This is a genomic window from Sulfitobacter sp. UBA1132 (assembly GCF_002311545.1).
Taxonomy (GTDB): domain Bacteria; phylum Pseudomonadota; class Alphaproteobacteria; order Rhodobacterales; family Rhodobacteraceae; genus Sulfitobacter; species Sulfitobacter pontiacus.
Genome location: NZ_DCAN01000004.1, coordinates 3,099 through 117,066, shown reverse-complemented (window position 1 = coordinate 117,066; position 113,968 = coordinate 3,099). Strand labels below are relative to the sequence as shown.

Below are 113,968 nucleotides of genomic sequence, written 5' to 3'. Positions count from 1 at the left end.
GCGTAGTTCGACGATGAACATCAATTCGATCCACGGTGGGCAAAAGGAAAACGACCCGGATTTCGACGGGCTACCGGCCCATTGCGTGCCAGACAGCTGCCGCATCACCATTGACCGGCGCTTTTTGCTGGAAGAACCGCTGGATCAGGTGCGCGGCGAAGTGCGCGCCCTGCTGGAAGGTCTGCGCGAAACGCGGGTCGATTTTGACTACGAGCTGACAGAGCTGAATTCGGTCCTGCCGTCGATGACCGACCGCGATGCGCCGGTCGTGCAAACCGTCGCCCATGCGATCGAGGATATCATGGGCAAAGCGCCTGAATACGTCGCCTCCCCCGGGTCATACGACCAGAAACACATCGACCGGATCGGCAAGCTCAAGAATTGCATCGCCTATGGCCCCGGCCTGCTAGAGCTGGCGCATAAGCCGGATGAATATATCGGCATCGACGATATGGTCGATAGCGCCTGCGTGATGGGGGCCGCGCTGGAGACGCTGCTGCTTCCGAAAGACTAAGGCCCTCAGCCTTCAGCAAAGGCGTGTGGCGCGGCGATTGCCAGACCGTCGACGATCGCGGTCATCGCGGCCCCGCGGTGCAGTTCGGCCTGCGGAAATGCATCGCGCATGGCACGGTCGATCACGTCCATCAGGCTGGACCCGCCGACAAAGATCAGCTTGGTCACGGCGTCGGGATTTACCTCTGCCTGCGCCGTCAGATCAGTCGCAACCTGCGCGATCTCGGTCGCCATCTGCGCCAAACTCGCCGCCATCATCGCCGGTGGCAGTGGGACCGTCAGCCCGCGCTCCACGATCTTCAGGTCGATCTGCGGCGGGGCGCTGGCATCGGGGTCATTCGCCGCGATCTTGCCGGCCTCTACCGCGAAGGCCATATCGTGGCCCAGCTCATCCTCCAACACACGCTGCAGTCGGTTCAGCAGCGTCGGCTCTACCGCGTATTTCGCCAGATCCTCGACCGCGCGACGCTGTTCGCGGGTGTAAAGGAACGGGATTTTCTGCCACGTCGCCAAATCGGCAAAGACCGCATGAGGGGCGGCGTGGGTTTCATCGCCGAACACATGTTTGATCTGGCTGCCCATCCCCAGATGCGGCATCACATGCTGAAGGCTCAGCTCGCGGTCAAAGTCGGTCCCGCCAATGCGCACCCCTTTGCTGGCGAGGATATGAATGCCCGCGTCACCTTCCTGCCGGAAAAGCGTAAAATCAGACGTACCGCCCCCGATATCGACGATCAGCCCCAGATCGCCGGGCTCAAGCACGGCACGATTGGCCAGGGCCGCAGCCTCGGGTTCGGGCATGAAGCGGACCTGTTTGAACCCGGCTTGCATATAGCATTCGGTCAAATCCACCAACGCCTGCGCGTCCCGCGCCGGATCGGCACTGTGGAACATCACAGGCCGCCCTGACAGCGCCCGATCAAACTGCTGGCCGGTGGTGCGCTCTGCCTTCGTCTTCAGCTCGGCCAGAAAGCGCGCCACGATGGCGATGAAATCCATGCGTTTGCCCAACAGAACCCGACTTTCGCGCATCAAGGGCGTGCCCAGCAGACTTTTGAGCGCACGCATATAGCGCCCGTCGTCGCCGCCGATCAGCGCCTCTTGGGCACCGCGACCATAGATGATCCGCTTTTCCTCATTATCGAAAAACAGCGCGGTCGGCAGCGTGTTCTGCTCCGCCTCGACGTTAATCAAATGCGGCACACCGTCTACTGCATACCCCACGGCAGAGTTGGACGTTCCGAAATCGATACCCAAAGTGGGTGACATCGTAGCCATGGCGCGCCCCTTCAAAACCTCAAAAAACGGCGCATAAACCGCGCACAGGCTGGGTACAACCGATAATTGCGACAGCATCCCGACGCTGGTCAAACCTGACAGAACTGGTTAACATTTTCCTTATTGCCAACAGGAGACACCCATGGCCCATCTTCGCAAACGTATTCTAGGCACCTGCGCTGCCGCGCTGATGGCCACCGGCGTCGCCGCGAAAAACGACATCACCGTCGCGATGCAACTTGAGCCACCGCATCTGGACCCGACCAGCGCTGCGGCAGGGGCCATTGATCAGGTGCTCTATTCCAACGTTTTCGAAGGGCTGACCCGCTTTATGGGCGACGGATCGGTCGTGCCCGGGCTGGCGCAATCGTGGGAAATCTCTGACGATGGCCTGACCTATACGTTCAAACTTCAAAGCGGCGTGACCTTTCACGACGGAACGACGATGGATGCCGCCGACGTCAAATTCTCGCTTGACCGGATCAATGCCGAAGACAGTGCAAATGCCCAAAAGGCGCTGTTTGGCGCGATCTCGGAGGTGACAGTCGTCGACCCGTCGACCGTCGAAATCAAACTGTCAGAGCCGGACGGCAACCTGTTGTTCAACCTCGCATGGGGCGACGCGGTGATCGTGGCACCCGAAAGCATCGACAATATCAAGCAACTGCCCATCGGCACCGGCGCGTTCAAATTCACCAGCTGGACCCAGGGCGACAATATCCGCATCGAGAAGAACCCGAACTACTGGGGGACCCCGGCCGCGCTGGATATCGCCACGTTCAAATTCATCTCTGACCCGACCGCCGCGTTCGCGTCGATGATGGCCGAAGATGTTGATGTCTTCGCCGGCTTCCCCGCGCCCGAGAACCTGCCGCAATTCGAAGCGGACCCGCGGTTTCAAGTGCTTGTCGGTTCTACCGAGGGCGAAACCATTCTGGCGATGAACAACAAACAGCCGCCGTTTGATGACCCCAAGGTCCGCGCTGCCGTCGCCCATGCCATTGATCGTCAAGCCATTATTGACGGTGCGATGTTCGGATACGGCACGCCCATCGGTACGCATTTCGCGCCCCATAACCCGGCCTATGTCGATCAAACCGCGCTGAGCCTGCATGACATCGAAAAATCCAAGGCGTTGCTGGCCGAAGCCGGCTTTGCCAACGGGTTCGAGACCACGCTGGACCTGCCGCCCCCCTCCTACGCCCGCCGCGGCGGAGAGATCATCGCCGCGCAGCTGGCCGAGGTTGGTATCACCGCCAAGATCAACAATGTCGAATGGGCCCAATGGCTTGAGACGGTGTTCAAGGGAAAGAACTTCGGCATGACAATCGTAAGTCACACCGAACCGATGGATATTGGCATCTACGCCAACCCTGATTACTATTTCCAATATGACAACCCCGATTTTCAGACTTTGATGACCAAGCTGAACACGACCACCGACCCGGAAGCACGCAACGCGTTGCTGGGCGAGGCGCAGACCATGATCGCCCAAGATCACGTCAACGGTTTCCTGTTCCAACTGGCGTCACTGTCCGTTGCAAAGGCACGTCTGACCGGCCTTTGGCGCAATGCCCCGACGCAGGCTGTCGACCTTACCGGTGTTTCTTGGTCCGAATAGGGCGACATTTGAAGAAAGCGATAGAAGGGGGCTTGGGTCGTGCGCAATGCCCCTTTTTTATACCATATGATTACCCCCCGCTCGCCCGTGGTGTGCCATTGCCCAAGATCGGCAGTGTCTGAACCTTCGCCGCCACCCGCGTAGGGAAAGCGCGCCCGAAGATATCACTGGTCAAGCCGAACTGCCTTATCCGCCCCTCGGACAATACTAGCACTTTGTTCAACGCCGAAATTGCACAGGGCTGGCGCGCCGTGATCACCACCGTGCTACCCCGATCACGCATATGGCGTGCGACCTCTGCCACGATCTGTTCAGCATCGGGACAGCTGAAAAGCGACCGCAGCGGATCATCCATCACAACCAGCGCCGGATTGCAGACCAAAGCCCGCGCCAGCCCGATCTGCTGTATCTGCCCTTGGGTTAACGAGGATCCCCCACCGCCGCTCACAACACTCATATACCCATCCGGAAGAGCCATAATGGCGTGGTGTACACGGGCCAGCTTCGCAGCGGCGATCACCTGCGCACCCGTGGTATCGGGGCGAAATCTGGAAATATTATCGAAAATCGTCGCGGGCAGAAGATCAATGGTATCGGGCAAATAGCCGATCGCAGGGCCGATCTGCGCGGAAGGCCATCGGACCAGGTTAACGGCATCAAACCGAACCTCACCGGTTGTAGGAGCCGCAACGCCAACGGCCAGTTTTGCCAATATGCTTTTGCCCGCATTTGGCCCGCCAAGCACGCACAGCCCATCCCCCGGTGACAGGTCAAAAGAGACATCCTTCAGCCCGTTTTCCGCCCGCCCCTCGATCCCGTGGGAAACGGCGGTGAAAGAAATCCGGCCCTTTGGTTCAGGCAATGCAACCCCCTCGCGCGCCGGGATATTCTGTGAAAAATGTCGGTGCAGGTGGCGGTGCGCGGACCAACCGCAGGCAACCCCCCGCCAGCCGCTGATCATCTGGTCGATAGGGGCCAGAACGCGCCCCGCCAAGATCGAAGCGGCCATAATCATCCCCGCCGAGATTTGGCCCTGAATGACCAATATGGCCCCGACTGTCAGGATCGAGGATTGCAACATCAGACGGAACGATTTGCTGAACGATGCCAGCGCATCCGGCGGGGCATGCAGGCGCTGGTGCCACGCCAGACTGCTGCGCTGAAGCCCACGCCAATATGTGGCAAGATCATCTTGCATACGCATGGCGCGCAGCGGCTCCGCCAGACGGCGACTGTGATAGGACATATCAGCGAGGGTAAGATCCTGATTTGCAGAGATGCTGATCGTGTTGCGCGTCAAATAGCGGCCCGTTGCCATCACGGCACAAGCCAACGCCACGCCGCCCAGAACCATCGCCCCCAACCAAGGGTGAATGATGTAAAGGGCCAGCAAAAAGATCGGCACGAACGGCATATCACAGACACTTACGAATGCGGCACTAGACAGCAGCCGTCTAATGTCCCCCAGTTGTTGCAGGGGCTCTTGTGCGCTTGCCGGTACGTTGTTCTTTTCATCATTGCTGATCCAAGCCGCGAAACACTCAGCCCCAATCGCTAGGTCCAAACGCACCGAAAGACGGGCCAAAAGCCGTTGCCGGATCAGGTCAAAAAGCCCGAAGAAACAATAGAGAAGCAGCACAATTCCGAAGAGCCCCATCAGCGTGACCACTGACCCACTAGGCAAAACGCGGTCATATATCTGGATCATGTAAATCGATCCTGTGAGCAGCAGGATGTTGATCAACCCACTGACCACAAAAAGCAGCACAATCCCCCCAAGCTGTGATCGCAACGCGGCGGCATAGATGTTGTGCGTCTGCACGTTGCACTTCCCCCAAACCAATCAGTCGTCATGGCCGGCATCCCCCTGCGGCCTGACTTCTGTGGTAGGGTGATTTCCTTTACAAAGTGGAAAAATTGGCAAATCCGAAAAGGATCAATATTTCAAATTGTACGTTCATTCTGCGGGGATCGCGGCTTCGCATCCAACATCCACAGTCCTGCCCCAAATATGAAGAATACGAAACCATAGATGCTGCCCCAAATGTGCACCGTCGACAGCGTGAGCGTGAGCCCGGCAAAGCAGAGTATCCAGCCTAGCCGTAGCGCCGCTAGGGTCCGATCCATGGTGAAATCTTTGCGCCCGACACGCCAGAGCGCATAGCCATAGCCGACTGTCAAAAAAGTGAACGCCGGCAATCCGAAACGCATCGCGATAAATAGCCAAAAATTATCGATACTCGAGGTGTGCATCCAAACCGGCCTGAGCCAATCGTTTAGCCCAAGTCCAAATACAGGCGCGCTCCAGACATTGGTCATGCCCCATTCGAAAATAGCGGACCGCCAATAGGCGCTTTCGGCAGAAAATGTCGCATAGCTCATGAAAACTTGGATCGGGGTTCGATTGGAAAGCAGATCAATCACGACGTAAAAAATAACAAAACAGGTTGAGAGGATTAGCCATCGTCGCCCGATCCTGCGACATAGGAAGCTCCAGAATATCAGCCCTATCTGCACGATTGCCGCCAGCAGCGCGCCGCTGGACAGCGATAGGAAACAGCTGGCGCAAATCACCGTCATAACCACAGACCGCAGACCCAAGCTGTGCCGTCCCGCCAGTCCGATAAAGTACAGGGACGTCGCGATTGTACAAAACAAGCCCCAGTGAATTGGATGCTCGAACGAAAGTTGCACCCGCTCCAGTCCCATGCGGCGATCAATCGCCAGATCCACCGGGGTCGTAAGCCCGGTCATCTTCCACAGCTCAATGGGAACAGATGTCCCGCTTTGCGACTCTATCAAGGCCAGAGGGAAGCATAGCACGATCAGTCCTGTGAGGATCTTAATCACTGCGGCAAAGCTGTGTCTGTCTCGGATAAAGGCGCGCCCGATCAAATACCCGCCTAGAAACTCGACCCCGATTGAGCCTGCATTCTGGGTCGCTTCCACCGGGTTGTTGACCGCCAAGGCCAGCGAAACCCAGAGAAAATGCATAAAGAACAGAACATCTGTCAACAAAACACGCCCGAAGTGGCCGCAAAACAGGCGGAGACTTAGCGGAATAATCAGCACTGCTAACAACGCCTTGGTCCCGGTCATATAGACCGACCCTAAATTGAAGCCGACGGGCACCAGCAGGAGCCCGAAATACACGAGCACAACCCGTGATACCGGCTGTTGATGATATAGCCGTATGCGCTTGAGAGAGCGGTGCTGGTCCGTCGCGTATATATGGTTCACGTCCAAATCATATCTGTCCTTTCGTAAGAAGAATCGGCGGTGCCACCACCATTGGGCTGAACATTTAATATTGCGTGAAGATTAACCCGCCCTCCGCCTCTTTCCCTGCGAATGCAACGGTTCAGCGAGGTTGATATGTATCGATGCCTACGAATTCTGATCGCAAGGTATGGACTATGCAGATGACACTCGGACTGGGCATGAAACTGGGGCAAACGATGGCGGGGTCGCTGCCGCTAAAGATTTCGCCCGTCACGGAAATTCTTGCAGATGGTTGGCGGGCCGAGCACCGAGATATGCCGTCGTTTTCCACCACTTCCGAGGCGCGGAATGTGACCGTGAACCGGCGCGGTTTTGATACGGCGGCGACGGCTGTCAGCAAGGCTTCGGTTGTGCAGCTCACCAGCCGTGTCAGGCAGCCCTACCCAGATCATTCAAATTTTACTGACAAGACAGTCGCGTGTTCAGACTTTGTTTACGCGGGCGATACTATCAACGGTGCAATCAATCACAGCACAAGGCCAGCGCCCCGGCCTATTGCCATGTGGTTAAACCACGACCGTGAGAGGGTAGAAGATGATGCACATATACTAAGGCTGGCAGTTGCCCACGCATATGCCCAACAGGGGCAACCCGTCGCGGCGGTGCGGTTCATCGTCCGCGATACGCTTGGCAACGAAGCATCGCAGCTTGTGTCGTCGCAAAGCAGTCTTGGATTTGAGGCGTCGGGGCTCCATGTTCCGCATTATGCAGCGACGGTTGATCTATTAGGCTTGGCCCAGGAGGATTTATTGACTGTAGATGCCACCATCTACCCATGGGTGGGGGACGCCTTTTCCATCAGTGCCGACGCCGATGAATATCCGTCCCCCAACCTGACGACGCTTCGGATGCTGAACGACACGAGCGGCGGGTATGGGGCATGTTATGCCCAAGTCGATGGAACCACGGGCGACGATGCGACGGGTCAGGCTGCGTCTTCGCGCGCAGATGCCATTGCCGCCCCATTTGCGTCAATCGCGGCCGCGGCTAACGCGATCAAGGAATTCAATGCCGCGCATTTTGGGCGGGTGGATGATGCAGGGGGTGGAACGATTTTACTGGCAGAGGGGGCGCATATCCTAACGCCTTTCAAGGCTGCCGGTCGCTCGGCACAGCTGCCCTTGTGTATCAGGGCTGAAGACCCGTCCAAACGGGATACCACGATCTTAACGGACGGTGGAGTCAATCGGTTCAACGGCATACCAACGCACCTCAAGATTTGTGATGTCACTTTGCAGAAAGGCGGGGCGAACACGGTGTTTCTGGACAGTGGTGCGGACTCGGCAGGCAATCTTTTGATAACAAAGAACTGTCTTTGGGACGCCAACGGATTCGGCAGCTACGGCGCTTGGGTTTACCGGGTGGGGCGCTTTGTACAAATCAACTGCTCCGTCGTGCCCAACGAAGATCCACACCAGGGTAATTCATTTTCGACCGAAGCAATCATGGTCACCGCGATCGGCTGCAAAAGCTGTGCCGGAACAATCACCTATCAGGCGCTCGGCTGTTCGGGGCTTGACGAATTTACCCTCCGGGCGCCGATTGGCAACCGGCCTGCCATGACCGGCACGTTTTTAGGGTGGAACACATTCAGCAATGGCAGCGCGACCAATGCAATCGTTTCCGTAAGCGCCGAAATCAAAGAACGGGGCTTTGCTTTTGTAGGGAACATCGTGGAAAGCTGGGGGAGCTCCACAAATGCGGCGCTGCGATTGAACGCTGACAGCGACACAAATGCAGCCCAAAACATCGTTGTGCACAACAATACCATCGCGGGGGAACGCGCGAATTTGCTGTATCTGGACGGCAGCGAGAACGTGGCGAAGTCGGGCTCTTTCCGGAACAATCTGTTTCACCGCATCAATATCAAAAGCGATGTATTTTCCGGCGAAACCTCCCTTACCGGCAACTGGCCAGCGCGGTACAAGGTTGGATGGTCGCATAATGTCGCAATCGCAGGGTCAAGTAATGAACCCGGCTATGGCCCGTCCTCGTGGCTGGGGGAACTGCCGTCGATCGGTGAGGTTTCACATATCGCCTCGCCTTGGGTCGACGACCGCTCTCACACCGGCAGCAACACGGGCAGCGGTGACTACCGCCCCGACGCACTGTCCGATCTGCCCAAAGTATCACCCGCGCAGGCCCCCTATGGGAGCGACCTTGTGGGAAATACATTGGGCGATAGCGGCTTTATCGGCGCGGTGCTATCCTCCGCGTGATCAAAGACCCGCGCTGCCCCTCCCGCGCGAAGGTCAGCGCGGGCCGTTCAATCCAGTGCCAGGACGATACCGCGCAAAGCAACGTCAACGGCAAGGCCAGCGCAATGTTCAGCGCCGGCGTCATGTCACCCCACACCCAAACCACAAACCCCTGCAGCGGCATCGCGTAAATATATATACCGTATGAATAATCTCCGACCCTATTGAACATCAGCAGGGGGCCCAGCTTGCAATACCCGGCCCAGAGACTGGTGTAGGTCACAGCCAGTGCAAGCATTGGAAAAGCAAAAACCGTAGCGTGCACGGCCCATGTCAGGACGATCAACCCAACGACGAAGGGCCACCGCAAGGGGATATAATCGCGCCAGATCCAGCAGGAGGCCCCGAAAACAAAGGGCAAGGACAGCAGCCGCGTTTGCTGTAGGCGCGGATGAATGAGGTCGCCGAGATACGGCGCGACTGCCCACGCAATCAGGTATAGCGCCAAGAGCACCGCCATCACCCGCCGGCGGGACAGGGCCCCGACAAGGCCGACGAACAGGATAAGTGCATAGCAGGCGACCTCATGCGCGAGCGTCCAAATCGACCCCTCTACGGTGGGATAGGGGTTCGTCGTGAACACGCCCGGCAAGGTATATTGTGGTTTAAACAAGAGTATATTTTGCACGATAAACCGCGCCGTATCGGGATGCGACAGATACGTACCCGCGTCTAACCCGCTGACCAGCGGCCCCATGATCAGCGCCACGATCAAGATGGACACGGCCAACCCCGGCAGCAGACGCGCGGCCCGCGCCGTGACAAAGGACAAGGCAGACCCCTGCCGGTCGTAGCTGCCCGCGATGAAAAAGCCGGACAGGCCAAAGAACACAAAAACCGCCAGCTCCCCCAGCGAATAGCCAAGCGCTGTTTTCAAAGGCTCAACCGTGCCGCGCCCAAGCGCGAGCGGCCACGCGTGAGAGACCAACACCGCCACCGCCGCGAGAAAGCGAATGAGGTTAAAGTGGTTGTCCCGCCCGATGGCAAGCTCGGACAGACGGGGCGGCTTGGCGCGTCTCTTCATGGTGAACGGCTGCAGTTGCTTTGGCCGCGGCATGTCACTTGTGCGGTCAAAGTCTTCTTAACGGTGCTGTATCGCCTTGGACTCCATCCCATCGGATGCTCCTTTCTTAATCATCAGTCTGCGGACGTCAGGCAGCACCATCGCCAGACCGGCCAGCAACAGAACAAAGCCTGCGGCCCGAAACCCCGTCGGCTGGTCCTGCGTGAAAACCGCCCAAGCCAATAGCGCGACCATACAGATCAGCGGCAGGGCCAATGGCCGGAGCGGCACCCGTTGCACGCGGTGCATCCAGAGCAGCGCAATCATCAGCCCCGCGGCTTCGCCCAGTCCTGCGATATGCACCACATGGGGCAGGCTTGCGCCTTGCAGCACACCCCATGCCGCGAGGGGTAGGAACGTGATACGCAACAGGTCCGTCAAAAGCTCGGTCTTGCGATACCCTTCGCCCAGCGCGACAATCGCACACCCGCCTTTGGCCACCCGCAACGCCTGAACCGCCGTCAAGAGCGTCAGCAGGGGCAGCACAGCGCGGTATTTATCGCCCAACACATGGTGCACGAAGGAACCGCCAAGCAGGTTGACTGCCATGACCATTCCCGCAGCCAGCACGATATGGCTTTGGATCGTGGTGATCGCCTGGGCCCGAAATTCCTGGCGCGCGGTGCTGGCTGACAGGCGGGGTAGAAACAGGCTCATCGTGCTGCGCATCAGGACCAGCGACGGGGTCAGTGTTAGCGATACGGCCATGGAAAACAGGGCCAGCGCCTCTAGCCCCAGAAGACGCCCGACGATGGCGCGTTCGCCATTGAACACCAGAAACATCACCGCCCCGCTTGCCATGAGGGGCCAGCCGAACTGCATGCTTTGGACCATAATGGTCCGATCAAACCGCAGCCGATAAGGGCGTTTCGCAACTGCGTGAGACATGAGCGTGCCCAGCGCCATATGCACCAACACGGCAAAAAGCATGATGCGGAAGTCATCGAACATCCGCGATAGGGGCAGCAGCGCGGCCAACGACCCCAGCGGCGGCAGCAGCGCGATCCCTATTGCGGCGCGATGTTTGTGGTGACGGGTCTGGCGATAGACGTCCAGATGCATCCCCCCCTGTAACAGCGGCACCACAGAGATCAGCTGAAACGCCCATGATAGCTGCAACACCCCAAAGGCATGCGCCAGAAGCGGCGCGAGAAGGAACAGTGCCACCGCCCCGATCATGCCACGTATCAGCGCCACACCATGCAGCGCGCTATGGAAATCCGCGTCATCCCCCTTGGGCGCATTGACGATCTGTTGTTGAAAGCCAAGCGCGGTCAGCATCTCTATCATAGCAAGCGCGAGCACGAGGCTTGTGCCGATCCCGAAATCTTCGAGGCTGATCAGGCGCGACACCACCACCGTGCGCAGCAGCAAGATCGCCGCGGCGCAGGCGTTGCCGGACAGCAGAAAGCCAAAGGACCGGATCACGGTCCACCCCCTGTTGCGCATCTGATGTCAGGGCAGGTCAATGCGGTTCCACCGGTGCAAAAGCCGTTCGGGGTCATGGCCCCGCAGCAGCGACAGCATCCGTCGCGCGCGGTAAAGCCGGATAGACGTCAGCCCGATCAACGCCATCACACGGTTGCGCGCACCCTTGATGCGGGGGCTGCTCACAACCTCTGCCACAGCGCATAGCGGTGACGGAATAAGCAGCAGCGCCTTTATCGCCCACCGGATCCGGCCGCCAAGGCCGGTACATCGCGCCCAGTCATGGGCAAGCTGCCTGTCCCATTTCAGCCGCAGGCCCGTCGCCGTATGCGGCGGGTGATAGACAACCAGATCGGCGGCGAAGCCTATGCGATATCCGGCAAAGGTGGCGCGCTGGCCCCAGTCGCGGTCCTCGGCATGGTGGAGGCCCTTGAACGGGCCGACCGCGTCGAACACCTTGCGATGCACGATCAGATTGCCCGTCCCCGTGAACCCCTGCTGCGCGATGTAGCGGTCCATCCGATAAGCAAAAATCGCTTGATATGCGGTCGCGGGGTCCAGCCTGCGCCCTTTACGTTCGATACGGACATCACCGCCAAGGATCCTATGGGGATCGCGCGCCATATGCGCGGCAATATGCGCCAGCCAATGCGCGTCGGGCAGGCAATCGGCGTCGAGAAAGGCAAGCACATCGCCCCGTGCCTGCGCCGCGCCAAGGTTACGTGCGGGGCCGGGGCCGGGGATCGGCTGGTGGATCAGGGATACCCATGGGTAATCGTTAACAACTCCTTGCGGTGACCGGGCGGAGCCATTGTCGACGACGATCACCTCGGCTGGCTTGCATGTGCCCGCGTCCAGCGCGGCAAGGCAACGCGCAAGGGCGTTGTGTTGGTTGAGATGGGGGATCACGACAGTGATGCCGGGCGGGGCGGACGGTGTGTTCATCCCCTCTTAAGACGCGAAGATGGTAAAGATTTCGCTAACGTCGAGGTCTCAGGAGCCGCGGAACCCCCGGCGCAGCTGGCTGCTGATAGGCTCTGCCAGATAACTCAACACGGTTCTGTCTTTGGTCTTCAAAAACGCCTCGATCGGCATACCGGGGACCAAACGGACGGAGGCTGGCAGACGGTCCAGCTCGGTACGGGGGATATCCAGAATGACCCGATAAAAGCTGTCGCCATTGCGCGGGTCCACCACCACTTGCGGAGAGATGCTGTAAACGCTGCCGGTCAGTTGCGGGGTCGTATGCGGGTCAAAGGCGGTGAGCACGAGGGTGGCAGGCTGATCATAGCGTACCAGATTGATCGAGCGCGGATCGACCTGCACCTCGAATTCGAACTTTGACTGCTGCGGCACGATATCCATCAAGGTCGCACCCGCCCCAACAACCGCGCCAACGGTCGTGGCGCGCAGTTCGTGCACCATCCCGTCGACGGGGGCCCGAAGGGCGATACGGTCAAGCTGCGCCTGGCGGGTGAGGATCGACAGGGTCAGTTCCTGAACTTCGGCAGTGACCTCGCGCAGTTGCAGCGCGACCTGTTCCTGAAACCGGCGATCGGCTTGCAGGCTTTCCAGCTTGAGCGTCCAGCGTTGGTGGATCAACCGCGCCAGATCCGCCCGCCGCGCGGCAAGGTCACCGCGCAAACCGGCCCGCGTGGACTGTAGTTGCGACAAACGGACCTGCGGGGCCAGCCCCTTTTCAACCAAGCGCGTGAGGCTGCGCAGCTCTGTCGTGAGGATGGCAAGTTGTTGTTCCAGCGCAGAGATTTGGCCGTTAAGGCCCGTGGCCTGGGTTTCGACATCGGCAAGATCACTGGCCATACGGGCGCGCATTCCCGCGCGCATCTGGGCCCGCGCCTCGAATATCGCGGCCTGCCCTGCCTGCGCTTGCGACATATCCAGCGCGCCGATTTTTGGCGGCAGATCAATGGCATCGAAACGGGGGGCGGGGCTTTCGTCACGCTCTGCCTCCAGACGGGCACGCAGACCCGCTGCCTCGGCCAGACGGGCGCGCGCCATGCGCAGGTCAATCTGCAAGATCGTGGCATCAAACCGCGCCAAGACCTGCCCCGCCTTGACGATATCCCCGTTCTTGACCGGCAACTCTGCCAATACGCCGCCATCCACCGTCTGGATCACCTTGGGCTTGCCCGCCACATCGATCTGCCCCGTCGCGATCACCGCCCCCGAAATCTGTGTTGTCGCGGCCCATCCCCCAAGCAGCGCAAACAAGCAGAACATCGCGGCCATCGCGGCACCGGTAATGTGCCAAAGGCCGGTCTTGGGCTCAGGGGGGGCATGATGTGGCACGGAAAGCTCCTTTGGTTGATGAACCCGGCGGGGATGCTGGGGGTGCATTCACCTTCGACAGAGGCTTGAGGCGCTGCGGCGGCATTCATGCGGCGGAATTGAGGCGCGGAGTCTGCATGGCGGCGCGGTACGGGGTCAGGGGTGCCCTGTTGCCCGATGGGTTTAAACCGAGCAAGAGATCAGCCCCGAGGGGGGAAAGACAGATAAACTCCTTTATTTTCAGTCGACTAGGGCAAAACCTCTGCGGTCAACCTTCAGCAAGCCCGCCCTATGGCCGCTGCAAGTTCACGCCGCTTTTACCGTGCACTTCGGTCACATCTCTAAATACCCGGCATTTTAGACCATTTGATCACATCGCGGCGCATAGGCCCTGCCCCCCGCGTTTCCCCGCTGTGCGCTTGGCGTTGATCCTTACCAGACTGTGTATTGTTTCGATCAAAAGCATAGAAACATGGCCACATTGTTTTTGTTTCCGGTCAAAGTGACGCCACATTGTCCCCGTACCCACAACAATACACAGGACGCGGGCCACGGGCCTGCCACCGGTTCAAAGATGTTGAGGGCTGTAACAATGGCAACCAGATTTAACGTTTTCTACCTTGGGAATGTCGGTCGTATCGATACGACCGAGGGAAACCAGATCAGCGAAAACGCACGCTCGCTGGAGGGGGAAACCTTTGGGGGTGCCAACAGCCCGCTTTACAACAACATCAAATCCTTCTCGCCGGGGGCGCGGGGGTATGGAAATACTGCACGCGGCACATACTCTACTGATAACAGTGGGGAAAACGGGTCTGATACCTTCCGCATCGACGATGGCAACAGCCAGAACTTTGACGCCATCGCTTCCTATGCCGCGACGCTGACCTACGCCGACGGTTCCCAGGCGACCGTGACGGCGATTGTCTTCCAATCTACCAACGGCGACCTGTTTCTTGCGCCGGCTGCCAGCTCCTCCGATTACCAATCCGCGCTTGAGGCGGGGCCCATCGACTCCATCACGTTCAACACTGTCTCTTCAAACGAGTCGATGATGTACGCCAGCCGCGTCGATGCCGACTATGTTGCGCCGGATGGCACCGTTGATGGGACGTCGGGTGATGATTCCATGCGTGTGGGATCGACGGACGCGCAAGCGGACGAGGTGGACAACAGCGGCAACGCGGTAAAGCTGGGCGCGGGCAACGACAAAATCTCGGCCGGGTCGGGCGATGACACGATTCTGGGCGGCGCGGGAAATGACTATATCGCAGGCAATGACGGCGACGACCGCCTCCACGGCGACGCCGACACCACCGAAGAAACGACGTTTTCTTGGGCCAACCAGAATATCGAGGACGGCGTTAGCGTCACGGGTGGTATCACCGGGGTCACCTCGTCCGGCAATATCCAGGTCACGATGTCCGTGGATCAGGGGGAGAACTTCCGCTCTGCCACGATGGAGCGGAACGACCCGCTGTATGACTACAACGAACTAAGCGACAGTTCGTCGATCCGTATCCTTGGCGGTGCGGAGGGGTCGGACCCGAATACCGCGAAGATGAGCATCGACTTCTCGTCGCTGGACAGCGGCGTGTCGGACGAGGTGAGCAATGTCACCTTCGGTATTTTCGACATCGATCAGGCCTATGGCTTCGTGGATGAAGTCATCGTGCGCGCCTATGACGCCGACGGCAATCTTATCCCTGTCGATCTGACGGCGGGCAATAGCGATACGCTGGACGTGAACGACGAAACCGGCCGTGCCATCAGCACGGATGCGGGGCGGGGCACGACCAATGCCAAGACGGGTTTCCTGCAGGTCGATATCGCGGGCCCCGTTTCGCGGATCGAGATCGAGTATAACAACCACGACCCCGATGATACCGGCCACGCGATCCGTGTTGGCGACCTCAAGATGTCGACCATCAGCGCGACCGATGCGGGCAATGATACGCTGGACGGTGGGGCTGGCAACGATACGATCTATGGCGACGGTGGGGATGATAGCCTTTCCGGTGGGGCGGACAATGACAGCCTGTCCGGCGGCAGCGGTGACGACCGGATCGAGGGTGGCACGGGCCACGATACAATCGCGGGCGGCACTGGCAATGATGCCATGTCGGGCGGGGATGACGCCGATCTGTTTGTCATGGAAGATGATTTCGGCACCGACAAAATCGCCGGTGGCGAAGGCGGCAAGGACTATGATGTCGTCACCTTCGACGCGCTGAGCAACGGTGTCTCTGTCACCTATACCGGCGCAGAGGCGGGCACCGCGACCGAAGGCCCCAACAGCGTTTCCTTCACCGAGATTGAAAAGCTGGTTCTGACCAGTTCATCGGATTATGTGGATGCCAGCATTGGCGGTGTCGCGGTTGATACCGGTGCAGGCGATGACACGATCAAGGTTGGTGATGGCGCCTATAACATCGACGCCGGCACGGGCGACGACCGGATCATCCGCGAGGCGGGCACCACAGCGGACGACGCGAACTCCGTCATCGACGCGGGCGATGGCATCGATACCTATGTCGCAGGCAGCGGGCTGGGGGCGGACCACACCGTCGATCTTGCCGCCAGCCGGCTGGACCACGCAGGGAGCGACCGTGGCGATCTGCTGAACTTTGAAAACGTCGCGCTCGAGAACTCTGCCGCGTCGGTCAAGGGCGACAGCAAAGACAACACCATCACCGCGCGCGGGACACAGGACAACAGCTTGTCCGGCGGCGACGGCAATGATTCAATCGACGGCGGCGGTGGCGACGACAATCTACATGGCGACGCGGGCCGCGATACCCTGATCGGGGGCGACGGCAATGATACGCTGGACGGCGGTCAGGACGACGACCAGCTGACAGGCGGCGACGGCGATGACGTATTTGTCTACTCCGGCGGTCACGACACGATCACCGATTTCAACGCGGGCAATACCGGCCCGCTGGATGACGACGACACCACCAATAATGATTTCATTGATCTAAGCGGCTACTACGACAAGATCTTCGATCTGCGCGCTGACTATGAAGACAATGGCATTCTGGATCAGTCCAACTTCGAGACCACGGATTACACCTATAATTCCAAGTTCGAGGATGGGTCGCTCAAGTTCATCGGCGTGCAGGCGCAGCACTTTACCTATGACAACACCGGCGTTGTCTGCTTTGGCAAAGGCACCGCCATCCGCACGCCGCGCGGGGATGTCTTGGTCGAAGACCTGCGTGTCGGCGATCTTGTCACCACAATGGACAACGGCCCGCAGAAAATCCGCTGGATCAACACGCGGTCTTACGATGCCGAACAAATGCAAAAGGGATCACATCTGCACCCCGTGCTGATCAAACGTGGCACTTTCGGTGCCGAACGGGATCTCTTGGTCTCGCAGCAACATGGTGTTTTGGTCGGCCAGAGCGGCGACAGCTTTGCCCGCGCCAAACATCTTGCCGACGCGGCCAAAGGCGTGCGCATCGCCAAGGGCAAAAAATCGGTCACCTACGTTCACCTGATGTTTGACGACCATCAGGTGATCTTTGCCGAGAACGTCCCGTCGGAAAGCTTCTACCCCGGCCCGATGGCGCTGACGCAGATGAGCAAACCGCATCGCGCGGCATTCTCCAAGGTACTGCCCGCCTTGGGCACGGGGCGCGTCAGCCGCGAAGAAGTCGCCAAGGTCTATGGCCCCACAGCACGCGTGTTCCTGAAAAAGAAACAGGTGTTGAACCAACACGGCGCGCCTGCGCGCGGCAAGGGCAAGACCCCCTCGCGCCTGATCCTGCAAGCAAGCGCTGATCTGGCCCGGCAGCAGGCGACCAAGGCCATTCGGACCCGTAACACAGTGACAACGGCAGAGGCCCGCACCTGACCCTAAAACGCGGTATAGTCACTGTATTCTACACTGTATCGCACAAAAAAGGCGGGCGCATTTCTGCACCCGCCCGCAAAACCCTAAAGGGTTAAGTCTTATTTGTCGCCTGGCAGACCAGCAGCGGCCTCACCTACGGTGGCGTCAAGGTTCTGGTTACATACAACCATGAACTCTTCCATCGCGGCTTCGTCCATAGGCTCTGCCGTCATGTTGGATTCAGCAGTGTTACCACCGGTGTCGTCCACAGCTTTCAGGTCACCTTCCAGCGAACCTTCTTCAGGCTCATCGTCGGTCGCTTCGGCTGCTGTTACAGTAGTGGTGGTGGTTGTATCACCTGTGTCACGGCCTGAGTTGCCCATGGAACCGCCGTTGTCACCATCATCGATCTCTGCGATCGCAGCGGAAGCCACCATCATCTGATCGTCTTTCGACAGTTCGTTGAACTCGGCGCATGTCATCGAGGTGTCAGCATGTGCGGCAGCAAATGCTGGTGCGGATACGGTACCCATAAGGGCGGCAATAGCGAGTGTCTTAAATGTGTTGGTCATCGTTAAGCTCCTAAATTCTCGTTTCTGCATACCCAACCCCGGGCAGCGCGAATTGGTTCCCCTGCCCCAAAACTAATCGCTTCACCAAAAAGAGAGCGACGGGTAAGCCGTTCGCCTTAAAAAGGTTTTTCTGCGCTGGACGCTGTTGGATTGCGCGCCTACTTTCGGCCCCATGATCCGGTACACGCTCAAACGTTTGCTTTCGCTCTGTATCAGCCTGGCTGTTGCGTCGCTGGTGATCTTTACCGTTATCGAAATTGCCCCCGGAGACCCGGCCTCATTTATGCTGGGGATGAATGCGCAGCCTGAAACGCTTGCTGCTTTGCGCAGTGAACTTGGGCTCGATGCATCGAAACCGGCGCGTTATCTGGCCTGGGTCGGCGGGCTGCTGCAGGGGGATTTCGGCACCTCCTATACCTACCGCACCCCCGTGTCCGAGATGATCGCCGCGCGGCTTTGGGTGTCCCTGCCGCTGGCGCTGTACGCGCTTGGACTGTCCACGCTGATCGCCTTTCCCGCGGGGATCTATGCGGCGGCACGGCGTGGCAAAGCCGGTGATATGGGGGTCATGGGGGCCACACAACTGGGGGTCGCGGTGCCCAACTTCTGGTTCGCGATGATCCTTGTGCTGATATTCGCCATCAACCTGCGCTGGTTCGCCGCCGGCGGTTTTGTCGGCTGGGATCAAGGCGTGCTGACGGGCCTGCACGCCCTGACCCTGCCCGCCATCGCACTGGCCCTGCCCCAGGCGGCCATTCTGGCGCGGGTCATGCGGTCTGCGCTGCTGGATGTCTTGGGCGAAGACTATATGCGCAGCGCCCGCGCCAAAGGGCTGACCGAAAGACAAGCGCTGTGGCGGCACGGGTTACGCAATGCGCTGATCCCTGTGCTGACGATCATCGGGCTGCAATTTTCCTTCCTGCTGGCGGGGTCGATCATCATCGAACAGGTGTTCTATCTACCAGGGCTTGGACGGCTGGTGTTTCAATCCATTTCGGCGCGGGATCTGATCGTGGTGGAATCCGTGGTCATGCTGCTGGTCTTCTCGGTCATTGTGGTGAACTTCCTTGTGGATCTGGCCTATGCGGCGGTTGACCCGCGTCTGAGGGCGCGCGCATGAACCGGAACCTGATCCTTGGCGCGCTGCTGACCTCGGTCTTTCTGCTGTCCGCGCTTGTGTCCTTTGTCTGGACGCCGTTTTCCCATACGGCAATGGATATCCCGAACAAGCTGCAAGGGGTCGGCGGTGCGCATCTGCTGGGCACCGATCACTTTGGCCGCGATATCCTGAGCATGATCATGGTCGGCGCACGCACCTCTATTGCCGTGGCGCTGGTGGCGGTGGGCATCGGCATGGGCCTTGGCGTGCCGCTTGGTCTGTGGGCGGCAGCCAAACGCGGGTCGCTGGTGGACGAGATCATCATGCGCGGCAACGATCTGGTCTTTGCCTTCCCCTCGCTGGTGATCGCGATCCTGATCACGGCGATCTTCGGGGCCAGCGCGGTGAACGCGATCATCGCCATCGGCATCTTCAACATTCCCGTCTTTGCGCGCATCACCCGCGGTGCCGCGCTTAGCCTGTGGGAGCGTGAGTTCATCCTCGCCGCGCGGGTCGCTGGTAAATCGGCGGCGCGGATCTCGGTCGAACATATCCTGCCCAATGTGACCAATCTGTTGATCGTGCAGGGGACGATCCAGTTCAGCCTCGGCATTCTGGCCGAGGCAGGGCTGTCCTATGTCGGGCTGGGCGCGCAGCCGCCGACGCCATCCTGGGGCCGGATGCTGGCAGATGCGCAGACCATGGTCAGCATCGCACCGCATATGGCGCTGGTGCCGGGGTTCGCGATCATTCTGACGGTGCTGGGGCTGAACCTGATGGGCGACGGGCTGCGCGATGCGCTGGACCCACGGTTGCGGGTGCGCCGGATATGAGCTTGCTTAGCATCACCAACCTGTCGGTGGCGATCCACCGGTTCAATATCCTTCAGGGCGTGACCCTCTGTGTCGACGCCGGAGAGATCGTGGCCGTCACCGGCGAAAGCGGGTCGGGCAAATCCATGACCGCGCTGGCGGCGATGCAGCTGCTGCCCAAGGGGACGCAGGCGCGCGGTCATATCATGCTGGGGGATCAAGACCTGCTGGCCCTGCCCGAATCCGAGCTTTGCGCGATCCGCGGCAATGACATCGGCATGGTGTTTCAGGAACCGATGACGGCGCTGAACCCGGTGCAGACCATCGGCCATCAAGTGGCGGAAACCATCCGTATCCACGACAAAACCGTGTCACGCCAAGCCGCGGCCCGCCAAGCCGCCGAGACGCTGGAACGGGTCGGCCTGCCAAATGACCGCTTTCCCCTGTCCCGCTACCCGCACGAGCTGTCGGGCGGGCAACGCCAACGGGTGGTGATCGCGATGGCGATCGCGCTGCGGCCGCGCTTGCTGATCGCCGATGAACCGACCACCGCGCTGGATGTCACGACCCAGGCGCAGATCCTTGATCTGCTGAAATCGCTGGCTCGGGATGACGAGATGGGGCTGCTGATGATCACCCATGATCTGGCGGTGGTCGCCGATATGGCCGACCGCATCATCGTCATGCGCAAGGGCGAGATCGTCGAACAGGGGCACACACAGGCCCTGCTGCAAACCATGCGCCACCCCTATACGCGGATGCTGTTTGCCGCCTCGACCCATGCGGTCGCCCTGCCTGCCGCCCCGCCTCCGCAACCACTGCTGAAGGTGGAAAACGTGAGCCGCGACTACGTGCTGCCACGCAAGACGCTGTTCGGCAAACCGGGGCGTTTCCGCGCCGTCGATAACGTGTCCTTCACCCTGCAACGGGGGGAACGCCTTGGCCTCGTGGGTGAAAGCGGCTGCGGGAAATCGACCCTGACACGGGCGCTTTTGGGTCTGGAACCGGTGCAATCCGGCAGCATTACGCTGGACGGTGCAGCGGTCTATAGCGGCAGCAAACCCGATCTTGCCGTGCGGCGCAAAATGCAGGTGGTGTTCCAGGACCCCTTCGGCAGCTTCAACCCGCGCCACCGCGTGGACCGGCTGATCACCGAACCGTTCCACCTGCTGCCCGACCCGCCCAAGGGCCGCGCCCGCAGCGATGCCATCGCCGATGCGCTGACCGCCGTGGGGCTGTCGCCGGACGATGCGACCAAATACATCCACGAATTCTCGGGCGGGCAGCGCCAGCGCATTGCCATCGCCCGCGCCCTGATCATCCGCCCCGACCTCATCCTCTTTGACGAGGCGGTGAGCGCGCTCGACGTCTCGGTTCGGGCGCAGATCCTTGATCTGCTGGCAGAGCTTTGCAGCGCCTATGACCTGACCTACCTCTTTATCTCCCATGATCTGTCGGTGGTGCGCACAGTCACGGACCGGGTGCTGGTCATGAAATCGGGGCAGATTGTCGAACAAGGCGCCACCGCCGACGTCTTTGATCGCCCGCAACACCCTTACACGCAAAAGCTCCTCGCCGCCGCGCCCCGTTTGCCGGATCTGTGATGCCCTGCTTCATTTTGCCAAATAAACTCCCCGCGGAGCGTCCCGCACCAACCAAAGGCCCTGCCCTATGAAACCCGGACCCAGAAACCTGATCACCGATGTGCCCGGCCTTCGGGTGGGAAACGCGCAGGACGATGCGCTGAAATCCGGCACGACGGTGTTGCTGGCGGATGACCCCTTTACCGCCTCTGTCCATGTGATGGGCGGTGCCCCCGGCACGCGCGAGACGGATCTGCTCGCCCCCGATAAATCGGTCGCCGCGGTGGATGCGCTGGTGCTGTCGGGCGGGTCGGCCTATGGGCTGGATGCCTGTTCGGGCGTGGTGGACGGGCTGCGCGCGGCGGGGCGCGGGTTCCGGCTGGGCGACGCAACGATCCCGCTGGTGCCGGGGGCGATCCTGTTCGACCTGCTGAACGGCGGGGACAAGGCTTGGGCAGAGAACCCCTACCGCGCCTTGGGCCGTGCCGCCTATGACGCCGCGGCTGAAGATTTCACGCTCGGCACCATCGGCGCGGGCACCGGCGCGCTGAGCGCGATGGTGAAAGGCGGGCTGGGGTCCGCGTCACTGCAACTGCCCGATGGGACAATGGTCGGCGCATTGGTCGCGGCCAATCCGGTGGGGGCCGTCACCACACCGGGTGACCGTCACTTCTACGCCGCCCCCTTCGAGGTGGATGCAGAGTTCGGCGGCATGGGCCCGGACCCGGCGACGGGGCTGGGGATGACGATGGAAAGCCGCAAGATGGCGTCGATGTCCCCGCGCGAGAATACGACGATCGCGATTGTCGCCACGGATGCGACCCTGACAAAGGCGCAATGCCAGCGGATGTCAGTTGCGGCCCATGACGGGATCGGGCGGGCCACGGTGCCTGCGCACACCCCTTATGACGGTGATCTGGTCTTTGGCCTGAGCACCGGCGCGCATGAGGTTGCCGAGAGCATTCTGCCGCTGATCGGTCATGCCGCGTCACTGTGTCTGGCGCGGGCGATTGCGCGGGCAGCCTATCACGCGACACCGGCGGCGGGCGATCTGCTGCCTTGCTGGTCTGATCTGAACAGCTAAGGTCATAAAAAGGCCCGCGTCCCCCTCTGGAAACGCGGGCCAATCAGGCTGGTTAGAGCCGCTTATTCGGTTTTCTCGGCCTCTGCATCGTCGGCCATGGGCGCGTCTGCTGCGGCCTCGGCTTCGGGAGAGAACGTCGCGAGATAGGCCGCTACATCTTCGCCGCCTTTACGCATTCTGAACGACATTTTCGAACGGGCTTTCTTGTCATCCAGTGTGGTGCGCAGGAAATCGGTGGGGTTCAGCAGGTATTCGGCCATATTGGCTTCGTCCCAGACCAGACCGGCTTCACCGGCGGCGACCAGATCATCGCCATAGCGATAGTCTTCGACGGTGCCGGCCTGCTTACCGATGATACCGTAAAGGTTCGGACCGACCTTGCCGCCGCGCTGGATCGTCTCGCCTGCGTCGTCCACGATCATGTGGCAGGCTTTGCATTTGCCGAACTGCTTTTCGCCGGCGTCTGCGTCACCCATGCTATGGCTGTCTGCCAGGGCCGGAACCGCGATCACGGTGGCCAGTAGAGCGCTATAGAGATGTTTCATTGCGATTTCCCATATGTATGAATCATGTTGTAACCTAGGCGGCACCCCCGCGAATTCAACGGGCGCTTTGTCGCGGGGCGATGCCGGGGTTTAGGCGCGGGGGCCTATTGTCACCTCAAGCGTCGCGATCCCGTCAACGCCGCCGGTCACGACATCCCCTTCCACAAGGGCTGCGACACCGGCTGGTGTGCCCGTCATGATGATATCCCCCGGGGCCAGCGCCATAGATTGCGACAAGATCGCCACATGTTCACGTACCGACCAGATCAGATCGGCCAGATCGGCGTCCTGCCGCACCTTACCGTTCACGGCAAGCCAGATGCGCCCCTGTTCCACAGACGGGACATCGGCGATGGGTTTCAGCGCGGCAATCGGGGCGGAGTTGTCAAAGGCCTTGCCCCAATCCCATGGCCGACCGGCTTTCTTCGCCTCTGCCTGCAGGTCACGGCGGGTCAGGTCGATCCCGACCGAAGCCCCCCAGACGTGATCCATCACGTCAGCTTCCGCGATGTTGCGCCCGCCTTTGCCGATGGCGATCACCAGCTCGATCTCGTGGTGCAGATCTTCTGTCTGGGGCGGATAGGGGATGGTGCAAGGCGTATCCAGCGCCGCATCGGCGGGTTTGGTGAAAAAGAACGGAGCCTCACGCGTCGGATCTTTGCCCATCTCGCGGGCGTGCGCCTCGTAGTTGCGACCCACGCAGAAGATGCGGCGCATGGGAAAACGGGCATCGGTGCCCTGCACAGCCAGACTGGCCTGTGGCGCGGGGGGGAATACAAAATCATCAGCGGGCATGGGGCATATCCTTTGCAATAGTCGTGTCACAGACATACGCCCCTGCGGGAGCCCCGTCATCCGATAAGACACCAAAAGGCAGATTAGACATAGGCTGCAACGCAAAAGGCCGACACAATACGTGCCGGCCTTTGTTTTCGTTTACCTTTGGGCCCCGCGCTATTTCTCGGGCTGGGTCGCTGGTTTTTCAACCGGATCGGCGGCGCCTGCGGGGGTGTCGTCGATCAACTCTGCATCCTCGATATCGGCGCGGGTGGCGACAGGCGGCTTGGCATCCGCGCCCGAGTTATCCTCTAGTGCGCCGACGATCAGCGGCAGCATCTGCACACCGCCGGGCATGGCGACTTCGGACATGGGCGGGGTTTTCCACGCCAGCGTATCGAAGCTGTGGCAGTTTTCGCAGATCGGCTTCCAGCTCGCGTGGATATGTTGGCAGTTGTCACAAATCCACTGAGGGCCGCGCGATACGGTCAGCGCCCGTGCCAGCCAGCCTTTGACGATAGTATCCGAGGCCCCCTCGCCGCGTTCGATGGCCGCCATCAAGGTGACCGAACGCGCGGTCGGGTCGGTTTCGACCAGATCCCCCAAGGACCGGCGCGCTTGCGGGAAATCTTCGGCGGCGATGTTCAGCTCCGCCAGCAGCATCTTGGTCTCGGGGTGGTCGGGCTGCACGCGGGTCAGCGTGGTAAACCGCTTGAGCCGCTCTTTCGGGGTCTCGTCCGGCTGGATCGCGGCGAAGGCACCGGCCAGATCGGGGTGCGGCTGCACGTCCCACGCTTTTTTCAGCACGCGGGCCGCATATTTCGGTTTGCCCTGATCGATATAGCCATGCGCCGCCATCACGGCTGCGGGGATCAGATCGGGGGACAGGCGGTTCGCCTCGATCGCGGCCTCGCGGGCTTCGATGCTGTTGCCTTCGGCAATGACGTCTTTCGCCTCGGACAGGGCGAGCACGGCATCACGACGTTTATGCACATCACGCGGCATCTGGCCGTTCTTGAGCTTGGTGTTCAGCGTTTGGCGCGCACCGGCCCAATCTTCTTTCTCGGCCTGCAGTTTCAGCAGCACATCACCGGTTTCGGCATGTTTCGGTTTGATGGCAAAAGCTTTCTCGGCCAGCTTCAGCGCGGTTTCCGTGTCGCCTTCGGCCAGCTTCTGTTTCATGATCCCGCGCACACCGACAAAACGGGTGCGTTCGTTGGTCACCAGCTTGCGATAGGTCTCTTCTGCCTTGCGACGGTCGCCCGCCATTTCCGCGGCCTGCGCGATCAGCAGATTGGTAAGGTCGGGACGTTCAAGGTATTTATCCGCCTTTGCGGCTTTGGCCATCGCCAGACGCCCTTCGCCGCTGGCCAGCGCCATAAGCCCTTCAGAGAGCGCCTCGTAGCCTTTGCGTTCGCGGTTGCGGTCGAAATAGCGCGACAGCGCGGTTTCGTCGCCGTTCAGGAAATGCCAGACCGCAACCAGCAGCGCAAAGATCTTGAGCATGATCCAGACCGCGACAACCAGCAGGACCACGGCGATGACGGATTGCAGCGGGCCAAAGCTGTATTCGGTGCCCATCACGGTGACCTGCAACCCGCCCGAGCTTTCCAGCAAGAACGATGCGCCCCAGGTGATGGCGGCAATCACCGCAACGAACACAACGATCTTAATCAGTGACCAAAGCATAAATCAGGTTCCTCAGTTCGCCGTCAGGCGTTGTGTCAATGTCTGTACGGCGTCTTGGGCGTCGTGGCGCGCTTGCGCATCAGAGAGCCATTCGGACAGGGGCTCTTGGGCTTCGGGCGGCAGGGCTTTCACCTCTGCCAGCGCATCGGCCAGACGCCCGTCGCGCATTGCGGCTTCGGCGCGAGACAGGATCGCGTCGGGGTCATCCCCGTCACGCGGTGCAACCGACCGCGCCCCCAACTGCTGCTTGAAGAAGCCGCCGATGCCGCCCCCGTCCACATCAGGCGAGGCCGCACGTGCCGCGGCAAGCGATGCCCGTGCCGCATCGGGGAAACGGTCCTGAAGATTGGCCGCGGTGACAACGCCCGTGGCCGCCGTATCGGCAAGGGCCGGCGGGACATCCTGAATACCATTGGCTTGCAGATCGGCGATCTCTGCCTCGAAGGGCTGGCCGGTTGTGACGGCAGAGACGATCCGACCCAAGGCGGATTGCAACGTCGCGGCCTGTGCGGCTTGCGCCGTAGCTTCTTCGACGCTGAGCGCATTGTCGAGCAGACGTTGGATTTCATCGCGCTGCGTCTCGACCGAGGATTGCAGCGCTGCCAGTTCCTGTTCAAAGGCTGACGTATCGACGGGGGCCGGTGCCTCTGTCGCGGGGCGGCTGCCCAGATCATCCACACGGGTGGCCAGTTCGGCCACCAGCGCCTGAACCTCTTGCAGGGCGGCGTCATCGGTGGGCGCGGGGGCCGGATCTGTTTCTTCCAGCGCCTTGATCCGTGCTTCTTGCGCGGCGATCGTGTCGGTCAGGCTAGATTGCGAGCTGTCCGCAGGGCGCAGGCCCGCCTGTTCCAGCAAATCATATTCCGCCACGGCAAAGCCGATCCCGCCCGCGATGATCCCGCCGAACAGCATCGGCCAAAAGACACTACCGCGCTTTTCAGGCTCTGCCACGGGCGTGACGGGGGGCGGCGTTTTCGTCGGCGTGGCCGGTTTCGCTGATGTGGTCGATGCGGTTGACGTTGCGGGCTTGGGCGCGGGTGTCGCCGGTTTATCAGAGGCCGTGTCCGGCTTTACATCTTTCGCGTCGGGCTTTGCATCGGATTTCGCGTCGCTCGGCTTCGTCTCGGGTTTGGCAGACGTCGAGGCGGTCGCGGGCGAAGCAGCCTTGGCCGCTGTATCACTGCCCCCCGTTTTCACGGTGGCCGTCGTTGCCTCTTTGGCGTCGCTTGCTTTCGAGACGGTCGATGCTGTGTCGGTGGTTTTCACGCTTTCCGGTTTGGCACTCGCTTTGTCATCGCTGGCTTTACCTGTCGCGGTTTTATCAGCGCTCGCCGCGCTTGCAGCAGATGTCTTGGCCGCAGGCTTGGGCTTGGCCGGTGATGGCTTCGCCGTTGTCCCAGCCGGTTTTGTCGTGGTGGACGATCCGGTTTTTTTGGCTGTGGTCTTCGGCTTGGCGGCGGCAGCAGACGCCTTTGATGTCGAAGATGTCTTCGGGGTGTCGTCACCTGAACTGGGTGTTTTCGCTTTCGCCACGCTTAAAAACCTTTCCGATTCTGACCTGATATCAGACGTATTGCACAACCTTAGACGGCATCTAGGTCGACCTTCAAGCTAACCTGTTCCAATCCACCGCAGTTTCAAGCGTAAAACGCAGTGACGTGGCGGTTGGTTCAGGGGCGATGAGTATCTGCTGAACCACTGTGCGGTCCAGAGCCTCGGCCACGGCGGGGCTGAGGGCGATGATGGTGGCCCGCCGCGTGTCATGAGCCTGATCGGCGAATTGCGCGGCGGTGCGCGGGGAAAACAGCGGCACGATCGACGGGCCATCTGACAGCGCGGCTTGGGCGTCACGCGTCAGGGGCAGCGCCTGCTGGTCATAAAGCACCACAGGGCGCGTCGGCAGACCGGCCTGCGTTAACCGTTCGGCAATATCCCCGCGCTGATGCGTGCCGCGCAGATGCAGCAGGGGCGTTGCGGGGCGATGTGCCTTGATCATCGGGAGCAAATGCGCGGCATCGGGCGCGTGACACGCGACCTGCCAGCCCTTGGCCGCAGCCGCCTGCGCCGTCGCCTCGCCCACACAATAGGCCGGCAGGGTGCCGCCCTCCGGGCCATGCGCCACCCCATTGGCCGAGGTAAAGATCACCCCGCCGATGCCGCCCAGATCAACAGGTGCTGCGGTCGGTAGAATTTGCAGTAACGGGCTGGTCACCACCCGCACCCGCGACAGAAGCGCAGCCGGCAGGCTGGCCGCAAACGCCGCGCAGGCGGGCGCGGGGCGGGTCAGGATCAACGCTGGTTTTGTCATCTGACGCTTGGGCCCCAAGGATTGTTCCACCTGCCCCAAGGTGTTACTTGGCCCCTGTCACCCTTGCAACGGAAACAGCCATGTTACTTCTTGGATTGGAAAGCAGCTGCGATGATACCGCCGCCGCACTGGTGCGTCAGCTGCCGGGGCATCGCGCCCTCGTGCTGTCCTCCGTCGTTGTGGGGCAGACCGAGCTTCATGCCTCTTTCGGCGGTGTCGTCCCCGAAATCGCCGCCCGCGCCCACGCGGAAAAGCTGGACCTTTGTGTCGAAAAGGCGCTGGCCGAGGCCGCACTGACCTTGGCGGATGTTGACGGTTTCGCCGTGACCGCGGGACCGGGGCTGATCGGCGGGGTGCTTTCGGGGGTGATGTGCGCCAAGGGGCTGTCGGCCGCGACGGGCAAGCCGATGTATGGTGTGAACCATCTTGCGGGCCATGCGCTGACGCCACGGCTGACCGATGATGTGCCCTATCCCTACCTGATGTTGCTGGTGTCCGGCGGGCATTGCCAGTTCCTGCTGGTGCACGGGCCGGACCGGTTTGAACGCTTGGGCGGCACCATCGACGACGCCCCGGGCGAGGCTTTTGACAAGGTGGCGCGCCTGATTTCACTGCCGCAACCGGGGGGGCCCGCGATTGAACACGCGGCCAAGGCGGGCGACCCCAAACGCTTTGCCCTGCCGCGCCCGCTGCTGGACCGGCCCGATTGCGACATGTCTTTTTCGGGGTTGAAAACGGCGGTGCTGCGCACGCGGGACAAGGTGATCGACGAAAAAGGCGGGTTGAGCGTTCAGGATCAGGCCGATCTGGCTGCCGGGTTCCAGGCTGCCGTTACCGATGTACTGGCCGAAAAGACCCGCCGCGCCTTGCGGAAATATCTGGATCACGCGCCTGATGTGCGCACCCTTTGTGTTGCGGGTGGCGTGGCCGCGAACAAGGCAATAGGCCGCGGGTTAGAGACTGTTTCCGCCGAAGTAGACTGCGCCTTTATCGCGCCGCCGCTGTCGCTGTGCACCGACAATGCCGCGATGATCGCCTTTGCCGCGATCGAGCAAAGCCAGCTGCGCGCGCCCGATGATCTGACCCTGTCGGCCCGCCCGCGTTGGCCGCTGGACACACGCCAGCCCGCCATGTTGGGCAGCGGCAAAAAAGGAGCGAAAGCATGAGCATTGCCGTTCTGGGGGCCGGTGCCTTTGGCACCGCGTTGGCGATCTCTTTGGCGGGTAAGGGCGCGGTGACGCTGTGGGCACGGGATGCGCAGGGCATGGGGCAAAGCCGTGAAAACACCGCCCGCCTGCCCGGTTGCCCGCTGCCCGAGGGCCTGTTCGTGACCGAGGATCTGGCAGAGGCCGCCAAGGCGCAGACCTTGCTCGCCGCCGTCCCGATGCAAAAGCTGCGCGGATTTCTGCGCGATAACGCTGTCGCATTGGACGGCAAGACCATCGTCGCCTGCTGCAAAGGGATCGAGCTGAACACCGGCCTTGGCCCTGTCGCCGTGATCCGCGAGGTGCTGCCCAATGCGACCGCAGCGATCCTGACCGGGCCAAGCTTTGCCGCGGATATTGCGCGGGGGCTTCCCACGGCGCTGACCCTTGCTTGCGCCGATAAAACCACCTGCGCGACCCTACAACAGAGCCTAACAACGGCAAACCTGCGTCTTTACCGCACCGCTGATACCGTGGGTGCGGAGCTGGGCGGGGCGCTGAAAAACGTTGTGGCCATCGCTTGCGGTGCCGCGATCGGGGCCGGTCTGGGCGAAAGTGCGCGGGCTGCCGTGATGACCCGTGGCTTTGCCGAAATGCAGCGGCTTGCCGCGCATCACCAAGCGGATCCGGTGACCTTGGCGGGCCTGTCCGGTTTTGGCGATCTGACGCTGACCTGCACCTCGACCCAATCGCGGAACTACCGGCTGGGGCTGGCCCTCGGCCGGGGGGAGCCCTTTGACAGCGCCACCACCGTCGAAGGTGCCGCCACCGCGCGGGCGGTCGATGCGCTGGCCCATGACAACGGGCTGGATCTGCCGATCACCGCCGCCGTTGCAGGTCTGGTCGAGAACCGCTTAGATGTAGCAAGCGCGATGAAAGCGCTTTTGACCCGCCCTTTAAAGGAAGAATAACATGCTGGTTGCCCTTATTGCCAAAGACAAAGCTGGCGCGCTTTCCGTGCGTCAAGAAAACCGCCCCGCCCATGTGGAATATCTGAAATCCACGGGCGTCGTTGCCCAGGCCGGTCCGCTGCTGGATGATGCCGGCGATATGATCGGGTCTTTGGTCATTCTGGATGTCGCCGACAAAGCCGCGGCTCAGGATTGGGCCGACAATGACCCCTATGCCAAGGCCGGGTTGTTCGCCGATGTGCAGCTGATCCCGTGGAACCGGGTGATCGGGTAATGGCCTACTGGCTGTTCAAATCCGAACCCTCGACCTGGGGCTGGCCGGATCAGGTCGCCAAGGGGGACGCGGGCGAGGAATGGGACGGCGTGCGCAACTATCAGGCGCGCAACTTCATGCGCGAGATGGCAGTTGGCGATCTGGGGTTCTTCTACCATTCGCAAGGCGAGCGCGCGATTGTCGGCATTGTCGAGGTCTGCGCCGCCGCGCATCCCGATAGCTCGACCGAGGACGCACGCTGGGAATGTGTCGATATCAAAGCCGTGCGCCCGTTTGAAAAACCGGTGACGCTGGACGATATCAAGGCCGATGGCCGGTTCGATGATATGCCGCTGGTCAAAAGCCCGCGTCTGTCTGTCCAGCCTGTCACATCAGAGCAATGGAGCGCGATCTGCGCCCTTGGAAACACCAAACCCTAGAGCCTACTACACGCTTTAGGCACACGCTTTAGACATAAAAACGCCCGCTGAACCAAGCGGGCGTTTTCAGTTCGACAGGGTCAGATTTACGCGTAAACGGATTCTTTGCCGAAATGTTTGGTCAGCATATAGTAGACCACCGCGCGGTATTTGTTCCGCTCGGATTTGCCGTATGTCTCTACGGCTTTGTTGATACCGTCCATCAGCTCGGGGCTATCCGAGAGACCAAGCTTTTTGATGAGGAAGTTGTTCTTGACCAGCTCAAGCTCGCTTTCCTGCGACGCGGCGATGGTCTGCGCGTCAGCGTTATAGATCGACGGACCGCACCCGATGGTCACTTTCGTCAGCAGGTCCATATCTGGCGTCATGCCGCATTTCGTTTGCAGATCGTCGGCATATTTCGCGATCCATTCATCTCTTTTGCCCATTCGTGGTCTCCAACCGTTGATTTGACCGATGTTTCCGGCCTTGTTTCAGACCCTAAAGCGGTTTTGACGCGCGCAAAAGAATTTTTTCCCGCCTGCGTTTGTCTGTGGGGTTTTCGGCATGTCTTGAGTGCGGCTCGCCCCGCGTCAAACGCTTGTACTGAAGCGGTTTTTCCGCAAAACTGCGATGATGAAGACCGCCCTCGCCACCGCTTTCGCCCTTTGTCTTGCGCCGTTTCCCAGCGTCGCTGGGCCGCTGCCCGACCCCGTTGATCCGGCCAGCTTTGCGCCCATTGATCTGGACGAGGCGATCCTCGGGCAGTTGCTGTTTTACGATCCGATCCTGTCGGGCAACCGCAATATCGCCTGCGCCACCTGTCACCACCCTGATTTTGCCACCAGCGATGGCGTGTCACTGGGTCTGGGCGAAGGTGGGGTCGGGCTGGGGCTGGAACGGCGCGGGGATCCCGACAACATGCCGCCCCACCGCATCCCGCGCAATTCGCCCGCCTTGTTCAATCTGGGCGCACAGGAATTCACCGTGCTGTTCCACGATGGCCGGATCGAGGTTGACGCCGAGATGCCCTCGGGTTTCCGCACGCCGCTGGACGACGATATGCTTGACGGTTTTGCATCTTTGCTCTCGGCCCAAACCATGTTTCCGGTGCTCAGCCCCGACGAGATGGCCGGCCAGAATATGGAGAATGACGTTGCCAAAGCCGTGCGTCAGGGTCTGATCACGGCGCAGGGCGGGGCGTGGGATATTCTGGCGCGACGGGTGGCGGGCTTGCCCGACTATGCGCGGCGGTTCCAATCGGTCTATGATCATATCACCACGCCCGACGACATCGGATTTACCGATATTTCAAACGCGATTGCCGTCTTTGTGGCCTATGAATGGCGGTCCGACAGCTCTGCCTTTGATGCCTATCTGCGCGATCCGTCAGCCCCGTTGGACGCCGATGCGCAAAAGGGCATGGCGCTGTTTTATGGCGCTGCGGGCTGTAGCACCTGCCACGCGGGGGCGTTCCAGACTGACCATAGTTTTCATGCGATGGGGGCACCGCAGCTTGGCCCCGGCAAGGCGGCCGTGTTTGAAACCCATACCCGCGATACGGGGCGCATGGGGGTGACCGGCAATGGGGCCGATGCCTATGCCTTCCGCACGCCGTCCCTGCGCAATGTGATGCAGACCGGCCCTTGGGGGCATGCGGGCGGGCACAGCCAGATAGAGAAGTTCTTGCGCGATCATATGGATCCGGCCCACGCGGCGAAACGCTTTGCCCCCGGCGCGGCTGACAGAAACGGGGTGCGCCTGCCGCCGCTGGACGGGGATGACTGGCGCGAGATGGACGACCCCGCCGCCCGCGATGCCATCACCCAAGCCGCGATGATCCGCGCGCCCAAAGGGCTGAATCCGGGTGATATCGCCGCGTTAGTATCTTTCTTGCGCAGTCTGGATGACCCGCAGGCGCTATCGGGGCGCTTGGGTATCCCTGACACGGTGCCAAGCGGGCTGGCCGTGGGCGGTGCGCCCTGATCAATCGGGCTGCGTCACCGTGATCTGATCGCCTGCCGTCACGCGCATGGGGTCGCTTTGCGTGCCATCGGGCCAGCGGACCTGCACCGTTGCTTCTGCCGCGTCGCCGATGCCGAAATGCAGCGGTGCCAGCACCGCCCCCGCATGACCGCCGCCGATGGTGACTTGCTGGCTTTGCACGGCGTCGCCCACCGTCACGATCACCCGCGCGCCCACGGCAAAGCGATTGCCGCCCGCGCCCCGCACCGCGATGCGCACAAAGCGGCCTGCGTCGGGCGTCGCATTGCGGTACATACGCATCGGCGCGCGCCGGTTCACCACGGCAAGATCCAACAGCCCGTCGCCATCAAAATCCGCCAGCGCCGCCCCCCGTGACCGCGCGATATCGGCCACACCTGAGGTGTCGCCAACCTCGGTAAAGCGGCCATCGGCCCCTTGGATCAACAGATTATTCGGATCGCGCATCGCCATGCCGGGCATCTGGTCGACATTGCCCTTGGCGATAAACAGATCGGCGCGGCCATCGTTGTTCACATCGGCGAAACTGGCGTGCCATCCGGTAGACGGGCGGCCATCGCCGGGCACATAGGGGCGCTGCGCATAGGTGCCGATGTCATAGGCCGCGCCGCGATAACTCCCGTCCGCTTGCGCCACCTGCATCAGCTGGTCCCCCATAGAGGTGAGCATCAGCTCGTCCCGTTGGTCGCCCGTCAGGTCACGGCTGGCGATCCCCATCCCCCAAAGCGAAACTTTGGCCCAGCCATCCGCTTCGGTCAGGAACCGCTGTTCGGCGATGTCCCACATCTGCTCGGCCCCGCCGGAGACATAATAGTGTCTATCATTGGAGATTCGCAGCGATTTGAGCCCACGCGCATCCTCTGCGGCAAGCATCGACAGGGCGCAATACCCCGGCGACAGCTCTTGCGCGGTGTAGCGGGGCGAGGCGCCGCCCTTGGGCGTGAGCAGCGTGTTGGTATCACAGGCGCCAAACGGCCCGTCGGGATTGGCGCGGTCGACGTAATGGCCGATGGCAAGCGTGGGGAAGGATGCGCCATCCTGCCACCAGGCGGTGAAGGCGGTGGTCCATTGATCGGTTTGCGGGATGTTCCATGCCTCTGTCACATCGGTGAACTGGCAATCTGCGCCGCCCTTAAGCACACGGTCCGGCCCGACGCGCATGACATATAGATCAAGCAGCCCGTCGCCGTTCATATCGACAGGATAGGCCCCCGTGGCGCCCGTAATCTCGGGGTCGATCACAGCCCGTTCAAAGGCGATTTCCTCCGTGTCAGAGACGTTTTTGAGCAGCAATAGCGGTGCAGTGCCACCAGCGGCCACCAGATCGGGCAGCCCGTCGCCCGAACAGTCAAACGCCGAGACACCGCCGCCGACAAAATGTTCCCACCCGCCGGCATAATGGTGGTCGGGCAGGCCAGCGCTGATGTCCTGAAACAACGGATCGGCATGGGCAGCAGTGGCAAAGACACAGGCTGCCGCCAGCAAACGATGGATCACGCAGCAGCCTCGCCCAGCAGGGCGTCGGTCACATCGGACAGGGCCAGTGCAGCGGCCCCTTTCGCCCAGACGGACCCGCCCCAAGCGTGGATATCGACAGGGGTCGGCGCGCGGCCCGCGGGTAGGATCATAGAGTTCATCTCGCTTAACACATCGTCAACGTTCAGATAGTCATAGCGCATCCGTTCGCCGCTGAGAATGATCCGTTCGGGGTCAAACAACTGCACGATATTGGCAAGCCCGACGCTCAGGAACCGTCCGGCGCGGTTAAAGATCGCCAGCGCGGCCTCGTTGCCTGCGTTCGCTTCGTCATACAGGGTTTCGATCATCGACACGGCAGAGCTTTCGGCGCGCGGGTCGCGTTCAAATGCGGTGCCTGCCTCGCGGATAATGGCGTAATCGGCGACATAGGCCTCAAGACAGCCGCGCTGCCCGCAACGGCACAGGGCCCCGTCCAACTGCACCTTGGTGTGCCCCAGCTCCATCCCCGGGCCAAGGGCGCCGCGGAACAGCCGGTTGTTCAGCACCAGCCCCATGCCGACGCCGCGTTCAATGGTCACCACGGCAAAGTTGGAAATCCCCCGACCGGCCCCGAACCACAGTTCGGCCAGCGTCAGCAGGTTGGTGTCATTGTCCAAGGACACAGGCAGCCCCAGCGTTTTCGACAGCAGATCGCGCAGCGGCATATCCGTATCCAGCATCACCGGCGACCATTTCACGATCCCGAGGCTCGCATCCACCAGCCCGGGCAAGCCGATTCCCACCGCGCTGATGTCGGACATCACACGCCCGGATTTCAGCAACAGCCTGTCCATGAGGGAACTGACTTCGGACAACATATCTTCGGTAGACTGCCGCAGCGACGCACTAGCGACATGGGCCTTGGCGATGATCGTGCCTGCAAGATCCAGCAATACCGCGGTATGGCGTTCGTCCGACAGCTTCATGCCCACAACGAAACGGCTTTGCGGGGCGACCCGCAGGGCAATGGGCGGGCGGCCACGGCTGGGGCCGCGCTGGCTGTCCTCTACCTCTTGCAGCAGACCGCGCGCGATCAGATCAGAGGTGATGGTGGTCACCGACCCGGGGCTGATGTTGAGCTTGCGCGCCACATCCATGCGCGGCATCTGCCCGTTCGCGCGGACCTGTTCAAACACCTGTTGGCGCAGCGGGCGTGTATCATCCTGCGGCAAGGCCAGCAGCGGGCCACAGCCTGAAGACACAAGTTTTGACCCCTCCGACCCAAGGTCGCGAATTAGTTCGCTCGCCAAACTTTATCCTCCCGATGTATTTTGAAATTCCCCTGCAACAGGTTAATCCCTCTGTCTCCCACAGGAAATAAGCCGTGTTTTGCCGATCTGTGTCAAATTCTTTGTGTCATAATGTAAAATTTATTTTGACAACTGAATTAAAGTGCGCAACCTCATACTACGACGTCACCGATGCCACCAAGGACATCGGATCATTTCATCTGGGAGGAAAGAAATGCGTAAACTCTTTATGGCAGCGGCCGTCGCCACTGCTGGCTTCACTCAGACCGCAGCAGCCGAGGATATCACCGTCGGCGTGAGCTGGTCGAACTTCCAAGAAGAGCGCTGGAAAACAGACGAGGCCGCGATCAAGGCCGCGCTGGACGCTGCCGGTGCGAAATATGTCAGCGCCGATGCGCAATCGTCGTCGGCCAAGCAGTTGTCGGATGTGGAAAGCCTGATTGCCCAAGGCGTTGATGCGCTGATCATCCTTGCCCAAGACAGCCAGGCCATCGGCCCCGCAATCACCGCAGCCGCGGACGAAGGTATTCCGGTTGTGGGCTATGACCGCCTGATCGAAGACCCCCGCGCCTTTTACCTGACCTTCGACAACGTCGAGGTGGGCCGTATGCAAGCGCGTGCCGTGCTGGAAGCGATGCCAAAGGGCAACTATGTGATGATCAAGGGCTCGCCCACCGATCCGAACGCCGACTTCCTGCGCGGCGGCCAGCAAGAAGTGCTGCAATCCGCGATTGATGCGGGCGATATCACCATCGTTGCCGAAGCCTATACCGACGGCTGGCTGCCCGCCAACGCACAGCGCAACATGGAGCAGATCCTGACCGCGCAAGACAATAACGTTGATGCGGTTGTTGCCTCCAATGACGGGACAGCAGGCGGTGCCGTTGCCGCGCTGACCGCGCAAGGCATGGAAGGCACGCCCGTGTCCGGCCAGGACGGCGACCACGCGGCGCTGAACCGTGTTGCCAAGGGCACGCAGACCGTCAGCGTCTGGAAAGACGCCCGCGATCTGGGCAAGAACGCCGCCGAAATCGCTGTTGCCCTTGCCGGCGGCACCGAGATGGCAGACGTGGACGGCGCGCAGGAATGGACATCCCCTGCGGGCACAGCCCTGTCGGCCAAGTTTCTAGCCCCCGTGCCGGTCACCATCGACAACCTGAACGCGGTTCTGGATGCAGGCTGGATTTCGAAAGAAGCCCTGTGCCAAGGCGTGACAGACGTCGCGGCCTGTAACTAAGACCAAAACGCACACCCCGCCCCTGATGCGGGGTGTGCCACCCGTTTGCTTCAGCCCGGCTGCCGCGCTTTGCGGCCCCGCTGATTGACATTGCGACCCAATCCGGAAGCCAATCACATGACAGATACGACCACCGAAACCGGGGCAGATGTACATCCGTCGCCGACAGCGCCCAAGCGCTCTTTTCTTAGCCAGCTCGAAATCGATACCCGTCTGTTAGGGATGATCGGTGCGTTCATTCTGGTCTGCCTCGTGTTCAACGTGCTGACCGACGGGCGCTTTCTGACGCCGCGCAATATTTTCAACCTCACGATCCAGACGGTCAGCGTTGCCATTATGGCGACCGGTATGGTCTTTGTGATCGTGACCCGTCACATCGACCTGTCGGTCGGCGCGATGCTGGCCACCTGCTCTGCCGCGATGGCGATGACCCAGACCGATATCCTGCCGCGTATGCTGGGCATGGGGTTGGGGCATCCGATGATCCCCTGGATCGCCATCGTCGTCGGCCTGCTGTTTGGCACCATCATCGGCGCGTTTCAGGGCTGGCTGATCGGGTTCCTCACGATCCCTGCCTTTATCGTGACCCTTGGCGGCCTGCTGATCTGGCGCAACGTGGCGTGGTATATGACCGACGGTCAAACCATCGGGCCACTGGATGAAACCTTCCGCAAGTTCGGCGGAATCAACGGAACCCTGGGCGAGACATGGTCTTGGGTCGTCGGGTTAATTGCCGTGGTTCTGGCGCTTTGGGCGCTGTGGTCGTCACGCCGCAACAAGGTCACCCACGGGTTTCACGTGAAACCGGTTTGGGCCGAGGTGCTGGTCGGTCTGATCATCGCCGTGGGCATTCTGGGCTTTGTCGCGATCCTGAACGCCTACGAGGTTCCGACCGCGCGTCTGATGCGCGAGTTCAAGGCCCGTGGCGATGTGATGCCCGAAGGCTATACCGCGTCTTACGGCATCCCCTATTCGGTGTTGCTGCTGATCGCGCTGGCGATTGGCATGACCGTGATGGCCAAACGCACGCGGCTGGGGCGCTATATCTTTGCCACGGGCGGCAACCCCGACGCGGCAGAGCTGTCGGGCATCAACACCCGTCTGCTGACGGTCAAGGTTTTTGCCCTGATGGGGGCCCTGGTGGCGCTGTCCGCGGTTGTTGCCTCTGCCCGTTTGACCAACCACTCGAACGACATCGGCACGTTGGACGAACTGCGTGTTATTGCGGCGGCTGTCATTGGCGGCACGGCTCTGGCGGGCGGTATAGGGACGATCCACGGGGCCATTCTGGGTGCCTTGATCATGCAATCGCTGCAATCGGGCATGGCTATGGTGGGCGTTGACGCACCGCTGCAAAACATCGTCGTCGGTGCGGTTCTTGTCTTCGCCGTCTGGATCGACATCGTCTATCGCCGCCGTATGGGAGGGAAATCATGACACCGCTTGTAGAGCTCAAGAATATCTCGCTGTCCTTCGGGGGGGTGCGTGCCGTCGATAACGTGTCGCTGGACCTGTATCCGGGCGAGGTCGTCGGCCTGTTGGGGCACAATGGCGCGGGGAAATCCACGCTGATCAAGATCCTTGCCGGTGCCTATCAGATGGACGAGGGCGAAATCTGGATCGAAGGCAAGAAAGCCAACATCCATTCGCCCCGTGACGCCCGCCGCCACAACATCGAGACCATCTACCAGACGCTGGCGCTGGCCGATAACCTTGATGCGCCCAGCAACCTGTTTCTGGGGCGCGAACTGACCAATAAATTCGGCCTCGTGGATGATGCGCGGATGGAGGCAGAGACCCGCAAGATCATGGCGCGGCTCAACCCCAACTTTAAGAAGATAAGCGAGCCTGTCTCGGCGCTTTCGGGCGGTCAGCGGCAATCGGTTGCGATTGCCCGCGCGGTCTATTTCAACGCCAAGATCCTGATCATGGACGAACCGACCGCCGCCCTTGGGGTGCATGAAAGCAAGATGGTTGCCGATCTGATCAAGGAACTGAAGGCCCAGGGGCTTGGCATCTTCCTGATCAGCCACGACACCCGCGAGATGCTGGAGCTGTGCGACCGTGTGTCGGTGATGAAAAACGGTGCGCTGATCGGCACCGAAAAGGTCGGCGACGTGACCGAGGATGACATCCTGAGCATGATCATCATGGGCAAGGCGCGCGACGCCGCATAGGCGCTGACAAAGGGGAAAACCATGTTTCTGGGGCTTGATCTGGGCACCTCTGGGCTGAAGGCCCTGCTGGTGGACGACGCCGAAAACATCATCGCGGAAAGCGTGGCGCCCTTGCAGGTGTCGCGCCCCCACGATGGCTGGGTCGAACAGGACCCGCGCGATTGGTTCACCGCCTGCGCCGATGCGATTGCGGGGCTGGGGGTTGATCTGGCCGCCGTGCAGGGCATCGGGCTTAGCGGGCATATGCATGGTGCCACCCTGCTGGATGGTGCGGGCACGCCGCTGCGCCCCTGTATGCTGTGGAACGACACCCGCGCCGCAGCGCAAGCCGCCGCGATGGATGCTGATCCCCTCTGGCGCGCGGTCACGGGCAACATCGTGTTCCCCGGTTTCACCGCGCCCAAACTCGCATGGGTGCACGACCATGAACCCGATATTTTCGCGCGCATCGACAAGGTGCTGCTGCCCAAGGACGCGCTGCGCTTCTGGCTGACCGGCGACGCGGTTTCAGAGATGTCCGATGCCGCAGGCACAAGCTGGCTGGATACCGGCGCGCGCGACTGGTCCGACGCCTTGCTGGAACGGTCCGGCCTGACGCGGGCGCAAATGCCATCGTTGGTCGAAGGGTCGCAGGTGTCAGGGCACCTAAGCGGCTCTATCGCGGGACAACTGGGCCTGCCGGCGGGGATCCCCGTTGCGGGGGGCGGCGGCGATAATGCTGCCTCGGCCATCGGGATGGGTGTGGTGAAACCGGGTCAGGCGTTCGTCTCGCTTGGCACCTCGGGCGTGCTGTTTGCCGCGACGCCGGGCTATGCCGCGGCACCTGAAAGCGCGCTGCACAGCTTTTGCCACGCGCTGCCGGACCTGTGGCACCAGATGGGGGTGATCCTGTCGGCCACGGATTCGCTGAATTGGCTGGCCGGTGTGTTGAACGAGGACGCGCGGACGCTCACCTCTGATCTGGGCGCGCTACAGGCCCCCGGTCGCACGATCTTTATGCCCTATCTGGGGGGCGAGCGGACGCCCCATAACGACGCCAATATCCGGGGCGGTTTCCTGCATCTGGCCCATAACACCGACCGCGCCGCCATGACCCGCGCGGTGCTGGAAGGGGTCACCCACGCCCTGCGCGACAGTTTCGACGCGATGCGGCACACCGGCACCCACATCGACAGCCTGATCGCCGTCGGTGGCGGGTCAAAATCCGATTACTGGCTGTCGGCTATCGCCACATCCCTGAACATGCCGATCCAGCTGCCCGCCGCGGGTGACTTTGGCGGTGCCCTTGGGGCTGCGCGCTTGGGTCGTATGGCCGCCACCGTTGCCGGGGCCGAGATCGCCGTGCCACCCCCCATTTCCCGCGTGATAGAGCCTGTTCCGGCCCTGGTAGATGCCTTTTCAGAGGCCCACGCCCGATATTCAGACACGTATAGCGCCGTAAAACATTTGCGCTAAGACAAGAAGGACCATCCCCATGACCAGCTTTTTCGACGGCATCCCGACGATCTCTTACGACCCGCAAGCGGACCATGATTTCGCCTATCGCAGCTATAATCCCGACGAGATGCTGATGGGCAAGAACATGGCAGAGCATCTGCGCTTTGCCGTCGCCTATTGGCACAGTTTCGCATGGGAAGGCGGCGACCCTTTTGGCGGCCAGACCTTCCTGCGCCCGTGGTTCGACACCACGATGGACGCCGCCCGCGCCAAGGCTGACACCGCGTTTGATATGTTCAAGATCCTCGGTCAGCCGTATTTCTGCTTCCACGACGCCGATGTCCGCCCCGAGGGCGATACCTTTGCCGAAAGCACCGCGCGGCTGCACGAGATCACCGATTACTTTGGCGAGAAGATGGAGCAGACAGGCACCAAGCTGCTTTGGGGCACGGCCAACCTGTTTTCGAACCGCCGCTATATGTCGGGTGCCGCCACAAACCCCGACCCCGATATCTTTGCCTATGCCGCCGCGACGGTGAAGGAATGTATCGACGTCACCCACAAGCTGGGCGGCGAGAACTATGTGCTGTGGGGCGGGCGCGAAGGCTATGAAACGCTGCTGAACACCGACCTGAAACGCGAACGCGAACAGGCGGGGCGTTTCTTGCAGATGTCGGTCGAATACGCCCGCAAGATCGGCTTCAAAGGTGCCATCCTGATCGAGCCTAAACCGCAGGAACCGACCAAACACCAGTATGATTACGACGTGGCCACCGTCTATGGTTTCCTCAAGGATTACGGGCTTGAGAACGAGGTGAAGGTGAACATCGAACAGGGTCACGCCATTCTTGCCGGGCATTCGTTTGAACACGAACTGGCGATGGCCTCGGCGCTTGGGATTTTCGGGTCGATCGACATGAATCGCAACGACTACCAGTCAGGCTGGGACACCGACCAATTCCCCAATTCCGTCCCCGAAGTCGCGCTTGCCTATTACGAAGTGCTGAAAGCGGGCGGTTTCACCACCGGCGGCACCAACTTTGACGCCAAACTGCGCCGCCAGTCGCTGGACGCCGAAGATCTGATTTTGGCCCATGTCGGTGCGATGGATGTCTGTGCCAAGGGCCTGAAAGCCGCCGCCGCGATGCTGGAGGATGGCAAGCTCGAAGCGGCGCGTGACGCGCGCTATGCCGGTTGGGGCTCTGAACGCGGCCAAGGCCTGCTGAGCAGCGATCTGGAGACGATCAACGCGCAGGTCAAAGCCGATGCGCTGAACCCGCAGCCCGCCTCGGGCCGTCAGGAAGCGCTGGAAAATCTGGTAAACCGCTATCTTTAAGCTGTTACATGGCGCTGTTAGGGGTCTAGGCTGACCGATAAGGGGGCCCAAGATGTTCAAACGCTACGCCATTTACTATACGCCGCCGCCGGGGGATTTCGCCCGGCGGGGCGCGGCCTGGTTGGGCTGGGATGTGCAGGCGGGCGAAGCTGTGGCACATCCCGATATCGCGGGGCTTGATATTGCCAAGCTGACCCAGCGACCACGCAAATACGGGCTACACGGGACGGTCAAGGCGCCGTTCTTTCTGGCCGATGCGACCAGCGCGGCCCAGTTGACCGATGGCCTCGCCGCCTTTTGCGAAGGGCAGGCTCCGGTGCAGCTGGACGGGCTGGCGCTGGCGCAGATCGGGCGGTTCCTGGCGCTGGTGCCGCAGGGAGACACGACCGCGCTTGGCAGTCTTGCGGCCTCTGCCAATGTGGTGCTGGACGCCTTCCGCGCGCCGCTGTCAGAGGCGGAGTTCACGCGCAAGAACGCCCCTTACCTGACCGATCAGCAGCGGATTTACCTCAAAACCTACGGATACCCCCATATTATGGAGTATTTCCGCTTTCACATCACCCTCACCGGGCCGCTTGCGCCCGATCAGATCGACCCCGTCAAAACGGCTCTGCACCACTATTTAGGGTCAGATACCCCTGCCCCTTTCACCATCGATAGTCTGACGCTTTGTGGCGAGGATGCGCAGGGACGTTTTCACGAGGTCGAACGTTTCGCGCTTGGCAGCTGACCCACGAAAAACGCCGCCCTGCATTCCTGCAAGGCGGCGTTTTGTCAGACGGTATGCACCGGCTTAGTAGCGGTAGTGTTCCGGCTTGAACGGGCCTTCGGGTGTGACGCCGATATAAGCGGCTTGTTCGCTGCTCAGCTGGGTCAGTTTCACGCCGATACGATCAAGGTGCAAACGGGCGACTTTCTCGTCCAGATGCTTGGGCAGGATATAGACCTTGTTCTCGTATTTGCCGGTGTTTTCCCACAGTTCGATCTGCGCCAACACCTGGTTGGTGAAAGACGCGGACATGACAAAGGACGGGTGACCGGTGGCGTTGCCAAGGTTCAGCAGACGGCCTTCGGACAGCAGGATCAGACGGTTGCCCGAAGGCATCTCGATCATGTCGACCTGTTCCTTGATGTTGGTCCACTTGTGGTTCTTCAGCGCGGCAACCTGGATTTCATTGTCAAAGTGGCCGATGTTGCCAACAATCGCCATATCCTTCATCTCGCGCATATGCTCGATGCGGATCACGTCCTTGTTGCCGGTGGTGGTGATGAAGATGTCGGCACTGTCCAGCACGTCTTCCAGCAGGACAACCTCGAACCCGTCCATCGCGGCTTGCAGCGCGCAGATCGGGTCGGCTTCGGTCACTTTCACGCGGGCACCGGCACCGGCCAGCGATGCGGCAGAGCCTTTGCCAACGTCGCCATAGCCACAGACAACAGCGACCTTACCGGCCATCATCACGTCTGTCGCGCGGCGGATACCGTCGACCAGCGATTCACGGCAGCCGTATTTATTGTCGAACTTGGACTTGGTGACGCTGTCGTTGACGTTGATCGCGGGGAAAGGCAGCTGGCCCTGCTTCACCAGATCATAGAGACGGTGGACGCCTGTGGTGGTTTCCTCGGACACGCCCTTGATCTGGTCGCGCATCTTGGTGAACCAGCCGGGGGATTGCTCCATCCGCTTTTGGATCTGCGCCTTGATCGCGACTTCTTCTTCCGACGACGGCACGGGGATCACGTCTTCACCAGCTTCGGCACGGGCGCCCAGCAGGATGTACAGCGTCGCATCGCCGCCATCATCAAGGATCAGGTTCGGGCCGTCGGGGAACTGGAAGGATTTATCTAGGTAATCCCAATGCTCTTCCAGCGATTGCCCCTTGATCGCGAAAACAGGCGTGCCGCCTTCGGCAATCGCCGCTGCCGCGTGATCTTGGGTAGAAAAGATGTTGCACGACGCCCAACGGACATCGGCCCCCAATGCGACAAGCGTTTCGATCAGAACAGCGGTCTGGATCGTCATGTGCAGCGAGCCCACGATGCGCGAACCGGACAGCGGTTTGCTGTCGCCGTATTCCGCGCGCAGGGCCATCAGGCCGGGCATTTCGGTTTCTGCGATATCAAGTTCCTTGCGGCCATAGGCGGCAAGGCTAATGTCTTTAACGATGTAATCGTTGGCCATCGGGGCATCCCTTTTCAAAAGATCGGCTATGTATCGTATATTTGAAAAGGGCCGTAGCACTTTGATGCGGTGATCTCAACGGTGGCGGTCAAGCGTCACACGAAACGGTTACTCTGCCGAGGCGACGATCATCTCGTCCGTGGTCATCCCCGCCATCCAGTTTGCCCCCTGCGCGGTGACGCAGGCCATCCCGTTCGACAGGGTTTTTACAGCAGACCATGTGCCTGTGTCATCCGAGGCCCAGATTTGGACCGCGCCGTCGTCCTGGCCTTCAACCGGCGTTTCGCCGTACCAATCCACCAGCGACGCCTTAAGCTCTTGCGCGGGCATGCAGACATCGCTTGCCATTGCGGGTGCGGCCACGGTCCCGAGGCCAAGTGCGAGTGTGAGAGCAGAAATAACAGGTTTCATGATCGTCTCCTTCGTGGGAAGAACACCGCGAAACCCGCAAATGTTCCACGTGTCAAAGGCAGAGCAATAGAATGGCGCAGCAATCCCGTGCATGGCAACGTATGTTATCCGGCCGCAGGCTTGACCTGCTGGACCCGACGCCGGTCGATATAGAGATCGAGGATATCGCCCATGGGCTGGCCTTTGTCGCGCGGTGGAACGGGCAAACGCGGGGGGATTTTGCCTATTCCGTGGCCGAACATTCGCTGCTGGTCGAGACGATTTACGGCCGGATGAACCCCAAGGCCCCGCCAAAGTGGCGGTTGGCCGCGCTGCTGCACGATGCACCGGAATACGTGATCGGCGATATGATCTCTCCGGTGAAGGCGGCGGTCGGGCCGGAATATGGTGCGCTGGATGACCGGTTGATGTCCGCGATCCATATCCGCTTTGGCCTGCCTGCGGCGCTGCCTAAATCGGTCAAGCAGCAGATCAAGCGCGCCGATAAGGTCAGCGCCTGGATGGAGGCGACGCAGATCGCCGGTTTCTCGGAGGCCGAGGCATCCAAGTTCTTTGGCCGGCCCAACCCCGCTCTGATGGAGGGGCTGTCGATCGTGCTGCGCCCGCCGGTGGACACGCGCAATGACTTCACCGCGCGGCATCTGGATTTGCTGGGCGCGCTGTGATGGTCAAGGTTCGCCCGCCAATCGCGCTGGATGCCGGAAATATGGCGCAACTGCTGAACGAGATCATCACCATCGGGGGTACCACCGCGATGACCCGCCCTGTCACCGGCAAGGATCTGACCGAATGGATGGCCAGCAACGCCGATCAAAGCGCGTGGCATGTGGCGCTGGACGATCAGGAGAACGTCGTGGGGTTCCAGTGGATCAGCCCGCACCCCGATCTGCCGCCCGAGGCCTGCGACATCGCGAGCTTTGTGCAGGTTGGTCGTACCGGTCTGGGCATCGGGTCGGCGCTGTTTGATGCCACCGCGCAGGCAGCGGCACGGCTGGGCTATGTCTGGATCAACGCCACGATCCGCGCCGACAACCACGGCGGGCTGACCTATTACCAAAGTCGCGGGTTTCGCGACTGGCACTATGACGAAGGGGTCTCGCTTGCCTCGGGTCAGGTCGTGGACAAGATCAGCAAACGCTACGACGTGTAGCGCATTACTGCGGGGACCGTTTGGCCAGGATGCGCTGCAAGGTCCGGCGGTGCATGTTCAGCCGCCGCGCCGTTTCGGACACGTTTCTATCGCAAAGCTCGTAGACACGCTGGATATGTTCCCACCGCACACGATCCGCGCTCATGGGGTTTTCCGGAGGCGGCGGCATGTCATCTCCCGTGGCCAGCAGCGCGTTCACGATGTCATTGGCATCAGCGGGTTTTGACAGGTAATCTGTCGCACCGATCTTGACCGCGGCGACGGCGGTGGCGATGGCACCGTAGCCGGTCAGCACCACAACCCGCGCATCGGGGCTTTTGTCGCGCAGCACCTCGACCACATCCAGCCCGTTGCCGTCCTGCAACCGCAGATCGACGACCGCATAGGCCGCGGGGCGCGCGGTCGCGATCGCCACACCGGCGGCGACGGAACCGGCGGTTTCTACGTCAAAGCCGCGCTTCTCCATCGCCTTGGCAAGGCGGCGCAGAAACGGTTCGTCATCATCCACCAGAAGGAGGGACCGATCCTCGCCGAGATCAAGCGCATTTTCCTGAACCATATCATGCTCCGCTGGTTGAATGTTGTACCGGGACTTTATCCAGATATGTGGCGGTGGCCTAGCTTGGTCAAACTTTTACTGATGTTCCACAAAGCAGGCGACCTTGTCGGCCAGCTGCTCTGGCGGGACATCGCGGCGGAAGAAATCGACGAAACCTTCGCCCGGCATCACCAGATAACTAAAGGTCGAATGGTCCACGAGGTAGTCATCGCCTTCATCCTCATGCGCCTTGTAGTAGGTGCGGTAGGCATCGCTTGCCGCTTTGACCTGTGCGGGCGATCCGGTCAGCCCGATCATCTTGGGGTGCATGTTGGCGGCAAAATCTCCAACAACTTCAGGGGTATCGCGGGCAGGATCGACGGAAATGAACACCGGCGTCACGGACATGCCGCGCGCCTCCAGCTCATCCACGGCGCGGGCGTTCCGGTCCACGTCCAGCGGGCAGACGTCCGGGCAGAAGGTATAGCCAAAGTAAACGAGGCTGGGTTCGGTGATCACATCCGCGTCCGTCACGGTCTGGCCTTGGGCATTCACCAGTTCGAACGGCCCGCCCAATTCGGCACCACCGGCCACGGCAGAGTTCTTGCACTGCGCGTATTTGTCGCTGTCGCCATCGGTCCGGTATACAAGCATCAGGGATACCGCCAGAAACGCCAGCACGACCAACACCGCGCCAATTGCCAACACTCTTCTCATATTCATTCTCCTGCGCGGTTAGGCGCTCTTGATCCCGGTCGGACACAGACCTACGCTTTCCCTTTATCAACGTAACCGACATTTTGAAAAGGTGCGCCGATGACGCAGGCCGCTAACATTCCCGTGGGTAGAGGCCTGGGCAAGGGCGCGCGTGCCAACTGGATCCGCCTGCGCACGATGATCGTGCTGCGGTGGGTGGCGATTGCGGGGCAACTGACGGCGATCACCGTCGCGCAACGCATCTTTGGCCTGCAGTTGGAACTGGGGCTGTGCTATTTCGCGATTGGCGTGTCAGTGATCGGCAATCTGATCGCCATTCTGGTGTTTCCCGAAAACAAGCGTCTGTCTGAGTATGAAAACCTGCTGATGGTGCTGTTCGATCTGGTGCAGCTGGCCTTTCTGCTGTTCCTGACGGGCGGGCTGCATAATCCGTTTTCGCTGCTGTTGCTGGGGCCGGTGACCATCTCTGCCACAGCGCTGAGCCTGCGGTCGACCATCGTGCTTTGTGGTACAGCCATTGGGCTGGCGACGGGGCTGGCGCTGTTTCACCTGCCGCTGATCACTCAAGATGGGGGCGTGCTTGAGCTTCCGGGCATCTTTATCTTCGGCATCTGGATCGCGCTGGTGATCGCGATTGTGTTCTCTACCGCCTATTCCCGCCGCGTCACGACCGAGATCCATTCGATGGCAGACGCCTTGGCCGCCACTCAGATGGCGCTGGCGCGCGAACAGAAGCTGACCGATCTTGGCGGCGTAGTTGCCGCTGCCGCGCATGAACTGGGCACGCCCCTTGCCACGATCAAACTGGCCAGCAGCGAGCTGTGGAATGAACTGCAAGACCAGCCCGATCTGGCCGAGGATGCCGCGTTGATCCGCGATCAGGCCGACCGGTGCCGCGATATTCTGCGCGACATGGGGCGGGCGGGCAAAGACGATCTGCATCTGCGCCAAGCCCCCTTGATGACGGTGCTTGAAGAAGCCGCCGAACCGCACCGGATGCGCGGCAAGAGTTTTACCTTTACCCTCGGGCCAGATGCAGGAGACGCCGCCGATCAGCCCGCGATCCTGCGCCGGCCAGAGGTTATCCACGGCCTGCGCAACCTGATGCAGAACGCGGTGGATTTCGCCGCCACAACAGTCTGGGTAGAGGCGAACTGGTCTGACACGGTGATCTCGGTCCGGATATTTGACGATGGTACGGGCTTTCCGCCGCATATCCTTGGCCGCATCGGTGACCCCTTCATGCGGCGGCGCCCTTCGGACCGCAGCAACGCGCGGCGCCCCGAATACGAAGGCATGGGGCTGGGGCTGTTCATCGCCAAGACCCTGCTGGAGCGGTCCGGTGCGGAGCTTCGTTTTGCCAATGGGCCGGACAGCGCCCCCAAGACGGACACCCCCGTCGGTGCGGTGGTCAAGGTCACATGGCCCCGCGAGAAACTTGACGCCCATCACGGGGAAACGCCCCTGCCCACCGGAGAGAACACCCGCTTCACGTGATCCCTGCGGCAGCGGCGTGGGGGCACCAAAGACGATCTCGGCGATTTTCCGCGGTAGGTCTCACGGCCATTCACACGGCGGTTAATAAACTGTTAACTATTTGGGCGCTTAACTGAGTGGAACCCTAAAGAATTGAGTCCCGCTGTGGCTTCCACCTTCGACATTGCGCTCGTGATCTTTGCCATTCTTTCGAGTGGCTATATCGCGTATCTCTGGCTTGATAACGCAGAGACCGCCGACAAGGCCGATCCGCGGGGGGAGCCCGAGCTGTCCTATCTTTTTGACCACGGGGTGCTGCAGCACGCCTCTGGTACGACAGCGCAGTTTTGCCCGCTAGAGGCGGGGTTTCACGAATGGTCCGACTTGCATCACAACGTGTCAGGTCGCTTTGCGATGTTCCCCGACAAACCCCCTTCGACGCCTGAAGGCCAGTTGATCGTCGCGGCCACCGACCCCAAGATTCACACGCTGATCCGCATCACCTGGGAAAAGCATCTGTGCCGCGTGGTGGTGCTGGACCCCAATGATATGGGCGTCGATCTGCGGTCAGAGGCAGAGGTCACGCTGACGCGGCTACGCTCTACCGTGTCGGTGCCGCTTTGGCATACGGACCATGCAAACCGGCTGCTTTGGTACAACGATGCCTATCACGAGTTGTTTAACGCCTGTCACCCCGGTCAGGCGATTGAAACCCAGCGGCTGTTTCCCTGTGATTTCAGCAACGCGACCCATCGTCTGTCCTTGCGCGACCAGATCACGGGGGTGAAAGACTGGTACGCGGTCACCCACAGCCAATCGCGTAGCATCAACTGCTATCAGGCGACCTGCATCACCACATTGGTCCGCGCCGAAGAGGCGCAGCGCAATTTCGTGCAAACGCTGACCAAGACCTTTGCCCAGCTGTCCATTGGTCTCGCGATTTTTGACCGCAAAAGCCAGCTGGTGCTATTTAACCCAGCGTTAATCGACCTGACCGGATTAGGGGCGCAGTTCCTGAGCGCGCGCCCTGCGATCCAGACCTTCTTCGACAAGCTGCGCGAGGCGCGCAAAATCCCCGAGCCCAAGGATTATGCCACCTGGCGCACCACCGTGTCCGAGCTGATCAGCGCCGCCCATGATGGCCGCTATGAAGAGATATGGTCGCTTGAGTCAGGGCAGACCTTTCGGGTCAAGGGCCGACCGCACCCCGACGGGGCCACGGCCTTTCTGATAGAGGATATCAGCGCCCAGGTCAGCCTGACCCGCACCTTCAGGGCAGAGCTGGAACAGGGGCAGGCGATGCTTGATACGCTGGACGATGCCATCGTCGTCTTTTCGTCGTCGGGTATCCTGACCTTCTCTAACACCGCATATAATGACCTTTGGGGTGTCGATCCCGACATGACTTTTGCCGATATCTCTATCCACGATGCCATTCAGGGCTGGCAACGCCGGTCCGCCCCCAATCTGCTGTGGCAAGAGATAGAGGATTTCGTGACCAACCGCGAAGATCGCATGAAGTGGAGCATGCCGCTGTATCTTGCCAACGGGACAGAGCTTACCTGCCTGTTTTCCCCCATCGTGGACGGGGCCACGCTGATCCGGTTTCACCAGCCGAAAAAGCCGGTGGCAGAGATTGAAAACCCCGAAGCCGAGAAACCGCCACAAGACGCCTGACGCCCCGCTTTCGCCTTGCGGCGCACCACCGCGCCCAAGTAACCTTGGCGCATGGCATCACACGCACTTGATCTTACGCTGCAGGACGCAGACCAAACCGCCCGACTGGCCGTGACCCTCGGGCGCGCGCTCACTGCGGGCGACGTTGTTTTACTGACCGGCGACGTTGGCGCGGGCAAGACGCATTTCGCGCGGGCGCTGATCCAGTCGTTGCTGGCGGTGCCCGAAGACGTGCCCTCGCCCACGTTCACGCTGGTGCAGACCTATGACGCCCCCGCCGCCGCGATCTGGCATGCGGATCTGTATCGTCTGACCTCTGTCTACGAGATCGAAGAGCTGGGACTGACCGATGCGTTCAGCGATGCCATCTGCCTTGTGGAATGGCCCGACAGGCTGGGTGATCTGCGCCCCGAAGACGCGCTTGATCTGACGTTGACGGTCACTGGCGACGACGCACGGCGGCTCTCTGCCACGTGGAACGACGATAAATGGCCCGAAAAGCTGGGGGCATGGCGCAAATGAACGACCGTATGACCGCTATGGACCGCTTCCTTGCCGATGCGGGGTGGGCACAGGCGCGGCGCGATCTGCTGGCCGGGGACGCATCGAACCGCCGCTATGACCGTCTGACCCTTGATGATGGCCGCACCGCCGTGCTGATGGACGCCCCCGCCGACAAGGGCGAAGACGTGCGCCCCTTTGTCCGCATCGCCGAGTGGCTGCGCGCCCAAGGGGCCAGCGCGCCCGAGATTTACGCGCAAGACGCAGGCAACGGCTTTCTGCTGATCGAGGATCTGGGCGATGACCTGTTTGCGCGGCTGATGGTCCAGTCGCCCGCGATGACGCGGCAGCTTTATACCGCCGCGACGGACTGTCTGCTGGACCTGCACAAGGCCCCGCCCCCCGATCTGCCGCTCTGCGATGCCGATTGGCTGACAGAAGCGGCACAGATGGTGTTTGACTGGTACGCCCCCGACAGCGGCGCCGCGGCGGAGTTTAACGCCCTCTTCACCCCGCTGGCCCGTGCGCTGGACAATAGCCCCCGTGTGATCATCCTGCGCGATTACCACGCTGAAAACCTGTTGTGGCGGCCCGAGCGGACGGGCTCTGCCCGCGTGGGGCTGCTGGATTTCCAAGACGCGCTACAGGGCCACCCCGCCTATGATCTAGTGTCGATCCTGCAAGATGCGCGGCGCGATGTGACCCCGCGGATCGAGGCGGCGATGATCGCCCATTACATCCGGCTGAGCAGGCAGGATGATGCCGCCTTCCGCAGCGCCTATGCCTTGCTTGGCCTTCAACGCAACCTGCGGATCTTGGGGATCTTTGCACGGCTTTGTCTGCGCGACGGCAAGGCGCATTACGTCGATTTCATCCCCCGCGTTTGGGGCTATGTGCAGCGTAACCTTGATGATCCGGCGCTTGCACCCTTGGCCGATGTGCTGCGTCCCTCCCTCCCCGCGCCGACCCCCGAGTTTCTGAAGGATTTGAAAGCCAGATGCGCCACGCCCCAGATGCCGTGATGATGTTTGCCGCCGGCTTCGGCACGCGGATGCAACATCTGACCAAAGACCAGCCCAAGCCGATGATCCCTGTCGCGGGCAAGCCGTTGATCGACCACGCGCTTGATCTGGCGCGCGGTGTCGCGCCGCGACGGATCGTCGTGAACCTGCACTATAAGCCCGACCCGCTGCTGGACCATCTGGCAGGGCGCGACGTGCAGACGATTGTGGAACAGCCCGATATTCTGGAAACCGGCGGCGGGCTGCGCAATGCGTTGCCGCTTTTGGGCGACGGGCCCGTGTTTACCATGAACACCGATGCAATCTGGGCGGGCCCCAACCCGCTGTCCTTGCTGGCGGACGCATGGGACCCCGACAGGATGGATGCGCTGCTGATGGGCGTGCCGGTGGCGCAGGCCGTGGGGCATGGGGGCGACGGAGACTTTACGATGGGCACCGACGGCGCGTTGAAACGCGGGCCGGGGGTTGTCTATGGCGGGGTGCAAATCATCAAAACCGGTTTGTTAGAGACGATTTCAGAGCGTGCATTCTCTCTCAACCTCTTGTGGGACGTGATGCTGGACCGCGGGCGGATGTACGGGCTGTCCTATCCCGGGCGCTGGTGCGATGTTGGCCACCCTGGCGGGATCACCCTTGCCGAAGACATGCTGGACGCCGCCGATGTTTGAACCGCAGGACGCACCGCGCGTTTTCGGGCTGGCCCCGGGCGTCGACTTCCCCAAGGAACTGGTGCGGGGTTTGCTTTCGCGGCTGGAAGGGCACCCGGCCCATGCCATCGGGCGGATCGATCTGGTGGTGAACACCCGCCGGATGCAGCGGCGTTTGCGCGATATCTTTGACGCGGGCCCGCCCAGCCTACTGCCGCGCATCCATCTGATCGACAACCTTGATACCCTTGGCAGCGGCGTTGATCTGCCGCGCCCCGGTCCGGCTCTACGCCGCCGGTTAGAGTTGATTACGCTGGTGTCAAAGCTGCTGGATCAAGCGCCTGAACTGGCCCCGCGCGCGTCGCTTTATGACCTGTCGGACAGTCTGGCGCAGTTGATCGACGAAATGCAGGGCGAAGGCGTGCCGGTCGAGGCCGTGACCGAGCTGGATGTCAGTGACCAATCGGGCCATTGGGAACGCGCGAAACAGTTTCTCGCCATCGCGCATCAGTATCTGGGGGAAAGCATCACCCGCCCCGATCCGCGTGCGCGTCAACGTCAGGTCGCTCAGCGCCTGATCGCAGAGTGGGAGCAGAACCCGCCTCAGCATCCGGTGATTGTCGCGGGCTCTACCGGATCGCGGGGCACCTCTGCCCTGCTGATGGAGGCGGTGGCAAAGCTGCCGCAAGGCGCGCTTGTGCTTCCCGGTTTCTGTTTTGATATGCCACAAGCGGTCTGGACCGATCTGGGCGAGGATCAGGAAAAGATCTCGCAGGATCATCCGCAATACCGTTTCCGCGACCTGCTGCGCCAGCTTGAGATGTCGCGCAGCAAGATCGAGGCCTGGACCGACACGCCGCCGCCCTCTGCCGCGCGCAATGCGTTGGTGTCGCTGTCCCTGCGCCCTGCTCCTGTGACCCACGTCTGGCTGACCGAAGGGCCGAAACTGCCCGATCTGCATCAGGCCACCGAAGGGTTAACCCTGATACAGGCCCCCACCCCGCGTGCCGAAGCGCTCGCGATTGCGCTGCGCCTGCGCCAAGCAGTCGAGGATGGCAAAACCGCCGCGCTGATCACCCCGGACCGGATGCTGTCGCGTCAGGTGACCTCGGCGCTGGACCGGTGGAACATCCTGCCCGACGACAGCGCGGGCCTGCCGCTGCATCTGTCGCCTCCGGGTCGGTTCTTGCGTCACGTGGGCGATCTGTTCCTGCGCAAGCTGGATTCCGAAGCCTTGCTGACCCTGCTGAAACACCCGCTGACCCACAGCGGCGGCGATCGCAATTTTCATCAGCTCAACACCCAACGGCTGGAACTGCAACTGCGCCGCGACGGGCTGCCCTATCCGGATGCGGAAGGTGTGTTGAAACTGGCGCGCAAGACTGTATCGCGGTCGAAAGACCCCGCGCAAATGGATGTTTGGGCCGATTGGGTCGGCACCCATCTGACTGATTGCGAACTCACCGGCGACCGGCCGCTAGAGGAATGGGTCGCCCTGCATATGGCGCTGGCCGATGCCATCGCCGACGGTGCCACGCCAAGCCAGCCCAACGGGTTGTGGCAGCATCACGCGGGCGAAGAGGCGGCGAAGGTGATGAACGACCTTGCCGAAAACGCGCCCTATGGGGGCGAGATGTCGGCGGCGGATTACACCGATCTGGTGGGAGCCCTGCTGCAACAGGGCGAAATCCGCGACCGCGACGCGCCGCATCCCAACGTCATGATCTGGGGCACGCTCGAGGCCCGCGTGCAGGGCGCCGATCTGGTGATCCTTGGCGGGCTGAATGACAGCACATGGCCCGAAGCCCCGCCGCCCGACCCCTGGCTGAACCGCCAGATGCGCCTGAAAGCCGGTTTGCTGCTGCCCGAACGGCGGATCGGCCTGTCGGCCCATGACTATCAGCAATCCATTGCCGCGCCCGAGGTCTGCCTGACCCGCGCGATCCGGTCGGACGAGGCTGAAACCGTGCCTTCGCGTTGGCTCAACCGCTTGGGAAACCTGCTGAATGGCTTGCCCGCGCAGGGCGGTGATGCGGCGTGGAAGGCGATGATCAAACGCGGCGACCACTGGCTGGATCAGGCCCGCGCGCTGGAAACCGTGACCCGTTTGCCCCCCGCGCCGCGCCCGTCGCCGCGCCCGCCCCGTGCCGCACGCCCCCATGCGCTGTCGGTGACAGAGATCAAGCGCCTGATCCGCGACCCCTATGCGATCTACGCCAAACACAGCCTGAAACTGCGTGCGCTGAACCCGCTGGTGCAATCGCCAGACGCGCCTGTGCGTGGCATCATCGTGCACGAGATCATGGAACGGTTCATCAAGTCGGTGACAGCGGAGCCTGCGCTTTTGACGAAAAGCCACTTGTTAGAGACTGCCCGCACCGTGTTAGAGGCCGAAGCCCCCTGGCCCGCCGCGCGCGTCATGTGGCTGACCAAGATCGAACGGATTGCCGATTGGTTCATCGAAAACGAGCTGCATCGACAAAGCTATTCCACCCCCGCCGCCTTTGAAAAAGCCGCCAAGGGCAGTCACGATTTCCCCGATCTGGGCTTTACCCTTATGGGCTTTGCCGACCGGATCGACCGGACGGAAGATGGCGACATTCTGATCTATGATTACAAGACCGGCACGCCGCCCAGTGTGGCCGAGCAGAAAGCCTTTGATAAGCAGTTGCTGCTCGAAGCCGCGATGGTCGAGGAAGGCGGGTTTAAAGAAATCGGCCCCGCCCCCGTTGCCCAGGCCGCCTATATCGGGCTTGGCAGCAAACCGGTGGAACGCCCAGCGCCGCTTGAGGATGAACCCCCGCACGAGGTGCTGGCCAAGCTGCACGCGCTGATCACCAGCTACCTGTCGGATGAACAAGGCTTTACCGCGCGCCGTATGGTAAAAACCACCGATTTCGCGGGCGATTACGACCAGTTGGCCCGGTTTGGCGAATGGGATGCCACGACCGAACCCACGCCGGAGGATCTGACATGACCGCCCCCTTTGACGACGCCACCCGCGCCCAGATCGATGCGGCGCGGCCCGATGCCTCTACGTGGTTGGGGGCGAATGCGGGGTCGGGCAAGACCCGTGTGCTGACCGACCGCGTGGCGCGGCTGTTGCTGAACGGGGTCGAACCGCAGCATATCCTGTGTCTGACCTACACCAAGGCCGCCGCGTCGGAGATGCAGAACCGGCTGTTCAAACGGCTCGGTGCCTGGGCCATGCTGACCGACGCCGATCTGCGTCATTCACTGTCGGAGCTGGGGGTCGAGGATGGCTTTACCCCCGAAAAGCTGCGCATGGCACGCACCCTGTTTGCCCGCGCCATCGAAACCCCCGGCGGGCTGAAAATCCAGACGATCCATTCGTTCTGTGCGTCTCTATTAAGGCGCTTTCCACTGGAAGCAGGGGTGAGCCCGCAGTTCACCGAGATCGAAGACCGCGCCGCCGATCTGCTGCGGGCCGAGATCGTGGACACCATGGCCGAGGGGCAGGATGCCGCGCTGACCACCACGCTAGCGCGGATGTACACGGGCGAGGATTTCAGCAAGCTCACCCGCAGTATCGTCGGGCAGCGCGAAGGCTTTGCCACTGTGCTGTCATGGGAAGATGTGCTGGCGCTGTTCGATCAGCCCGCCGACCTGACCGAGGACAAGATCACAACTTCGGTGTTTCTGGGATCAGAGGCGATGATCCTTGAACAGATGATCCCGCCGATGCGGGCCAAGGGCGGGCTGGACGGCAAAGCGGCGGAAAAGCTGGCGACGATCCAGACAATGGATATCTCTGCCCTGCCCGTTCTGGAAGACGTGATGCTGACCGGTGCGGGTGCCAAGGAACCCTTTACCGCCAAGGTCGGCAGCCTGCCCACGAAACCAACGCAAAAGCTGCTGTTTGATCTGATGCCGCAGGTCGATGACTTGATGCGGCGGGTCGAAGATGCCCGTGACGCGCGGCTGGCGCTGCGGGCGGCGCAGAAGACCCATGTGCTGCATCAATTCGCGCATCGTTTCCTTGAAATCTATGCCCACGAGAAACAGAAACGCGGCTGGCTCGACTTTGATGATCTGATCCTCAAGGCGCGGGCGCTGCTGACCAACCCTGCGGTCGCGGCTTGGGTGCTTTATCGGATCGACGGTGGCATTGATCATATTCTGGTGGACGAAGCGCAGGACACCAGCCCGCGCCAATGGGATGTGATCGAACGGCTGGCAGATGAATTCTACAGCGGCGACGGTGCCCGAGAAGAGGAAGACCGCACGCTGTTTGTCGTGGGCGATAAAAAACAGTCGATCTATTCCTTTCAGGGGGCCGACCCGCGCGAGTTTGATCACAAACAGGATCTGTTCGAACAGAAAATCACCCAAGCGGGTCAGATCTTTCAACGGCGCAGCCTTGAATATTCGTTCCGATCGTCCTCGGCGATCCTGCAACTGGTGGATACAACGCTCGCCCCGCATACGGATGCAGGGTTTCAGGCCGATGCGGCGCATAAGGCGTTCAAATCCGCCCTGCCCGGCCGTGTTGATCTTTGGCCTGTGGTCGAGAAAACCGACGAACCCGATGACCGTGAATGGTCCGATCCTGTCGATCAAAAGTCGGCGCATCACCATACGGTCGTTCTGGCCGATCAGGTTGCGTCGCAGATCAAGGAGCTGATCGAGGGCGAACATTATCTGCCCGTCGATACCGATACCCCCGGTGCCTTTGCGCGGCGGCGTATTCGAGCGGGTGACTTTTTGATCCTTGTGCAGCGGCGCAGTGATCTGTTCTCGGAAATCATCCGCGCGTGCAAAACCGCCGGTGTGCCGATTGCGGGCGCGGACCGGCTCAAGGTCGGGGCCGAACTGGCGGTCAAGGATCTGGCAGCGCTGCTGAGCTTTCTTGCCACGCCCGAAGACAGCCTGTCGCTGGCGACGGCGCTGAAATCGCCTTTGTTCGGGTGGACAGAGCAGATGTTGTTCACCCTGTCCCACTACCGCAAGGAAGATCACCTGTGGCAGGCCTTGCGCAGCAGCGATGCCTACCCCGAAACCGTTGCGATCCTCCGAGATTTGCGGGCGCAGGTCGATTTCCTGCGGCCCTATGACCTGATCGAACGTATCCTGACCCGCCATGACGGGCGCCGCAAGCTGCTGGCGCGGCTGGGATCAGAGGCAGAGGATGGGATCAACGCCATGCTCTCGCAGGCGCTATCGTATGAACGCGGCGCGATCCCCAGCCTCACGGGGTTTCTGGTGTGGATGCAGACCGACGACCTCGAGATCAAGCGCCAGATCGACAATGCCTCGGATCAGGTGCGGGTGATGACCGTGCACGGGGCCAAGGGGCTAGAGGCGCCGATTGTGATCCTGCCGGACACGGGCAAACGCCCATTGGTGATCCGGGACGAGATCATCAAGATCGGTGACACGCCCGTGTGGAAACTGTCCGAAGGGGATATGCCCGCTGCCATGCGCGGCGCGCTGGACGACCGCAAGGCGCGCGAGATGGCCGAACGGCTGCGGCTGCTCTATGTGGCGATGACGCGGGCCGAAAAATGGCTGATCGTGGCCGCGGCGGGGGAGCTGCCCAAGGATGGCAACAGCTGGTATCAGATGGTCGGCGCCGCGATGGGTCAAGCCGGTGCCAAGCCGGTCGGCAGCTCGGGCGGGATGCGGTTTGAACATGGCGACTGGGATGCGCTGCCGGTAATCGACACCGCCCCCAAAACCCACACCACGCCAGTGTTAGAGCCTGTTTTTAACACCCCTCTTACCAATATCCCATTGCGCGCCAAAACGCTGGCCCCCTCTGATCTGGGCGGTGCCAAGGCCCTGCCCGGCGATGATGGCCAATCGGAAGATGCGGCGAAATCATACGGCAATCTGGTGCATAAGATGCTGGAAACCCTGCCCATGATGCACAGCGACCGCTGGAACGGCGTGCTGCACACGCTGGCGCATGGCTATGATGAAACCGTCGCCCAAGCCGCCTTGAGAGAGGCGATCGCCGTCTTAGATACGCCCGAACTGGCACATGTCTTTGGCAAGGACGCCTTGGCAGAGCTACCGATCACCGCGCCCTTGGGCACCGAACGGCTGCACGGGACAATCGACCGGCTGCTGGTGTCGGATACGGATGTATTGCTGGTGGATTACAAAACCAACCGCGTGGTACCCGATACGCCTGATCGCTGCCCCGAAGGGCTGTTGCGCCAGATGAGGGCCTATGCCGCCGCGCTGGCGCAGGTGTTTCCCGATCACCGCATCCGCACCGCTATTTTATGGACCCGTACCGCCACGCTGATGGAACTGCCCGACGCGCTGATCACAAACGCCCTATCGCGAGTGCGCGATCTTGACGGGACGCATGGGGCTACATAGGTTCCCACTCTAACCAACCCCGTGCAGGAGCAGCAACATGGCAACCGTCGCAGTCACAGACGCAACATTCGACGCAGAAGTTAAGAATTCCGATATCCCCGTTGTGGTGGATTTCTGGGCTGAGTGGTGCGGCCCCTGTAAGCAGATCGGCCCCGCGCTCGAGGAACTTTCCTCCGAGATGGACGGCAAGGTAAAGATCGTCAAAGTCAACGTTGACGAGAACCCGAACAGCCCAGCCCAGATGGGTGTGCGCGGCATCCCTGCCCTGTTCATCTTCAAGAACGGCGAAGTCGTCTCGAACCTGGCTGGCGCCCGCCCCAAGGCCGCGCTGCAAGGCTGGATCGAAGAGTCGATCTAAGCTGCCGCACCCGCAGCAAGCACATTCAATAGCGCGTCAGGCAAAAGCTTGGCGCGCTATTTTTTTGATCCGCTCGAACCGCATGACATTGGCGATAGATCCATGTTCTTGAATCCGGTTCCAGTCTGTCAGGATCTGCACCCGCGTCAGGAAGTGCACCGTGGGATCATCGGGCGGCACCAGCGTGTATCCTTCAAAGAACGCGTCCCAGGCGGCGGGGGGAACGCTATGGCCTTTGGGCAAGGCATCAAGGTCGCCGACCATCTGAGTATAGCCTTGCAGCAGCCGCGCGATGTCATAGCCCACGGGCGACGGTGTGGTCGCTGAAAAATCGAACGCTGCCGTCTCGTCGGGTGCCATCACCAGATTATACCCGTTCAAGTCGCCATGTTTCGCCGCGATCTGGCCCGCGTGCCCTTGGGCCTGCGGCGCGTATTCCGCGATACGGCCCGCATAGGCTGCAAAACGTTGCTTGCCGTTGATCCGACGCGCCCCGCTTTCAACACGCGCCACCAGACGGTGCAGGTGATTGACCATGAACCGCGGCTGAAACGGATGGGTGCCCTGCAAAGTGGCCCCGTGAAACGCCGCCAGCCAGCCGCCCGCCCGTCGCAGCAAGGGGGTGTGATCCTCTGTCTGCCGGCACAGGTCCAGAAACGTGTCGCCCTTGGCAAAGCGCATCAGATAGGCCTGCTGGCCCGCCTCCGCCGCGAGGATCTGTGGCACGCTATAGCCGGGCACGCCGTCGAGCGCGTCATAGGCTGCCTGATGGGCCGCAAGCATCGCGGTGAACCTGTCGGTATCCCACGGACGGGCCACGTGCTTAAGCACGACAGAGCCCCCGTCACGCCCGTCATAGCGCTGCACGATCTGGCGCTGGTTGCTGTCATCCTTGATCCACTCGGCCCCGCAGGTACAGGTTTCAGGCGCAATCCCCGCCTTGGCCGCCAATCGCTCAAATATCTGAAATCCCTTGGTTTTCAGGTCGTCTACCGGTGGCATTCAAATCCTTTCGGGACATTAGCCTTGCGAAACAGCGGCGGGGTTTTCATATAGGTTTGAACTATGGAGGCTACATGTCAAAGCAAGAATTCCCCGGCTGGCACGGGACCACCATCATCGGTGTGAAGAAAGACGGCGAAGTCGTGATCGCGGGCGACGGTCAGGTCAGCCTTGGCCAAACCGTGATCAAAGGAACCGCACGCAAGGTGCGCCGGCTCAGCCCCGGCGGGTTTGACGTTGTGGCGGGCTTTGCCGGATCGACTGCTGATGCTTTCACGCTGCTGGAACGGCTTGAAGCCAAGCTTGAAGCCACGCCCGGGCAGTTGGCGCGTGCCAGTGTCGAGCTTGCCAAAGACTGGCGCACCGACAAATACCTGCAAAAGCTCGAAGCGATGCTGATCGTGTCAGACGGGCGCGAGCTGCTGGTGATCACCGGCGCGGGTGACGTGCTGGAGCCTGAACATTCTGTCGCGGCCATCGGGTCGGGCGGGAATTACGCGCTGGCCGCGGCGCGCGGCATGATGGACAGCGACCGCGACGCTGAAACCGTCGCGCGGGATGCGATGAAGATCGCCTCGGACATCTGCGTTTATACCAATGGTAACCTCACGGTGGAGAAAATCACACAATGACCGATCTGACCCCCCGCGAAATCGTCTCTGAACTTGACCGTTTTATCATCGGCCAGAACGACGCCAAGCGCGCCGTTGCTGTGGCGCTGCGCAACCGCTGGCGCCGCAAGCAGTTGGGCGATGATCTGCGCGACGAAGTCTACCCCAAGAACATCCTGATGATCGGACCCACCGGCGTGGGCAAGACCGAGATCAGCCGCCGCTTGGCAAAACTGGCGCGGGCCCCTTTTCTCAAGGTCGAGGCGACGAAATTCACCGAAGTCGGCTATGTCGGCCGCGATGTGGAACAGATCATCCGTGATCTGGTAGACAGCGCCATCGTCATGACCCGCGAATACATGCGCGAAGACGTGAAGGTCAGCGCGCATAAGGCCGCCGAAGAACGCGTTGTTGACGCGATTGCGGGCAAGGACGCCCGCGAAGGCACCCGCGATATGTTCCGCAAGAAGCTGAAAGCGGGCGAGCTGGACGATACGATGATCGAGCTTGAAGTCGCCGATACCTCTAGCCCGTTTCCGGCTATGGATATCCCCGGACAACCCGGCGGCGGTATGGGGATGATGAACCTTGGCGATCTTTTTGGCAAAGCCATGGGCGGCCGGACGGTCAAGAAACGCCTGTCAGTCGCCGAAAGCTACGAGGTGCTGATCAGCGAAGAGGCCGACAAGCTGCTGGATGACGAGACCGTCAACCGCGCCGCGATCGAAGCGGTAGAGCAGAACGGCATCGTCTTTCTGGACGAGATCGACAAGGTGTGCGCCCGCTCTGACGCGCGTGGCGGCGATGTCAGCCGTGAAGGCGTGCAGCGCGACCTGCTGCCCCTGATCGAAGGCACCACCGTATCGACAAAACACGGACCGGTGAAAACGGATCATATCCTGTTTATCGCCTCGGGCGCCTTCCACATTGCCAAGCCGTCCGACCTGTTGCCCGAATTGCAGGGCCGCTTGCCGATCCGCGTCGAGCTGCGCGCGCTGACGGAAGATGATTTCGTTCGCATCCTGACCGAGACCGACAATGCGCTGACGCTGCAATATACGGCGTTGATGGGCACCGAAGAGGTCGAGGTCACATTCACCGACGAAGGTATCAAGGCGCTGGCCAAGATCGCCGCCGACGTGAACCAGTCGATCGAGAATATCGGCGCGCGCCGGCTATACACCGTGATGGAGCGTGTCTTTGAAGAGCTGTCGTTCAGCGCGCCGGATCGTACCGGCGAAAAGATCACCGTCGACGGCGATTTCGTCGAGAAGAACCTGGGCGAACTGACACGATCCACCGATCTGTCACGCTACGTTCTTTAGGGCTTTTCAATCTGCCATGCGCCTGAGAAGGATGGCGCATGGCATACTTCAGATTTATCCGCGCCAATTGGGTGTTCTTGTTGGCGGGTTTCCTGCTGACATTTACCTCGGCCTATGGGCAGACCTATTTCATCTCGCTTTTCGCGGGCGAGATTAAGGGCAGTTTCGGGCTGTCTGACGGTCAATGGGGCGGGATCTATACCATTGGCACGACGCTCTCGGCGATCACGATGATCTGGGCGGGTGTGCTGACAGACCGGTTTCGGGTGCGCCGTCTATCCTTCTGGGTAATGGTCGCGCTGGCGGGCGCCTGTCTGGCGATGGCCGCTGTGCCGAACTGGATCGCGCTGATCTTTGTCATCTATGCGCTGCGTCTGACCGGGCAGGGGATGATGTCCCAGCTTGGGGCCGTGGCCATGGTGCGCTGGTTCGAAGCCGCACGGGGCAAGGCGCTGTCGCTGTCGTCTATGGGCTTTGCGGCGGGTCAGGCGATATTGCCTGTCGTCTTCGTCGCCCTTTTCGCAAGCTTTCACTGGCGCAGCCTTTGGGTGCTGGCCGCCGCTTTGGTGCTGATCACCATGCCGGTGATGCTACTGCTGCTGCGGCAAGAGCGTACGCCGCAATCCATGGCACAAAGCACGCAATCGGCGGGGATGGACGGGCAGCACTGGACGCGGATGCAGATGATCCGTCACGGGTTGTTCTGGCTGATGATCCCGCTGGTGATCGGTCCTCCGGCGTGGGGGACGGCGCTGTTCTTTCAGCAGGTCCATCTGACAGAAGTGAAGGGCTGGACGCTGGTCAGCTTTGTCGCGCTGATGCCGCTTTATACGGTGACATCCGTGGTCTCGACCTTTGTGTCGGGCTGGGCAATCGACCGGTTTGGCGTGACGCGGGTCGCGCCGGTGCAAATGCTGCCTTTCGCGCTGTCTTTCGCCGTGCTCGCCTTTGCCGATACGATTGCGATGGCGGGGGTCGGGTTGATGATCTTTGGCGTGGGGCAGGGGATGCAGGCGACCGCGACCTCGGTTTTCTGGGCCGAATTCTATGGCACGCGCTATATCGGGTCGATCAAGGCCGTGGGCGCCGCGCTGATGGTGTTCGGGTCGGCCATCGGGCCGGGGGTGACGGGGCTGTTCATTGATCTGGGCGTTGATTTCCCGCAGCAGATGATCCCGATCGCGATCTACTATGCCGTGGCCGCGATCATGGCGACTGTCGGGGTGTTGCGCTATCGCAAGCGGTTGGTCGCGCCTGTCACGGCCTAACGGTGACGCCGCAGATAGACGTAATAGGCGCCGCCGCCGCCGTGGCTGATATGCGCCTGACTGACCTGAAGCACCGCTGACGACAGCGGCGGCATCGCCAGCCATTGCGGCACCTGATGACGCAGCACACCGTGGCGCACGGGGATCGGGCCGCCTTCGTCGCGCATCTTGCCTTTGCCGGTGATCACCAAGACAAGGCGCCGCCCCTTGGCATGCGAGCCCAGAATGAACTTGGTCAGCGCAGGGTGCGCGCGGTCCAGCGTCATACCGTGAAGGTCGATGCGACCCTCGGGGCGCATCTTGCCCCGCTTGAGCTTGCCAAACGCCTTTGAATCCATCTGCACCGGTGCCTGACGCAGCTGATCGGGCAGGGAGGGCATCAGATCATGGGTGTTTCGCCGCGGCTTGGGATCGGGCTTGCCCATGACGACAGAGCTGCGCTTGCGGATTTGCGGCGGTGTTGGCGTGGGGCCGTGGATCGGGGAGGTGCCGTCGATCTCGGCGCGAAACAGCTTGTCAACGTCGAGCTTTTCCGTCCGCTCTGTCACCTTTTTCCAAAGCGATAGATCATCCTTATCCAGACGCTTGCGGCTCATAGCAGCGGCTCCGGCAAAAGCGCATAGGCGCGCTGGATCGGCATCAGGACCATCATCCGCCCCGGATCACGCAGCTTGCCCGCGGCACGCCCCGCCTTGTCGCCGGTGCCAAAGAACACATCCGCCCGTTGCGCGCCCTTGATCGCCGACCCGGTATCCTGCGCGATCATCAAGCGGTGCATCGGTTCCTTGCCCTCTTTTTCGATCCAGACAGGGGCGCCGAGCGGTACAAACTTGGGGTCCACAGCGACAGTGCGCAGGGTGGTCACCGACCGGTTCATCGCGCCAAGCGGCCCCTGATCGGCGGGCACCTGATTGACCTCGCGAAAGAACACATAGGACGGGTTGTGGTACAGCAGCTCGCGCCCGTCTTCGGGGTTACGACGGACCCAGTTCTTGATCACCTCTGCGCTTACCTGATGCGGGTCATAGACGCCGCGGCGCACCAGTTCGACGCCGATCGACCGGTACGGGTGGCCGTTCGCACCGCGGTAACCCACGCGCAGATAATTGCCATCGGGCAGCCTGATGCGGCCAGAGCCTTGGATTTGCAGAAAGAAAAGTTCGACCGGGTCGTCGACATAGGCGATCTCAAGACCGCGGCCCTTCATCACGTCGGTATCCAGAATGTCGCGGCGGGTCAACCACGGGTTGTTCGCCTTCGCCTCTGGCGGCATGGCATAGACCGGATAGCGGTAGCGGTCGGAGGGGTAGAGATCGCCATCAAGTTCAGGTTCGAAATAGCCCGTGAACATCGCCTCGTTTCCGTCCTCGATCAACACTGGCCGGAACAGAAGTTCAAAGAACTGGCGCGGGTCGGGGTCGGATCTGGCATAGGCGCAGATGTTGCGCCAATCGACATCCTTCATATCACCGCAGGTATTCAGAAACGCGCGCAGGGCGGCGGCGTGATCGTCGGTTTCCCACCCCTCAAGCTGGTCGAACGACAGGATCGAATAGGACACATCTGTCGCAGAAGCGGGCGGCGCCATCAGGCCCGCCCACAGCAATGCACCCGCACAGGCACGTTTTAACCGTCTGTAGAAACGAGCAGCCAATTTGGATCATCCGAGCCCATGACACGGGCAAACACCCATGTGTCTTTTTGACGATTGACCTCTGTCGTGCTGCCTTCGACGATTTCACCATCGCGGTCTTTCACGACCGACGTCAGCTCGGCCACGAAACGGATCGTCAGCTCTGCCTCGTTGGTGGTCTTGTCCATCGTGGCGTTCTCAAGCTCCATCTCGCGGATGCCGATAAAGTGGCTTTCCACGGTCAGGCCCTGATCTTCACGCGCGGCAACGCCTTCGACAAAGCTTTCGTAGATGTCTTCTGAAAGGAAGGGTTTGATCTCGTCCAGATTACCGTGTTCGTAGCCCATCACGATCATCTCGTAGGCACCGCGGGCACCGCCCAGAAAGTCGCTGACCCCAAAGGAGGGCTCGACACGCTTCATCTCGGCCAGGGCGAGCGCGGTATCGGACCCTTCGGGCGCGTGATCGGTGATATCCAGATCAGGGCCACCTTCGATAACTTCGAACGCGGGGCCGCTGGGGCGTTCGGGTTTCTCGCTGACCTCGGCCGGTTTTTCAAAACCGGTGCGTGTGCCAAGCACATTCTTGAGCCGCAGGATCAGGAACACGGCAATAGCGGCCAGTACCAGAAGCTGTATCATGGGCGAATTCATAGGTACCTCGTGCTGAGAAACATGGAAACGTCGGTCTAGTGCCCCTATGTAGGGTGTGAACCGGGCCAAGTCCACTCTGGCCCATAGGAAAGGACGCATGCCATGTGGCTGTTTTTGGCTTTTATTGCCGTACCGTTGATAGAAATAACGTTGTTCATTCAGGTGGGTGGGGCAATTGGCCTCGGCTGGACACTGGCGATTGTTGTTTCTACCGCGATCATCGGCACCTATCTGATGCGCGCTCAGGGTGCGCTGGCGCTTGGCCAGATCAAATCGTCCCTGTCCGAAGTCCGTGATCCGACCGAACCGCTGGTGCATGGCGCGATGATCCTGTTTGCCGGCGCGTTGCTGCTGACACCGGGGTTTTTCACCGATGCCCTGGGCTTTGCCCTGCTGATCCCCGGCGTGCGTACCGCTGCGTTCAAAGCCGCACGCAGCAAGGTCAACGTGAGCAGCGTCCATATGGGCGGCACCGCAGGGCCACGACGCCCGCAACCCCATCGTCCGATGCAGGGGGATGTGATCGATGGCGAATACCACGAGCTGTCGGAACAGGACCGCGGGCCCAAACGCCCCTCTGGCTGGACCGATCATTGACGACGGGGCATTGACTGCGAGCCACTGACTTCAGGCCATTTGATGCGGGCCATTGAGCGCGGCAAGGCGATCTGATAAGCCCGACTAAATGAGTTTATTGTCTTAAGGAGCCTTTAAATGGCTGAAGAAGAAGCAACACAACCGACCCAGGCCGCACAGCCGCAGATGCGCATTCTGGGTCAGTTCATCCGTGATATGTCCTTTGAAAACATCATGGCGCAAAAAGGCGCGCCGACAGATGTACAGCCCGACGTTCAGGTTCAGGTCAATCTGGATGCGAAAAAGCGGTCGGCTGATAACCAGTATGAATCCGCGATTAAGCTTCAGGTCACGTCAAAAGCCAAAGGCGGCGACGCGACGCTGTTCCTGCTGGAAATCGACTATGTCGGTATCTTCCACGTTGAAAACGTGCCCGAAGACCAGATGCACCCATTCCTGCTGATTGAATGCCCGCGCATGATCTTCCCGTTCCTGCGCCGCGTTGTCAGCGATGTGACCCGCGACGGTGGCTTCCCGCCGCTGAACCTCGAAAACATCGACTTTGTTGCGCTGTATCGCAACGAGATCGCGCGCCGTCAGGCCGAGAATACGCAAAAAGCGGACGCCTAAAGCGTCTTCCACACAGCGCTGTCGCCCAGTTTATCGACAAATTCGGTATGGGCGGCGGCCTCTTGCGGGGTAATCCGCGAGGGCAGGGGCGTCGGGCGCGGTTTTGGCGTCCAATCGGGGGTGGTGTCGCCCTCTTTCTTTTCCGGTTTGGTCGACAGGCCAAAGTCCGGTTGCCGCCCGCCGATCAGCTCTAGATAGACATCCGCCAGAATTTCACTGTCAAGCAAAGCACCGTGAAGCGTCCGCGACGTGTTGTCGATGCCAAAGCGGCGGCATAGCGCATCCAGCGACGCGGGCGAACCCGGAAAGCGTTTGCGCGCGATGGCCAGCGTATCAAGCGCCTGTTCCCACGGGATCTGGGGCAGCCCCATCCATTTCAATTCCGCGTTCAGAAACTTGATATCGAAGGCGGCGTTGTGGATCACCAGCTTTGAATCACCGATGAAATCCAGAAAATCCTGCCCGATCTGCGCAAACTTGGGTTTGTCGCGCAAAAACTCGTCCCCCAGCCCGTGCACCTCGAAGGCTTCGGCGGGCATGCTGCGTTCGGGGTTGATATACTGGTGATAGGTATTGCCGGTCGCCACGTGACCCATCAGTTCAACCGCACCGATTTCAACGATCCTATCGCCGCTTTCAGGGTCGAATCCGGTGGTTTCCGTATCCAGTACGATCTCACGCATGGGACAGCTTTCCTTTGATATCCTCGATGACAGCCTCCACCTGCGCGCGGGCGTGGGGCAGGGTGTCTGTTTCAATCACATAATCGGCCAAAGCGCATTTTTCATCGTTTGGCATCTGTTTGGCGCGGATGTTTTCGAACTGTTCCAGCGTCATCGTCCCGCGCGCCATCACGCGCTTTTGCTGGATGTCAGCCGAGACCGTGACACAGGCCACCGCGTCCATGCGTTTGTCACCACCGGTTTCAAAAATCAACGGGATGTCGAGCACGACGATCTTGGCCTTTGTTTCCGCCAGAAAGGCCGCGCGATCTTCGCCGACCAGCGGATGCACGATGCTTTCGATCGTTTTCAATACGGTGGGGTCCGCATCAATCAGGCTTTTGAGCGCGGGCCGCGACACTTCGCCCGCAACCACCGCATCGGGCAGCGTTTCCTGAAACGCTGCGACGGCGGCCCCCCCCTTGGCATAGAGCCGATGCACGGCGGCATCCGCATCCCAGACGGCGCAGCCAAGATCAGCGAACATTTGTGCGGTGGTCGATTTCCCCATACCGATCGACCCGGTCAGACCCAGAAGAAACATCAGCGCAACGCCGCCAGACGTGTTTCATGGTCCACCGTCGGCCGCGCGCCAAACCACCGTTCGAACCCCGGCACCGCCTGATGCAAAAGCATGCCTAAACCGTCAACAGTGACGCATCCTGCCGCCTCTGCGGTTGCCAGAAGCGTGGTTTTCAACGGCGCATAGACCAGATCTGTAACCACGGTATCGGCGCGCAACCCATCAAGCGGCACGCGCAGCTCGGGTTTTCCGATCATCCCCAGCGACGTCGTGTTCACCACGAGGCCGGCATGGCTGACCATTGTCCCCGCCTGCGACCAGTCATAGACCGTCACACGGTTGCCAAAGACCGACCGCAACCGTTCGGCCCGCACACGGGTGCGATTGGCGAGCAGGATCTCGGGCACGCCGGCGTCCAGTAGCGAAGAGATCACGGCCCGCGCGGCGCCACCGGCACCAAAGACGCAGGCGGGGCCATTACCCGGCACCCAATCCGGCGCGCCTGCCTTGAGATTTTCAATAAACCCGTAACCGTCCGTATTATCGCCCTGAATTTTACCGTCTGCGCGGAAGGTGATCGTATTCACGGCCCCAATCATCGCGGCGCGGTCTGTGATGATATCTGCGATCTCGATCACCGCTTCTTTATGGGGGATCGTGACATTGGCCCCGATGAACCCCATTTTCGGCATCGTCTCAAGCACTTGGCGCAGGTCTTCGGGTTCGACGTGCAGGGGGATATAGGCCCCTTGCAGCCCAAGCGTTTTCAGCCAGTGCCCGTGGATCTGCGGGGATTTTGAATGGGCGATCGGCGATCCGATCACACCTGCCAGCGGTATTTTAGCCAAGCTCATGCGGATAGATCCCCCCGTAGCGTCAGATAATTCAACAGTTCAAGCAGGGGTAACCCTAGGACATTAAAGTAATCCCCTTCAATGCCGCTGAACAGCCTGACGCCTTCCTCTTCTAGTTTATAGGCGCCGACCGCATGTTGGATACTGTCCCAGTTCCGCGCGACATACTCCTCTATATAACTGTCCGACGCATCTCGCATGCGCAGCCGCACCTGACCCACGTGACGCCAGATCGGTTTGCCATCCTCCACGATCACGGCGGCGGATAGCAAACTATGGCGATCGCCGCGCAGGGATTTCAGCTGGGCAATCGCCTCGTCTGGCGTGGCGGGTTTTGACAGTAGCGTCCCGCGATGGTCGAGCACCTGATCACAGCCCATCACCAAGGCGCCCGGGGTCTTGTCGCTGACTTTGCGGGCTTTCATCTCGGCCAATGTATCGGCGATGTCGCGAGGGGGTGCCTGCTCTGCCAGCAGGGCCATCTTAATCATTTGTTCATCAATGCGCGCCACGCTCACCTCATGGGGGACGCAGGCCTGTTGCAGCAGTTGTGACCGGATCGACGACCCGGAGGCGAGGATGAAACGTTGGGGCATGGGGATAAACCTGTGTGCGACGCTAGGAAGTTCTTAGGGATTTTTCCCCCGAATGGCGAGAGTGCGCAAAAGCGTCGGGAAAACCCCTGCCTGCCAGCGGGAAATTCCAGCTTTATACGGCGCGGCATAAGGATAAATCGCAAACCCCCTGAACGGAGTTAATCCCAAGCTTATCCACAAAGCTACACAGTTTATCCCCTGAAATTTTTTTATTTAAGTATTTGAAAAAGGGTGAATTTATCCGCGCGGCGCCGAGTTATCATCGATACGGGATTCACAACATGCACAGGTGGATAAATCGAGGTACAAAACAGTAATCCACAGAAAATGATCTCCCTACTTACATCATCATCTTTCTTCTTTTCTTATTTATATTAGTAAGAAGGCACCAACCGGAGTGTGACATGACCGACTTGCTTGCCATCGCCTATCCTTGGGTAAAATCGCTTCATATTATCTCGGTCATTTCGTGGATGGCGGCGCTGTTCTATCTGCCGCGGCTTCTCGTGCATCATACAGAGCAGGTGGGCCAAAGCGGCCAGACCCACGATCTTTTCAAGATGATGGAGTTCAAGCTTGCCACCGTGATCATGCGCCCGGCGATGATCGGCACGTGGATTTTCGGGCTCGCGCTGGTGTTCACACCGGGCATCGTCGACTGGGCCGCTGTGTGGCCCTGGACGAAGGGGGCAAGCGTATTTGCGATGACAGGGTTCCACGGGTGGCTTGTCGGGCGTGTGAAGGCCTTTGCAGCGGGGGAGAACCGGCTGAGCGGTAAACGTTACCGGATCATGAACGAGGTCCCGACGCTGCTGATGATCATCATTGTAGTCTCGGTCGTCGTGAAATTCTAAGCTGATTGACGAAACCCGCCATTCTGAGTATGTGTTTCCTGCACCCCGTCCGGGGACCGTATACATCTGCCCATTTTTATGACACGACCCGCCCGCATTCCGGGATCGGAACAGGATATTTTCATGACAACTGAAACACTTAACCTTGCCGATCTAAAGGCGCAGACGCCCAAGAATCTTCTGGCGATGGCCGAAGAGCTTGAGATCGAAAACGCATCGACCATGCGTAAAGGCGAAATGATGTTCCAGATCCTGCGCGAACGTGCGGATGAAGGCTGGGAAATCTCGGGCGATGGTGTGCTGGAAGTGTTGCAGGACGGGTTTGGCTTCCTGCGGTCGCCCGAAGCGAACTATCTGCCGGGCCCCGACGACATTTACGTCTCGCCCGAGATGATCCGCCAGCACTCGCTGCGCACCGGCGACACAATCGAAGGTCTGATCAAGGCGCCAGATGATGCGGAGCGGTATTTCGCGCTGACAGATGTCACCAAGATCAACTTTGAAGAGCCGGAAAAAGCGCGCCACAAGGTGGCCTTTGAAAACCTGACGCCGCTTTACCCCGATGAACGTCTGACGATGGAAGTCGATGATCCGACGATCAAGGACCGGTCGTCGCGTATCATCGATCTGGTATCGCCCATCGGTAAGGGACAGCGCTGCTTGATCGTGGCGCCGCCACGGACCGGTAAAACGGTTCTGCTGCAAAACATCGCGAATTCGATCGAACAGAACCACCCCGAGTGCTACTTGATCGTTCTGCTGATTGACGAACGCCCCGAAGAAGTCACTGATATGCAGCGTAGTGTCAAAGGGGAGGTTGTTTCTTCGACCTTCGACGAGCCTGCAACGCGCCACGTGGCCGTGTCGGAAATGGTCATCGAAAAGGCGAAACGTCTGGTCGAGCATAAGCGCGACGTTGTGATCTTGCTGGATTCGATCACCCGTCTGGGCCGTGCGTTCAACACTGTTGTGCCGTCGTCGGGTAAGGTTCTGACCGGTGGTGTTGATGCCAACGCGCTGCAACGCCCCAAACGTTTCTTCGGCGCCGCGCGGAACATCGAAGAGGGTGGGTCGCTGACCATTATCGCCACCGCGCTGATCGACACCGGCAGCCGCATGGACGAGGTGATCTTTGAAGAATTCAAAGGGACTGGTAACTCTGAAATCGTGCTGGATCGCAAGATTGCGGACAAGCGGGTCTTCCCTGCGATTGATATTCTCAAGTCCGGTACGCGGAAAGAGGATCTGCTGGTCGACAAAAACGATCTGCAAAAGACCTTTGTATTGCGTCGCATTCTGAACCCGATGGGCACGACGGATGCGATTGAATTCCTGATCGGGAAGTTGAAGCAAACCAAGACGAACTCCGATTTCTTCGACTCAATGAATAGCTAAATATTCACTTAAATCAGTGGGTTAACTGATATGGATACGATATTCGCCCAAGCCACAGCGCAGGGGCGGGCCGGTGTTTGCGTCATTCGTATCTCGGGCCCGCAGGCGTTTTTTATCGCTGAAACCATCGCGCAGCCATTGCCCGCCCCGCGGCTGGCCGCCGTGCGGGCAATTAGTGACGCCGATGGGCAGGTCATTGATCGTGCCCTTGTCCTGACTTTCGAAGGCCCGAACAGCTTTACCGGCGAAGATACGGTCGAGCTTCATTTGCATGGCAGCATCGCGGTGGTGCGTGCGGTGCTGTCGCTGCTCTCTGGTTTTAACGGCACGCGCCTTGCCGAGCCGGGCGAATTTACCCGCCGTGCGATGGAGAATGGCAAGCTGGATCTCACGCAGGTTGAAGGCTTGGGTGACCTCATCGAGGCAGAGACCGAAGCCCAGCGAAAACAAGCATTGCGCGTTTTGTCCGGGCACTTGGGTCAAAAGGTCGATATCTGGCGCGAAAAACTGATCCGAGCGGCCGCTCTGCTTGAGGTGACCATCGATTTCGCGGATGAAGACGTTCCCGTCGACGTCTCGCCCGAGGTTACGGAACTGCTGAATGCGGTGAACGCCGATATTCTGGCTGAAATCGCCGGTACCCATACGGCCGAACGTATCCGAACGGGTTTTGAGGTCGCGATCATCGGCCGACCCAATGCCGGGAAATCGACTTTGTTGAACGCATTGGCGGGGCGCGATGCAGCGATCACCTCTGCCGTGGCGGGTACGACGCGCGACGTGATCGAGGTCCGGATGGACCTTGGTGGCCTGCCGGTGACCTTGCTGGATACGGCAGGCTTGCGCGAGGGGGCGGACGAGGTCGAATCCATCGGGATCGACCGCGCGAAAACCCGCGGCGAGCAAGCTGACCTGCGCGTGTTTTTGAGTGAAGAGGGTGAGGATCTGCCTGTTGCCGCAGTTGCGGATGATATCGTCCTGCGACCAAAGGCTGACTTACGCGATAGCGCGGACGACGCTATATCTGGTGTGACAGGGCAGGGCGTACCGCAGCTGATAGAAAGAATACAGGCCATCCTTGGCGCGCGAAGTCTGAATGCCGGCCTTGCGACGCACGAACGTCACCGCGTTGCATTGCAGAAATCAGCCGAGGGATTAGCCGCTGCGATGTTGGTTCTGGATCACGGGCCCGATCAATATGATATAGCATCAGAAGAACTGCGCCATTCGATTCGCGCACTTGAGGCGCTGGTAGGCCGAATTGACGTTGAGAACCTGCTGGATGTAATCTTTTCGAGCTTTTGCTTGGGAAAATAGATGGAGTGTTTCACGTGAAACATTTTGACGTGATAGTTATCGGTGGCGGCCATGCCGGAGCCGAAGCGGCCCACGCATCCGCGCGTATGGGCGCGAATACTGCTTTGATCACGATGTCGCGCGATGGGATCGGGGTGATGTCCTGCAATCCGGCTATCGGTGGGCTGGGTAAGGGGCATTTGGTGCGCGAGATTGACGCGCTGGATGGCGTTATGGGGCGTGTCGCGGATAAAGCCGGCATCCAGTTCCGTCTTTTGAACCGCCGCAAGGGGCCCGCTGTTCAAGGACCGCGGGCGCAAGCGGACCGTGCGATCTATCGGAAAGAAATGCTGGCCGAGACCGAACGTCAGAAAAATCTGACCATCGTAGAGGGGGAGGTGACCGACTTCATTCTCGACAATGGCAAGGTTTCTGGTGCCGTTCTTGCCGATGGTGAACAGATCGCAGCGGCTGCGGTTGTTTTGACCACGGGTACTTTCTTGCGCGGGGTCATCCATATTGGAGATGTGTCGCGCTCCGGCGGTCGGATGGGCGATAAAGCCTCCGTCGACCTGGCAAACCGCATTGATTCGTTCAACTTGCCACTCGGACGATTGAAAACGGGGACGCCGCCGCGCTTGGACGGACGGACGATTGACTGGGAGAAGCTGGAATCGCAACCCGGGGATGATGAGCCTGTCTTGTTCTCTTTCTTGTCAGAGGCGACGTCGGCCCCGCAAATCTCCTGCGGTATTACGCATACCAATGAAGAAACGCATCAAATTATTCGCGATAACCTGTCGCGCTCCGCGATGTACGGGGGGCATATCGACGGGGTAGGACCCCGATACTGCCCGTCGATCGAAGATAAAGTCGTTCGCTTCGCTGACAAAACCTCGCACCAAGTTTTCTTGGAGCCTGAGGGTGCCGATGACCACACCATCTACCCCAATGGTATTTCGACCTCGCTGCCTGAGGATGTTCAGCTTGCCTATGTGCGGTCGATGGTTGGGTTGGAAAATGTAGAAATCATCCAGCCCGGTTATGCGATTGAATATGACTATGTCGACCCCCGGGCCCTTGATCTGGCCCTTTCCGTGAGGACTGTGGCTGGCCTATATCTCGCTGGTCAGATCAACGGGACCACCGGCTATGAAGAAGCTGCAGCACAAGGTTTGGTTGCCGGATTGAACGCGGCACTTGCAGCACAGGGTAAAGAGCCGGTGACGTTCAGCCGCGCCGATAGCTATATTGGCGTGATGATTGATGACCTGACCACCCGGGGTGTGACAGAGCCCTATCGCATGTTCACCTCTCGCGCCGAATTCCGGTTGTCGCTTCGTGCTGATAACGCTGACCAGCGCCTCACGCCATTGGCGATTGCCTTGGGCTGCGTATCGCAAGAACGGATTGCGCATTTTAACGCCAAAATGGCCAAGATCGACGCGGCGATGGCAGAACTCACGAAAACGCCCTATGCATCAAAGGCAATCGAGGCGGCAGGGATCAAGGTTAGCCAAGACGGAACGAAGCGGACCGGTTTCCAACTGTTGGCATTTCCGGATGTGACATTTGAGCATATCGTCTTGATTAATCCAGCGCTTGAAACGGTAGAACCCGAAATTCGCCGTCAGGTCGAGCGGGATGCGCTATATGCAAACTATATCGCGCGTCAGCAACGGGATATCGACCTCCTCCAGAAGGATGAGGCGCATGTTATTCCCGCGAATTTTGATTATGAAGCCATCGACGGGCTGTCAAATGAGCTTACCTCGAAGCTGTCGCTGACACGTCCGACCAATCTCGCACAGGCGGCCCGAATTGACGGTATGACACCCTCCGCCTTGACGCTGCTTCTGTCTCACCTCAAACGCGGCAGCCAGAAGAAGTCTGCATGATGGGCGCTTTTGAGGAGGATGTTTCACGTGAAACATTGGAGAAGCTTCAGCATTTCTCGCGGTTGGTCGAGAAATGGACCGCGAAGATTAATCTGATTTCCAAGCCGAGCGTCCCCGAGATGTGGGAGCGTCACATTCTGGATTCACTGCAAATCTATTCCCACGCGCCCAATGCGAGTCATTGGGTAGATCTTGGAAGCGGTGGCGGTTTTCCGGCAATTGTCGTGGCGCTGATGTCGCAGCAAGAGGAGCGTGCTACGAAATTCACCTTGGTCGAAAGTGACCAACGTAAATGCGCGTTCCTGAGAACAGCCATTCGGGAGCTTGAGCTGAACGCAACGGTGGCGAACGCGCGGATTGAAGCGATCGAACCCTTGGAAGCAGACGTTCTAAGCGCGCGGGCTCTGTCCGACTTGACCGCTTTGCTGGGTTTTGCAGATCGCCATCTCTTACCTTCTGGCACTGCGCTTTTCCCGAAGGGGGAGAACTGGCGCGCAGAGGATACCGCTGCGAAAGAGACCTGGGAATATACCTGCGACGCGATCCAAAGCCAGACGAACCCATCCGCCGCAATTCTTAAGATCAAGGAAATCAAACATGTCTGATCTGTCTCGACCTTCGGGGCCCAAAATTATTGCGATTGCGAACCAGAAGGGTGGAGTGGGTAAGACCACGACGACGATCAACCTCGCGGCGGCTCTGGTTGAGCAGAAGCAGCGCGTTTTGGTGATTGACCTTGATCCGCAGGGCAACGCGTCAACTGGTCTGGGTATTGAACTGGATGATCGGGAATTTACAACCTACGAGCTTTTGCTTGAGGATATCGACCTTGATCAAGTGATTATGACGACCGAGACAGAGGGCCTGCATATCGTTGCCGCCACTGTCGATCTCAGTTCCGCAGATATGGAATTGATCGCCAATGAGAAACGTAGTTTTCTTCTTCACGACGCCCTGCGGCAGACGCAGATGGACAGCTACGCCTTCGACTACATTCTGATTGATTGCCCGCCATCGCTGAACTTGCTGACAGTGAACGCGATGATCGCGGCGCATTCTGTGCTTGTCCCGTTGCAAAGCGAGTTTTTCGCGCTTGAAGGATTGTCGCAGTTGATGCTGACCATCCGCGAAGTGCGCCAAAGCGGGAACAAGGATCTGCGGATCGAAGGGATTTTGCTGACGATGTATGATCAGCGGAACAACCTGTCGCAACAGGTTGAGCAGGACGCCCGAAGCAATTTGGGCGAACTGGTATATAGAACCGTTATTCCGCGCAACGTACGGGTCAGTGAAGCGCCCAGTTATGCGATGCCGGTTCTAAGTTACGATAGCGGGTCGAAAGGTGCCAAAGCGTACCGCGATCTGGCGAAAGAAGTACTGGCAAATAGTGCCGTATAAATAAGGGGTCAGGCAATGGCAGATAAAGACAAACGGCGCGGCTTGGGTCGAGGATTGTCGGCTTTGATGGCGGACGTAGCGGAGACACAAACGGTGGCATCAGAAGGCGCGGCGGAACAGTATGTTCCTATTGAAAAGATTTCTCCCAATCCGGAGCAGCCGCGCAAGCGGTTTGATCCGCAGGATTTGGATGATCTTGCAAACTCTATCCGCGAAAAAGGGGTTATCCAGCCGCTGATCGTACGCCGCCGCGATGATGGGACGTTCGAAATTGTCGCGGGTGAACGCCGTTGGCGCGCGTCGCAGATGGCGCAGCTGCATGAGCTTCCGATCATCGTGCGCGAATTCACCGATGTCGAAGTTCTCGAAGTTGCGATTATCGAGAACATCCAGCGGGCGGACCTCAATTCAATCGAGGAAGCAGCGGGTTATCGCCAGCTGATGGACCGTTTTGGCCACACGCAAGAGAAGATGGCCGAAGCCTTGGGTAAAAGCCGCAGTCATATCGCGAACTTGCTGCGCTTGCTGAACTTGCCCGAAAATGTTCTGGAAATGGTGCGTCAGGGTGATCTGACAGCGGGTCACGCCCGGACCTTGGTGCCGTCGAAGAACCCTGAAAAGCTGGCCAAACAGATTATCGCCGGAGGCTTGTCGGTGCGTGCGGCCGAGGCGCTGATCAAGAAAGAGCAGCAAGCCGAGAATGAAGGTCCAAACAAACGGGCAGCCAAATCCTCGAGCGAAAAAGACGCGGATACCCGCGCGCTTGAAGGGGATCTGTCAGCGAACCTTGGTCTGAAGGTAACCCTGAACCACAAGCCGGGGCAGGAGGCGGGCCAGATGGTGCTGCACTACACGACGATGGACGAGCTGGACGAGCTTTGCCAACGTTTGTCGGCCTCTTAATCCGACAAAAGCTCGGCCAGGATCGCGTTTAGCACCATAAAGCCCTGATCCGTCACATAAAGCTGGTCTTTATCCCTAGAAATCATCCCGATGTCCTGCATCTGGGTGATTTTTTTTGTCGAAAGCGGTGCGCCGGAAAGCGCCTCGTACCGACGCAGGTCCACGCCTTCTTTCAGACGAAGCCCCATCATCAGAAACTCGCTCCCCTGATCTTCGGTCGTCAAAAGCTCGCGGGGCTTTTCGGTGGCGCCGCTGGCAGCAGCGTCAAGCCAGCGTTTGGGGTTGCTAAAACATTCGGTCGCAAAGCGATTGCCATTTTGGGTCAGGCGCCCGTGGGCCCCCGGACCGATGCCAAGATAATCACCATAGCGCCAGTAGATCAGATTGTGCCGCGACTGCGCCCCGTCGCGGGCGTGGTTCGATACCTCGTAAGAGGGCATGCCCATCTCGCCGCAAATATCCTGAGTGGCCGCATACATATCGGCGCCCAGATCATCGCTGGGCAGTCCGCGTAGCTTTCCTACCGCATAGCGATCGCCAAATGCGGTGCCTTGTTCGATGGTCAGTTGATACAGCGACATATGGTCTATCGCTAGGGATAGGGCCTGTTTCAGTTCGGTCTGCCAGTCGGGCAAACTCTGGTTCTGGCGACCATAGATCAGATCAAAACTGACGCGTTCAAAGGTACTGCGGGCGATGTCAAAAGCGGCAAGCCCTTCGTCAACCGTATGGATGCGGCCCAGACGTTTCAGGTCCGCGTCATTCAAGGCCTGTATCCCCATTGAAATGCGGTTGACGCCCGCCTGACGGAAGGCTGAAAAACGGTCGGCTTCAACCGAACCGGGGTTCGCCTCGAGCGTGATTTCCAGATCATTGGCCGTGGGCCACAGTCGACGGATCGTGGCGATGACATCGGCGACGACATCGGGGTCCATCAGACTGGGGGTGCCACCGCCGAAAAAGACGGCGTTCAAGACGCGCCCTTGGGTTTCGGCGGCGCCGCGTTCAAGCTCTGCCAGATAGGCATCGCGCCAGGCCCGTTGGTCGATTGTGCGACTAACATGGCTGTTAAAGTCACAATAGGGGCACTTCGCCTCGCAAAACGGCCAATGGATATAAAGGCCAAAGCCCCCCTGGCGCCAATCCTCAGTCAAAGCAGGCAGAGATCAGTTTGGCGAAAGCGTCCGCACGGTGGCTGATTGCGTTCTTGGCGTCGGCGGACATTTCGCCAAAGGTCTGATCGTGCCCGTCGGGTTGGAACATCGGGTCATAGCCGTGACCGATGTCGCCGCGGATTGGCCAGACGAGCGAGCCGTTCACGCGGCCTTCGAAAATCTCTTCATGGCCGTCGGGCCAGACCAAAACCAGTGTCGCGCAGAACCGCGCGCGGCGCGGGTGGGGGGCGTTTGCCTCTTCCAGCAACCTGTGGGTCTTGGTCATTGCCATGACGAAATCGCGGCCGTTGGGCGTTTCGGACCAATCGGCGGTATAGACGCCGGGTGCATTGTCCAGCGCTTCGACCTCGATCCCGGAGTCATCTGCAAGCGCGGGAAGGCCCGTCGCCGCGACCGCCGCACGGGCTTTGATGCGGGCGTTGCCGATGAAAGTGTTTTCGGTTTCCTCCGGTTCGCCCAGGTTCATCTCGGCGGCACCTTTGACGGCGACGCCGAAGGGGGCGAAAAGCTCGGTCATTTCCTGCAGCTTGCCAGCGTTGTGGGTGGCGACCAGGATCTGGTCGCCGGTGAATTTACGGGTCATGCGGTGGCTGCCTTCTGCTTCTCGACCAGCTCTGCCACGCCCTTTTCGGCGAGGTCCATCAACTGGTTCATCTGGTCGCGCGAATAGGTGGAGCCTTCGGCGCTCATCTGGATCTCGATCAGTTTGCCGCTGCCGGTCATAATAAAGTTACCGTCGACGCCTGCTTCGGAATCCTCGGGGTAATCAAGGTCAAGCACGGGCTGGCCCGCATAGATGCCGCAGCTGATCGCGGCAACCGGATCGACCAGCGGGTCGCTGACCACGTCGCCTGCCTTCATCAGCTTGGTCACCGCCAGTTTCAACGCGACCCAACCGCCCGTGATAGAGGCACAACGCGTGCCGCCGTCGGCCTGCAGTACGTCACAGTCGATGGTGATCTGACGTTCGCCCAAGGCGCTACGATCCACGCCGGCGCGCAGGGCGCGACCGATAAGGCGTTGAATTTCAACGGTACGGCCCCCTTGTTTGCCCATTGCCGCCTCGCGGCGCATACGGGTGTTGGTGGCACGGGGCAGCATGCCGTATTCTGCCGTGACCCAGCCCAGACCGGAGCCTTTGATGAAGGGCGGCACGCGGTCCTCGATCGTGGCGGTACACAGCACATGGGTGTCGCCCATCTTGATCAGGGCCGATCCTTCGGCGTGTTTGGTGAATCCCGTTTCAATCGATACGGCACGCAGTTCGTCAAGTTTCCGACCAGAGGGGCGCATAGCTATTTCCTTTTCCATTTGCCATTGGGGATAACTCTGCGTTGCGGCGCGATGCAACCCCGATTGACGTTTGCCCCCTGTCGCACATACTTCTCCCACTATGGACAAAACACCGACAGTTTTAGACGAGATGAACGACCGCTCGCGCGAGGTGTTCCGCCGCGTGGTCGAAGGCTATCTGGCGAATGGCGATCCCGTGGGGTCGCGCACGCTGACCCGGGATTTCAGCGAAAAGGTCAGCGCGGCGACGATCCGCAATGTGATGCAGGATCTTGAATATATGGGCCTGCTTGGCAGCCCCCATGTCAGCGCGGGTCGTATCCCGACGCAGATGGGGCTGCGCATGTTCGTCGACGGCATGATCGAGATCGGCGATCCAACCGAGACGGACCGTGAAAAGATCGACGCGACCGTTGGCAGCAACAACGCCGATGTCAGCGGAATTCTTGATCGGGTGGGGTCGGCGCTGTCCGGCGTGACCCAGGGCGCCTCGCTTGTGCTGACGCCCAAACACGAGGCGCCGATCAAGCATATCGAATTTGTTTCACTGTCTCACGATAGGGCGCTGGTCGTTCTGGTCTTCTCCGACGGTCACGTGGAGAACCGGTTGTTTACACCGCCGCCGGGCCAGACCCCCAGCAGCATGCGTGAAGCCGCGAATTTCCTGAATGCGCTGGTCGAGGGGAAAACCATCTCGGAATTGCAGCGCAGCATCGCGCATGAGATCAGCCAGCGGCGCCAACAGATCGACGTTCTGGCGCAGCAGCTTGTCGAAAGCGGTCTGGCGCTGTGGCAGGGCGAAGGGGAATCCCCCGAGCGGTTGATCGTGCGCGGACGGTCGAATCTGATCAACACCGAAGGCGAGGCCGAGAACGTCGAATTGATCCGCCAGCTGTTTGACGACCTTGAACGCAAGCGGGACATCGCGGAATTCCTCGAATTGGCCGACGCGGGCGACGGTGTGCGCATTTTTATTGGTTCTGAGAATAAACTTTTTTCACTTTCGGGTTCCTCTCTGGTCGTTTCCCCTTATATGAACGCTGATCGTAAGGTGATCGGGGCGGTCGGTGTGATCGGCCCCACGCGCCTTAATTATGGACGTATCGTGCCGATTGTGAATTACACGGCGCAGCTGGTTGGAAAGCTGATTTCGAACCGCAGCTAGAGGTGAATTATGGCAGAGCCGAAAGAGAACGAATTTCTGGATGATATCGATGACGCAGAGGCCGAAGCCTATGCCGACGAGATGTCCGAAATTGACGACGAAGCGCTGGAACTGGACGAATTGCGTGCCGAGCGTGACCAGCTGAAAGACCGTTTCATGCGGGCCTTGGCCGACGCAGAGAACGCGCGCAAGCGGTCTGACAAGGACCGTCGCGAGGCGGAAAACTATGGCGGGTCGAAACTGGCGCGCGACATGCTGCCGGTCTACGACAATATGAAACGCGCCCTGGAAGCCGCTACAGAAGAGCAGCGCACCATTTCCGGCCCATTGCTGGAAGGGATCGAACTGACGATGCGCGAGTTGCTGAGCGTGTTCAAGAAGCACGGGATCGAAGTCATCTCGCCCGCGGTGGGTGACAAGTTCGATCCGCAGCATCATCAGGCGATGTTCGAGGCACCCGTGCCCGACACCAAAGCAGGCGATATCATTCAGGTCGCCGCCGAAGGTTTCATGTTGCACGACCGTCTGCTGCGTCCGGCGCAAGTCGGTGTTTCCTCTACCCCCGCAGGGTAAACGCCCGGGATAGAGCGGCCCTTCGGGGAGGATTTAAGTCCATTTGGAAGCGAGGGAGGCGGTCAGGTTTTAGCCGCCTCTTTCAATTTATAAAGCAGGTCGAGCGCTTCACGTGGAGAGAGCTCGTCGGGGATAATCTCGGCCAGCGTTTCTTCAAGCTTGGAGCTTTGTTTTGGTTGGGGCGCAGGGGCCGGTGCCACGGCAAACAGGGGCAGATCGTCGATCAGGGTTTTCTGCGTCGCGCCGCCTTCGCGTTCGCCCTTTTCCAACGCTTCCAGCACGACGCGTGCGCGCGCGATGACGGAAGGCGGCAGGCCGGCCAATTGCGCGACCTGCACACCGTAGGACCGATCGGCGGCGCCTTTGCGAACCTCGTGCAGGAAGATCACCTCTCCGTCCCATTCCTTGACCGCGACGGTGGCGTTATCGACCCCGCCCAGCTTGTTCGAAAGCGCGGTCATTTCATGGTAGTGTGTGGCGAACAATGCGCGAGAGCGGTTGATATCGTGCAGATGTTCCAGCGTGGCCCAGGCGATGGACAAGCCGTCATAGGTCGCCGTGCCGCGCCCGATTTCATCCAGGATCACAAGCGCACGGTCATCCGCCTGATTGAGGATCGCGGCGGTTTCGACCATTTCGACCATAAACGTGGAACGGCCCCGTGCCAGATCGTCAGAGGCGCCGACACGGCTGAAAATCTGGCTGATCAGGCCGATGTGCGCGGTGGCGGCAGGCACGTAGCTGCCCATTTGCGCCATCAGGGCGATGATTGCGTTCTGCCGCAGGAAGGTCGATTTACCCGCCATGTTAGGGCCGGTCAGCAGCCAGATATTCGCGTTGTCGCCATCGGCCGACAGGGTGCAATCGTTGGCGATAAAGGGGCTGCCGGATTGCTGGGCCAAGGCGCGTTCCACGACCGGATGGCGGCCCCCCTGAATGTCGAAGGCACGTGAATTATCGACGCGGGGTTTCACCCATTTTTCGGACTGCGCCAGATCGGCCAGACCGGTGGCCAGATCAATCTCGGCCAATCCAGCCGAGGCGACACCGATCGGGCCGGAGTGATCCAGAATGGCGCGTTTCAACGTTTCATAGAGCCGCTTTTCAATCTCCAGCGCGTGGTTGCCCGCGTTGAGGATCTTTGTCTCCATCTCTGACAGTTCCACGGTTGTGAAGCGGACCTGATTGGCGGTGGTCTGACGATGGATAAAGGTATCGGACAGCGGCGCCGACAGCATTTTCTCGGCGTGGGTCGCTGTGACTTCGGCGAAATAGCCAAGCACGTTGTTGTGCTTGATCTTCAACGTCGAGATACCGGTGAGCGTGATGAAATCCTGCTGCATCTGGGCAATGACGCTGCGGCCTTCGTCCCGCAGGGTGCGCACCTCGTCCAGCTCGGCATCATAGCCCGGCGCGATAAAGCCGCCGTCGCGGGCCAGCAGGGGTGGTTCGGCGATCAGCGCATCGTCGAGCAGATCAATCAGGCTGTCATGGCCGGTAAGCCCTTTGGCAGCCTGGGCCAGCAGATCGGGCAGGGCGGCGGTTTGCATCTTGTCGGCCAGATGGCTGGCTTCGGTCAGGCCGTTGCGGATGGCGGCAAGGTCACGGGGGCCGCCACGGTCCAGCGACAGGCGCGACAGGGCGCGGTCCAGATCAGGGACGTTGCGCAGATGCTGGCGGATGTCATTGCGGATCGACGGTGTGTCATAGGCAAAGCTGATCGCGTCCAGACGGGATTGAATCGTCTCTAACACCCGGGAAGGTGATGAAATGCGCCGTTCCAGCAGCCGGGCGCCACCGGCGGTCACTGTCTTGTCCATGACGGACAACAGCGTACCGGCGCGACCACCGGTCAGCGCATGTGTCAGTTCAAGATTGCGACGTGTGGCAGCGTCGATCTGCACGCTGCGGGCCTCGGCCTCTTTCTGCGGCGGGCGCAGGAGGGGGAGTTTGCCCTTCTGTGTAATCTCGAGATAGTCGATGATCGCGCCCATGGCCGAGATATCGGCGCGTTCAAAGCTGCCGAAGGCGTCGAGCGACCCGATGCCGAACAGATCGCAGACCCGTTTTTCAGCGCTGCTGCTGTCAAAGGCAGAGCGTGCGATAGGGGTCAGCGCGATGTCGAAATCAGAGACTAATTCACGTAAATCAGCCTCTTTCGCTTCTGACACGATCAGCTCTGACGGGGACAGACGGGCCAGTTCGGGGCCAAGGCGCGACAGGGTCAGGGGCATCACGTGAAACGCACCGGTCGAAATATCGACCCAGGCCAGCGCATGACCATCGCGGACCTCTGCAAATGCGGCCAGATAGTTGTGGCGCCGCGCTTCGAGCAGAGATTCCTCGGTCAATGTGCCGGGCGTGACCAGCCGCACGACATCGCGTTTGACCACGGATTTATAGCCGCGTTTCTTCGCCTCTGCCGGGCTTTCCATCTGTTCGCAGACCGCCACGCGGAAGCCTTTGCGGATCAGCGTCAGCAAATACCCTTCGGCGGCATGCACCGGAACGCCGCACATGGGGATGTCTTCGCCCCCGTGTTTGCCCCGTTTGGTCAGCGCGATATCCAGTGCTTCAGCCGCGGCGACGGCATCGTCAAAGAACATCTCGTAAAAATCGCCCATGCGGTAGAACAGCAGCGCTTCGGCGTACTGGGATTTAAGCTCTAGATATTGCGCCATCATTGGCGTGATTTTTTCTTCGGTCACCCTGCGCCCCCGGTTCGAGTTAACGTTGTGTACAAAACCGCGCCTCCGGACGAAAGGGCGGACCGGCTTTGCACGCGAGGCGTCGCCGCGACGTCGTGCAAACCGTGAGCGCCATCATGATTGTGTGAGGGGCCGATCGGCGATATCAAGCGGGAAACCATGAGGAAAGCCGTTCTAGTGACCAAAAACCGCATCACGTCCGAAGAGGCGCTCGCCTTTCACCTTGAACCCACGCCGGGCAAGTTCGAAATCACCGCAACCGTCCCGATGACGACCCAGCGGGATCTGAGCCTCGCCTATTCCCCCGGTGTTGCCGTTCCCTGTGAAGCGATCGCCGAAAATCCCGAGCTGGCATATGACTATACCAACAAGGGCAATATGGTCGCGGTGATTTCCAACGGCACTGCTGTTTTGGGCTTGGGCAACCTTGGTGCGCTGGCGTCGAAACCGGTGATGGAGGGCAAGTCGGTGCTGTTCAAACGGTTCGCCGACGTGAATTCGATCGACGTCGAGCTGGACACCGAAGACCCCGAGGCATTCATCAACGCGGTCAAGCTGATGGGGCCGACGTTCGGCGGGATCAACCTTGAGGATATCAAGGCACCAGAATGTTTCATCATCGAACAGCGTCTGAAAGAAGAGATGGATATTCCCGTCTTTCACGACGACCAGCACGGCACCGCGGTGATCTGTGCTGCCGGTCTGCTGAACGCCTTGCGCATTTCGGGCAAGAAGATCGAAGATGTGCAGATCGTGTTGAACGGTGCGGGCGCGGCGGGGATCGCCTGTCTTGAACTGCTCAAGGCGATGGGGGCCAAGCATAACAACTGTATCATGTGCGATACAAAAGGTGTGATCTATCAGGGCCGTACCGAGGGCATGAACCAGTGGAAGTCGGCCCATGCCGCGCAGACCGAGCTGCGCACGCTGGAAGAGGCGATGAAGAACGCGGATGTGTTCCTGGGTGTGTCGGTCAAAGGGGCGGTGACGCCTGCGATGGTCGCCAGCATGGCGGATAATCCGGTGATCTTCGCGATGGCGAACCCCGATCCTGAAATCACGCCGGAGGAAGCGCACGAGGTGCGCCCCGATGCGATTGTCGCCACCGGCCGCAGCGATTACCCCAATCAGGTAAACAACGTTTTGGGTTTTCCTTACCTGTTCCGCGGGGCGCTTGATATCCACGCCCGCGCCATCAACGACGAGATGAAGATCGCCTGCGCCCACGCTTTGGCCGATCTGGCACGCGAGGATGTGCCGGACGAAGTGGCGCTGGCCTATGGCAAGAACCTGAGCTTTGGTCGGGATTACATCATCCCGACGCCGTTCGATCCGCGTCTGATCCATCGTATTCCGCCTGCTGTTGCACGTGCAGGTATGGACACCGGTGCCGCGCGGCGCCCGATCATCGATATGGACGCCTACGAGCTGAGCCTGAAGTCGCGGATGGACCCGACGGCGAATATCCTGCGCGGGATCAACGCCCGTGCGCGGGCCAATCAGGCGCGGATGATCTTTGCCGAAGGGGATGACCCCAAGGTTCTGCGGGCTGCGGTGATGTATCAACGCTCCGGTTTGGGCAAGGCGCTGGTGGTCGGACGCGCTGACGACGTAAAGGCCAAGCTGACGGCGGCGGGGATGGAGGATGCCTACCGCGAGCTTGAGGTCGTGAATGCGGCCAATACCCAGCACCTGGAGACGTATAAGTCCTTCCTTTACAATCGCTTGCAGCGCAAAGGGTCGGATAGCAAGGATATCCACCGTCTGGCCGCCCGTGACCGCCACGTTTTTGCCGCGCTGATGTTGGCGCATGGGCATGGCGATGGTCTGGTGACCGGTGCAACCCGCAAATCCGCCCATGTTCTTGAACGGCTGAACCACGTATTCGATGCCAATGCGAAACACGGCGCCGTCGGGATCACTGCGCTGCTGCACAAGGGGCGGATCGTGTTCATCGGCGATACGCTGGTGCATGAATGGCCGAACGAAGAAGACCTTGCGAATATTGCTGAAAAAGGGGCCAAGGTCGCCCGCCACATGGGGCTTGAGCCGCGTGTTGCCTTCGTCAGCTTCTCGACCTTTGGCTATCCGGTTTCCGAGCGAGCAGAAAAGATGCAACGTGCCCCCGATGTGCTGGACGCACGCGGGGTCGATTTCGAATACGAAGGCGAAATGACCGTTGATGTGGCGCTGAATGCGGAAAGCCAGAAGAACTATCCGTTCTCGCGGCTGACAGGACCTGCGAATATCCTCGTCGTGCCAGCGCGGCATTCGGCCAGTATCTCGGTCAAATTGATGCAGGAAATGGCGGGGGCCACGGTGATCGGCCCGATCCTGACGGGGTTGGACAAGTCGATCCAGATCTGTTCCACCACATCCACCGCGAATGACATCCTGAACATGGCTATTCTGGCGGCCTGCAAGGTCGGCGAATGATCTGGAACCTCGGCTCTATCAACGCGGATAACTTCTACTATCTGCGGCATCTGCCGGCGCCGGGGGAAACGATTGCCGCGCATGATTTCCGGCTAGGTTTGGGCGGGAAGGGGGCCAATATGTCGGTCGCCGCCGCCCGCGCCGGAACGCGCGTTATGCATATCGGCGCCGTGGGGCCGGATGGTAAATGGGCCGTGGACCGCTTGCTGGAATACGGCGTCGAAACGCAGCATATCAGCATGATCGACACGGCCACCGGTCACGCGAATATCTGCGTGGCCGAGGATGGCGAAAACTCTATCGTGTTGTTTTCAGGGGCCAATCACAAGATCACCACCCAGATGATCGGGGCCGCCCTGGCAGAGGCATCGCCCGGTGACTTTCTGCTGATGCAGAACGAAACCCTGGGCCAACGCTTTGCCGCGCAGACCGCGCATACTCTGGGCCTGCGCGTCGCTTATGCCGCCGCGCCCTTTGATGCTGAAATCGTGGCGCAGGTTCTGCCCGACATTGATCTGCTGGTGTTGAACGAGGTCGAGGCAGAGGCGCTTGAAAAAACCACAGGCGCCCGCATCGACGCGCTGCCGATCGACGATATTATCGTGACCTTGGGTGCTGAGGGGTGCAAATGGGTCTCTAACAAGGCGAAAACGGTGCAAAGCTTTCCGGCCTATCCGGTCAAAGCCATCGATACCACGGGCGCGGGGGACACGTTTACCGGCTATCTGATCGCTGCCTTGGACCGCAAACTGTCGATGCCGGATGCAATTGCGCTGGCAATGCAAGCTGGCGCCTTGATGGTCACGCGGCAAGGGACAGCGGATGTGATCCCGGACCTCAAAGACATCCAGGATCACGGTTTTGACGAAGATTAACGCTCGCGATTAACGCGGGGTTAACGTTATTTCGCAAAAGGCGCAGCGCTGCCCCAAAGTTGTTTCACGCGCTGGTCGCGCCCACAGCCGTTGCGATAGCGCTTGTAGGCGACGGATTTCTTCACGCCCAAGCCGACGCTGGTAAAGGCCAGACGTTCATCGCTTTTGTAGTAATCCTGATGGTAGGCATCGGCGGGGTAGAACGCGGCTTTGCCCAAGATCGGGGTTACGACGTTCTTGCCCAAAGCGGCCTGCGCATCGGCCTTGGCCTTTTCTGCAGCGGCCTTCTGCCCGTTACCGTCGGCAAAAATCGCGGTGCGGTAGCTATCGCCGCGGTCGCAGAACTGCCCGCCCGCGTCCGTTGGATCAACCGACCGGAAGAACATCGACAGCAACTGGTCCGCAGACACAACCGCTGGATCATACTGGATCTGCGCCGCTTCATAGTGCCCGGTGCCGCCGGCGACGACCTGTTTATAGGTAGGGTTTTTGACGCTTCCGCCCGCAAAACCCGATACGACCTCTTTCACGCCCTTAACGCTTTCAAAATCCGCTTCAACGCACCAAAAGCAGCCGCCCGCGACCAAAAGCGTCTCTGTTCCGGCGGCTTTTGCGGTTGTCGCCTGTGCTGCAAGGCCCAGACCAATGGCAGCGCTTAACGCGATCATGCGCATATTTGTGGCAAATCCCATGGAATACTCTCCTTTGTTTTGCCTGACGGTGACCGCAATGCCTGCGCGACGCAACTCAGGTGCCCGTGATGTCACGGCCAAGTGATGTCGGTTTCACCCTTGGCCCCGCGGCGCGAAGTTCTTAGCGTCAGCCCCAAAGAAGGAGCAATTTGATGCAAACCCACGTCACCACGCACCAAGCCGAAGAAGATGCCCGCAATGAAGACATTTTGATCTATTTAAACGGTCAGATTGTCCCCAAGGCACAGGCCGTGGTCAGCGTCTATGACAGCGGTTTCATGCTGGGCGACGGCATCTGGGAAGGGCTGCGGCTGTATGATGGTACATGGGCCTTTCTGGACGATCACCTTGACCGCCTGTTCGAGGCGTCCAAAGCCATTGACCTTGACATCGGGATGACGCGCGACGCCCTGATTTCAGCCTTGTTAGAGACGCAAAAAGCCAATGGCATGACCACTGATGCCCACGCGCGTCTGATGATCACACGGGGGCCAAAAACGCGGCCCTTCCAGCACCCGTCGCTGTCGCAATCGGGCCCCACCATCACGATCATTATGGAACACTCGCGCCCGAATATGCCGCGCCCGATCCGGCTGGCCACGGTGCCGCATCTGCGCGGGCTGCCGATGACGCAGGACCCAAAGCTGAATAGTCATTCCAAATTGAACTGTATTCTCGCGTGTATCGCCGCGGAAAAAGCGGGTGCCGACGAAGGGCTGATGCTCGATATTAACGGTTTCGTGAATACAACAAACGCCTGTAACTTTTTCATCGTCCGCAAAGGGGAGGTTTGGACCAGCACCGGCGATTACTGCATGAATGGAATCACCCGTCAGAAGGTCATCGACCTGTGTCGCGCCAATGATATCCCGTGTTTCGAAAGGAATTATTCATTGGTCGACACCTATGGTGCTGACGAGGCCTTCTTGACCGGCACATTCGGGGCGCAAACACCTGTCGCGATGATCGACGGCCGTCAGATTGGCACGGGCGACATGGGGCCGGTGACCGAAAAGCTGCGCGGTTTGTACAAAGACCTGATCGCAAAGGAATGTTCCTGATGCGTATCGCAATGTGGTCCGGCCCGCGCAATTTGAGCACGGCGATGATGTATAGTTTCGGAAACCGCGCCGATTTCACCGCGATGGATGAACCGTTCTATGCGCCGTATCTTAAGGCCACCGGCGCCGATCATCCGATGAAAGATGAAATTGTCGCGGGCCATGAATGCGACCCCTTGAACGTCGCGGCGCACTGCGCAGAGCCGGGCACGCCCCATCGCTACATGAAACACATGCCCCATCATATGATTGACGGGTTTCCGATGGATTGGGCAGAGGGCTGCGTGCATGTCCACCTGATACGCCACCCCGCCCGCGTGATCGCCAGCTATACCGCGAAACGAGAAGCGCCGAATTTTAATGATATCGGCTATGGCCAACAGACCGCGCTGTACGATCAAATCGGTGGGCTGGTCATCGATTCCGCTGATATTCGCGCCGACCCCGAAGGCATGTTGCGTAAACTCTGTGATGCCATCAACCTGCCCTTCGATCCGGCAATGCTATCCTGGGCGGCGGGCCCACGTGCCGAAGATGGCATCTGGGCATCACATTGGTATGGTGCCGTGCACAAAAGCACCGGTTTTGCAGGGGCAGAGGGGCCGTTGCCCAGGCTTGAACCTGCCGCAGAAGCGCTGTGTGCCAAAGCACTTCCTCATTATCAGAAGCTTTATGATCAACGGCTTAGGTGATTTCGGGTAAAAATCTTCGATTTATCGAAACTAAATCATCTCATGTTGCGTGAATTATCAGGAAGAACCACGCAACAAGGAGATTTAACATGAAGATGTTTACAGCAACCGCTCTGGCTCTCACGCTTGCCACGGGTACAGCCTTCGCCGCCGCACACAGCAACGCGATGGTCGAAGCGATGGATCAAGATGTATCCAACGGTGTGGTCAGCGCCGATAAGGTGATGGCAACTGAAAATGGCTGGATGGTCGTTCACCGCACAGATGCCGAGATGAAACCCGGCCCCGTTGTCGGCTACGCGCCTCTGCGTGCCGGTGAAAACGTCGACGTTGCCGCCATTCTGCAAGAAGAAGTGAAATCCGGCGATATGTTGATGCTCATGGTCCACTCCGAAGAGGGCGGCATGAAAACCGGCGGCTTTGAATACACATTGGGTGCCAAAGAAGACGGCCCGATCAAGCCAGATGGTAAATTGGTGATGACGGTTATTACTGCAGAGTAAACCGTTCTAACCCAAAAGAAGGCCCGGACAGAATATCCCCCTGTCCGGGCCTTTTTTGTTTACCCCTTGAGGCGCTTATCGCGTGCGGCCAAGAGCTTGAGACGCAGCGCGTTCAGCTGAATGAAGCCCGCCGCGTCTTTTTGATCATAGGCACCAGCGTCATCTTCAAATGTCACGTGAGCTTCGGAATACAGCGAATGATCCGACCAGCGGCCGACGGTACGCACGTGGCCTTTGTACAATTTTAGTCGAACTGTACCGGTTACATGGGTTTGCGAGGCATCAATCGCCGCTTGCAGCATGGTGCGCTCGGGGCTGTACCAGAAGCCGTTATAGATCAGCTCCGCATAGCGTGGCATCAGCTCGTCCTTCAGGTGCATCGCCCCACGGTCGAGGGTGATCGATTCGATCCCGCGGTGTGCTTCAAGCAGCAAGGTGCCGCCCGGCGTTTCGTAAATACCGCGGGATTTCATCCCGACAAAACGACCCTCGACAAGGTCAAGGCGCCCGCAGCCATGTTTGCCGCCAAGTTCGTTCAATTTAGCCAGAAGTGTCGCGGGCGACATGGCCTCGCCGTTGATGCTTACCGCATCGCCACGTTCAAACCCGATCTCTACATACTCGGGCGTATCTGGTGCTTGCTCTGGCGAGACGGTGCGCTGGTACACATAGTCGGGCGCGTCCACGGCCGGATCCTCCAGCACTTTGCCTTCCGAAGAGGTGTGCAGCAGGTTCGCATCCACGCTAAACGGCGCTTCGCCACGTTTGTCCTTCGCCACGGGGATCTGATGTTTTTCGGCAAATTCGATCAATTTAGTCCGGCTGGACAGGTCCCATTCCCGCCACGGCGCGATCACCTTGATGTCGGGGTTCAACGCATAGGCCGCCAATTCGAAGCGAACCTGATCGTTGCCCTTGCCTGTCGCGCCGTGCGCAACGGCGTCGGCACCGGTTTCGGCGGCGATTTCAACAAGGCGCTTGGAAATCAGAGGGCGCGCGATGGAGGTGCCCAACAGGTATAGGCCTTCATAGACCGCATTGGCGCGGAACATGGGGAAGACGAAATCGCGCACGAATTCTTCACGCACGTCTTCCACGTAAATCTCGGATGCGCCCATCATTTCAGCTTTGGCGCGGGCGGGCTCAAGCTCTTCGCCTTGGCCGAGGTCAGCGGTAAAGGTAACCACCTCGCAGCCATATTCGGTTTGCAGCCATTTCAGGATGATCGAGGTATCAAGCCCACCAGAATAGGCGAGCACAACTTTTTTGGGCGCGGACATGATGTTTCCTTTTCGGTTTGCACCGCGAAGTACCTGTTTTTCAAGGCGTGAGCAAGATTGAAGGCTGCGTTGACCGCGTCACCTGGGAATCGTATCGACAAGTATTCAACGGGAAGGTCGATGAGATGACAGATATGTTTAAATCTGCAGCACGCAGCGCAGCGCAACAGATGCGAGAGGTGTTTCCCGCCACCCCCTTGATGCGCAACGAACATCTGTCAGAAAAATATGACGCTGACATATGGTTGAAACGCGAAGACCTAAGCCCCGTTAGATCATATAAGTTGCGCGGAGCGTTCAACGCGATGCGCAAAGTGATCCCCGAGAAGTCTGTTTTCGTTTGTGCAAGTGCGGGCAACCACGCCCAAGGTGTTGCATTTATGTGCAGTCATTTCGGTGTGAAAGGTGTGATTTTCATGCCCGTCACGACGCCTCAACAGAAAATTCAGAAAACCAAGATGTTCGGTGGGCTTCAGGTCGAGGTTCGCTTGATCGGCGATTACTTTGACAAAACGCTCGCCGCGGCGCAGCAGTATTGCGTGGAAGAGGGCGCGCATTTTCTGTCTCCTTTCGATGATGAAGATGTCATTGAGGGGCAAGCCTCCGTTGCGGTTGAAATAGAGGAGCAGTTAGGGCGCGTGCCCGACCATATTCTGCTTCCCGTTGGTGGCGGCGGTCTTTCGTCCGGCGTTTACAGCTATTTTCAAAATGCGTGCCGGTATAGCTTTGTTGAACCTGAAGGGGCCCCTAGTTTGGCCAAAGCTTTGGCCGCGGGTGCACCGGTGGATGTGTCTCCTATCAATAGTTTCGTCGATGGGGCCGCGGTCGCAAAAATTGGCCAACGTAACTTTTCACGGTTGGAGCGTGTCGCAGAGAGTGATGTGATCCATCTGGCCGAGGACCGCATCTGCGTCACGATCATCGAAATGCTGAATGTTGAAGGCATCGTGTTAGAACCTGCTGGTGCCCTTTCTATTGAGGCGCTGGGCGAAGTAGCTGACCAGATCAAGGGCAAGACCATTGTATGCGTAGCATCCGGCGGAAACTTCGATTTTGAGCGTCTGCCAGAGGTGAAAGAGCGGGCGCAGCGGTACTCCGGCGTCAAAAAATATTTTATTCTGAGGATGCCGCAGCGCCCTGGTGCGCTGAAAGAATTCTTGAGCATTCTCGGCCCGGACGATGACATCTGTCGGTTTGAATACCTGAAGAAGTCTGCGCGAAACTTCGGCTCTGTCCTGATCGGAATTGAAACACGCAGCCCTGACAGTTTTGGGCCGTTCTTGGCGCAACTTAAAGACGCAGGATTTACCTATACGGACATCACGAATGACGAAACCTTGGCTCAATTTGTTCTATAGGCGCACTGCAGGTCTCCGTGTTCGATAGGAAATGTTCTTTCGATTCTTCATAGCTGGTAAGGATCTCCTTCCAAATAGATGTGATTTGATGGCTGCCGGCAAAATTGCCTTCGGCCTGCGCGCATTGTTCTGATAATTCGACAAACCCCACGCTTAATGCGCTGCCCTTCACAAAGTGAAGTATATCGCGAAACTGATCGGTCGTTACGCCCATCGTTAGCTGAGCATTGGCTTCTTCCACCTCCTTAAAAAACACGCACATAATTGTGCTGAAGTCGTCGCGCCCAACAGCGGTTTGCAAGGTCGCGACCTGTTCCCAGTCAATCACTGATTCGCCCTCTTTCTCCGGCCAATGTGGGGCAAAATTCTTAACAAAGCGTGCAGGGCGATCATCACTTAAAAACTTTTGGGCTTCACCGAATCTTAATCTGTCGTTGGCTAGGCTCGGGGTGAAGTTGTCGAAAGCTTGTGTATGTTGCAGAACAAGATTGAAAAAATTGCCCGACCAAAGACGCCGCAGCGGTTTCGCGCGATCAAAACAGCTATGGTTGTCGACGATAGCGCGCTGCAACGGCGAATCTTGATGGCGACACTGTCGCGATGGGGATTCGACGTACAGGGAGCGGCCTCTGCTGAAGAGGCATTGGCGGTCTGCGAACAAAATCTACCGGATCTGATCATCAGCGATTGGATTATGCCGGGTATGTCGGGGCTGCAATTTTGCGAGGCGTTTCGCAAACTTTCGAAGGGCAGCTACGGGTACTTCATTTTACTGACGGCAAAATCTGATAAATCCGAGGTGGTTAAAGGGTTGGACAGCGGTGCGGACGATTTTGTCAGCAAGCCAGTCAACGTTGACGAGCTACGCGCGCGAATTATGGCCGGCGAACGCATTTTGACGATGCAGCGTGAATTATCGTCGAAAAACTGTGTCATTACTGAAGCTCTGGACGCGTTGCAAAACGTACATGACGCATTGGATCGGGACCTAGACGAGGCGCGAAAGTTTCAGAAATCCCTTTTGCAGGAACCGTTTTGCGCCTTCGATGCGGGTGCCGTGTCTTTGATGCTCAGGTCTAGCGGGCATGTAGGGGGCGATCTGGTGGGATATTTCACAGCGGGAAATAGCATCGGGATCTACGGGCTAGATGTGTCCGGTCACGGGGTGAGCTCGGCTCTGATGGCCGCCCGATTGGCCGGTATATTTTCCGCCGTTGCACCTGAGCAAAACCTGGCATTGGCACGCCAATCTGACGGGACGTATAAAATGCGCCCGCCCGACCAAGTAATCGCCGAGCTGAACAGCCTAGTGCTCTCTGACATGGAATCGGAGCAGTATTTCACACTTTTCTTGGCGGAAATTGAACTTGATACCGGCAGGATCAGGGCAACCCAGGCCGGCCACCCGCACCCTTTCATTCAGAGACGCAACAGCAGGTTGGAAAACTTTGGGAGAGGCGGGCTGCCCGTAGGGCTGATTGCCGATGCGCAATATGAAACAGTCGCGAGCCAGCTTTACCCTGGCGACCGCCTGATCGTGCTTTCCGACGGGGTGACGGAATGTCCTGACCCGATTGGGCAAATGCTGGACGATAATGGTTTAAATCAGGTTCTACATGATCTGCACCCCATCAGGGAGCCGCTTTTCTTTGACGCGCTCACGTCGCGCCTAGAAGATCATGCGGGGACGGCTGACTTTCCTGATGATGTTTCCGGCATCTGCTTCGAATTTCAGGACCTTGCCGCCAGAAACCGTTCAAGAAAGTGCCGATCCCCATCGTTGCCTAGCACCGAAACGGCCTCTTCCCCCGACAGAACAACTGTTGCGTGGTCAGGCTCTATCGGGGGGGCAATATGACGGACGGGATGGGCGACATAGACATGGCAAATTTTCTCGGCCCAGATGTCATACTCCGGCATATAGACGTATCGCCGGAATGCCCCCAACCGCCGAGGGCGCGCAATGGTCCAGCCAATCTCTTCCATCACCTCGCGGTGGAGCGTTTGGAGAGGCGATTCACCGGGGTCAATGCCACCGCCTGGCAACTGAATATCAACATGTGGCCTAAGCTGGGCGGTCATCAAAAAGCGGCCCTTGAGGGGCAAAATCGCATAGGCTCCGGGACGCGACGTGTATGTTTTTCCCCGAATGGGCGGTTCCCCAACGCGTCGCATCATATGACTCCCCCTTTTCGCACGGCTTGTTGCCCTTATATAGACGCGGTATGCCAACCGTCTGCCGGTAAGGAAAGTCAAATGACCCCAGGAAACAAAATCGCGTGGGACGACACCGTTCTACCCTTTCAACTCGATGCCTCTGATATTCGGGGGCGCGTCGCGCGTCTGGATGGCGTGCTGGAAGGGATTTTGCGTCAGCATGACTATCCCGACAAGGTAGAGGCGTTGGTCGCCGAAATGGCCTTGCTTACGGCGCTGATCGGGCAAACCATTAAGCTGCGTTGGAAATTGCAACTACAGGTTCAATCCAAAGGGCCCGTGCGCATGATTGCGACAGACTACTACGGCCCGACGGAGGATGGTGAACCCGCGCGCATCCGTGCCTACGCCAGCTATGATGCCGACCGGATCACCGAAGGACCGGCCTTTGATCAGGTGGGCGAGGGGTATTTCGCCATTATGATCGATCAGGGCAACGGGATGACCCCCTATCAGGGGATTACGCCGCTTACCGGTAAATCGCTGTCCGAATGTGCAGAGGCGTATTTCGCGCAGTCCGAACAGCTGCCCACACGGTTTGAGCTGAGCTTTGGCAAATCCACCTCCCCGGGGGAGGATGAACATTGGCGCGCGGGCGGTGTTATGCTGCAACATATGCCAAAAGCCTCGCCCTTTGCCGCGCAAGGGGAAGGCAGCGGCGAGGTGCTGCAAGCCACTGATCTGGTCGACGGTGAAGAGGGGGATAACTGGCGCCGCGTCAACGTCTTGCTGGATACGGTAGACGAGCTTGAACTGATTGGGCCGAGCTTGCCGCCGACAGATCTTTTGAAACGTCTGTTTCACGAGGAGATGCCCCGAGTATTCGACGCGCAGGCGGTCCGCTTTGGCTGCACTTGCTCCGAAGATCGTGTGCGGCAAAGCCTGTCGATCTATTCGGCGGGGGATATCGAAACGATGACGACAGACGACGGCCGCGTCACGGCCGACTGCCAGTTCTGTGGCGCGCATTATGATCTGGACCCGAAAACAGTCGGGTTCGAGGCAGAAGACAACAGTGCCAGCTGATCAGCTCGCCCATTTTCGGAAGGCGCTGGCGCAAACTGGTGTCACGTCTTCCGATTTTGACCTTAACAAAGGGTCTACGCCACCGGCGAATCGGACATTGCGGCCAGCTGGCGTTCTGGCCCCGATCGTTGAACGGGGCGGGCGGTTGGAACTTATCCTGACCAAACGGTCGTCCGCGTTAAAGCACCATCCGGGGCAAATCGCCTTCCCGGGCGGCAAGCAGGATGGCGGTGACGCGGATGTTGTTGCCGCTGCCCTACGCGAGGCGCGGGAAGAAATCGGCCTGCCCTCGGATCTGGTCGACGTCTTGGGTACGCTGCCCGCACATGAGACAGTTACCAACTTTCTGGTGACGCCCGTCATTGCCTTCGTGAAAAAAGACTTCGAAATTATCCCCGAGCCCGGCGAAGTTGAGGAAGTCTTTACCGTTCCACTTGATCATGTGCTCAACGCCGAAAATTACGTGGTCCAGTCGCGCCGGTGGCAGGGGCAGCGACGGTATTATTACACGGTTCCTTATGGTCCCTATTACATTTGGGGGGCAACCGCGCGTATGTTGCGGGCATGGACAGAACGTATGATGTGACCCTTCCTGCCAGTACGCGCTGGCTTTCCGCCCCCGATGCCCAAGCCGTATGCGATGCGGTGACGGACGGCGGGCATGCGATCTATTTTGTCGGGGGCTGTGTGCGGAACGCGCTTTTGGGCGTGGCGGATAGCGATGTCGACATGTCGACCAATGCATTGCCCGAACGCGTCATGGCTCTTGCCGCGCGCGCTGGGCTGAAAGCCGTACCGACGGGCGTGGAACATGGAACTGTCACTGTGGTCAGCGGTGGTAAGGGGTTCGAGGTGACGACCTTCCGCCGGGATGTGGAAACGGACGGGCGACGCGCGGTTGTCGCTTTTTCGGACAGTATCCTCGACGATGCGTTGCGCCGTGATTTTACGATGAACGCGCTTTACGCGGATGCGCAGGGGCGGGTGATCGACCCGCTTGAAGGTCTTGCTGATTTGCGCGCGCGGCGGGTGAGGTTTATCGAGGATGCCGCCCAACGTATCCGCGAAGATTACCTGCGCACCTTGCGCTATTTCCGGTTTTGCGCGTGGTATGCGGACCCGGTCGAGGGCTTCGATCCGGAGGCTTTGGCCGCGATTGCAGCGCATACCGACGGGTTGGAAAGCCTGTCGGCGGAGCGGATCGGGGCAGAGCTTACGAAGCTGTTAACCGCACCGGACCCTGCACCAGCGGTCGCGGCGATGCGCCAAACCGGCGTTTTGGGGACCATTCTGCCGGGGAGCGATGACCGCTGGCTCGGGATGGTCGTGCATTTCGAACAGCTGTTGCAGATGTCTGTGGACTGGCGAACGCGGCTGGCCGCGCTTGGCGGTGAGGATATCGACCAGCGCCTGAGGTTGAGCAAGGCAGACGCGAAACACCTGCATCGGCTGAAAGAGGCGGCATATGGCGCAGAGACAGTGGCCGCGATTGCCCATATCGACGGCGGCGATATGGCGCGCGCGGTTGTTGTGCTGCGCGCCTGCCTGTCTGAAACGCCACCCGATGCGGCTGTGCTTGATAGTATCGCGCAGGCCGAAACGGCCGTATTTCCCGTTCAAGCCGCTGATTTGATGCCGGAATACACCGGACCTGCTTTGGGAAGGCGGCTGGCCGAGCTTAAGGCGCTCTGGATCGCTTCGGGGTTTGCGGCGACGCGGGACAGTTTGTTGGACACGCCAGAAAGCTGACGCAACCTGTGGTCTTTTCGGCGCGGCTCTTTCTATAGTGGCGGCGAACACGCGCCCTACAGGTGAATTATGTTTCGATTTTTCGAAAATCTTGTCGATCCCTATGCGGACTACGCCGAGCAAGACACGCCGCCCACGCGGCTGTGGCCCTTTTTCCGCACCTACAGCGCGCCGTTCAAAACGGTGTTCTGGGTCACGGGTGTGCTTTCCGTTGTGGTCGCGGCGATCGAGATCGGGTTGATCTACTATATGGGCCGTCTTGTCGATCTGATGGACGGCAGCCCGGCCGAGGTATGGCGCAGCTATGGGGCGGAGTTTATCGTCGTCGCGCTGCTTATCCTGATCGCGCGTCCCGCTGTGCAAGCGGTTCATGTGTTACTGCTGAACAACGCTGTGTTGCCAAATTACGGCACGCTCTTCCGTTGGCGCGGACACCGGCAGGTGCTGCGGCAATCGGTCGGCTGGTTCGAGGATGACTTTGCCGGGCGCATCGCCAACCGCATCATGCAAACGCCCCCCGCTGCGGGAGAGGTCGTGTTTCAGGTTTTTGACGCGATTTCCTATGCGCTGGCCTATCTCATCGGCGCAGCGATTTTGTTAACCACGTCGGACTGGCAACTGCTGATCCCCTTGGTCGCGTGGTTCGCGCTTTATGCTGTGCTGACTCAATGGACGATCAAGCGTGTGGCGGTCGCGTCGCAGGCCGCGTCGGATGCGCGGTCAGAAGTGACGGGCCGCGTGGTCGACAGTTACAGCAACATTCATTCGGTCAAGATGTTTGCCCACCATGATCGCGAGATTGAATATGCAAAGGGCGCTATCGAGAATGCGCGCGTCACTTTTCAAAAGGAAATGCGGATATTCACCATTATGGATATCTGTCTGGTCAGCTTGAACGGTTTGTTAATCGTCGGTGTCGTAGGCTGGGCGTTCTATCTTTGGTCAACCGGCAACGCGACGGTGGGCGTGGTGACGGCTGCGACGGCGCTGACGCTGCGGTTGAACTCCATGACCGCCTGGATCATGTGGGCGCTTTCGACGTTCTTCCAGCAGCTTGGCGTCGTGGCCGAGGGGCTAGAAACGATTGCGCAGCCCATCACCTTGGTTGACGACAGCGATGCCAAGCCGCTGGCCCTGACCGACGGGCGGGTGGAGATGCGCGGGCTGACCCATCATTATGGCCGTGGTTCGGGCGGGTTGGATCAGGTGGATATCACCGTGCAGCCGGGGGAAAAGATCGGCCTGATCGGGCGGTCGGGCGCGGGCAAATCGACCTTGGTCAAGCTGCTGCTGCGGTTTTACGACCCCGAAGGCGGGCGTATTCTGATTGACGGGCAGGATATCACCACCGTTCGGCAGGACAGCCTGCGACAGGCGATCGGGATGGTGCAGCAGGACAATGCCTTGCTGCATCGATCGATCCGCGAAAATATCCTTTACGGTCGTCCCACCGCGACGGAGGCAGAGGTGATTGCCGCAGCGAAACAGGCCCAAGCACATGATTTTATTCAGGGTTTGAACGATCAGGGCGGGCGGTCCGGCTATGACGCGCAGGTTGGCGAGCGGGGGGTGAAACTGTCGGGCGGGCAGCGGCAACGCATCGCGCTGGCACGGGTCATCCTCAAGAACGCGCCGATCCTTTTGCTGGACGAAGCGACGAGCGCGCTTGATAGCGAGGTAGAGGCCGCGATCCAGCAGACCCTGTACGGCATGATGGAGGGCAAGACCGTCATCGCCATCGCGCATCGCCTGTCCACCATCGCTGAAATGGACCGTATTCTGGTCATGGACGGGGGCCGCATCGTCGAAGAGGGCACGCATGAGGTGCTTTTGGCACAAGGCGGGCTATATGCAGATTTCTGGAACCGGCAATCCGGCGGGTTCCTTCGCACAGAAGAGCCGACATCGTAATGCCTTTGACATGGATCGACCCGTTTTCCCCCGCCACGACAGAGCCGCCGCGCCGTCTGGCGGCCTTTTTTCGTTGGGCGTTGAAGGGCAGCGGCCCTGCACTTGGGGTTGCCGGGGTGCTGTCGATTTTCGCCGGCGTGATAGAGGTGATGGCCGCCTTGGTTCTTGGGTGGGTCGTGGATGCGGCGCTTGCCGCCGAGGCGGGGGCCGTATTCTCGGATCATACGGGGCTGCTCTTGGCGGGACTGGCGTTCTTTTTGCTGCTGCGTCCGGCGCTGTTCGGCGTCAGTTCGTATATGCAGTCGATCGTGGTCGCGCCGAATGTGTTCAACCTCGTGCTGTCGCGCTTGCATCGCTACACGCTGGGGCAGGCGGTCACGTTTTTCGACAATGATTTCGCGGGCCGGATCTCGCAGAAGGAAATGCAGACCAGCCGCGCGCTGACCGATGTCGTGACCGAGGTGCTGCATACGGTGCTCTTCGCCGCCGCGTCCTTTGTCGGCGCGGTGATGCTGCTTGGCACGGTAGACTGGCGCATCGCTGCGGGGCTGGTGCTTTGGATGGTCGGCTATGTCTTCCTGATCCGCCACTTCATGCCGCGGGTCCGCAAACATTCCAAAGCGCGGGCAGGGGCGCGCGCGATGGTGACGGGACAGGTGGTCGATACGATCACCAACATCAAGACCGTCAAGCTCTTCGCCCATGCCGATCACGAGGACCGCGCCGCCTTGGGGGCGATGCGCAAGTTTCTGGACACGAGCCTCGATTTCGGGCGGGTGAGCGTCTCTTTCCGGTTCTGGCTGATGACGATTGCAGGATTTTTGCCAGTGCTGCTGGTGGGGGGTGCGCTTTGGTACTGGTCGCTGGGTCTGGTGACGGCGGGCGATATTGCGGCGACGGGGGCGGTGTCGCTTCGGCTGGCGCAGATGACGGGCTGGGTCAGTTTCACGCTGATGGCGCTTTATGCGAATGTGGGCGAGGTTGAAGACGGGATGCGCACGCTGGCCGCGCCGCAGCAGCTGCGCGATGCAGACAACGCGGCAGAGCTGGAGGTGCGCGAAGGGGCGATCCGCTTTGACGGGCTGCGCTTTACCTATGGGCGCGATACGGGCGGTATCGAAGAGCTCAGCCTATCGATCAAACCGGGGGAGAAGCTGGGCATCGTCGGCGCATCGGGGGCGGGAAAATCGACGTTGGTGTCGCTTTTGCTGCGGCTCTATACGGCGGAACAGGGTCACATTTCAATTGATGGGCAGGATGTCTCGGGTGTGACCAAGCAAAGCTTGCGGCGTCAGATCGGGATGGTCACGCAGGAGACCGCGATGTTCAACCGGTCGGCGTTCGACAACATCCGCTATGGCAAGCCCGACGCGACAGAGGCAGAGGTCATCGCCGCCGCACGCAAGGCCGAGGCGCATGAGTTCATCGAGAAGATGCAGGACCACACGGGCCGTAGCGGCTATGACGCGCATCTGGGGGAACGGGGGGTGAAACTGTCGGGCGGGCAACGTCAGCGTATTGCGCTGGCCCGCGCGATCCTCAAGGATGCGCCGATCCTGATATTGGACGAGGCGACAAGCGCGCTGGATAGCGAGGTCGAAGCCGCGATCCAAAGCGCACTGACCCGCGTGATGGAGGGCAAGACCGTGATGGCCATCGCCCACCGTCTTTCGACCCTGACCGAGATGGACCGCATTGCCGTGATGGACGCGGGCCGCATCGTAGAGATTGGCACCCATGATGCGCTGCTTGTCAAAGACGGGCTTTATGCCCGCTACTGGCGGCGGCAGTCGGGCGGGTTTTTGGATATGAAGGCCGCAGAATAAGGCTTTTGCTGCGCCCGGCTTCGCGCTAAGCCCTGCGCATGACAGAATATACAATCCAGCGACTTGGCCACCTGGGCGACGGCATTGCGCCCGGCCCTTTATTTGCCCCGATGACCCTGCCGGGTGAGGTGGTGACAGGCACGCCTGTCGGTCAGACCCTGACCGACATCCGTATCGTCACCCCGTCAGAGAACCGGGTGTCGGCGCCGTGTCGCCACTTCAAGGCCTGTGGCGGCTGCCAGTTGCAGCATGCGTCGGATGATTACGTCGCGGATTTCAAGCTGGGCGTGGTCAAAGCGTCGTTGGATGCCCACGGGATAGAGACTGTATTCAAGCCGCTGCAAACCTCGCCTGCGCAATCGCGCCGTCGGGCAACCTTTGCCGCCAAACGTACCAAAAAGGGCGCGATGGCCGGTTTCCACGGGCGCGGGTCTGATGTGGTGATCGAAATTCCCGGGTGTCAGTTGCTGGACCCTGCGGTGATGGGCGCGCTGCCGATTGCCGAAAAGCTTGCCGTGATCGGCACCAGCCGCAAGGCCGCACTGGCTGTAACGGTGACCGCGTCGCGCGGGGGGATCGATATCTCGGTCCAGAACGGGAAAGAGCTGGACGGCCCCTTGCGGCAAGAACTGGCGCATCTGTGCGACAGTCTGGGGCTGGCGCGGCTGACCTGGAACGGCGAGGTGATCGCGATGCGCACGCCGCCCGTACAGCGTTTCGGCGCGGCCAAAGTGACACCCCCGCCCGGTGCCTTCCTGCAAGCCACTCCGCACGGAGAGGCGGCGCTGGTCACCGCCGTGCGCGAGGCTGTCGGTGAGGCGCGTCATGTGATTGACCTGTTTGCCGGCTGCGGCACGTTCAGCCTGCCCCTGGCCGATCAGGCAGAGGTACACGCCGTCGAGGGTGACGCCGCCATGACCGCCGCGCTGGATCACGGGTGGCGCATGTCGACGGGGCTCAAACCCGTCACGACAGAGGCGCGTGACCTGTTCCGCCGTCCCTTGCTGCCGGACGAGCTGGCCAAGACCGACGCGGTGGTCATCGACCCGCCGCGCGCGGGGGCCGAGGCCCAGATAGCCGAGATCGTCAAAGCGATGCCGCCGGTGCTGGCCTATGTGTCGTGTAACCCCGTCACCTTCGCGCGGGACGCCGCCGTGCTGATTGCCGCCGGTTATACGTTGAATTGGGTGCAAGTCGTTGATCAATTCCGCTGGTCCTCCCATGTGGAGCTGGCAGCGCAGTTCACTGCGCCGGAAGTACAACGCAAACGTAAGTAACGCAGATCTATGGTGGGCACGGTAAACATGCGGGAACGTCTGGGAAGATGGGTCGAAGGGCGGGCCGTCAGCAATTTCATCATCGGTGTGATCGTGTTCAACGCCGCCCTGCTGGGGATGGAGACAGCCCCCGCCCTGATGGAGAAATACGGCACGCTGATCCTGTTTCTTGATCGCGTCTGCCTGTTCATTTTCATCGCCGAGATCACGCTCAAGATCATCGCGCGCGGGGTCGGGTTCTTCCGCAACGGGTGGAACGTCTTTGACTTTACGGTCGTTGCCATCGCGCTGGTGCCTGCGGTGCAGGGGCTGTCTGTCTTGCGGGCGCTGCGTATCCTGCGGGTTTTGCGTGTGCTGTCCGTCGCCCCGCGTCTGCGCCGCGTTGTCGAAGGGTTTATCACCGCGTTGCCCGGTATGGGGTCGGTGTTCCTGCTGATGACGATCATCTTTTACATCGGGTCGGTCATTGCGACCAAATTGTTCAGCGACCAGTTCCCCGAATGGTTCGGGTCATTGCCCGCCAGCGCCTATAGCCTGTTTCAGATCATGACGCTGGAAAGCTGGTCGATGGGGATCGTCCGCCCGGTGATGGAGGTCTACCCCTATGCCTGGGTCTTCTTCGTGCCGTTTATTCTGGTCACGACCTTCGCCGTGGTGAACTTGCTGGTGGGTCTGATCGTGAACTCGATGCAGGACGCGCATAACGAGGAAGAGACCGTGCGCACCGATGCCTACCGGCTTGAGGTGATGGAAAAGCTGGAAGCGATCGAAAAGAAGCTGGCAGAGCACAGCCGCCAGTAACGGCTTTTTGACCGCATCTATATTTGCTACATGATAGGGCATCCACATAAGGCCGAAAAGGTCGCGGGAACGAGGCATAGTGAACATGAAACGCAGAAACCTGATTCTGGGTGGCACCGCGCTGGTCGCGCTTGGGGCCTGCAGCAGCAGTAAATTCAAACGGTACAACGGGCCGCAGGTCACCTATGTGATCGTCAACAAGGGCGACCGCCGGATGTATCTGATGCACCACGACAAGGTGCTGGAATCATACGATATCAAACTGGGGTTCGCGCCTGTGGGCCACAAGGTGTACGAAGGTGACGGGCGCACGCCCGAAGGGATCTACATGATCGACCGGCGCAATCCGAACAGCCGCTTCCACCTGTCGATCGGCATCAACTACCCCAATGAAATGGACCGCGCCCGCGCGGAAGCTTTGGGCAAAAGCCCCGGTGGCGATATCTTTATCCACGGCCAAAAGACCGCCAAGGACAAGAATCGCACCGATTGGACGTGGGGATGTATCTCTGTCTCGAACGACGAGATGGAGGAGATCTATGCGATGGTCGGGGATAACACCCCCATCGCACTGAACCCCTGATATCTAGTTAAAAGCGGGGGTGACCTTGGCGGTCACTTCCCCATCACCATGGTCCACCAGATCTTGCCGTTGTTTTCCTGGTGCCAGGAAAAGCCCATGTTCAAAGCGTCCTTCGACATGATGATGCGGCGGGTGTCCGGCTTCTCCATCCACGCGGCAAGTGTTTCGAGCTCGGTCTCGTAGGTTTCCGAGATGACTTCGCCGACCAGCGCGCCAGTATATCCTACACGTTGGATACGATCGACAGGGGACGACCCGTCAGACCCGAAGTGCCAGGGGCGGTTCTGCACCGCCATATCCCGCGAATGGGTCGCGGCGGCGGCGTTCAGCTGTGCGTCTAGTTGAACCGGTGCCAGACCGGAGGCACCGCGCAGCGCGTTCACGGAATCAAGCATGCGGAATTGCAGCTTGCCGGTATCGTTGCGCCCGATCTTATAGACGGTAGGGCCGGGGCGACCGTCGGACGCAAGCGGGGTTGGTGCAGGGGTACAGGCCGCCAGCGCCACGGTCAGGGAAATAAGGATTGAAAACAGACGGATCATGGCGCAGCTCCACGCAGTTGGGTTTGTCGTGCCATACAGCTTGATGCGTTGCAGATCAAACGCACATGAGCGTGAGCGCGCCTGTTAACGCTTGTTTGATTTGAAACTGCGACTTTCGAGCCATATACGACAGTATTATACTAGGTTGTAACTACCTTCAGGAGACATCTGATGTCTGATAAGAAATTTACCCTTTCGTCGCGCCGTGCTTTCCTTGCTGGCAGCGCCGCGATGCTGGCAACGCCCGCGCTGGCGCAAAGCAGCGTCAACAGCGAAGCGACCACGGAGACGGAGCGTGATCTGACCGAGACCGTGCGTCGCAACACCTCCAGCTTCCGCACGCTGGATTGGCAGCCTTACTTCAGCGACACCAAGAACGGGGCGATTCTTGTCGATATCGACAGCCGCGCGGTGCATTACTGGTCCGAGGATCAGTCGATCTACAAACTGTACCCCTCAAGCGTACCGCTGACCGAGGAACTGACCCGCCGTGGGCGTACCAGCGTGATCCAGAAGGTCGTCGGGCCCACATGGCGTCCGACCCCGTCGATGCTGGAACGCAACCCAGAGTGGCCAGCGGTGATCGGGCCGGGCCCTGACAACCCCTTGGGCACCCACGCGCTGTACCTGAGCTGGACGTACTACCGTATCCATGGCACGCATGACACACGCAAGATCGGGCGTCGTTCGTCGAATGGCTGCATTGGCCTGTACAATGAACATATTGCTGAACTTTTTGGCATGGCGAACGTCGGCACCCAAGTGTTGCTTATTTGACAACTTTTTAGCGATTGTGGTGCTCAAAAGCTGAATCCGGGTTTGCAATTGCCCGCTGATGCTGTTTAGAAAGTTTTACGAGGTAAGTCTTGGGCGCGTGCTATCACACTGTGAAGTACGCCTTTTCTGGAGGTTATGTTATGAAGAAACTCGTTCTCGCCGCTGCTCTGACAGCTGCTGCATCGAATGCATTTGCTGGTTCGCTGGCAGAGCCAATCATCGAAGCACCCGTCATCGTTGAAGAGTCCACCTCTTCTTCCTCGGGCATCCTGATTCCTCTGCTGCTGCTGGCCGTTGTTGCTGCTGCAGTTGCTTCCGACTAATTCGGTCGAAGTTTCAGTTAGAAAAAGGCGGTGTTCTACACCGCCTTTTTTTATGTCTGCCGTTCGGCATCAGATGACAAGCGGACAAAAGAAAAGCGCCTGTAACGACAGGCGCTTTCTTTGTTTTCAGGTCCAACCCGCGCGGGGTATTAGTCGATCCAGCCTTGCAGGTTTTCCTCAATCACATTGGACAGCGCCTTGATGTGCAAGTCGTCGTCATTGAGGCAGGGGATATAGTGAAACTCCTCCCCGCCCGCGTGTTCAAAGCTTTCCTTGATCTCTTCGTTGATCTCTTCCAGCGTTTCGATGCAATCGGCTGAAAAGGCAGGGGCGCAGACCGCGATCTTTTTGTTGCCGGCTTCGGCCTGCCGCGCGACCTCTTCCACCGTATAGGGCTGCAACCATTCTTCGGGGCCGAATTTCGACTGGAAGGTCGTCATGATCTGTGTGTCGTCCCACCCCAGCCGTTCCTTCAGCAGGCGCGTCGTTTTCTGGCATTGGCAATGGTAGGGATCGCCTTCCATCAAATAGCGCAGCGGAACACCGTGATAGGAACACAGCAGCTTGTCGGGCTTTGTCTCCATCTTGGCGTAGGCCTTCTCGATCGAGGTGGCGAGCGCTTCGATATAATCGGGGCGGTCGAAATAGGGTTCAACCGTGCGGGCGGCGGGCTGCCATTTCTCTTTGGCGAGCGCTGCGAAAAACGCGTCATTCGCGGTGGCAGAGGTGGCACCGGCGTATTGCGGGTACAGCGGGAAGAACAGGATCTTCTGGCAGCCCGCAGCGGTCATCGCCGCCACCTTGGATTGGGTCGACGGGTTGCCGTAGCGCATGCAGTAATCGACCATGACTGCGTCACCATACCGCGCCTGCATCGCGTCCTTTATCTTCGCGGTTTGCTGTTTGGTGATGGTCATCAGCGGGCTTTCCCCGGCCTCGTGGTTCCAGATCGACTTATACGCGGCACCGCTGGTGAAGGGGCGTTTCGACAGGATCACCAGCTGAAGCAGCGGCTGCCATTTCCACGGGCTGTAGTCGATCACGCGGCGGTCCGACAGAAATTCCGATAGATAACGGCGCATTGACCAGTAATCATAGTTGTCCGGCGTGCCGAGGTTCGCCAGCAGGATACCCACCTTGGGGGCGGGCACGGTGGGGTGGTCAGGCTGTGCATGGGCTGGGCGCTGCTGCGTCATCTGGCATTCCTTTTCTGCGTTTAGCGCTGAGATAAACGGTTATGGTCGCGCGTCAATCGCGCAGCGGCGTTTCTGCCGTTGCCAGCGCATCGGCCAAGCGCTGCTGCGCAGAGCCGGGTCGCAGGGGTTTGGGCTGGCTGTCCGCCGGTGCCCAGCCCGCCAGAAAGACCAGTTCAAAGCTTGCTTTGATGCGCCCCTCTGGCGTGGCGTAGTGGTCGCGGTAAAGCTGCCCCGCCGCGTCAAAGATCGCGCGGCCACTGGGGCGGCGCAGGCGGCTGGTCAGGGCGTTGGCCTCTCCCATCGCGCGCAGGTCGCGCATCAGGTGCCAGATATCGCGGTATTCTGTCGTCAGCGTCACGGAATCCGCCACCGGCAGCGCAAGCCCCGCCCGTTGCAGCAGTCCGCCGATATCACGCAACTCGGCCATAGGGGCGATCCGCGGCGACAGCCCGCCGGTGATCGACGCCTCGGCCTGACCCAGACAGGCGCGCAGCTCGTGCAGGGTCTGCCCGCCGAAACCAACGCTTAAAAACAGCCCGTCGGGTTGCAGGGCGCGGCGCGACTGGATGATCTGACCCACCGGATCATTCGCCCAATGCATCCCCATCGCATGGACCACCAGATCATGTGCGCCCTGGGTCAGCGCAAGCGTATCGGTGTCCTCCACCAGCGTCGCGTTCGGATGCAGCGCGCCCCAGACCTGCGGGAAGCCGGTGACAATCGCTGCTGACGTAAAGGTTCTGTTAACCAGCGACAGCCGATCATCGACCTCTTCAAGCGCGGCGCGGTGCAGGAACAGGGCGTCATCGGTGGCGCGGCGGCGGTTGCGGGTCAGCGCCGCGCGTTCGGTCAGGGTGTGTGAAGCGTTCATGAAAGGATAATAAGATCATGCGAGACCAGTTACAAACCGCTGTTGCGCTGATTTATCCGCCGTCCTGTCTGGCGTGCGGGGCGTGGGTGGCTGCACATGGGGGGCTGTGCGGCCCGTGCTGGCGCGACACGGGGTTCATTGAAGGTGTGGTCTGCGAAACCTGCGGTATTCCCTTGCTGGGCGATCTGTCCGAGACAGACGTGCGCTGCGACGCGTGCCTTGCCGCGCCGCCGCCGTGGGACCACGGGCGCGCAGCCCTTTTGTACCGAGATACCGGCCGCCGACTGGTGCTGGCGCTGAAACACGGCGACCGTCAGGACATCGCCAAACCCGCAGGGCACTGGATGGCGCGGGTGATCGCGCCCTTCGTCACGCCTGAAACTTTGGTGGTGCCTGTGCCGCTGCATTACGCGCGGCTGTGGAAGCGGCGGTTCAACCAATCGGCCTTGCTGGCCCGTGCGCTTGCACGCGAACACAAGCTTGGGTGGTGCCCCGACGCGCTGCGCCGGACCCGACGCACCGCCGCGCTAGAGGGGAAGGGACGCCGCGAACGCTTCGCCCATCTGGATGGCGCGATCACCGCCCATCCGCGCCGCGCCGACCTGTTGCGTGACCGTCCGGTGCTGTTGGTGGATGACGTGATGACATCGGGCGCGACATTACAGGCGTCGGCGCGGGCCTGTCTGGACGCACGCGCAGGGCCAATCTGCGTTGTGACACTGGCAAGAGTGGCAAAAGATACTTAAGTCTTGATCCAACCCATTTGTTGAAAGGACATCAACATGCAACCTGTTGAGATCTATACCTCCCCGCTGTGCGGCTTTTGCCATGCCGCCAAACGTCTGCTGAATGAAAAAGGCGTGAGCTTTGCCGAGGTCGACGTGCTTGCCCAGCCAGAGCGTAAGTCCGAGATGATCGAACGTGCCAATGGCGGGCGCACCGTGCCGCAGATCTTTATCGGCGACACCCATGTCGGCGGCTGTGACGACCTTTACGCGCTTGAGCGTGCGGGCAAGCTGGACGCTTTGTTGGCCTCCTGATGCAGGCGGCGCTGATCCAGCTGAACGTCAGCGATACTCCGGCCCGCAATCTGGCGGGCACGGTAGAGATGGTGCGCGATGCCGCGGCGCAGGGGGCGGCGTTTGTCCTCACGCCCGAGGTCACGAACTGCGTCTCGACCAGCCGCGACCACCAGCGCAGCGTCTTGCAGCACGAAGACGATGACATCACCCTCGCCGCCTTGCGGGATGTGGCGCGAGAGGCGGGCATCTGGCTGCTGATCGGGTCGCTTGGGCTGAAAACGCGGGATGCGGACGGGCGCTTTGCCAATCGGTCGTTCCTGATTGATCCGCAGGGGCAGATCAAAGCCCGCTACGACAAGATCCATATGTTCGACGTGGATATCGACGCGGGCGAAAGCTACCGCGAATCGGCGGGCTACCGCCCCGGCGATCAGGCGGTTGTGGCGCAGACGCCTTTCGCCAAAATCGGGATGAGCATCTGCTATGACATGCGTTTTCCCAAGCTCTATCAGGCGCTGGCGGATGCGGGTGCCACGATCCTGACCATGCCCGCCGCGTTTTCGCCCGTGACCGGTGCCGCGCATTGGCACATGCTGCTGCGGGCCCGTGCGATCGAGACAGGGTGTTTCGTGTTAGCCCCCGCGCAGACCGGCACCCATGCCAGCGACAGCCACAAGACCCGCGACACCTACGGCCATTCGCTGGTTGTTGCCCCGTGGGGCGAGGTGCTGCTGGATGCGGGCACCGCGCCCGGCATTTATCCGTTCACGCTGGACATGGCGCGTGTACAAGAGGCACGTACCCGCGTACCCAGTCTTGCCAACCGGCGGGATTTCAAGGCACCTTAGTAACGGCTTATGACGGAAAATCGAAACTCACTTGCGATCACGTTGATCAGCGAATTGCTGTCGGCTGATCAACGGATGCGCAACCGGCTGACCCGGGCGCTGCCCAAAGGCATGGAGATTTCGCATTTTTCGGTGCTGAACAATCTGGCCTGGCATGACGGCGAAAAGACCCCCGCGCAGCTGGCCGAGACGTTCAATGTCACCCGTGGCGCGATGACGAACACGCTGAATAAACTGGTCTGGGCGGGCTATGTGCATATCCGCCCCGATTGGGACGATGCGCGGCGCAAGATGGTGGCGATCAGCCCCGCAGGCCGCAATGCGCGGGATCATGCGATCCGGCAAATCTCGCCGTTGATCAATGATGTGGCCGATGATCTGGGCGAGGCGCAGGTGCGTGCCACGCTTGATACCCTGCGCGCCCTGCGGCGCCAGCTGGAAGGCTGACGCCGGTTTGGGTCACTCTGGCTTCAGGCTGGCGGTGACGTAGTTCACGCTCAGGTCACGGTCCGACAGACGCCACGACCATGTGATCGGGTTGAACACGAACCCTTTGCGATCCACCGCCGTCAGGCCCGCCTTGTGCAGCAGGTCAAAGAGTTCATCCGGCGTGATGAATTTCGACCATTCATGGGTGCCCTTGGGCAGCCAGCGCATCACGTGCTCTGCCCCGACAATCGCCATCATGAAAGACTTGGGGTTGCGGTTCAGTGTCGAACAGATGTGCAGCCCGCCCGGTTTCAGCAGGGTGCGGCAGGCGATCAGATAATCGATGGGAGAGGCGACATGTTCGACCACCTCCATGTTCAGCACCACGTCGAATTGTTCCCCCGCTTCGGCCAGCGCCTCGGCGGTGGTGTGGCGGTAGTCGATCTCGAGCCCCGATTGCTGCGCATGGACCTGCGCGACAGGGATGTTGCCTGCTGCGGCATCGGCACCGACCACGGTCGCACCCAACCGCGCCATGGGTTCCGACAGCAGCCCGCCGCCGCAGCCGATGTCCAGAATCCGCAGCCCGCGAAACGGTTCGGGCGATTTCAGGTCACGGTCGAACTCTCCGGCGATTTGCGCAGTGATGTAATCCAGACGGCAGGGGTTAAGCATATGCAGCGGCTTGAACTTGCCGTTCTCGTCCCACCATTCGGCGGCCATGGCCTGAAACTTTTCGATCTCGGCGGGGTCAACAGTGCTTTGAGGCGCTTGCATTCTGATCTCTCTGTGCTCTTTTGGGTCCAATGACTATATAGGGCTGTAATGGACAAAATCCCGGACCAAAAGCGCGCAGTGCAATATCTTCACCCGCCGATCGACCCGTTCGATCAGCGGATGATGGATGTGGGCGATGGTCATTCGATCTATGTCGAACAATGCGGCAACCCCGATGGCATCCCCGTGGTGGTCCTGCATGGCGGCCCCGGCGGCGGGTGCAGCCCGTCGATGCGGCGCTATTTCGATCCGGCAAAATATCACGTGATCCTGTTTGACCAGCGCGGGTGCGGGCGGTCCAAGCCATTTGCCTCGGTCATCAATAACACCACATGGGATCTGGTCGCGGATATCGAACGCATCCGCAAAGCGCTTGGCATCGAGAAATGGATCGCTTTTGGTGGCAGCTGGGGCGCGACGCTGGCGTTGATCTATGCCGAAACCCACCCCGAGAGGGTGCGCAACATCATCCTGCGCGGCGTTTTCATGATGACGCAGGCGGAGCTTGACTGGTTCTATGGCGGCGGCGCGGGCAAGTTTTGGCCCGATCTTTGGGCGCGGTTTACCGGCCTGATCCCCGAAGCCGAGCACGGCGATCTGATCGCGGCCTACCACCGCCGGCTGTTCTGTGGCGACCGCATGACCGAGGTGAAATACGGCAAGGCCTGGGCCGCGTGGGAAAACGCGCTGGCCTCGATCCATGCGTCGGGCGGGTCGTATGAGGGCCCGGGGGAATATTCGCGCACCTTCGCCCGGCTTGAGAATCACTATTTCACCAATGCCGGATTTCTTGAGTTTGATGGCCAGATCCTTGCGCATGTGGACCGCATTGCCCATATCCCCGGCGTGATTGTGCAAGGCCGCTACGATATGATTTGCCCCCCCTCCAGCGCGTATGAACTGGCGCAGGCTTGGCCCAATGCCGAGCTGAAGATGGTGCGCAATGCCGGCCATGCGCTGTCTGAACCCGGCATCAGCGCCGAACTGGTGCGCACGATGGACAGGATTGCCACGCAATGACCCGCTCTTTGATGGATCGCCGTGCTTTATTTGCCTCGGGTGCTGCGGCGGCCTTGCTGGCGGCGACAGGCGTGTCGGCGGCGTCCATGCCCAAAGCGGGCGGGCGGTTGCGGATGGCGCTGTCGGGGGCGGCGCGCAGCGATACCTGGGGGCAGGGGGATGGCCTGTTCATGCAGGTGGCACGGCAGGGGCTGATCTTTGACACGCTGACCGAAATCGCCGCCGATGGCACCCTGCGCGGAGAGCTGGCAACAGCCTGGCAGGGCAGCGCCGACGGGCGCGTCTGGCTGGTCGATCTGCGCAAGGATGTGCTGTTTCACGATCAACGTCCCATGACCGCGCGCGATGTTGTCGCGTCCCTCGCGCTGGACGGTGTGGTAGAGGCGACGGGCCCCCATCAGCTGCGCATCACGATGGATGCGCCCGCGATGGACTTGCCCTTTACGCTGGCGGACCCGCGTCATGTGATCCGCGCCGCCCACGCGATGGACGACGGCATCGGCACCGGCCTGTACCGTCTGCGACGATTTACGCCGGGTCAGCAGGTTTTGGCCGAACGTGTGGCAGATCACTACAAAGGGCGCAGCGCCGGCTGGTTCGATACGGTTGAACTGGTGTCCATTCCCGCGCAGCAGGTTCGTGCGCAGGCGATGGCTGAATATCTGGTCGAAGCGGCAGACCTGAATGATGGCGAAGCCCTTCAATCCTATGATGATATTGCCTTGCTGCCCCATGCACGCGGGGTGACCCATGCGGTGTCACGCAGCATCGCCATGCCCCTGCGCACGGGCCAGCATCGCCCGTTGGACAACCTGCGCGCCGCGGAACGCTGGTGGCTGGCCTAAGCAGGGCAGGCACACGGGGCTTGCAGTTTCACATATACGGGCGTATATGACGTCTCAACAGCGGCGCATCGGGGTCCACACCTGAGGCTCCACCGATCTTGAACACGGGCCGCGCGCCCGTTTTTTTGTGCCTGCTCGAAACTGCAGGATGATAGTGAGATTATGAACAACGACCTGATTGCAAAAGCAGCCATTGATCGCCGCATGGCCGAGATCATCACACCGGTGATCGAGGATATGGGGTTTGAACTGGTGCGCGTGCGCCTGATGTCGGGCAAGTCGACGACGTTGCAGGTGATGGCAGACCGTCCCGATGGCGGTATCGAGGTGGACGAGCTGGCGCTGATCAGCCAATCCATCAGCGCTGTCATGGATGTCGAGGATCCGATCCTTGATGAATACACCCTTGAAGTGTCGAGCCCCGGCATCGACCGCCCGCTGACGCGGCTCAAGGATTTCGAGATGTTCGAGGGCTATGAAGCCAAGATCGAGACCGGCGAACTGATCGACGGCCGCCGCCGCTTCAAGGGCGAGCTGGCAGGCGTCGAGGATGACGAGGTGCTGATCAACGTCGAGGAAGGCACCATCGGGCTCAAGTTCGATTGGCTGACCGACGCCAAACTGGTTCTGACCGACGATCTGATCAAAGAAATGCTGCGCCAACGCAAAGCGTCCGGTGCGATTGACGAAACCAAATTCGATGACATCGAGACCGAAGGGTCCACCGAGGGAGACGACTAAATGGCCATTACATCTGCCAACCAGCTGGAACTGCTGCAAACCGCCGAGGCTGTGGCCCGCGAAAAGATGATCGACCCCAATCTCGTGGTTGAAGCGATGGAAGAATCGCTCGCTCGGGCGGCGAAGTCGCGCTACGGCGCTGAGATGGACATTCGCGTTTCCATCGACCGCAAGACCGGACGCGCGACCTTTACCCGTGTGCGTACGGTTGTGGCCGATGACGAGCTTGAGAACTATCAGGCGGAGTTCACGGTAGAGCAGGCCAAGCAGTATATGGCTAACCCCGAAGTCGGTCAGGAATTCAGCGAAGAAGTCCCACCGGTTGAAATGGGCCGTATCGCCGCACAATCCGCCAAGCAGGTGATCTTGCAGAAGGTCCGCGAAGCCGAGCGTGACCGCCAGTACGAAGAATTCAAGGAC

General features: G+C 60.2%; 108 protein-coding genes and 1 pseudogene (1 of these 109 running past the window's edge). 69 read left to right on the top strand and 40 right to left on the bottom strand.

Features of this window, described 5'->3' with window-relative positions; all coding sequences use genetic code 11:
- Nucleotides 1-514, top strand: the 3' portion of a protein-coding gene (locus B4F27_RS01495) for an acetylornithine deacetylase/succinyl-diaminopimelate desuccinylase family protein (protein ID WP_180828468.1). The gene continues 767 nt to the left of window position 1, outside the view; the window shows 514 of its 1,281 coding nt (coding positions 768-1,281); the start codon falls outside the window, past its left edge; its stop codon occupies nt 512-514.
- A gap of 5 nt (nt 515-519) precedes the next feature.
- Here B4F27_RS01495 and B4F27_RS01490 read toward each other — a convergent pair whose 3' ends face one another.
- The gene (locus B4F27_RS01490; protein ID WP_286758674.1) at nt 520-1,791 is read right to left on the bottom strand and encodes an Hsp70 family protein; all 1,272 of its coding nucleotides are present in this window, start codon (nt 1,789-1,791) and stop codon (nt 520-522) included.
- 142 nt (nt 1,792-1,933) lie between these two features.
- Between B4F27_RS01490 and B4F27_RS01485 the strand changes: the two genes are divergently transcribed.
- A complete protein-coding gene (locus tag B4F27_RS01485; RefSeq protein ID WP_286758673.1) occupies nt 1,934-3,412 on the top strand; it encodes an ABC transporter substrate-binding protein in 1,479 nt (492 codons plus the stop codon).
- Nucleotides 3,413-3,482: 70 nt separating this feature from the next.
- On the opposite strand, the gene B4F27_RS01480 is transcribed toward B4F27_RS01485, so the two are convergent.
- Nucleotides 3,483-5,234, bottom strand: a complete 1,752-nt coding sequence (locus B4F27_RS01480) for a type I secretion system permease/ATPase (RefSeq protein ID WP_286758672.1) — start codon at nt 5,232-5,234, stop codon at nt 3,483-3,485.
- Between the two features lie 122 nt (nt 5,235-5,356).
- The gene (locus tag B4F27_RS01475) at nt 5,357-6,652 is read right to left on the bottom strand and encodes an O-antigen ligase family protein (RefSeq protein WP_286758809.1); all 1,296 of its coding nucleotides are present in this window, start codon (nt 6,650-6,652) and stop codon (nt 5,357-5,359) included.
- Between the two features lie 182 nt (nt 6,653-6,834).
- Between B4F27_RS01475 and B4F27_RS01470 the strand changes: the two genes are divergently transcribed.
- Nucleotides 6,835-8,913, top strand: a complete 2,079-nt coding sequence (locus B4F27_RS01470; protein WP_286758671.1) for a hypothetical protein — start codon at nt 6,835-6,837, stop codon at nt 8,911-8,913.
- On the opposite strand, the gene B4F27_RS01465 is transcribed toward B4F27_RS01470, so the two are convergent.
- Genes B4F27_RS01465 through B4F27_RS01450 form a run of 4 tightly spaced genes read right to left on the bottom strand, consistent with a single transcriptional unit; the run spans nt 8,885 to nt 13,753 of the window.
- Nucleotides 8,885-9,976, bottom strand: a complete 1,092-nt coding sequence (locus tag B4F27_RS01465; protein ID WP_286758670.1) for an acyltransferase family protein — start codon at nt 9,974-9,976, stop codon at nt 8,885-8,887. The two genes, B4F27_RS01470 and B4F27_RS01465, sit on opposite strands and share 29 nt — an antisense overlap.
- 57 nt (nt 9,977-10,033) lie before the next feature.
- Complete coding sequence (locus B4F27_RS01460; protein WP_286758669.1) at nt 10,034-11,443, bottom strand: oligosaccharide flippase family protein; 1,410 nt, start codon at nt 11,441-11,443, stop codon at nt 10,034-10,036.
- A 27-nt stretch (nt 11,444-11,470) separates the two neighbouring features.
- Nucleotides 11,471-12,388, bottom strand: coding sequence for a glycosyltransferase family 2 protein (locus B4F27_RS01455; protein ID WP_286758668.1), 918 nt, complete (start codon nt 12,386-12,388; stop codon nt 11,471-11,473).
- A gap of 48 nt (nt 12,389-12,436) precedes the next feature.
- Nucleotides 12,437-13,753, bottom strand: a complete 1,317-nt coding sequence (locus B4F27_RS01450) for an HlyD family type I secretion periplasmic adaptor subunit (RefSeq protein WP_254794818.1) — start codon at nt 13,751-13,753, stop codon at nt 12,437-12,439.
- A 571-nt stretch (nt 13,754-14,324) separates the two neighbouring features.
- On the opposite strand from B4F27_RS01450, the gene B4F27_RS01445 reads away from it, so the two are divergent.
- Nucleotides 14,325-17,594 carry a Hint domain-containing protein gene (locus B4F27_RS01445; RefSeq protein WP_286758667.1) on the top strand — a complete coding sequence of 1,090 codons (3,270 nt, stop codon included), beginning with the start codon at nt 14,325-14,327 and terminating at the stop codon, nt 17,592-17,594.
- Nucleotides 17,595-17,692: 98 nt separating this feature from the next.
- Here B4F27_RS01445 and B4F27_RS01440 read toward each other — a convergent pair whose 3' ends face one another.
- Entirely contained in the window at nt 17,693-18,145 is a 453-nt protein-coding gene (locus B4F27_RS01440; protein WP_286758666.1) for a hypothetical protein, read from the bottom strand.
- A gap of 172 nt (nt 18,146-18,317) precedes the next feature.
- Between B4F27_RS01440 and B4F27_RS01435 the strand changes: the two genes are divergently transcribed.
- The 4 genes from B4F27_RS01435 (at nt 18,318) to B4F27_RS01420 (ending at nt 22,723) form a co-directional block, all read left to right on the top strand.
- Entirely contained in the window at nt 18,318-19,265 is a 948-nt protein-coding gene (locus B4F27_RS01435) for an ABC transporter permease (protein WP_286758665.1), read from the top strand.
- Nucleotides 19,262-20,077 (top strand): ABC transporter permease, encoded by an 816-nt coding sequence (locus B4F27_RS01430; RefSeq protein WP_037942493.1) that lies wholly within the window; start codon nt 19,262-19,264, stop codon nt 20,075-20,077. The genes B4F27_RS01435 and B4F27_RS01430 overlap by 4 nt, the downstream gene beginning before the upstream one ends.
- Nucleotides 20,074-21,660 carry an ABC transporter ATP-binding protein gene (locus tag B4F27_RS01425; RefSeq protein ID WP_286758664.1) on the top strand — a complete coding sequence of 529 codons (1,587 nt, stop codon included), beginning with the start codon at nt 20,074-20,076 and terminating at the stop codon, nt 21,658-21,660. The genes B4F27_RS01430 and B4F27_RS01425 overlap by 4 nt, the downstream gene beginning before the upstream one ends.
- A gap of 67 nt (nt 21,661-21,727) precedes the next feature.
- The gene (locus B4F27_RS01420; RefSeq protein WP_286758663.1) at nt 21,728-22,723 is read left to right on the top strand and encodes a P1 family peptidase; all 996 of its coding nucleotides are present in this window, start codon (nt 21,728-21,730) and stop codon (nt 22,721-22,723) included.
- 62 nt (nt 22,724-22,785) lie between these two features.
- On the opposite strand, the gene B4F27_RS01415 is transcribed toward B4F27_RS01420, so the two are convergent.
- The 4 genes from B4F27_RS01415 to B4F27_RS01400 form a co-directional block, all read right to left on the bottom strand.
- On the bottom strand, nt 22,786-23,268 hold the full coding sequence (locus tag B4F27_RS01415) for a c-type cytochrome (RefSeq protein WP_286758662.1): 483 nt from the start codon (nt 23,266-23,268) through the stop codon (nt 22,786-22,788).
- A 90-nt stretch (nt 23,269-23,358) separates the two neighbouring features.
- Nucleotides 23,359-24,063 (bottom strand): fumarylacetoacetate hydrolase family protein, encoded by a 705-nt coding sequence (locus tag B4F27_RS01410; protein WP_037965638.1) that lies wholly within the window; start codon nt 24,061-24,063, stop codon nt 23,359-23,361.
- Between the two features lie 159 nt (nt 24,064-24,222).
- Entirely contained in the window at nt 24,223-25,734 is a 1,512-nt protein-coding gene (locus tag B4F27_RS01405) for a heme biosynthesis protein HemY (RefSeq protein ID WP_064217252.1), read from the bottom strand.
- A gap of 12 nt (nt 25,735-25,746) precedes the next feature.
- Nucleotides 25,747-26,646 (bottom strand): COG4223 family protein, encoded by a 900-nt coding sequence (locus B4F27_RS01400; RefSeq protein WP_286758661.1) that lies wholly within the window; start codon nt 26,644-26,646, stop codon nt 25,747-25,749.
- On the opposite strand from B4F27_RS01400, the gene B4F27_RS01395 reads away from it, so the two are divergent.
- Nucleotides 26,627-27,349: a hypothetical protein gene (locus tag B4F27_RS01395; RefSeq protein ID WP_286758660.1), complete on the top strand. Its 723-nt coding sequence runs from the start codon at nt 26,627-26,629 to the stop codon at nt 27,347-27,349. The two genes, B4F27_RS01400 and B4F27_RS01395, sit on opposite strands and share 20 nt — an antisense overlap.
- Here the strand turns inward: B4F27_RS01395 and B4F27_RS01390 are convergent.
- Entirely contained in the window at nt 27,341-28,042 is a 702-nt protein-coding gene (locus tag B4F27_RS01390; RefSeq protein WP_286758659.1) for a uroporphyrinogen-III synthase, read from the bottom strand. The two genes, B4F27_RS01395 and B4F27_RS01390, sit on opposite strands and share 9 nt — an antisense overlap.
- Nucleotides 28,043-28,122: 80 nt before the next feature.
- On the opposite strand from B4F27_RS01390, the gene tsaD reads away from it, so the two are divergent.
- From tsaD to B4F27_RS01370, 4 genes are read left to right on the top strand one after another with little or no spacing between them, the layout of a single operon-like run.
- On the top strand, nt 28,123-29,208 hold the full coding sequence (gene tsaD, locus B4F27_RS01385; protein ID WP_286758658.1) for a tRNA (adenosine(37)-N6)-threonylcarbamoyltransferase complex transferase subunit TsaD: 1,086 nt from the start codon (nt 28,123-28,125) through the stop codon (nt 29,206-29,208).
- On the top strand, nt 29,205-30,158 hold the full coding sequence (locus B4F27_RS01380; RefSeq protein WP_286758657.1) for an NAD(P)H-dependent glycerol-3-phosphate dehydrogenase: 954 nt from the start codon (nt 29,205-29,207) through the stop codon (nt 30,156-30,158). The genes tsaD and B4F27_RS01380 overlap by 4 nt, the downstream gene beginning before the upstream one ends.
- Nucleotide 30,159: 1 nt before the next feature.
- Nucleotides 30,160-30,432 (top strand): YciI family protein, encoded by a 273-nt coding sequence (locus B4F27_RS01375; protein WP_005850688.1) that lies wholly within the window; start codon nt 30,160-30,162, stop codon nt 30,430-30,432.
- Nucleotides 30,432-30,851 carry an EVE domain-containing protein gene (locus B4F27_RS01370; RefSeq protein WP_005850690.1) on the top strand — a complete coding sequence of 140 codons (420 nt, stop codon included), beginning with the start codon at nt 30,432-30,434 and terminating at the stop codon, nt 30,849-30,851. Before B4F27_RS01375 ends, B4F27_RS01370 begins: the two co-directional genes overlap by 1 nt.
- Nucleotides 30,852-30,937: 86 nt before the next feature.
- Here the strand turns inward: B4F27_RS01370 and B4F27_RS01365 are convergent, their stop codons facing one another.
- Nucleotides 30,938-31,279: a DUF2853 family protein gene (locus B4F27_RS01365; protein ID WP_009825680.1), complete on the bottom strand. Its 342-nt coding sequence runs from the start codon at nt 31,277-31,279 to the stop codon at nt 30,938-30,940.
- A gap of 187 nt (nt 31,280-31,466) precedes the next feature.
- Between B4F27_RS01365 and B4F27_RS01360 the strand changes: the two genes are divergently transcribed.
- Complete coding sequence (locus B4F27_RS01360; protein ID WP_286758808.1) at nt 31,467-32,816, top strand: cytochrome-c peroxidase; 1,350 nt, start codon at nt 31,467-31,469, stop codon at nt 32,814-32,816.
- On the opposite strand, the gene B4F27_RS01355 is transcribed toward B4F27_RS01360, so the two are convergent.
- Both B4F27_RS01355 and B4F27_RS01350 read right to left on the bottom strand, forming a co-directional pair.
- Nucleotides 32,817-34,331, bottom strand: coding sequence for a CRTAC1 family protein (locus B4F27_RS01355; protein WP_286758656.1), 1,515 nt, complete (start codon nt 34,329-34,331; stop codon nt 32,817-32,819).
- Nucleotides 34,328-35,554, bottom strand: a complete 1,227-nt coding sequence (locus B4F27_RS01350; protein WP_286758807.1) for an ROK family protein — start codon at nt 35,552-35,554, stop codon at nt 34,328-34,330. The genes B4F27_RS01355 and B4F27_RS01350 overlap by 4 nt, the downstream gene beginning before the upstream one ends.
- 262 nt (nt 35,555-35,816) lie before the next feature.
- Here B4F27_RS01350 and xylF point away from each other — a divergent pair, with 262 nt between their 5' ends.
- From xylF to B4F27_RS01320, 6 genes are all read left to right on the top strand, one after another.
- Nucleotides 35,817-36,839: a D-xylose ABC transporter substrate-binding protein gene (gene xylF / locus B4F27_RS01345; protein ID WP_037942471.1), complete on the top strand. Its 1,023-nt coding sequence runs from the start codon at nt 35,817-35,819 to the stop codon at nt 36,837-36,839.
- A 117-nt stretch (nt 36,840-36,956) separates the two neighbouring features.
- Nucleotides 36,957-38,276 (top strand): sugar ABC transporter permease, encoded by a 1,320-nt coding sequence (locus B4F27_RS01340; RefSeq protein WP_037942469.1) that lies wholly within the window; start codon nt 36,957-36,959, stop codon nt 38,274-38,276.
- Nucleotides 38,273-39,016: an ATP-binding cassette domain-containing protein gene (locus tag B4F27_RS01335; protein ID WP_037965650.1), complete on the top strand. Its 744-nt coding sequence runs from the start codon at nt 38,273-38,275 to the stop codon at nt 39,014-39,016. The genes B4F27_RS01340 and B4F27_RS01335 overlap by 4 nt, the downstream gene beginning before the upstream one ends.
- Before the next feature lie 21 nt (nt 39,017-39,037).
- Entirely contained in the window at nt 39,038-40,471 is a 1,434-nt protein-coding gene (gene xylB / locus B4F27_RS01330; protein WP_286758655.1) for a xylulokinase, read from the top strand.
- A gap of 19 nt (nt 40,472-40,490) precedes the next feature.
- On the top strand, nt 40,491-41,789 hold the full coding sequence (gene xylA, locus B4F27_RS01325; protein WP_286758654.1) for a xylose isomerase: 1,299 nt from the start codon (nt 40,491-40,493) through the stop codon (nt 41,787-41,789).
- 52 nt (nt 41,790-41,841) lie between these two features.
- Nucleotides 41,842-42,519, top strand: a complete 678-nt coding sequence (locus tag B4F27_RS01320; RefSeq protein ID WP_286758653.1) for a DUF1045 domain-containing protein — start codon at nt 41,842-41,844, stop codon at nt 42,517-42,519.
- Between the two features lie 63 nt (nt 42,520-42,582).
- Here B4F27_RS01320 and ahcY read toward each other — a convergent pair whose 3' ends face one another.
- The gene (gene ahcY, locus B4F27_RS01315; protein ID WP_009825689.1) at nt 42,583-43,971 is read right to left on the bottom strand and encodes an adenosylhomocysteinase; all 1,389 of its coding nucleotides are present in this window, start codon (nt 43,969-43,971) and stop codon (nt 42,583-42,585) included.
- Nucleotides 43,972-44,079: 108 nt separating this feature from the next.
- Nucleotides 44,080-44,382, bottom strand: a complete 303-nt coding sequence (locus B4F27_RS01310) for a hypothetical protein (RefSeq protein ID WP_005850714.1) — start codon at nt 44,380-44,382, stop codon at nt 44,080-44,082.
- A 71-nt stretch (nt 44,383-44,453) separates the two neighbouring features.
- On the opposite strand from B4F27_RS01310, the gene B4F27_RS01305 reads away from it, so the two are divergent.
- Nucleotides 44,454-45,047: an HD domain-containing protein gene (locus B4F27_RS01305; protein WP_037942460.1), complete on the top strand. Its 594-nt coding sequence runs from the start codon at nt 44,454-44,456 to the stop codon at nt 45,045-45,047.
- On the top strand, nt 45,047-45,532 hold the full coding sequence (locus tag B4F27_RS01300; RefSeq protein ID WP_037942458.1) for a GNAT family N-acetyltransferase: 486 nt from the start codon (nt 45,047-45,049) through the stop codon (nt 45,530-45,532). Before B4F27_RS01305 ends, B4F27_RS01300 begins: the two co-directional genes overlap by 1 nt.
- Nucleotides 45,533-45,536: 4 nt before the next feature.
- Here B4F27_RS01300 and B4F27_RS01295 read toward each other — a convergent pair whose 3' ends face one another.
- Nucleotides 45,537-46,091 (bottom strand): ActR/PrrA/RegA family redox response regulator transcription factor, encoded by a 555-nt coding sequence (locus B4F27_RS01295; protein WP_286758652.1) that lies wholly within the window; start codon nt 46,089-46,091, stop codon nt 45,537-45,539.
- A 75-nt stretch (nt 46,092-46,166) separates the two neighbouring features.
- Nucleotides 46,167-46,787, bottom strand: a complete 621-nt coding sequence (locus B4F27_RS01290; RefSeq protein WP_174226592.1) for an SCO family protein — start codon at nt 46,785-46,787, stop codon at nt 46,167-46,169.
- Between the two features lie 99 nt (nt 46,788-46,886).
- On the opposite strand from B4F27_RS01290, the gene regB reads away from it, so the two are divergent.
- The 8 genes from regB to trxA all read left to right on the top strand — a co-directional run bounded on the left by regB (nt 46,887) and on the right by trxA (nt 58,819).
- Nucleotides 46,887-48,284: a sensor histidine kinase RegB gene (gene regB, locus B4F27_RS01285; RefSeq protein ID WP_037942455.1), complete on the top strand. Its 1,398-nt coding sequence runs from the start codon at nt 46,887-46,889 to the stop codon at nt 48,282-48,284.
- 144 nt (nt 48,285-48,428) lie between these two features.
- Nucleotides 48,429-49,940 (top strand): PAS-domain containing protein, encoded by a 1,512-nt coding sequence (locus B4F27_RS01280; RefSeq protein ID WP_286758651.1) that lies wholly within the window; start codon nt 48,429-48,431, stop codon nt 49,938-49,940.
- Between the two features lie 51 nt (nt 49,941-49,991).
- Nucleotides 49,992-50,462 (top strand): tRNA (adenosine(37)-N6)-threonylcarbamoyltransferase complex ATPase subunit type 1 TsaE, encoded by a 471-nt coding sequence (gene tsaE / locus B4F27_RS01275; RefSeq protein WP_286758650.1) that lies wholly within the window; start codon nt 49,992-49,994, stop codon nt 50,460-50,462.
- On the top strand, nt 50,450-51,463 hold the full coding sequence (locus B4F27_RS01270) for an aminoglycoside phosphotransferase family protein (protein ID WP_286758649.1): 1,014 nt from the start codon (nt 50,450-50,452) through the stop codon (nt 51,461-51,463). Before tsaE ends, B4F27_RS01270 begins: the two co-directional genes overlap by 13 nt.
- Entirely contained in the window at nt 51,439-52,131 is a 693-nt protein-coding gene (locus tag B4F27_RS01265) for a nucleotidyltransferase family protein (RefSeq protein ID WP_286758648.1), read from the top strand. The genes B4F27_RS01270 and B4F27_RS01265 overlap by 25 nt, the downstream gene beginning before the upstream one ends.
- The gene (addB, locus tag B4F27_RS01260) at nt 52,124-55,087 is read left to right on the top strand and encodes a double-strand break repair protein AddB (protein ID WP_286758647.1); all 2,964 of its coding nucleotides are present in this window, start codon (nt 52,124-52,126) and stop codon (nt 55,085-55,087) included. Before B4F27_RS01265 ends, addB begins: the two co-directional genes overlap by 8 nt.
- Complete coding sequence (gene addA / locus B4F27_RS01255; protein ID WP_286758646.1) at nt 55,084-58,461, top strand: double-strand break repair helicase AddA; 3,378 nt, start codon at nt 55,084-55,086, stop codon at nt 58,459-58,461. The genes addB and addA overlap by 4 nt, the downstream gene beginning before the upstream one ends.
- Before the next feature lie 37 nt (nt 58,462-58,498).
- Nucleotides 58,499-58,819, top strand: coding sequence for a thioredoxin (gene trxA, locus B4F27_RS01250; protein ID WP_005850739.1), 321 nt, complete (start codon nt 58,499-58,501; stop codon nt 58,817-58,819).
- 36 nt (nt 58,820-58,855) lie between these two features.
- On the opposite strand, the gene B4F27_RS01245 is transcribed toward trxA, so the two are convergent.
- On the bottom strand, nt 58,856-59,821 hold the full coding sequence (locus B4F27_RS01245) for a phosphotransferase (RefSeq protein WP_286758645.1): 966 nt from the start codon (nt 59,819-59,821) through the stop codon (nt 58,856-58,858).
- 74 nt (nt 59,822-59,895) lie between these two features.
- Between B4F27_RS01245 and hslV the strand changes: the two genes are divergently transcribed.
- The 3 genes from hslV to B4F27_RS01230 are packed head-to-tail and all read left to right on the top strand — an operon-like array spanning nt 59,896 to nt 63,025.
- Entirely contained in the window at nt 59,896-60,453 is a 558-nt protein-coding gene (gene hslV / locus B4F27_RS01240) for an ATP-dependent protease subunit HslV (RefSeq protein ID WP_005850743.1), read from the top strand.
- A complete protein-coding gene (hslU, locus tag B4F27_RS01235; protein WP_009825703.1) occupies nt 60,450-61,757 on the top strand; it encodes an ATP-dependent protease ATPase subunit HslU in 1,308 nt (435 codons plus the stop codon). The genes hslV and hslU overlap by 4 nt, the downstream gene beginning before the upstream one ends.
- Before the next feature lie 38 nt (nt 61,758-61,795).
- A complete protein-coding gene (locus B4F27_RS01230) occupies nt 61,796-63,025 on the top strand; it encodes an MFS transporter (protein ID WP_286758644.1) in 1,230 nt (409 codons plus the stop codon).
- On the opposite strand, the gene B4F27_RS01225 is transcribed toward B4F27_RS01230, so the two are convergent.
- From B4F27_RS01225 to B4F27_RS01215, 3 genes are read right to left on the bottom strand one after another with little or no spacing between them, the layout of a single operon-like run.
- A complete protein-coding gene (locus tag B4F27_RS01225; protein ID WP_074636654.1) occupies nt 63,022-63,621 on the bottom strand; it encodes a Smr/MutS family protein in 600 nt (199 codons plus the stop codon). The two genes, B4F27_RS01230 and B4F27_RS01225, sit on opposite strands and share 4 nt — an antisense overlap.
- Nucleotides 63,618-64,613, bottom strand: a complete 996-nt coding sequence (locus B4F27_RS01220; protein ID WP_005850750.1) for a murein transglycosylase A — start codon at nt 64,611-64,613, stop codon at nt 63,618-63,620. The genes B4F27_RS01225 and B4F27_RS01220 overlap by 4 nt, the downstream gene beginning before the upstream one ends.
- A 38-nt stretch (nt 64,614-64,651) precedes the next feature.
- Nucleotides 64,652-65,311, bottom strand: coding sequence for a Tim44/TimA family putative adaptor protein (locus B4F27_RS01215; protein WP_005850752.1), 660 nt, complete (start codon nt 65,309-65,311; stop codon nt 64,652-64,654).
- Nucleotides 65,312-65,413: 102 nt separating this feature from the next.
- On the opposite strand from B4F27_RS01215, the gene B4F27_RS01210 reads away from it, so the two are divergent.
- Together B4F27_RS01210 and secB are read left to right on the top strand one after the other, a co-directional pair.
- On the top strand, nt 65,414-65,908 hold the full coding sequence (locus B4F27_RS01210) for an FxsA family protein (RefSeq protein ID WP_064217231.1): 495 nt from the start codon (nt 65,414-65,416) through the stop codon (nt 65,906-65,908).
- 117 nt (nt 65,909-66,025) lie between these two features.
- Entirely contained in the window at nt 66,026-66,517 is a 492-nt protein-coding gene (gene secB / locus B4F27_RS01205) for a protein-export chaperone SecB (RefSeq protein ID WP_286758643.1), read from the top strand.
- Here secB and dnaQ read toward each other — a convergent pair.
- Genes dnaQ through B4F27_RS01185 form a run of 4 tightly spaced genes read right to left on the bottom strand, consistent with a single transcriptional unit; the run spans nt 66,514 to nt 69,212 of the window.
- Entirely contained in the window at nt 66,514-67,200 is a 687-nt protein-coding gene (gene dnaQ, locus B4F27_RS01200; protein WP_009825707.1) for a DNA polymerase III subunit epsilon, read from the bottom strand. The two genes, secB and dnaQ, sit on opposite strands and share 4 nt — an antisense overlap.
- Nucleotides 67,193-67,783, bottom strand: coding sequence for a dephospho-CoA kinase (gene coaE / locus B4F27_RS01195; protein ID WP_005850759.1), 591 nt, complete (start codon nt 67,781-67,783; stop codon nt 67,193-67,195). Before coaE ends, dnaQ begins: the two co-directional genes overlap by 8 nt.
- Nucleotides 67,783-68,616: a shikimate dehydrogenase gene (locus B4F27_RS01190; RefSeq protein ID WP_286758642.1), complete on the bottom strand. Its 834-nt coding sequence runs from the start codon at nt 68,614-68,616 to the stop codon at nt 67,783-67,785. The genes coaE and B4F27_RS01190 overlap by 1 nt, the downstream gene beginning before the upstream one ends.
- Nucleotides 68,613-69,212 carry a Maf family protein gene (locus tag B4F27_RS01185; RefSeq protein WP_037965696.1) on the bottom strand — a complete coding sequence of 200 codons (600 nt, stop codon included), beginning with the start codon at nt 69,210-69,212 and terminating at the stop codon, nt 68,613-68,615. Before B4F27_RS01185 ends, B4F27_RS01190 begins: the two co-directional genes overlap by 4 nt.
- A gap of 404 nt (nt 69,213-69,616) precedes the next feature.
- Between B4F27_RS01185 and B4F27_RS01180 the strand changes: the two genes are divergently transcribed.
- The 7 genes from B4F27_RS01180 to B4F27_RS01150 all read left to right on the top strand — a co-directional run bounded on the left by B4F27_RS01180 (nt 69,617) and on the right by B4F27_RS01150 (nt 76,956).
- Nucleotides 69,617-70,066: a CopD family protein gene (locus B4F27_RS01180; protein ID WP_286758641.1), complete on the top strand. Its 450-nt coding sequence runs from the start codon at nt 69,617-69,619 to the stop codon at nt 70,064-70,066.
- Nucleotides 70,067-70,189: 123 nt separating this feature from the next.
- Nucleotides 70,190-71,461: a transcription termination factor Rho gene (gene rho / locus B4F27_RS01175; protein WP_005850767.1), complete on the top strand. Its 1,272-nt coding sequence runs from the start codon at nt 70,190-70,192 to the stop codon at nt 71,459-71,461.
- 30 nt (nt 71,462-71,491) lie between these two features.
- The gene (gene mnmE / locus B4F27_RS01170) at nt 71,492-72,778 is read left to right on the top strand and encodes a tRNA uridine-5-carboxymethylaminomethyl(34) synthesis GTPase MnmE (protein ID WP_074636661.1); all 1,287 of its coding nucleotides are present in this window, start codon (nt 71,492-71,494) and stop codon (nt 72,776-72,778) included.
- 14 nt (nt 72,779-72,792) lie between these two features.
- Nucleotides 72,793-74,655 carry a tRNA uridine-5-carboxymethylaminomethyl(34) synthesis enzyme MnmG gene (mnmG, locus tag B4F27_RS01165; RefSeq protein WP_286758640.1) on the top strand — a complete coding sequence of 621 codons (1,863 nt, stop codon included), beginning with the start codon at nt 72,793-72,795 and terminating at the stop codon, nt 74,653-74,655.
- Nucleotides 74,652-75,260: a 16S rRNA (guanine(527)-N(7))-methyltransferase RsmG gene (gene rsmG, locus B4F27_RS01160; RefSeq protein ID WP_286758639.1), complete on the top strand. Its 609-nt coding sequence runs from the start codon at nt 74,652-74,654 to the stop codon at nt 75,258-75,260. The genes mnmG and rsmG overlap by 4 nt, the downstream gene beginning before the upstream one ends.
- Nucleotides 75,253-76,053, top strand: coding sequence for a ParA family protein (locus B4F27_RS01155; RefSeq protein ID WP_005850775.1), 801 nt, complete (start codon nt 75,253-75,255; stop codon nt 76,051-76,053). Before rsmG ends, B4F27_RS01155 begins: the two co-directional genes overlap by 8 nt.
- A gap of 15 nt (nt 76,054-76,068) precedes the next feature.
- Entirely contained in the window at nt 76,069-76,956 is an 888-nt protein-coding gene (locus B4F27_RS01150) for a ParB/RepB/Spo0J family partition protein (protein ID WP_132997652.1), read from the top strand.
- Here the strand turns inward: B4F27_RS01150 and hemW are convergent.
- The 3 genes from hemW to rph are packed head-to-tail and all read right to left on the bottom strand — an operon-like array spanning nt 76,953 to nt 79,424.
- Complete coding sequence (gene hemW / locus B4F27_RS01145; RefSeq protein WP_286758638.1) at nt 76,953-78,110, bottom strand: radical SAM family heme chaperone HemW; 1,158 nt, start codon at nt 78,108-78,110, stop codon at nt 76,953-76,955. The genes B4F27_RS01150 and hemW overlap by 4 nt on opposite strands.
- Nucleotides 78,103-78,714 carry an RdgB/HAM1 family non-canonical purine NTP pyrophosphatase gene (gene rdgB / locus B4F27_RS01140; protein WP_286758637.1) on the bottom strand — a complete coding sequence of 204 codons (612 nt, stop codon included), beginning with the start codon at nt 78,712-78,714 and terminating at the stop codon, nt 78,103-78,105. The genes hemW and rdgB overlap by 8 nt, the downstream gene beginning before the upstream one ends.
- A complete protein-coding gene (gene rph, locus B4F27_RS01135) occupies nt 78,711-79,424 on the bottom strand; it encodes a ribonuclease PH (protein ID WP_286758636.1) in 714 nt (237 codons plus the stop codon). The genes rdgB and rph overlap by 4 nt, the downstream gene beginning before the upstream one ends.
- A gap of 130 nt (nt 79,425-79,554) precedes the next feature.
- On the opposite strand from rph, the gene hrcA reads away from it, so the two are divergent.
- Together hrcA and B4F27_RS01125 are read left to right on the top strand one after the other, a co-directional pair.
- Nucleotides 79,555-80,589 (top strand): heat-inducible transcriptional repressor HrcA, encoded by a 1,035-nt coding sequence (hrcA, locus tag B4F27_RS01130; protein ID WP_237278063.1) that lies wholly within the window; start codon nt 79,555-79,557, stop codon nt 80,587-80,589.
- Nucleotides 80,590-80,598: 9 nt separating this feature from the next.
- On the top strand, nt 80,599-81,162 hold the full coding sequence (locus tag B4F27_RS01125; protein WP_005850788.1) for a nucleotide exchange factor GrpE: 564 nt from the start codon (nt 80,599-80,601) through the stop codon (nt 81,160-81,162).
- A gap of 62 nt (nt 81,163-81,224) precedes the next feature.
- Here B4F27_RS01125 and mutS read toward each other — a convergent pair whose 3' ends face one another.
- A complete protein-coding gene (gene mutS / locus B4F27_RS01120; protein ID WP_286758806.1) occupies nt 81,225-83,846 on the bottom strand; it encodes a DNA mismatch repair protein MutS in 2,622 nt (873 codons plus the stop codon).
- A 201-nt stretch (nt 83,847-84,047) separates the two neighbouring features.
- On the opposite strand from mutS, the gene B4F27_RS01115 reads away from it, so the two are divergent.
- A complete protein-coding gene (locus B4F27_RS01115) occupies nt 84,048-86,306 on the top strand; it encodes an NADP-dependent malic enzyme (protein WP_005850791.1) in 2,259 nt (752 codons plus the stop codon).
- Complete coding sequence (locus tag B4F27_RS01110) at nt 86,303-87,181, top strand: ribokinase (RefSeq protein WP_286758635.1); 879 nt, start codon at nt 86,303-86,305, stop codon at nt 87,179-87,181. Before B4F27_RS01115 ends, B4F27_RS01110 begins: the two co-directional genes overlap by 4 nt.
- A 26-nt stretch (nt 87,182-87,207) precedes the next feature.
- Here B4F27_RS01110 and msrA read toward each other — a convergent pair whose 3' ends face one another.
- Nucleotides 87,208-87,873 carry a peptide-methionine (S)-S-oxide reductase MsrA gene (msrA, locus tag B4F27_RS01105; RefSeq protein ID WP_074636675.1) on the bottom strand — a complete coding sequence of 222 codons (666 nt, stop codon included), beginning with the start codon at nt 87,871-87,873 and terminating at the stop codon, nt 87,208-87,210.
- Nucleotides 87,874-88,025: 152 nt separating this feature from the next.
- On the opposite strand from msrA, the gene B4F27_RS01100 reads away from it, so the two are divergent.
- From B4F27_RS01100 to B4F27_RS01090, 3 genes are all read left to right on the top strand, one after another.
- Nucleotides 88,026-88,934 carry a D-amino acid aminotransferase gene (locus B4F27_RS01100; protein ID WP_286758634.1) on the top strand — a complete coding sequence of 303 codons (909 nt, stop codon included), beginning with the start codon at nt 88,026-88,028 and terminating at the stop codon, nt 88,932-88,934.
- Nucleotides 88,934-89,626: a sulfotransferase family protein gene (locus tag B4F27_RS01095; protein ID WP_074636679.1), complete on the top strand. Its 693-nt coding sequence runs from the start codon at nt 88,934-88,936 to the stop codon at nt 89,624-89,626. The genes B4F27_RS01100 and B4F27_RS01095 overlap by 1 nt, the downstream gene beginning before the upstream one ends.
- Before the next feature lie 89 nt (nt 89,627-89,715).
- The gene (locus B4F27_RS01090) at nt 89,716-90,129 is read left to right on the top strand and encodes a DUF7282 domain-containing protein (RefSeq protein ID WP_005850801.1); all 414 of its coding nucleotides are present in this window, start codon (nt 89,716-89,718) and stop codon (nt 90,127-90,129) included.
- Nucleotides 90,130-90,188: 59 nt separating this feature from the next.
- On the opposite strand, the gene B4F27_RS01085 is transcribed toward B4F27_RS01090, so the two are convergent.
- Nucleotides 90,189-91,409, bottom strand: coding sequence for an argininosuccinate synthase (locus B4F27_RS01085; protein WP_005850804.1), 1,221 nt, complete (start codon nt 91,407-91,409; stop codon nt 90,189-90,191).
- Nucleotides 91,410-91,534: 125 nt separating this feature from the next.
- On the opposite strand from B4F27_RS01085, the gene ilvA reads away from it, so the two are divergent.
- Nucleotides 91,535-92,767 (top strand): threonine ammonia-lyase IlvA, encoded by a 1,233-nt coding sequence (gene ilvA, locus B4F27_RS01080; RefSeq protein ID WP_074636769.1) that lies wholly within the window; start codon nt 91,535-91,537, stop codon nt 92,765-92,767.
- Here ilvA and B4F27_RS01075 read toward each other — a convergent pair.
- Nucleotides 92,730-93,338: an Hpt domain-containing protein gene (locus tag B4F27_RS01075; protein ID WP_286758633.1), complete on the bottom strand. Its 609-nt coding sequence runs from the start codon at nt 93,336-93,338 to the stop codon at nt 92,730-92,732. The genes ilvA and B4F27_RS01075 overlap by 38 nt on opposite strands.
- On the opposite strand from B4F27_RS01075, the pseudogene B4F27_RS01070 reads away from it, so the two are divergent.
- Nucleotides 93,240-94,487 (top strand): annotated as a pseudogene (locus tag B4F27_RS01070) (PP2C family protein-serine/threonine phosphatase); the annotation flags it as partial. The gene B4F27_RS01075 and the pseudogene B4F27_RS01070 sit on opposite strands and share 99 nt — an antisense overlap.
- A gap of 11 nt (nt 94,488-94,498) precedes the next feature.
- On the opposite strand, the gene B4F27_RS01065 reads toward B4F27_RS01070, so the two are convergent.
- On the bottom strand, nt 94,499-94,945 hold the full coding sequence (locus B4F27_RS01065) for an NUDIX hydrolase (protein WP_286758632.1): 447 nt from the start codon (nt 94,943-94,945) through the stop codon (nt 94,499-94,501).
- Nucleotides 94,946-95,023: 78 nt separating this feature from the next.
- On the opposite strand from B4F27_RS01065, the gene B4F27_RS01060 reads away from it, so the two are divergent.
- From B4F27_RS01060 to B4F27_RS01025, 8 genes are all read left to right on the top strand, one after another.
- Nucleotides 95,024-96,010, top strand: coding sequence for an Hsp33 family molecular chaperone HslO (locus tag B4F27_RS01060; protein ID WP_286758631.1), 987 nt, complete (start codon nt 95,024-95,026; stop codon nt 96,008-96,010).
- Nucleotides 95,955-96,596, top strand: coding sequence for a CoA pyrophosphatase (locus tag B4F27_RS01055; protein ID WP_286758630.1), 642 nt, complete (start codon nt 95,955-95,957; stop codon nt 96,594-96,596). The genes B4F27_RS01060 and B4F27_RS01055 overlap by 56 nt, the downstream gene beginning before the upstream one ends.
- A complete protein-coding gene (locus B4F27_RS01050; protein WP_286758629.1) occupies nt 96,575-97,759 on the top strand; it encodes a CCA tRNA nucleotidyltransferase in 1,185 nt (394 codons plus the stop codon). Before B4F27_RS01055 ends, B4F27_RS01050 begins: the two co-directional genes overlap by 22 nt.
- A gap of 69 nt (nt 97,760-97,828) precedes the next feature.
- Entirely contained in the window at nt 97,829-99,670 is a 1,842-nt protein-coding gene (locus B4F27_RS01045) for an ABC transporter ATP-binding protein (RefSeq protein ID WP_286758628.1), read from the top strand.
- A complete protein-coding gene (locus B4F27_RS01040; protein ID WP_286758627.1) occupies nt 99,670-101,496 on the top strand; it encodes an ABC transporter ATP-binding protein in 1,827 nt (608 codons plus the stop codon). The genes B4F27_RS01045 and B4F27_RS01040 overlap by 1 nt, the downstream gene beginning before the upstream one ends.
- Before the next feature lie 38 nt (nt 101,497-101,534).
- Nucleotides 101,535-102,773 carry a class I SAM-dependent RNA methyltransferase gene (locus B4F27_RS01035; RefSeq protein ID WP_286758626.1) on the top strand — a complete coding sequence of 413 codons (1,239 nt, stop codon included), beginning with the start codon at nt 101,535-101,537 and terminating at the stop codon, nt 102,771-102,773.
- Between the two features lie 9 nt (nt 102,774-102,782).
- A complete protein-coding gene (locus tag B4F27_RS01030) occupies nt 102,783-103,574 on the top strand; it encodes an ion transporter (RefSeq protein WP_005850824.1) in 792 nt (263 codons plus the stop codon).
- Nucleotides 103,575-103,659: 85 nt separating this feature from the next.
- Complete coding sequence (locus B4F27_RS01025; RefSeq protein ID WP_005850826.1) at nt 103,660-104,157, top strand: L,D-transpeptidase family protein; 498 nt, start codon at nt 103,660-103,662, stop codon at nt 104,155-104,157.
- Nucleotides 104,158-104,189: 32 nt separating this feature from the next.
- On the opposite strand, the gene B4F27_RS01020 is transcribed toward B4F27_RS01025, so the two are convergent.
- On the bottom strand, nt 104,190-104,699 hold the full coding sequence (locus tag B4F27_RS01020; protein WP_005850828.1) for a CAP domain-containing protein: 510 nt from the start codon (nt 104,697-104,699) through the stop codon (nt 104,190-104,192).
- A 171-nt stretch (nt 104,700-104,870) separates the two neighbouring features.
- On the opposite strand from B4F27_RS01020, the gene B4F27_RS01015 reads away from it, so the two are divergent.
- Both B4F27_RS01015 and B4F27_RS01010 read left to right on the top strand, forming a co-directional pair.
- Entirely contained in the window at nt 104,871-105,476 is a 606-nt protein-coding gene (locus B4F27_RS01015; RefSeq protein ID WP_037942384.1) for a L,D-transpeptidase, read from the top strand.
- A gap of 140 nt (nt 105,477-105,616) precedes the next feature.
- The gene (locus B4F27_RS01010; protein WP_005850832.1) at nt 105,617-105,799 is read left to right on the top strand and encodes a hypothetical protein; all 183 of its coding nucleotides are present in this window, start codon (nt 105,617-105,619) and stop codon (nt 105,797-105,799) included.
- Nucleotides 105,800-105,948: 149 nt separating this feature from the next.
- Here B4F27_RS01010 and hemH read toward each other — a convergent pair whose 3' ends face one another.
- Entirely contained in the window at nt 105,949-106,995 is a 1,047-nt protein-coding gene (gene hemH / locus B4F27_RS01005; RefSeq protein WP_009825741.1) for a ferrochelatase, read from the bottom strand.
- 52 nt (nt 106,996-107,047) lie between these two features.
- The gene (locus B4F27_RS01000; protein WP_286758625.1) at nt 107,048-107,866 is read right to left on the bottom strand and encodes an SAM-dependent methyltransferase; all 819 of its coding nucleotides are present in this window, start codon (nt 107,864-107,866) and stop codon (nt 107,048-107,050) included.
- A 17-nt stretch (nt 107,867-107,883) separates the two neighbouring features.
- Between B4F27_RS01000 and B4F27_RS00995 the strand changes: the two genes are divergently transcribed.
- The 4 genes from B4F27_RS00995 to B4F27_RS00980 are packed head-to-tail and all read left to right on the top strand — an operon-like array spanning nt 107,884 to nt 110,183.
- Nucleotides 107,884-108,612, top strand: a complete 729-nt coding sequence (locus tag B4F27_RS00995) for a ComF family protein (protein ID WP_286758624.1) — start codon at nt 107,884-107,886, stop codon at nt 108,610-108,612.
- Nucleotides 108,613-108,648: 36 nt separating this feature from the next.
- On the top strand, nt 108,649-108,906 hold the full coding sequence (gene grxC, locus B4F27_RS00990) for a glutaredoxin 3 (RefSeq protein WP_005850844.1): 258 nt from the start codon (nt 108,649-108,651) through the stop codon (nt 108,904-108,906).
- The gene (locus B4F27_RS00985) at nt 108,906-109,736 is read left to right on the top strand and encodes a carbon-nitrogen hydrolase family protein (RefSeq protein WP_074636695.1); all 831 of its coding nucleotides are present in this window, start codon (nt 108,906-108,908) and stop codon (nt 109,734-109,736) included. Before grxC ends, B4F27_RS00985 begins: the two co-directional genes overlap by 1 nt.
- 9 nt (nt 109,737-109,745) lie before the next feature.
- Entirely contained in the window at nt 109,746-110,183 is a 438-nt protein-coding gene (locus tag B4F27_RS00980) for a MarR family winged helix-turn-helix transcriptional regulator (protein WP_005850847.1), read from the top strand.
- 12 nt (nt 110,184-110,195) lie between these two features.
- Here B4F27_RS00980 and ubiG read toward each other — a convergent pair whose 3' ends face one another.
- Nucleotides 110,196-110,942 carry a bifunctional 2-polyprenyl-6-hydroxyphenol methylase/3-demethylubiquinol 3-O-methyltransferase UbiG gene (gene ubiG / locus B4F27_RS00975; protein WP_009825745.1) on the bottom strand — a complete coding sequence of 249 codons (747 nt, stop codon included), beginning with the start codon at nt 110,940-110,942 and terminating at the stop codon, nt 110,196-110,198.
- A gap of 48 nt (nt 110,943-110,990) precedes the next feature.
- Between ubiG and pip the strand changes: the two genes are divergently transcribed.
- The 4 genes from pip to B4F27_RS00955 all read left to right on the top strand — a co-directional run.
- On the top strand, nt 110,991-111,962 hold the full coding sequence (pip, locus tag B4F27_RS00970) for a prolyl aminopeptidase (RefSeq protein WP_286758623.1): 972 nt from the start codon (nt 110,991-110,993) through the stop codon (nt 111,960-111,962).
- The gene (locus B4F27_RS00965; RefSeq protein WP_009825747.1) at nt 111,959-112,807 is read left to right on the top strand and encodes an ABC transporter substrate-binding protein; all 849 of its coding nucleotides are present in this window, start codon (nt 111,959-111,961) and stop codon (nt 112,805-112,807) included. Before pip ends, B4F27_RS00965 begins: the two co-directional genes overlap by 4 nt.
- A 162-nt stretch (nt 112,808-112,969) precedes the next feature.
- Nucleotides 112,970-113,548 (top strand): ribosome maturation factor RimP, encoded by a 579-nt coding sequence (gene rimP, locus B4F27_RS00960; RefSeq protein ID WP_005850854.1) that lies wholly within the window; start codon nt 112,970-112,972, stop codon nt 113,546-113,548.
- On the top strand, nt 113,549-113,968 hold a 420-nt coding region (locus tag B4F27_RS00955; protein WP_286758622.1), incomplete at its 3' end, for a NusA N-terminal domain-containing protein.

Coding starts and splice junctions, on each gene's coding strand:
- B4F27_RS01220 (WP_005850750.1), bottom strand. CDS start 64,613: ATGGCGCCGCCCGCTTCTGCGACAGATGTGTCCTATTCGATCCTGTCG.
- xylB (WP_286758655.1), top strand. CDS start 39,038: ATGTTTCTGGGGCTTGATCTGGGCACCTCTGGGCTGAAGGCCCTGCTG.
- B4F27_RS01010 (WP_005850832.1), top strand. CDS start 105,617: ATGAAGAAACTCGTTCTCGCCGCTGCTCTGACAGCTGCTGCATCGAAT.
- B4F27_RS01405 (WP_064217252.1), bottom strand. CDS start 25,734: ATGCTTTGGTCACTGATTAAGATCGTTGTGTTCGTTGCGGTGATTGCC.
- B4F27_RS01040 (WP_286758627.1), top strand. CDS start 99,670: ATGCCTTTGACATGGATCGACCCGTTTTCCCCCGCCACGACAGAGCCG.
- B4F27_RS01085 (WP_005850804.1), bottom strand. CDS start 91,409: ATGTCCGCGCCCAAAAAAGTTGTGCTCGCCTATTCTGGTGGGCTTGAT.
- B4F27_RS01020 (WP_005850828.1), bottom strand. CDS start 104,699: ATGATCCGTCTGTTTTCAATCCTTATTTCCCTGACCGTGGCGCTGGCG.
- B4F27_RS01095 (WP_074636679.1), top strand. CDS start 88,934: ATGCGTATCGCAATGTGGTCCGGCCCGCGCAATTTGAGCACGGCGATG.
- xylA (WP_286758654.1), top strand. CDS start 40,491: ATGACCAGCTTTTTCGACGGCATCCCGACGATCTCTTACGACCCGCAA.
- B4F27_RS01360 (WP_286758808.1), top strand. CDS start 31,467: ATGAAGACCGCCCTCGCCACCGCTTTCGCCCTTTGTCTTGCGCCGTTT.
- B4F27_RS01375 (WP_005850688.1), top strand. CDS start 30,160: ATGCTGGTTGCCCTTATTGCCAAAGACAAAGCTGGCGCGCTTTCCGTG.
- B4F27_RS01410 (WP_037965638.1), bottom strand. CDS start 24,063: ATGCCCGCTGATGATTTTGTATTCCCCCCCGCGCCACAGGCCAGTCTG.
- B4F27_RS01455 (WP_286758668.1), bottom strand. CDS start 12,388: ATGAACACACCGTCCGCCCCGCCCGGCATCACTGTCGTGATCCCCCAT.
- rdgB (WP_286758637.1), bottom strand. CDS start 78,714: ATGACCCGTAAATTCACCGGCGACCAGATCCTGGTCGCCACCCACAAC.
- hrcA (WP_237278063.1), top strand. CDS start 79,555: ATGAACGACCGCTCGCGCGAGGTGTTCCGCCGCGTGGTCGAAGGCTAT.
- B4F27_RS01090 (WP_005850801.1), top strand. CDS start 89,716: ATGAAGATGTTTACAGCAACCGCTCTGGCTCTCACGCTTGCCACGGGT.
- B4F27_RS01290 (WP_174226592.1), bottom strand. CDS start 46,787: ATGAGAAGAGTGTTGGCAATTGGCGCGGTGTTGGTCGTGCTGGCGTTT.
- tsaE (WP_286758650.1), top strand. CDS start 49,992: ATGGCATCACACGCACTTGATCTTACGCTGCAGGACGCAGACCAAACC.
- B4F27_RS01340 (WP_037942469.1), top strand. CDS start 36,957: ATGACAGATACGACCACCGAAACCGGGGCAGATGTACATCCGTCGCCG.
- ubiG (WP_009825745.1), bottom strand. CDS start 110,942: ATGCAAGCGCCTCAAAGCACTGTTGACCCCGCCGAGATCGAAAAGTTT.
- ilvA (WP_074636769.1), top strand. CDS start 91,535: ATGACAGATATGTTTAAATCTGCAGCACGCAGCGCAGCGCAACAGATG.
- coaE (WP_005850759.1), bottom strand. CDS start 67,783: ATGTTTCTTCTGGGTCTGACCGGGTCGATCGGTATGGGGAAATCGACC.
- B4F27_RS01420 (WP_286758663.1), top strand. CDS start 21,728: ATGAAACCCGGACCCAGAAACCTGATCACCGATGTGCCCGGCCTTCGG.
- B4F27_RS01045 (WP_286758628.1), top strand. CDS start 97,829: ATGTTTCGATTTTTCGAAAATCTTGTCGATCCCTATGCGGACTACGCC.
- B4F27_RS01305 (WP_037942460.1), top strand. CDS start 44,454: ATGGCGCAGCAATCCCGTGCATGGCAACGTATGTTATCCGGCCGCAGG.
- msrA (WP_074636675.1), bottom strand. CDS start 87,873: ATGGGATTTGCCACAAATATGCGCATGATCGCGTTAAGCGCTGCCATT.
- B4F27_RS01335 (WP_037965650.1), top strand. CDS start 38,273: ATGACACCGCTTGTAGAGCTCAAGAATATCTCGCTGTCCTTCGGGGGG.
- B4F27_RS01265 (WP_286758648.1), top strand. CDS start 51,439: ATGCGCCACGCCCCAGATGCCGTGATGATGTTTGCCGCCGGCTTCGGC.
- hslU (WP_009825703.1), top strand. CDS start 60,450: ATGACCGATCTGACCCCCCGCGAAATCGTCTCTGAACTTGACCGTTTT.
- B4F27_RS01400 (WP_286758661.1), bottom strand. CDS start 26,646: ATGCTGTTCGGCGGGATCATCGCGGGCGGGATCGGCTTTGCCGTGGCG.
- B4F27_RS01415 (WP_286758662.1), bottom strand. CDS start 23,268: ATGAAACATCTCTATAGCGCTCTACTGGCCACCGTGATCGCGGTTCCG.
- regB (WP_037942455.1), top strand. CDS start 46,887: ATGACGCAGGCCGCTAACATTCCCGTGGGTAGAGGCCTGGGCAAGGGC.
- B4F27_RS01210 (WP_064217231.1), top strand. CDS start 65,414: ATGTGGCTGTTTTTGGCTTTTATTGCCGTACCGTTGATAGAAATAACG.
- B4F27_RS01310 (WP_005850714.1), bottom strand. CDS start 44,382: ATGAAACCTGTTATTTCTGCTCTCACACTCGCACTTGGCCTCGGGACC.
- B4F27_RS00995 (WP_286758624.1), top strand. CDS start 107,884: ATGCGAGACCAGTTACAAACCGCTGTTGCGCTGATTTATCCGCCGTCC.
- B4F27_RS01490 (WP_286758674.1), bottom strand. CDS start 1,791: ATGGCTACGATGTCACCCACTTTGGGTATCGATTTCGGAACGTCCAAC.
- B4F27_RS01425 (WP_286758664.1), top strand. CDS start 20,074: ATGAGCTTGCTTAGCATCACCAACCTGTCGGTGGCGATCCACCGGTTC.
- addB (WP_286758647.1), top strand. CDS start 52,124: ATGTTTGAACCGCAGGACGCACCGCGCGTTTTCGGGCTGGCCCCGGGC.
- rho (WP_005850767.1), top strand. CDS start 70,190: ATGACAACTGAAACACTTAACCTTGCCGATCTAAAGGCGCAGACGCCC.
- B4F27_RS01065 (WP_286758632.1), bottom strand. CDS start 94,945: ATGATGCGACGCGTTGGGGAACCGCCCATTCGGGGAAAAACATACACG.
- B4F27_RS01155 (WP_005850775.1), top strand. CDS start 75,253: ATGTCTGATCTGTCTCGACCTTCGGGGCCCAAAATTATTGCGATTGCG.
- B4F27_RS01180 (WP_286758641.1), top strand. CDS start 69,617: ATGACCGACTTGCTTGCCATCGCCTATCCTTGGGTAAAATCGCTTCAT.
- B4F27_RS01125 (WP_005850788.1), top strand. CDS start 80,599: ATGGCAGAGCCGAAAGAGAACGAATTTCTGGATGATATCGATGACGCA.
- tsaD (WP_286758658.1), top strand. CDS start 28,123: ATGTTACTTCTTGGATTGGAAAGCAGCTGCGATGATACCGCCGCCGCA.
- xylF (WP_037942471.1), top strand. CDS start 35,817: ATGCGTAAACTCTTTATGGCAGCGGCCGTCGCCACTGCTGGCTTCACT.
- B4F27_RS01230 (WP_286758644.1), top strand. CDS start 61,796: ATGGCATACTTCAGATTTATCCGCGCCAATTGGGTGTTCTTGTTGGCG.
- B4F27_RS01030 (WP_005850824.1), top strand. CDS start 102,783: ATGGTGGGCACGGTAAACATGCGGGAACGTCTGGGAAGATGGGTCGAA.
- B4F27_RS01055 (WP_286758630.1), top strand. CDS start 95,955: ATGATCTGGACCCGAAAACAGTCGGGTTCGAGGCAGAAGACAACAGTG.
- B4F27_RS00985 (WP_074636695.1), top strand. CDS start 108,906: ATGCAGGCGGCGCTGATCCAGCTGAACGTCAGCGATACTCCGGCCCGC.
- B4F27_RS01060 (WP_286758631.1), top strand. CDS start 95,024: ATGACCCCAGGAAACAAAATCGCGTGGGACGACACCGTTCTACCCTTT.
- B4F27_RS01050 (WP_286758629.1), top strand. CDS start 96,575: ATGGACAGAACGTATGATGTGACCCTTCCTGCCAGTACGCGCTGGCTT.
- pip (WP_286758623.1), top strand. CDS start 110,991: ATGGACAAAATCCCGGACCAAAAGCGCGCAGTGCAATATCTTCACCCG.
- B4F27_RS01430 (WP_037942493.1), top strand. CDS start 19,262: ATGAACCGGAACCTGATCCTTGGCGCGCTGCTGACCTCGGTCTTTCTG.
- ahcY (WP_009825689.1), bottom strand. CDS start 43,971: ATGGCCAACGATTACATCGTTAAAGACATTAGCCTTGCCGCCTATGGC.
- B4F27_RS01470 (WP_286758671.1), top strand. CDS start 6,835: ATGACACTCGGACTGGGCATGAAACTGGGGCAAACGATGGCGGGGTCG.
- B4F27_RS01225 (WP_074636654.1), bottom strand. CDS start 63,621: ATGAGCCGCAAGCGTCTGGATAAGGATGATCTATCGCTTTGGAAAAAG.
- B4F27_RS01435 (WP_286758665.1), top strand. CDS start 18,318: ATGATCCGGTACACGCTCAAACGTTTGCTTTCGCTCTGTATCAGCCTG.
- B4F27_RS01025 (WP_005850826.1), top strand. CDS start 103,660: ATGAAACGCAGAAACCTGATTCTGGGTGGCACCGCGCTGGTCGCGCTT.
- B4F27_RS01270 (WP_286758649.1), top strand. CDS start 50,450: ATGGCGCAAATGAACGACCGTATGACCGCTATGGACCGCTTCCTTGCC.
- B4F27_RS01245 (WP_286758645.1), bottom strand. CDS start 59,821: ATGCCACCGGTAGACGACCTGAAAACCAAGGGATTTCAGATATTTGAG.
- B4F27_RS01035 (WP_286758626.1), top strand. CDS start 101,535: ATGACAGAATATACAATCCAGCGACTTGGCCACCTGGGCGACGGCATT.
- dnaQ (WP_009825707.1), bottom strand. CDS start 67,200: ATGCGTGAGATCGTACTGGATACGGAAACCACCGGATTCGACCCTGAA.
- B4F27_RS01390 (WP_286758659.1), bottom strand. CDS start 28,042: ATGACAAAACCAGCGTTGATCCTGACCCGCCCCGCGCCCGCCTGCGCG.
- B4F27_RS01395 (WP_286758660.1), top strand. CDS start 26,627: ATGATCCCGCCGAACAGCATCGGCCAAAAGACACTACCGCGCTTTTCA.
- B4F27_RS00965 (WP_009825747.1), top strand. CDS start 111,959: ATGACCCGCTCTTTGATGGATCGCCGTGCTTTATTTGCCTCGGGTGCT.
- B4F27_RS01015 (WP_037942384.1), top strand. CDS start 104,871: ATGTCTGATAAGAAATTTACCCTTTCGTCGCGCCGTGCTTTCCTTGCT.
- grxC (WP_005850844.1), top strand. CDS start 108,649: ATGCAACCTGTTGAGATCTATACCTCCCCGCTGTGCGGCTTTTGCCAT.
- addA (WP_286758646.1), top strand. CDS start 55,084: ATGACCGCCCCCTTTGACGACGCCACCCGCGCCCAGATCGATGCGGCG.
- B4F27_RS01365 (WP_009825680.1), bottom strand. CDS start 31,279: ATGGGCAAAAGAGATGAATGGATCGCGAAATATGCCGACGATCTGCAA.
- rsmG (WP_286758639.1), top strand. CDS start 74,652: ATGATGGGCGCTTTTGAGGAGGATGTTTCACGTGAAACATTGGAGAAG.
- B4F27_RS01000 (WP_286758625.1), bottom strand. CDS start 107,866: ATGAACGCTTCACACACCCTGACCGAACGCGCGGCGCTGACCCGCAAC.
- mnmE (WP_074636661.1), top strand. CDS start 71,492: ATGGATACGATATTCGCCCAAGCCACAGCGCAGGGGCGGGCCGGTGTT.
- secB (WP_286758643.1), top strand. CDS start 66,026: ATGGCTGAAGAAGAAGCAACACAACCGACCCAGGCCGCACAGCCGCAG.
- trxA (WP_005850739.1), top strand. CDS start 58,499: ATGGCAACCGTCGCAGTCACAGACGCAACATTCGACGCAGAAGTTAAG.
- B4F27_RS01185 (WP_037965696.1), bottom strand. CDS start 69,212: ATGCCCCAACGTTTCATCCTCGCCTCCGGGTCGTCGATCCGGTCACAA.
- hslV (WP_005850743.1), top strand. CDS start 59,896: ATGTCAAAGCAAGAATTCCCCGGCTGGCACGGGACCACCATCATCGGT.
- B4F27_RS01110 (WP_286758635.1), top strand. CDS start 86,303: ATGATCTGGAACCTCGGCTCTATCAACGCGGATAACTTCTACTATCTG.
- B4F27_RS01300 (WP_037942458.1), top strand. CDS start 45,047: ATGGTCAAGGTTCGCCCGCCAATCGCGCTGGATGCCGGAAATATGGCG.
- B4F27_RS01370 (WP_005850690.1), top strand. CDS start 30,432: ATGGCCTACTGGCTGTTCAAATCCGAACCCTCGACCTGGGGCTGGCCG.
- rph (WP_286758636.1), bottom strand. CDS start 79,424: ATGCGCCCCTCTGGTCGGAAACTTGACGAACTGCGTGCCGTATCGATT.
- B4F27_RS01440 (WP_286758666.1), bottom strand. CDS start 18,145: ATGACCAACACATTTAAGACACTCGCTATTGCCGCCCTTATGGGTACC.
- B4F27_RS01215 (WP_005850752.1), bottom strand. CDS start 65,311: ATGAATTCGCCCATGATACAGCTTCTGGTACTGGCCGCTATTGCCGTG.
- B4F27_RS01190 (WP_286758642.1), bottom strand. CDS start 68,616: ATGAGCTTGGCTAAAATACCGCTGGCAGGTGTGATCGGATCGCCGATC.
- B4F27_RS01380 (WP_286758657.1), top strand. CDS start 29,205: ATGAGCATTGCCGTTCTGGGGGCCGGTGCCTTTGGCACCGCGTTGGCG.
- B4F27_RS00980 (WP_005850847.1), top strand. CDS start 109,746: ATGACGGAAAATCGAAACTCACTTGCGATCACGTTGATCAGCGAATTG.
- hemH (WP_009825741.1), bottom strand. CDS start 106,995: ATGACGCAGCAGCGCCCAGCCCATGCACAGCCTGACCACCCCACCGTG.
- rimP (WP_005850854.1), top strand. CDS start 112,970: ATGAACAACGACCTGATTGCAAAAGCAGCCATTGATCGCCGCATGGCC.
- B4F27_RS01320 (WP_286758653.1), top strand. CDS start 41,842: ATGTTCAAACGCTACGCCATTTACTATACGCCGCCGCCGGGGGATTTC.
- B4F27_RS01445 (WP_286758667.1), top strand. CDS start 14,325: ATGGCAACCAGATTTAACGTTTTCTACCTTGGGAATGTCGGTCGTATC.
- B4F27_RS01295 (WP_286758652.1), bottom strand. CDS start 46,091: ATGGTTCAGGAAAATGCGCTTGATCTCGGCGAGGATCGGTCCCTCCTT.
- mutS (WP_286758806.1), bottom strand. CDS start 83,846: ATGATGGCGCAATATCTAGAGCTTAAATCCCAGTACGCCGAAGCGCTG.
- B4F27_RS01485 (WP_286758673.1), top strand. CDS start 1,934: ATGGCCCATCTTCGCAAACGTATTCTAGGCACCTGCGCTGCCGCGCTG.
- B4F27_RS01465 (WP_286758670.1), bottom strand. CDS start 9,976: ATGAAGAGACGCGCCAAGCCGCCCCGTCTGTCCGAGCTTGCCATCGGG.
- B4F27_RS01150 (WP_132997652.1), top strand. CDS start 76,069: ATGGCAGATAAAGACAAACGGCGCGGCTTGGGTCGAGGATTGTCGGCT.
- B4F27_RS01100 (WP_286758634.1), top strand. CDS start 88,026: ATGCAAACCCACGTCACCACGCACCAAGCCGAAGAAGATGCCCGCAAT.